Source organism: Microvirga sp. RSM25, from assembly GCF_044784385.1.
Taxonomy (GTDB): domain Bacteria; phylum Pseudomonadota; class Alphaproteobacteria; order Rhizobiales; family Beijerinckiaceae; genus Microvirga; species Microvirga tunisiensis.
Map to the genome: position 1 here is coordinate 1,600,072 of NZ_CP173039.1, position 115,343 is coordinate 1,715,414.

At 60.2% G+C, this 115,343-nt stretch carries 93 protein-coding genes and 2 pseudogenes (2 of these 95 only partly in view); 56 read left to right on the top strand and 39 right to left on the bottom strand.

What is annotated here, in order from left to right; all coding sequences use genetic code 11:
• Both ACD578_RS07650 and ACD578_RS07655 read right to left on the bottom strand, forming a co-directional pair.
• Positions 1-362: the beginning of a glycerophosphodiester phosphodiesterase family protein gene (locus ACD578_RS07650; RefSeq protein WP_404292086.1), read on the bottom strand. It extends 391 nt beyond the left edge of the window; the window shows 362 of its 753 coding nt (coding positions 1-362); its start codon is at positions 360-362; the stop codon falls past the left edge of the window.
• Complete coding sequence (locus ACD578_RS07655; RefSeq protein ID WP_152710326.1) at positions 359-829, bottom strand: RidA family protein; 471 nt, start codon at positions 827-829, stop codon at positions 359-361. The genes ACD578_RS07650 and ACD578_RS07655 overlap by 4 nt, the downstream gene beginning before the upstream one ends.
• Before the next feature lie 125 nt (positions 830-954).
• Between ACD578_RS07655 and ACD578_RS07660 the strand changes: the two genes are divergently transcribed.
• A complete protein-coding gene (locus tag ACD578_RS07660; RefSeq protein ID WP_404292087.1) occupies positions 955-1,794 on the top strand; it encodes a cell envelope integrity EipB family protein in 840 nt (279 codons plus the stop codon).
• Between the two features lie 10 nt (positions 1,795-1,804).
• On the opposite strand, the gene ACD578_RS07665 is transcribed toward ACD578_RS07660, so the two are convergent.
• Together ACD578_RS07665 and ACD578_RS07670 are read right to left on the bottom strand one after the other, a co-directional pair.
• Positions 1,805-3,073, bottom strand: coding sequence for a DNA polymerase IV (locus tag ACD578_RS07665; protein WP_404292088.1), 1,269 nt, complete (start codon positions 3,071-3,073; stop codon positions 1,805-1,807).
• Between the two features lie 11 nt (positions 3,074-3,084).
• Entirely contained in the window at positions 3,085-3,477 is a 393-nt protein-coding gene (locus ACD578_RS07670) for a DUF3572 domain-containing protein (RefSeq protein WP_404292089.1), read from the bottom strand.
• Here ACD578_RS07670 and ACD578_RS07675 point away from each other — a divergent pair.
• Both ACD578_RS07675 and ACD578_RS07680 read left to right on the top strand, forming a co-directional pair.
• Positions 3,476-3,859, top strand: a complete 384-nt coding sequence (locus ACD578_RS07675) for a response regulator (RefSeq protein ID WP_036351276.1) — start codon at positions 3,476-3,478, stop codon at positions 3,857-3,859. The two genes, ACD578_RS07670 and ACD578_RS07675, sit on opposite strands and share 2 nt — an antisense overlap.
• A 526-nt stretch (positions 3,860-4,385) precedes the next feature.
• Positions 4,386-6,227 carry an adenine deaminase gene (locus tag ACD578_RS07680; RefSeq protein ID WP_404292090.1) on the top strand — a complete coding sequence of 614 codons (1,842 nt, stop codon included), beginning with the start codon at positions 4,386-4,388 and terminating at the stop codon, positions 6,225-6,227.
• Between the two features lie 4 nt (positions 6,228-6,231).
• Here the strand turns inward: ACD578_RS07680 and ACD578_RS07685 are convergent, their stop codons facing one another.
• From ACD578_RS07685 to ACD578_RS07700, 4 genes are all read right to left on the bottom strand, one after another.
• Entirely contained in the window at positions 6,232-7,041 is an 810-nt protein-coding gene (locus ACD578_RS07685; protein ID WP_404292091.1) for an alpha/beta hydrolase, read from the bottom strand.
• A 34-nt stretch (positions 7,042-7,075) separates the two neighbouring features.
• Positions 7,076-8,197 (bottom strand): FUSC family protein, encoded by a 1,122-nt coding sequence (locus ACD578_RS07690; protein WP_404292092.1) that lies wholly within the window; start codon positions 8,195-8,197, stop codon positions 7,076-7,078.
• 76 nt (positions 8,198-8,273) lie between these two features.
• Positions 8,274-8,456: a hypothetical protein gene (locus tag ACD578_RS07695; protein ID WP_404292093.1), complete on the bottom strand. Its 183-nt coding sequence runs from the start codon at positions 8,454-8,456 to the stop codon at positions 8,274-8,276.
• 69 nt (positions 8,457-8,525) lie between these two features.
• Positions 8,526-8,900: an SPW repeat protein gene (locus tag ACD578_RS07700; RefSeq protein WP_404292094.1), complete on the bottom strand. Its 375-nt coding sequence runs from the start codon at positions 8,898-8,900 to the stop codon at positions 8,526-8,528.
• 142 nt (positions 8,901-9,042) lie between these two features.
• Here ACD578_RS07700 and ACD578_RS07705 point away from each other — a divergent pair, with 142 nt between their 5' ends.
• On the top strand, positions 9,043-9,309 hold the full coding sequence (locus ACD578_RS07705) for a hypothetical protein (RefSeq protein WP_404292096.1): 267 nt from the start codon (positions 9,043-9,045) through the stop codon (positions 9,307-9,309).
• Between the two features lie 20 nt (positions 9,310-9,329).
• On the opposite strand, the gene ACD578_RS07710 is transcribed toward ACD578_RS07705, so the two are convergent.
• Entirely contained in the window at positions 9,330-9,566 is a 237-nt protein-coding gene (locus tag ACD578_RS07710; protein ID WP_404292097.1) for a hypothetical protein, read from the bottom strand.
• Positions 9,567-9,704: 138 nt separating this feature from the next.
• On the opposite strand from ACD578_RS07710, the gene ACD578_RS07715 reads away from it, so the two are divergent.
• The 10 genes from ACD578_RS07715 (at position 9,705) to ACD578_RS07760 (ending at position 18,988) form a co-directional block, all read left to right on the top strand.
• Positions 9,705-10,088 (top strand): response regulator, encoded by a 384-nt coding sequence (locus tag ACD578_RS07715; RefSeq protein ID WP_404292098.1) that lies wholly within the window; start codon positions 9,705-9,707, stop codon positions 10,086-10,088.
• Positions 10,085-10,720 (top strand): SGNH/GDSL hydrolase family protein, encoded by a 636-nt coding sequence (locus ACD578_RS07720; RefSeq protein ID WP_404292099.1) that lies wholly within the window; start codon positions 10,085-10,087, stop codon positions 10,718-10,720. Before ACD578_RS07715 ends, ACD578_RS07720 begins: the two co-directional genes overlap by 4 nt.
• Positions 10,721-10,844: 124 nt before the next feature.
• Positions 10,845-11,006: a hypothetical protein gene (locus ACD578_RS07725; RefSeq protein WP_404292100.1), complete on the top strand. Its 162-nt coding sequence runs from the start codon at positions 10,845-10,847 to the stop codon at positions 11,004-11,006.
• 178 nt (positions 11,007-11,184) lie between these two features.
• On the top strand, positions 11,185-11,835 hold the full coding sequence (locus ACD578_RS07730) for a hypothetical protein (RefSeq protein ID WP_404292101.1): 651 nt from the start codon (positions 11,185-11,187) through the stop codon (positions 11,833-11,835).
• Positions 11,836-12,082: 247 nt separating this feature from the next.
• Positions 12,083-13,174: an ABC transporter ATP-binding protein gene (locus ACD578_RS07735; RefSeq protein ID WP_404292103.1), complete on the top strand. Its 1,092-nt coding sequence runs from the start codon at positions 12,083-12,085 to the stop codon at positions 13,172-13,174.
• Positions 13,167-14,300, top strand: coding sequence for an extracellular solute-binding protein (locus ACD578_RS07740; RefSeq protein WP_404292104.1), 1,134 nt, complete (start codon positions 13,167-13,169; stop codon positions 14,298-14,300). The genes ACD578_RS07735 and ACD578_RS07740 overlap by 8 nt, the downstream gene beginning before the upstream one ends.
• 93 nt (positions 14,301-14,393) lie before the next feature.
• Positions 14,394-15,227, top strand: coding sequence for an ABC transporter permease (locus ACD578_RS07745; protein ID WP_404292106.1), 834 nt, complete (start codon positions 14,394-14,396; stop codon positions 15,225-15,227).
• Complete coding sequence (locus ACD578_RS07750) at positions 15,224-16,138, top strand: ABC transporter permease (RefSeq protein ID WP_404292107.1); 915 nt, start codon at positions 15,224-15,226, stop codon at positions 16,136-16,138. The genes ACD578_RS07745 and ACD578_RS07750 overlap by 4 nt, the downstream gene beginning before the upstream one ends.
• Positions 16,139-16,152: 14 nt before the next feature.
• Positions 16,153-16,995: an endonuclease/exonuclease/phosphatase family protein gene (locus tag ACD578_RS07755; RefSeq protein WP_404292108.1), complete on the top strand. Its 843-nt coding sequence runs from the start codon at positions 16,153-16,155 to the stop codon at positions 16,993-16,995.
• Between the two features lie 775 nt (positions 16,996-17,770).
• Positions 17,771-18,988 (top strand): tyrosine-type recombinase/integrase, encoded by a 1,218-nt coding sequence (locus tag ACD578_RS07760; RefSeq protein ID WP_404292110.1) that lies wholly within the window; start codon positions 17,771-17,773, stop codon positions 18,986-18,988.
• Positions 18,989-19,240: 252 nt separating this feature from the next.
• Here ACD578_RS07760 and ACD578_RS07765 read toward each other — a convergent pair whose 3' ends face one another.
• From ACD578_RS07765 to ACD578_RS07785, 5 genes are all read right to left on the bottom strand, one after another.
• Complete coding sequence (locus ACD578_RS07765) at positions 19,241-20,437, bottom strand: hypothetical protein (RefSeq protein ID WP_404292111.1); 1,197 nt, start codon at positions 20,435-20,437, stop codon at positions 19,241-19,243.
• Between the two features lie 665 nt (positions 20,438-21,102).
• Complete coding sequence (locus ACD578_RS07770; protein ID WP_404292113.1) at positions 21,103-24,195, bottom strand: hypothetical protein; 3,093 nt, start codon at positions 24,193-24,195, stop codon at positions 21,103-21,105.
• Entirely contained in the window at positions 24,192-27,098 is a 2,907-nt protein-coding gene (locus tag ACD578_RS07775; RefSeq protein WP_404292114.1) for a hypothetical protein, read from the bottom strand. The genes ACD578_RS07770 and ACD578_RS07775 overlap by 4 nt, the downstream gene beginning before the upstream one ends.
• A 194-nt stretch (positions 27,099-27,292) precedes the next feature.
• Positions 27,293-29,500 carry a hypothetical protein gene (locus ACD578_RS07780; protein WP_404292116.1) on the bottom strand — a complete coding sequence of 736 codons (2,208 nt, stop codon included), beginning with the start codon at positions 29,498-29,500 and terminating at the stop codon, positions 27,293-27,295.
• Between the two features lie 235 nt (positions 29,501-29,735).
• Positions 29,736-30,887, bottom strand: a complete 1,152-nt coding sequence (locus ACD578_RS07785) for a hypothetical protein (protein ID WP_404292117.1) — start codon at positions 30,885-30,887, stop codon at positions 29,736-29,738.
• A 982-nt stretch (positions 30,888-31,869) separates the two neighbouring features.
• Between ACD578_RS07785 and ACD578_RS07790 the strand changes: the two genes are divergently transcribed.
• The 8 genes from ACD578_RS07790 (at position 31,870) to ACD578_RS07825 (ending at position 38,655) form a co-directional block, all read left to right on the top strand.
• Positions 31,870-32,742 (top strand): hypothetical protein, encoded by an 873-nt coding sequence (locus ACD578_RS07790; RefSeq protein WP_404292118.1) that lies wholly within the window; start codon positions 31,870-31,872, stop codon positions 32,740-32,742.
• A gap of 134 nt (positions 32,743-32,876) precedes the next feature.
• Positions 32,877-33,077: a helix-turn-helix transcriptional regulator gene (locus ACD578_RS07795; RefSeq protein ID WP_404292119.1), complete on the top strand. Its 201-nt coding sequence runs from the start codon at positions 32,877-32,879 to the stop codon at positions 33,075-33,077.
• Between the two features lie 9 nt (positions 33,078-33,086).
• Entirely contained in the window at positions 33,087-33,533 is a 447-nt protein-coding gene (locus tag ACD578_RS07800; RefSeq protein WP_404292121.1) for a hypothetical protein, read from the top strand.
• A 655-nt stretch (positions 33,534-34,188) separates the two neighbouring features.
• Positions 34,189-35,976, top strand: a complete 1,788-nt coding sequence (locus tag ACD578_RS07805) for a DUF927 domain-containing protein (RefSeq protein WP_404292122.1) — start codon at positions 34,189-34,191, stop codon at positions 35,974-35,976.
• Positions 35,977-36,390: 414 nt separating this feature from the next.
• Entirely contained in the window at positions 36,391-36,957 is a 567-nt protein-coding gene (locus tag ACD578_RS07810; protein WP_404292123.1) for a hypothetical protein, read from the top strand.
• Entirely contained in the window at positions 36,944-37,207 is a 264-nt protein-coding gene (locus tag ACD578_RS07815; protein WP_404292125.1) for an HGGxSTG domain-containing protein, read from the top strand. The genes ACD578_RS07810 and ACD578_RS07815 overlap by 14 nt, the downstream gene beginning before the upstream one ends.
• Before the next feature lie 109 nt (positions 37,208-37,316).
• Positions 37,317-37,799 carry a hypothetical protein gene (locus ACD578_RS07820; RefSeq protein WP_404292126.1) on the top strand — a complete coding sequence of 161 codons (483 nt, stop codon included), beginning with the start codon at positions 37,317-37,319 and terminating at the stop codon, positions 37,797-37,799.
• An 86-nt stretch (positions 37,800-37,885) separates the two neighbouring features.
• Positions 37,886-38,655 (top strand): IS5 family transposase gene (locus ACD578_RS07825; RefSeq protein ID WP_404293746.1). Its coding sequence is split into 2 segments (ribosomal slippage): positions 37,886-38,207 and positions 38,207-38,655, totalling 771 coding nucleotides; the frame shifts between segments, so codons are not numbered across the junction.
• Between the two features lie 420 nt (positions 38,656-39,075).
• Here ACD578_RS07825 and ACD578_RS07830 read toward each other — a convergent pair.
• Both ACD578_RS07830 and ACD578_RS07835 read right to left on the bottom strand, forming a co-directional pair.
• Positions 39,076-39,570, bottom strand: coding sequence for a hypothetical protein (locus ACD578_RS07830; protein ID WP_404292127.1), 495 nt, complete (start codon positions 39,568-39,570; stop codon positions 39,076-39,078).
• Between the two features lie 79 nt (positions 39,571-39,649).
• Complete coding sequence (locus tag ACD578_RS07835; protein WP_404292128.1) at positions 39,650-43,168, bottom strand: DUF3427 domain-containing protein; 3,519 nt, start codon at positions 43,166-43,168, stop codon at positions 39,650-39,652.
• Positions 43,169-43,712: 544 nt separating this feature from the next.
• On the opposite strand from ACD578_RS07835, the gene ACD578_RS07840 reads away from it, so the two are divergent.
• Together ACD578_RS07840 and ACD578_RS07845 are read left to right on the top strand one after the other, a co-directional pair.
• Positions 43,713-46,037, top strand: a complete 2,325-nt coding sequence (locus ACD578_RS07840; RefSeq protein ID WP_404292129.1) for a dynamin family protein — start codon at positions 43,713-43,715, stop codon at positions 46,035-46,037.
• Positions 46,034-48,775, top strand: coding sequence for a DEAD/DEAH box helicase (locus ACD578_RS07845; RefSeq protein ID WP_404292130.1), 2,742 nt, complete (start codon positions 46,034-46,036; stop codon positions 48,773-48,775). Before ACD578_RS07840 ends, ACD578_RS07845 begins: the two co-directional genes overlap by 4 nt.
• A 280-nt stretch (positions 48,776-49,055) precedes the next feature.
• On the opposite strand, the gene ACD578_RS07850 is transcribed toward ACD578_RS07845, so the two are convergent.
• From ACD578_RS07850 to ACD578_RS07860, 3 genes are all read right to left on the bottom strand, one after another.
• Positions 49,056-52,589, bottom strand: a complete 3,534-nt coding sequence (locus ACD578_RS07850; RefSeq protein ID WP_404292131.1) for an AAA family ATPase — start codon at positions 52,587-52,589, stop codon at positions 49,056-49,058.
• 574 nt (positions 52,590-53,163) lie between these two features.
• Positions 53,164-54,486, bottom strand: coding sequence for a helix-turn-helix domain-containing protein (locus tag ACD578_RS07855; protein WP_404292132.1), 1,323 nt, complete (start codon positions 54,484-54,486; stop codon positions 53,164-53,166).
• Between the two features lie 314 nt (positions 54,487-54,800).
• Positions 54,801-55,676: a bZIP transcription factor gene (locus ACD578_RS07860; RefSeq protein ID WP_404292133.1), complete on the bottom strand. Its 876-nt coding sequence runs from the start codon at positions 55,674-55,676 to the stop codon at positions 54,801-54,803.
• Positions 55,677-56,712: 1,036 nt separating this feature from the next.
• On the opposite strand from ACD578_RS07860, the gene ACD578_RS07865 reads away from it, so the two are divergent.
• From ACD578_RS07865 to ACD578_RS07915, 11 genes are all read left to right on the top strand, one after another.
• Positions 56,713-57,747 carry an IS630 family transposase gene (locus tag ACD578_RS07865; RefSeq protein ID WP_404292134.1) on the top strand — a complete coding sequence of 345 codons (1,035 nt, stop codon included), beginning with the start codon at positions 56,713-56,715 and terminating at the stop codon, positions 57,745-57,747.
• Positions 57,748-57,803: 56 nt separating this feature from the next.
• Positions 57,804-58,124, top strand: a complete 321-nt coding sequence (locus ACD578_RS07870) for a hypothetical protein (RefSeq protein WP_404292136.1) — start codon at positions 57,804-57,806, stop codon at positions 58,122-58,124.
• 958 nt (positions 58,125-59,082) lie between these two features.
• Positions 59,083-59,358 carry a HigA family addiction module antitoxin gene (locus tag ACD578_RS07875; protein WP_404293748.1) on the top strand — a complete coding sequence of 92 codons (276 nt, stop codon included), beginning with the start codon at positions 59,083-59,085 and terminating at the stop codon, positions 59,356-59,358.
• Positions 59,359-59,377: 19 nt separating this feature from the next.
• Entirely contained in the window at positions 59,378-62,890 is a 3,513-nt protein-coding gene (locus ACD578_RS07880; RefSeq protein WP_404292137.1) for a helicase-related protein, read from the top strand.
• Positions 62,887-63,108, top strand: a complete 222-nt coding sequence (locus tag ACD578_RS07885; protein ID WP_404292139.1) for an AAA family ATPase — start codon at positions 62,887-62,889, stop codon at positions 63,106-63,108. The genes ACD578_RS07880 and ACD578_RS07885 overlap by 4 nt, the downstream gene beginning before the upstream one ends.
• A gap of 31 nt (positions 63,109-63,139) precedes the next feature.
• Positions 63,140-64,213 (top strand): AAA family ATPase, encoded by a 1,074-nt coding sequence (locus ACD578_RS07890; protein ID WP_404292140.1) that lies wholly within the window; start codon positions 63,140-63,142, stop codon positions 64,211-64,213.
• A gap of 4 nt (positions 64,214-64,217) precedes the next feature.
• On the top strand, positions 64,218-64,856 hold the full coding sequence (locus ACD578_RS07895) for a retron system putative HNH endonuclease (protein WP_404292142.1): 639 nt from the start codon (positions 64,218-64,220) through the stop codon (positions 64,854-64,856).
• 7 nt (positions 64,857-64,863) lie between these two features.
• Positions 64,864-66,192, top strand: a complete 1,329-nt coding sequence (locus ACD578_RS07900; RefSeq protein WP_404292143.1) for a DUF1156 domain-containing protein — start codon at positions 64,864-64,866, stop codon at positions 66,190-66,192.
• Complete coding sequence (locus ACD578_RS07905) at positions 66,165-67,781, top strand: DUF1156 domain-containing protein (protein WP_404292145.1); 1,617 nt, start codon at positions 66,165-66,167, stop codon at positions 67,779-67,781. The genes ACD578_RS07900 and ACD578_RS07905 overlap by 28 nt, the downstream gene beginning before the upstream one ends.
• Before the next feature lie 11 nt (positions 67,782-67,792).
• Entirely contained in the window at positions 67,793-70,609 is a 2,817-nt protein-coding gene (locus tag ACD578_RS07910; RefSeq protein WP_404292146.1) for an ATP-binding protein, read from the top strand.
• Positions 70,569-71,843 (top strand): hypothetical protein, encoded by a 1,275-nt coding sequence (locus ACD578_RS07915; RefSeq protein WP_404292147.1) that lies wholly within the window; start codon positions 70,569-70,571, stop codon positions 71,841-71,843. The genes ACD578_RS07910 and ACD578_RS07915 overlap by 41 nt, the downstream gene beginning before the upstream one ends.
• Before the next feature lie 30 nt (positions 71,844-71,873).
• On the opposite strand, the gene ACD578_RS07920 is transcribed toward ACD578_RS07915, so the two are convergent.
• The 6 genes and pseudogenes from ACD578_RS07920 to parE all read right to left on the bottom strand — a co-directional run bounded on the left by ACD578_RS07920 (position 71,874) and on the right by parE (position 80,062).
• On the bottom strand, positions 71,874-73,127 hold the full coding sequence (locus tag ACD578_RS07920) for an HNH endonuclease (RefSeq protein WP_404292148.1): 1,254 nt from the start codon (positions 73,125-73,127) through the stop codon (positions 71,874-71,876).
• Between the two features lie 507 nt (positions 73,128-73,634).
• Complete coding sequence (rpmG, locus tag ACD578_RS07925) at positions 73,635-73,802, bottom strand: 50S ribosomal protein L33 (RefSeq protein WP_152717461.1); 168 nt, start codon at positions 73,800-73,802, stop codon at positions 73,635-73,637.
• A 272-nt stretch (positions 73,803-74,074) separates the two neighbouring features.
• The gene (locus ACD578_RS07930; RefSeq protein WP_404293750.1) at positions 74,075-74,800 is read right to left on the bottom strand and encodes an NUDIX hydrolase; all 726 of its coding nucleotides are present in this window, start codon (positions 74,798-74,800) and stop codon (positions 74,075-74,077) included.
• Positions 74,778-75,257: a DUF983 domain-containing protein gene (locus tag ACD578_RS07935; RefSeq protein WP_404292149.1), complete on the bottom strand. Its 480-nt coding sequence runs from the start codon at positions 75,255-75,257 to the stop codon at positions 74,778-74,780. The genes ACD578_RS07930 and ACD578_RS07935 overlap by 23 nt, the downstream gene beginning before the upstream one ends.
• A 19-nt stretch (positions 75,258-75,276) precedes the next feature.
• Positions 75,277-77,601, bottom strand: a complete 2,325-nt coding sequence (rnr, locus tag ACD578_RS07940; RefSeq protein WP_404292150.1) for a ribonuclease R — start codon at positions 77,599-77,601, stop codon at positions 75,277-75,279.
• A 399-nt stretch (positions 77,602-78,000) separates the two neighbouring features.
• A pseudogene (gene parE / locus ACD578_RS07945) lies at positions 78,001-80,062 on the bottom strand (DNA topoisomerase IV subunit B).
• Positions 80,063-80,283: 221 nt separating this feature from the next.
• On the opposite strand from parE, the gene ACD578_RS07950 reads away from it, so the two are divergent.
• Positions 80,284-80,496 (top strand): hypothetical protein, encoded by a 213-nt coding sequence (locus ACD578_RS07950; RefSeq protein WP_404292151.1) that lies wholly within the window; start codon positions 80,284-80,286, stop codon positions 80,494-80,496.
• Here ACD578_RS07950 and ACD578_RS07955 read toward each other — a convergent pair.
• From ACD578_RS07955 to ACD578_RS07965, 3 genes and pseudogenes are all read right to left on the bottom strand, one after another.
• Complete coding sequence (locus ACD578_RS07955; RefSeq protein WP_404292152.1) at positions 80,485-80,985, bottom strand: MgtC/SapB family protein; 501 nt, start codon at positions 80,983-80,985, stop codon at positions 80,485-80,487. The genes ACD578_RS07950 and ACD578_RS07955 overlap by 12 nt on opposite strands.
• Positions 80,986-80,990: 5 nt before the next feature.
• Positions 80,991-83,712: pseudogene (topA, locus tag ACD578_RS07960) on the bottom strand (type I DNA topoisomerase).
• 137 nt (positions 83,713-83,849) lie between these two features.
• A complete protein-coding gene (locus ACD578_RS07965; protein ID WP_404292154.1) occupies positions 83,850-85,493 on the bottom strand; it encodes an isovaleryl-CoA dehydrogenase in 1,644 nt (547 codons plus the stop codon).
• Positions 85,494-85,596: 103 nt separating this feature from the next.
• On the opposite strand from ACD578_RS07965, the gene ACD578_RS07970 reads away from it, so the two are divergent.
• From ACD578_RS07970 to dprA, 4 genes are read left to right on the top strand one after another with little or no spacing between them, the layout of a single operon-like run.
• Positions 85,597-86,544: an aspartate carbamoyltransferase catalytic subunit gene (locus ACD578_RS07970; protein WP_404292155.1), complete on the top strand. Its 948-nt coding sequence runs from the start codon at positions 85,597-85,599 to the stop codon at positions 86,542-86,544.
• Between the two features lie 8 nt (positions 86,545-86,552).
• A complete protein-coding gene (locus tag ACD578_RS07975; protein WP_404292156.1) occupies positions 86,553-87,845 on the top strand; it encodes a dihydroorotase in 1,293 nt (430 codons plus the stop codon).
• A gap of 10 nt (positions 87,846-87,855) precedes the next feature.
• Positions 87,856-88,458: a glycerol-3-phosphate 1-O-acyltransferase PlsY gene (gene plsY, locus ACD578_RS07980; protein WP_404292157.1), complete on the top strand. Its 603-nt coding sequence runs from the start codon at positions 87,856-87,858 to the stop codon at positions 88,456-88,458.
• Between the two features lie 3 nt (positions 88,459-88,461).
• Positions 88,462-89,649 (top strand): DNA-processing protein DprA, encoded by a 1,188-nt coding sequence (dprA, locus tag ACD578_RS07985; RefSeq protein ID WP_404292158.1) that lies wholly within the window; start codon positions 88,462-88,464, stop codon positions 89,647-89,649.
• A 5-nt stretch (positions 89,650-89,654) separates the two neighbouring features.
• On the opposite strand, the gene ACD578_RS07990 is transcribed toward dprA, so the two are convergent.
• Positions 89,655-89,900: a hypothetical protein gene (locus tag ACD578_RS07990; RefSeq protein ID WP_404292159.1), complete on the bottom strand. Its 246-nt coding sequence runs from the start codon at positions 89,898-89,900 to the stop codon at positions 89,655-89,657.
• Positions 89,901-89,994: 94 nt separating this feature from the next.
• The gene (locus ACD578_RS07995) at positions 89,995-90,921 is read right to left on the bottom strand and encodes an AEC family transporter (protein WP_152713215.1); all 927 of its coding nucleotides are present in this window, start codon (positions 90,919-90,921) and stop codon (positions 89,995-89,997) included.
• A 160-nt stretch (positions 90,922-91,081) separates the two neighbouring features.
• On the opposite strand from ACD578_RS07995, the gene arfB reads away from it, so the two are divergent.
• Positions 91,082-91,504: an alternative ribosome rescue aminoacyl-tRNA hydrolase ArfB gene (gene arfB / locus ACD578_RS08000; RefSeq protein WP_404292160.1), complete on the top strand. Its 423-nt coding sequence runs from the start codon at positions 91,082-91,084 to the stop codon at positions 91,502-91,504.
• 4 nt (positions 91,505-91,508) lie between these two features.
• On the opposite strand, the gene ACD578_RS08005 is transcribed toward arfB, so the two are convergent.
• The 4 genes from ACD578_RS08005 to epmA form a co-directional block, all read right to left on the bottom strand.
• The gene (locus tag ACD578_RS08005; RefSeq protein WP_152713213.1) at positions 91,509-91,877 is read right to left on the bottom strand and encodes a hypothetical protein; all 369 of its coding nucleotides are present in this window, start codon (positions 91,875-91,877) and stop codon (positions 91,509-91,511) included.
• Positions 91,878-91,978: 101 nt separating this feature from the next.
• On the bottom strand, positions 91,979-92,362 hold the full coding sequence (locus ACD578_RS08010; protein WP_152713212.1) for an SPW repeat protein: 384 nt from the start codon (positions 92,360-92,362) through the stop codon (positions 91,979-91,981).
• A 112-nt stretch (positions 92,363-92,474) separates the two neighbouring features.
• The gene (locus ACD578_RS08015; protein WP_404292161.1) at positions 92,475-93,527 is read right to left on the bottom strand and encodes a lysine-2,3-aminomutase-like protein; all 1,053 of its coding nucleotides are present in this window, start codon (positions 93,525-93,527) and stop codon (positions 92,475-92,477) included.
• On the bottom strand, positions 93,524-94,576 hold the full coding sequence (epmA, locus tag ACD578_RS08020) for an EF-P lysine aminoacylase EpmA (RefSeq protein WP_404293751.1): 1,053 nt from the start codon (positions 94,574-94,576) through the stop codon (positions 93,524-93,526). Before epmA ends, ACD578_RS08015 begins: the two co-directional genes overlap by 4 nt.
• Before the next feature lie 200 nt (positions 94,577-94,776).
• Between epmA and efp the strand changes: the two genes are divergently transcribed.
• The 5 genes from efp to ACD578_RS08045 all read left to right on the top strand — a co-directional run bounded on the left by efp (position 94,777) and on the right by ACD578_RS08045 (position 99,572).
• Positions 94,777-95,298: an elongation factor P gene (efp, locus tag ACD578_RS08025; protein ID WP_244627208.1), complete on the top strand. Its 522-nt coding sequence runs from the start codon at positions 94,777-94,779 to the stop codon at positions 95,296-95,298.
• Between the two features lie 119 nt (positions 95,299-95,417).
• The gene (locus tag ACD578_RS08030; protein WP_404292162.1) at positions 95,418-96,602 is read left to right on the top strand and encodes an aminotransferase; all 1,185 of its coding nucleotides are present in this window, start codon (positions 95,418-95,420) and stop codon (positions 96,600-96,602) included.
• Positions 96,603-96,771: 169 nt separating this feature from the next.
• A complete protein-coding gene (locus ACD578_RS08035) occupies positions 96,772-97,833 on the top strand; it encodes a Ppx/GppA phosphatase family protein (protein WP_404292164.1) in 1,062 nt (353 codons plus the stop codon).
• A complete protein-coding gene (locus ACD578_RS08040; RefSeq protein ID WP_404292165.1) occupies positions 97,830-98,528 on the top strand; it encodes an RlmE family RNA methyltransferase in 699 nt (232 codons plus the stop codon). Before ACD578_RS08035 ends, ACD578_RS08040 begins: the two co-directional genes overlap by 4 nt.
• A gap of 108 nt (positions 98,529-98,636) precedes the next feature.
• Positions 98,637-99,572: a Gfo/Idh/MocA family protein gene (locus ACD578_RS08045; protein ID WP_152713206.1), complete on the top strand. Its 936-nt coding sequence runs from the start codon at positions 98,637-98,639 to the stop codon at positions 99,570-99,572.
• 168 nt (positions 99,573-99,740) lie between these two features.
• Here the strand turns inward: ACD578_RS08045 and ACD578_RS08050 are convergent, their stop codons facing one another.
• Positions 99,741-100,598, bottom strand: a complete 858-nt coding sequence (locus ACD578_RS08050) for a dienelactone hydrolase family protein (RefSeq protein WP_404292166.1) — start codon at positions 100,596-100,598, stop codon at positions 99,741-99,743.
• A gap of 38 nt (positions 100,599-100,636) precedes the next feature.
• The gene (locus ACD578_RS08055) at positions 100,637-102,073 is read right to left on the bottom strand and encodes a DHA2 family efflux MFS transporter permease subunit (protein ID WP_404292167.1); all 1,437 of its coding nucleotides are present in this window, start codon (positions 102,071-102,073) and stop codon (positions 100,637-100,639) included.
• A gap of 174 nt (positions 102,074-102,247) precedes the next feature.
• Between ACD578_RS08055 and guaB the strand changes: the two genes are divergently transcribed.
• Together guaB and ACD578_RS08065 are read left to right on the top strand one after the other, a co-directional pair.
• Complete coding sequence (gene guaB, locus ACD578_RS08060; RefSeq protein WP_404292168.1) at positions 102,248-103,741, top strand: IMP dehydrogenase; 1,494 nt, start codon at positions 102,248-102,250, stop codon at positions 103,739-103,741.
• A 21-nt stretch (positions 103,742-103,762) separates the two neighbouring features.
• Positions 103,763-104,194, top strand: coding sequence for an MAPEG family protein (locus ACD578_RS08065; RefSeq protein ID WP_404292169.1), 432 nt, complete (start codon positions 103,763-103,765; stop codon positions 104,192-104,194).
• 58 nt (positions 104,195-104,252) lie between these two features.
• On the opposite strand, the gene ACD578_RS08070 is transcribed toward ACD578_RS08065, so the two are convergent.
• Positions 104,253-104,402, bottom strand: a complete 150-nt coding sequence (locus ACD578_RS08070; protein ID WP_404292170.1) for a hypothetical protein — start codon at positions 104,400-104,402, stop codon at positions 104,253-104,255.
• 122 nt (positions 104,403-104,524) lie between these two features.
• Between ACD578_RS08070 and ACD578_RS08075 the strand changes: the two genes are divergently transcribed.
• The 5 genes from ACD578_RS08075 (at position 104,525) to ACD578_RS08095 (ending at position 110,057) form a co-directional block, all read left to right on the top strand.
• Positions 104,525-105,823 carry an RsmB/NOP family class I SAM-dependent RNA methyltransferase gene (locus ACD578_RS08075; protein ID WP_404292171.1) on the top strand — a complete coding sequence of 433 codons (1,299 nt, stop codon included), beginning with the start codon at positions 104,525-104,527 and terminating at the stop codon, positions 105,821-105,823.
• 53 nt (positions 105,824-105,876) lie between these two features.
• A complete protein-coding gene (guaA, locus tag ACD578_RS08080; RefSeq protein ID WP_404292172.1) occupies positions 105,877-107,433 on the top strand; it encodes a glutamine-hydrolyzing GMP synthase in 1,557 nt (518 codons plus the stop codon).
• Between the two features lie 217 nt (positions 107,434-107,650).
• Positions 107,651-107,995, top strand: coding sequence for a hypothetical protein (locus ACD578_RS08085; RefSeq protein WP_404292173.1), 345 nt, complete (start codon positions 107,651-107,653; stop codon positions 107,993-107,995).
• Between the two features lie 170 nt (positions 107,996-108,165).
• Positions 108,166-109,530: a hypothetical protein gene (locus ACD578_RS08090; RefSeq protein ID WP_404292174.1), complete on the top strand. Its 1,365-nt coding sequence runs from the start codon at positions 108,166-108,168 to the stop codon at positions 109,528-109,530.
• 170 nt (positions 109,531-109,700) lie between these two features.
• Positions 109,701-110,057, top strand: coding sequence for an ArsC family reductase (locus ACD578_RS08095; protein WP_404292175.1), 357 nt, complete (start codon positions 109,701-109,703; stop codon positions 110,055-110,057).
• A 214-nt stretch (positions 110,058-110,271) separates the two neighbouring features.
• Here ACD578_RS08095 and ACD578_RS08100 read toward each other — a convergent pair whose 3' ends face one another.
• Both ACD578_RS08100 and ACD578_RS08105 read right to left on the bottom strand, forming a co-directional pair.
• The gene (locus ACD578_RS08100; RefSeq protein WP_404292177.1) at positions 110,272-112,167 is read right to left on the bottom strand and encodes a TRAP transporter large permease subunit; all 1,896 of its coding nucleotides are present in this window, start codon (positions 112,165-112,167) and stop codon (positions 110,272-110,274) included.
• Between the two features lie 45 nt (positions 112,168-112,212).
• Positions 112,213-112,830, bottom strand: a complete 618-nt coding sequence (locus ACD578_RS08105) for a TRAP transporter small permease subunit (RefSeq protein ID WP_404292179.1) — start codon at positions 112,828-112,830, stop codon at positions 112,213-112,215.
• A gap of 300 nt (positions 112,831-113,130) precedes the next feature.
• On the opposite strand from ACD578_RS08105, the gene ACD578_RS08110 reads away from it, so the two are divergent.
• The 3 genes from ACD578_RS08110 to der all read left to right on the top strand — a co-directional run.
• A complete protein-coding gene (locus ACD578_RS08110; protein ID WP_404292180.1) occupies positions 113,131-113,721 on the top strand; it encodes an NnrU family protein in 591 nt (196 codons plus the stop codon).
• A 78-nt stretch (positions 113,722-113,799) separates the two neighbouring features.
• On the top strand, positions 113,800-114,474 hold the full coding sequence (locus ACD578_RS08115; protein ID WP_404292182.1) for a tetratricopeptide repeat protein: 675 nt from the start codon (positions 113,800-113,802) through the stop codon (positions 114,472-114,474).
• A gap of 14 nt (positions 114,475-114,488) precedes the next feature.
• Positions 114,489-115,343: the 5' portion of a ribosome biogenesis GTPase Der gene (gene der, locus ACD578_RS08120; RefSeq protein WP_404292184.1), read on the top strand. It continues 492 nt past the right edge of the window; only the first 855 of its 1,347 coding nucleotides appear in the window; the start codon lies at positions 114,489-114,491; its stop codon lies off the right edge, out of view.

Genomic DNA, 115,343 nt, shown 5'->3' on the forward strand with positions numbered 1-115,343 from the left:
TCGCCGTTGAACTTGCTCTTGATCTCGACGACCAGGGGCGTGCGTCCGGCGATCTTGGCAAGATAGTCCTTGAAGGATGGAATCTTGTCTCCGCCCGTGGCGCCTGAGATGCCGATCCCGGTTAGAGCAGAGAGTTTCCGCTCGACTACGAGGCCGGTATCGCCCGTGAGACGGTCCAGCTCGAAATCGTGAAAGACGATGGCCTCGTTGTCGGCGGTCAGCTGAACGTCGAGTTCGATCGGAAAACCGCGCGCGATGGCGGCTTCCGCGGCCGAGATCGTGTTCTCGATGATGCCTTCGGCTTTGTTGTGGAGGCCGCGATGGGCGATGGGCTTCGCGACAAGCCAGCTCGGGGTGCTCATTTGATTTCAAACATTCCTTCGACTTCGACACAGGCATCGAGGGGCAGTTCCGCGACGCCGATGGTGGAACGGGCATGGCGCCCTGCGTCGCCCAGGACCTCGACCATCAGGTCGGAGGCGCCGTTCATGACGGGGGCAAGGGCCGCGAAGGTCGGCACCGCATTGATGAAGCCGCCGAGGCGGACGCAGCGGGTGACCTTGTCCAGATCGCCGACGGCGGCCTTGAGCTGGGCGAGCAGATTGATGGCGCAAAGGCGTGCGGCCTCCTGGCCGACCTCGGGCGAGATTTCCGCGCCGAGTTTGCCCTTGTGGGCATCGGCCAGCTTGCCGTCGAGGCCGAGGCAGAGCTGCCCGGAGATGACGATCAGGTTTCCGGTCCGGACGAATGGGACATAATTCGCAACCGGTGCAGCCGGCGTCGGGAGAGTGATATCCAATTCCTGAAGTTTTTTGTCGACCGCGCTCATGGAAGCCTCGTTCCGTGACATCATTCGGACGGAGTAGTGGCGGATGAGCCGTAAGGACGCAAGCGAGAACATTGCCCTGTCCGCAGGAGGATCCTATCTTGGCTGCCTTCGGATCGGGAGAAGATATGCGGTTCCTAGTTGTAGCCTCTGGCTTGTCCATCGCCTTACTGGCGCCGGCTTTCGCGCAAACGCCAAAGCCTGCAGTTCAACTCGTGCCTCACAGAGCGGTCTACGACCTTTCGCTCCTGCGGGCCGGCGAGTCCAACGGAGTCGAGAACGCAAGGGGGCGCATCGCCATGGAATTCGGCGGTGATGCCTGCGACGGCTACACCCTCAAATACCGGCAGGTCACCATCCTCAACAGCAGCGAGTCGGGATCCAACACCCTCGACATCCAGACCGCAACCTATGAGACAGGCGACGGCCGCTCCATGCATTTCAAGTCGACATCGCTTCGGCAGGGCATGATCAAGGACGGCGAGGTCGATGGCGACGCCAAGCTCACGCCCCAGGGAAGCCTCAACGTCGATCTGAAGCAACCGAAGAGAAAGGCGTTCGAGGCCGCGGGCGAGACGGTGTTCCCGACTGAGCACCTGAAGCGCCTGATCGAGGCGGGGCGCCGGGGGGACAGCACTCTCTCCGTGAAGGTCTATGACGGTTCCAACAAGGGCGACAAGGTTTACGACACCCTGGGCCTGATCGGCCGCAAGATCGAGGCAGGCGCAGCGACAGCCTCTCTCGAGGATGTTGCCCAGGGCGAAAAGCTCGCCTCGGTCCCACGCTGGCCCATCACCATCAGCTACTTCGAGGAAGGCAAGGCTGACCGGATGCCGGTCTATACGATCTCCTTCGAGCTCTACGAGAACGGGGTCAGCCGCGCCCTCAAGCTCGATTATGGGGACTTCGCCTTGAAGGGCGACCTGAAGAGCCTGGACGTGCAGGCGCCGAGCCCCTGTCAGCGCTAGGGCTCGCACTCTACGGCTTGCGCAGCACGATTCCCTTCTGAACGGCGTTGGCGCCGAACTTGTCGCGGAGCTTGTCGATGGCGGCTTCCATGTGAGCTTGGCGCACCACGCTCTGATCCGCGAGATCGCCCTTGTCCGCATCGGCGGCGTCGCAGAGGTCGGCCGCGCCGATGCCGATGAGGCGAAAGGCGGTGCCGTCGCAGGCAGCCTTCAGGAGTTGCCGCGCCGGATCGAACAGCCGGGCGGCGAGCTGGGTCGGGGCGAAGCCCGACCGGGTTCGCGTGAGGAGCCGAAAATCCTTGTCCTTCAGCTTCAGGGTCACGCTCTGCCCGGCAAGGCCGGCAGCCTTGAGGCGGCGGGAAACCTTTTCCGAGAGCCGCCATAGGATCGGCTCCAGATCCTCGAAGGAGCGCAGATCCGTCTCGAAGGTCGTTTCCGCCGAGATGCTCTTCGTCTCGCGTTCCGGCGTGACCGACCTGCTATCCTCGCCCCAAGCCAGCCGAGACAGGCGCTGAGAGTCGCGGCCGAGGGCCTCGAACAGGGTCCTTAGCGGCACGTCGCGAAGATGCGCGATCTGCGTCACGCCGACCTTGGCGAGCCTGCTCTGCGCTGAGGTGCCGATCCCGGGAATGATCCCGACCGGTTTGTCGGCAAGGAAATCGGCGGCTTCCTCGCGTCCGATGATGGAAAAACCGCGGGGCTTCTGGAGGTCGGAGGCGATCTTGGCCAGAAACTTGTTGTAGGAGAGCCCGACGGAGATGCTGATCCCGATCTCCTTTTCCACCTTACGGGCGAAGCGGGCGAGGGTTAGGGCAGGGCTACCGTGATGCAGCCGCTCCGTTCCCGTCAGGTCGAGAAAGGCCTCGTCGATGGAGACGGGCTCCACCAGCGGGGTCAGCTCCCGCATGAGCTGGCGCACGTCGCGCCCGGCCTTGCTGTACTTCTCCCCGTTGGGCTTGATCACCGTGGCGTGGGGGCAGAGCTTGAGCGCCTGGAACATGGGCATCGCCGAGCGCACGCCGTAGGTGCGCGCGACATAGCAGGCGGTCGAGACAACCCCGCGCTTGCCACCGCCGATGACCACCGGCTTGTCGGCAAGGCTCGGATCGTCCCGTTTTTCCACCGCCGCGAAGAAGGCGTCGCAATCGACATGGGCGATGGAGAGGCTGTCGCGCTCCTTGTGCCGCAAAAGACGGGGGGACCCGCAAGCCGAGCACCGCTCCGCCAGAGGGTTGGCTGAAAGCGTCAGACAGTCACGGCAGAAAGGAGCGTCGCTCATGGGCGGCAGGGCTATTCGAACTCGGACGGGGAGAGGGTCCAATGGGCCTGCATTATGTGTTCCGGCTTGGTGTTCAGCTCCTTGGCAAGCGCGATCAGCAGCGGCTCGTCGGATACGACATAGTCGAGGATCCCGGCGAAGAAACCAGGAGATGAGGCGGCCGAGCGGATGGTGTCGGGGCGCAGGCCGGAGACCGCCAGGAACCGACTCAGGCGCTCCTCGTCGCCCGTAAGGAACGAAAAAGCGCCGAGTGCGACATTTTCGGCCTCCTCGCGGGTAACTCTTTTTAAGGGAGTGTTCATTCTGTCAATTTGCATTTCATCAATAGGTTTGGACGTAACTATACCATCAAATGAACCATTGGGCCGGTGAAGTACATCTGGAGCCCCGGGGATAACGGCCATGAAGAAGACTGTGCTCATCGTTGAGGATAACGAACTCAACATGAAACTCTTCAACGATCTCCTCGAGGCTCACGGCTATGCGACCTTGAAGACCAGCCATGGCATCGAGGCCATGGAGCTGGCCCGGGCTCACAAGCCGGACCTGATCCTCATGGATATCCAGCTGCCCGAGGTCTCCGGCCTCGAAGTGACACGCTGGCTCAAGGCCGATGACGAGCTGAAGTCGATTCCCGTGATTGCCATCACGGCTTTCGCCATGAAAGGCGACGAGGAACGGATCAGGGAAGGGGGCTGCGAGGCCTATATGTCCAAGCCGATCTCGGTTTCCAAGTTTATTGCGACCGTGAAAACTTATCTGGAGGCCGACGGCAAGCCGTCCTAACTGGGCCGAATTCAAGGCATGACCCAAGCAGAAGCTTCAAGAGAACGAGTCATCTCTTTGAGATGACTTGGCTTTAAGTTTTTTTGGAAAATGCCGCTTTTTGGCCACATGGGTGCTTGCATCGCTCCATGTTTCCTATACGTTTCAGCCCAAGTCTCCGCCTTAGAGCGGACGTAATGCCCTACGGATGCTCAGGTCCGCCGCATCTCCTGGGAGTTCGGGGGCTCGGCCAGCCTGGGGGCAGATCGTTGCCTCCTCAACGCTGTCCCCAGCTGGCCACCACTTCTTTATTATGTTTTCCAACTCAAGGCGCCGAAAGGCGCCTTTTGTTTTCCGGACCGCTATTCATAAGTTTTGACAAGCCGTCTGGGCCCCGTGCTGAATCGGCATAGTTCCCTATTTTATCCAGGCTTAATAATAAGAAAACTTTCCGTTGGGGAAGGTTCTTCTCCCGGCCGATCCGAGATGCAGTTCCCGTTCCGTCCTGCTACCCTGGGGCAATATCGTCCAAACGGGATGAGGGACCATGGACCATCGCACACCTTCGCTGCCGCCCACGACGGCGCTGACCCGCTTTTCCGTGGCTCCCCTGTCGACCATGACCCGGCGCCTCGCGGATGTCGCCTCGGGTCGGGCTCCCGCCGATCTCGTGATTACGGGCGCCCGTGTGCTTTCGACCTACAGCGAGCGCATTGCGCCGGAGCGGGAGGTCTGGATCGCAGGCGGACGCATCGCGGCCGTGAAGCCTGCGGGTGCGCATCGCCAGGTGAGTGGCGCGCCGGGCCGGGTATATGACGCGAAGGGCGGCATCATTGCGCCGGGTCTGGTCGATCCGCACATCCATATCGAGAGCAGCATGATCACAGCGTGCGCCTATGCGGAGGCAGCGCTGCTCAATGGCACCACAACGATTTTCTGCGACAGCCACGAGATCGGCAACGTGATGGATGCCGCCGGTATCGAGATGATGCTGGAGGACGCGCGCCACGCGCCGCTCTCCATCTACCTTACCGTGCCGAGCACGGTGCCCGCCACCTCGCCGGAACTGGAAACGGCGGGCGGCGATCTTACGCCGGACAAGATCGCGGCTCTTTTCGACCGCTGGCCCGAGGCGGCGGCCCTCGGCGAGAAGATGGATTTCGTGCCTGTCACCATGGGCGACGAGCGCAGCCACGCGATCCTCGCGGCGGCCTTGGAGCGCGGCAAGCCGGTCTCCGGCCACCTCTACGGACGCGAGTTCGTGGCCGCCTATGCGGCAAGCGGCGTCACTGATACGCATGAAGCCATCGACCGCGACATCGCCGACGATCTGCTCGATGCGGGCGTGTGGATCTTCCTGCGCGGCGGCCCACCCACGACGCCGTGGCATTCGCTGCCCGAGGCTATCAAGACCATCACGGAACTGGGTTCTTCGCACAAGCGCATCTGCGTCTGCACCGACGACCGCGATGCCGACGACCTGATGATGTTCGGCATGGATTGGGTGACGCGTGAAGCCCGCCGCGCGGGCATGAGCCGCGAGCAGGCCTGGAGCATGGGGTCGCTCCACCCGGCCACGCGCTTTGGTATGGAGGGAGAGATCGGCGGCCTGGGGGGCGGACGCCGTGCGGACGTGGTGCTGCTCAACGACGCGCTCGAGGTGCAGAACACCTGGTATGGTGGCGAGCTCGTGGTCGAAAACAAAAAGATCACGCCGGTGCTCGATCAGGCACTCTCCAACCCCTATCGCTATCCCGCGCAGGCGTACAGCACGGTCCATGTCTCGAAGCGGCCGAAGCTGATCCCGGAACTGCCCACATCAGCCTGCGAAGCCAATGTGATCCGCGTCGCATTGCCGGGCATCGTGCTCTTCCATGATAAGGTGCAACTCCAGCCCGAGAAGGATTGGGATGCGCTGCTCGCCAAGAACGATCTCACCTTCGTGTCGGTCATCGAACGCCACGGCCGCACGAAAGGGGCCGGTATCGCCCATGGGTTGCTCAAGGATTTCGGCCTGAAGAGCGGAGCGGTCGCGAGCAGCGTCGGGCACGATTCCCACAACCTGATCGTGGCGGGGACGAACGAGGGCGATATGCAGGTGGCCCTCGATGCCATCATCGAAGCGCAAGGCGGTGTCTGCGTGGTGGATCAGGGCAAGGTCATCGCCATGGTGCCGCTTCCCATTGCGGGGCTTCTCTCCGACAAGCGCGTGACGGAAGTGGCCGAGGAGACCCGCACCCTGAAGGCCGCATGGGAAAGGGCGGGCTGCAAAATCCCCTATATGGGCTTCAACCTCATCCCGCTTTCGGTCATTCCCGAGATCCGCATCACCGACAAGGGCCTGGTGCTCGTGCCGGAGATGGAGCTGGTGCCGCTCTACGAGGAGTGAGCGCTCAGCGCGGAGCTGTAGCCTCGAATATCGCCACCGCTTCGCGCATCGCGGACACGAAGGCCGGATGATCGTAGAGATCGTTGTGGCCTGCATCCGTAATCGTTCGATCGAGAACGAGATTGGGAATGGCGCTCCGCAGGAGGGCGCTGCGCCGCGCCGGAACGATGGTGTCACGGCCAGCGACTATCATTGCGGTGGGAGTCCACTGCTCCTTCATCAGATCGATGACAGGCATATGATGGCGCAGGAGCAGTCCCGTCGGAGCCCAGGAGAAGTGTTCTCTCGCTAACGCCTTCAAGGAATCGAATGGCGTGACGAGGATCAGCCCGTTCACGGGACGATGGCGCGCCACATGGGATGCCACGCCGCTGCCGATGCTGAAGCCTATTGCAATGACGGGATGTGAGCGGCCCTGTTGGAGGTGGTCAAAGATCGTCAATGCATCCGCGAACAGAGCCTTTGCGCTTGGCTCGCCGCCGCTCGGCGCATAGCCTCGGTAATGGAAGGCGATCACTTCGTGGTCCGGAAAGAGGCTATGGAGATAAAGCGCCATGGAGTCTGCATTCCAGGCGTTGCCGCCGAAGCCGAGGAGGGGGGACTTCGGATTTGATGGAGCCCCGAGCCGCACGCCGATAAGTCGATTGCCGTCAGGTGCCGTTATCTCAAGCCGTTCAGCTGAAGGTGGCAGCAACGGTCGGTTTGCAGCCGCCATTTGCACCGGAAAAAGCATCTTCGTCTGGAGCAGGGCTGCAATCAGCACCAAGCCTGCGTAGAGAAGCGCGATGCCGAGGACGAGGGAGAGAAGCCACATTGATGCTGACCTGCATTTTCGATCCATGAGCGGTTCAACTTTCCGCAGGCCTGTGGGCGCGCTCCAAGGTCAGATCCTCGGTGCGGAGCAAAAGATCGCTTAAGTCCAGTCTGAACTGCTCGAAGGCGAATCCGAGAGCGAAGACCTGTCCGAAGGCTTTTCCAGGCAGCTCACGCATGAGAGCCTCCGATCTGAACGCTTCCGCCTCGCCGCTGAAGGCGTTCAAGGCTTCCTGAAAAGCATAGGGCTCCGGAGGAGCCTTGCGATGCTGGAGTGCCTGCGCGAGCTCGAGGAGCAGTGCGCGGGTCGTCTCATGCAGGGCGATGAGCGAATGGCCGAGCCTATCCCGAACCGGAGCAGGCAGGGGAGTGGAGGCCGCGCGGCCGATCATCACCAGATCATGCCGCACCCGGTAGAGCGTGCGGATGAGCGGCTCCGGATCGGGGGCTTCGGTCAGATGGCTCTTTCTTTCCCGTGTCGCTTCCTCGGCAGCCGCCTCAGCCTTCTTCAGGGCGGACCGGATCTGGGGATGGAGCTTCTGCAGCGCCGAGCGGCCTTGCGGGCCAGCCGTCAGTTCCTCGATGAAGACGGAGAACAGCTCGGCATTGAGGGACACGACCTTGGCTGCAGCATCGGTCATCAGGGTATGCGCCCGCGCAGGCAGGATAAAGACAGAGACGACAACGCCGACGATATTGCCGAGCGTGATCTCCAGCACCCGATCGAAAGCGGAGGCGAGGGGGCCTATGGCTTGTCCGGTAGGCGGCAGAAGCATGATGAGCGAGGTAATGGGCGCGACCCGAAATGCCGGCTTCACCGCTGCCAGAAGCGCCAAGGGAAACAAGGCCACGACCATGGCGAACCCCAAATTCAAGGGTGAACTGTGAGGAACGAAGGCTGCGATCAGACCGCCATAAATCGCCCCGGTCAGGGTTCCGCTGAACCGCTCGACCGCGGCCTTGAGCGAACCGCCGACGCTTGCCTGCATCACGACGACGGCCGTAATCACGGCCCAGTAGCCCTGTGGCAGATCGAGGATCTTCGTGACGGAATAGGCAAGGGTGCCGGCGATGGTGACCCGCAGCGCCAGCTTCAATTCCGCAGAACGTGCTCCGATGCGGCCACGTATCCGTTCGATCCACCCAGACGATGCCATGCGATTCTCCGGACGCAGAGCATAGAGGGCGGTTCGCAGGTCCCGCTACGGGAAAGACGATCCGTTTCGTCGTGCCTTACTCGCGCGGCAGCACGACTAGGCTCGATCCGCAATCATCGCAGATGCCGAGAGCGGGGGACGCGATCATCTGCGTCGTCCGGCATTCGGGGCAGCCTTTCAGCGCCATATGAAGCGATCCTTGCATCTGATGTGCACTTTCGCGGAACGCCTCACTTACTTGGACGGCCTGTTCGAACATGGGCGCCTCCCTTGAGGACCCTGATGCTGCGCCTCTCGGAAGCCTTGGTCAATCAAGCATTCTGGGTCTTCAGGCGGGTTCTCGGCGACCCGTCGGCAGCATTGTTTCCATACGGGTGACGAGGCTTGCCGCAACCGAAAAGAGTCCGAAGAGAACATGTGGCCAATAGACCCGATCAGAGAATCCGAACAGGAAAGGAGAGGCCGCGAGCACAATCCCGCCGAGCCCATCAAGGATCAAGTGCAGGGACATCGGTAGGATTTTGATGAGGCCAAGCTCATAAGCCGTGAGAGCGGAATACAGGATTGCGCCTAGGCCGAAGATCACAGCCGTCCATTTCGCCGCCGGCACATCCGTGAAGCCGAAGAGCCACGGGGTTGAGAGAAGCGCCATGCCCCAGAGATAATCGATCACACCATGTAGGCTGGTGGGAAGAATGCGCATGACGACGTCCCTCATGCGGTATCGCGTTTGCGCCAACGTTGCTCAGCTGGGTCAGGTTCCTTGCGCTGCATGATGTGGGTTGTGGGACGGGAAGGCCGCGCTAGTTCGCACGGCTGGGGCAGCCAAAATGGCAGAATGGTGGATGAGCAGGATTCAGTGGCAGCAGGATCAGGTGGCCGGAGTACCCCTCAACCGTCATGTCGGTTTCGTCGGCCCCGTCGAGGTGGGGAGCGTGGCTTACGACGGCAGCAACAGATTCTGGATCTGGTCGACGCCTCTGCAGGAGGATGCCTGGGGCTATGGACCAACGGAACAGGCAGCCAAGACAGCTCTGGAGCTGTGGCTGGCGTCTTGGCTGGAAAACTTCACGTCTTTCTTTCAGACCGACAGGGACCCGCCATCGGCCTGACCGCTGAAGGGACGTAGTCTTCAGATCCGGGTGCTGCGGCCTCGCCGAAGGAAGTAGAAGAGCACGACGGCGACCACCGCGATCAGGGCAATGATCCAAAGCCAGTCCATTCCCTCGCCCGCGGCGTCAGTCGTGGTTCCGGCTGGCGGGGCTGCCCCGCCTCCTGGCGTCCCACCTGGGGATGTCTGTGCCAGGGCGATGGCGCTCCACGCCATCAGCAGCATCGTCAGTGCGGTTACTTTGAATGTTTCCAGCATCTGATCCTCCTCGGCCCGCTTACGGGCTTGTGAATCAACATCTGCCAGGAATGCGGCGTTCCTCAGACGGATCGTCCGGAACAAGGGCTGCTCACGCCAAGTTGTGCCGGCACGCCTTTTATCCCTGGACGAGCACGGGTGCCTTCAATACAGCAGCAATCCCCGGTGATCGTGCTCGTGGACGAGGAGCCGACCATCCGCCAAGCCATTGCCAACCACCTGCGGGGGGCCTCTTTCGAGGTTGTGGAGGCCGCCGACACGGACGAAGCCCTCAAACTTCTCGAGAAGACCTCCGCCGCCCAGGGTCTCGTGGTCGATTCTCATGTTCCTGGAAAGTTGGATGGGTTCGAACTGGCGGGAATAGCGCGCAAGCGCTGGCCCGATCTGGCGGTTGTAATGGTTTCGGGCCATTCGGATGCAACATCTGGCCCCATACCGGAAGGTGGTGAGTTCATCGCCAAGCCCTACCTGTCGACCCACCTCGTTCCAACCTTGAACCGGCTGATCGGGAGAGGCTCATGACTCACGTGGTTCTCCTCGGCGACAGCATTTTCGACAATGGCGCCTATGTCCGTCGCGGCGAGCCCGACGTGGTGGCGCAGGTCCGGGCCAAGCTGCCCCTAGGCTGGAGGGCGACCCTTTGCGCCGTCGATGGAGCCGTCACGACCGGGGTCGCACATCAGCTGTCGCGAACGCCCTCCGATGCCAGCCACCTGGTCCTGAGCGTCGGCGGCAACGATGCCCTGCGCAACAGCGGCATCCTGCGCGAGCAGGCCCGTTCCGTCGCGGAGGTGATTACGAAATTCGCAGACGTGCGTGACGAATTCGCTCGCAACTATCGCGCCATGCTGGATGCTATCCTGGAGCGGCGGCTCCCGACGGCGCTCTGCACGATCTACGACGCGCGCTTCCCTGACCCGCAGGAGCAGCGTCTCGTCGTGACGGCCCTGTCGATCTTCAACGATGTCGTTACCCGCGAGGCCTTCACCCGCCGGCTTCACCTCATCGACCTTCGCCTGATCTGCGACGAGCCCGACGACTACGCGAACCCTATCGAACCCTCCGCGAAGGGGGGCGACAAGATCGCTGGCGTGATCACTCAGGTCGTGGCGGGAAACACGATCTTTCCGCGCTCTCAGGTTTATGCGCGTTGAGGGGATAGCGCTCCACGAGAGCCCCTTCGCATCCGCCGAAGGTCGGCAGAGTCCGGAACTCCGCCCAGGCCGGATCGTTCTTTCCGTCCGCTTCGGAAAACGATGTTCACGGTGAGGGTACAAGATGCAACGACACGATGTTCTGACTCGACGGATCGAAGATCTGGCCGTCTTCCTCGATCCTGTCGCCTTCGAGCACGGGCAGGATCTTGCCCTGGCCAAGCGGCGCGAGGCGGCATGGCGCGAGGCCACGAACCGGATCACTTGCTCCCGAACTGCAACCTAGTGTTTCGCTGCGCGAGCCTCTCTGCGCAGAAACTGCAAGAGTTTCTGACAATTTGTTCAGAAATCATTGAATTTAATGAAGAAAGAAGCGCGTTGATCGGCCAAGCTGCGAACCAAAACTCAGGCTTCCGAATTGATTTATTATTGAAGGGTATTTGCCACTTCTCATGAGGTCGGTCATGAAAAAGCTAGCGTTATTGGCAGGTGTGGCCGCGATCACCGTCGCGAGCATCGGTTCTGCCGAAGCCCAGCGATGGCGCGGCGGTGGTTGGCACGGCGGTGGTTGGCACGGCGGTGGTTGGCGTGGTGGTGGTTGGCGTGGCGGCTACTATCCCTCCTACTACCGTCGTGGCGGTTGGGGCGGTGGCGGTGCGCTCGCGGCCGGCCTGATCGGCGGCGCCGTGCTGGGCGGTCTGATCACCGCCGCAGCCACTCCCGCTTATGGCTATCCCGGCTATGGTTACGGTTACCCGTATGGCGGCTATCCAGCTTACGGGTACCGATACGGCAACAGTTATCCAGCGGCTTATAATTATCCGTCCTACGGCTACCCATCCTACGGCAATGACTACCGATCCTACGGCTACTACTCGGCTCCCGTCACTCGGGTCGTGTACCAGCCCGCCCCGGTTTATCGGACCCGTGTCGTCTACCGCGAGCCGGTCTACAGGACCCGGGTCGTCTATCGCCAGCCTCGGACCGTAACGCGAGTCGTTTATCGAGACGGCGGCCGCGCGGTGCGAGCCGTTCGTCGGGACGTGGTGACAACAGGCTCCATCGGCCGGCGCGATGTCAGGCAGATCCGCAGGATCGAGGGTGTTTATCGCTGAAACGTCGAAGGTGGCCCCGTCGGGGCTGCCTTTATCCTGGGACGACCAAAAAACCGCCCGAAGAGGGGCGGTTTTCATTTGATGGGCCATCGTTGACCCAGTGCGATCTATCTGGCCCAGCTTGAATATGGGCAGGAGATTCGGAGGGACGCGAGTGACGATAGGGTACACTTCCCACTGACATTTAAATGTGATCTTCTCCCTCGATAAGAGACGCGGAAAAGCGCGTTCGGGAGGATACTTAGACGTGGACAGTTCTGTCTTGGCCGCGATCGATGTCGATCACCTTCAGGTCAGCTATGGCAGTCAGCGGGTGCTCCATGGGGTCAGCCTTTCAGTCGCGCCCGGCGAGTTCATAGCCATTCTGGGCTCGTCCGGCTGCGGGAAGACCACATTACTGCGGACCATTGCCGGATTTCAGAAGGCTGCTGGCGGAGCGATCCGCCTGTTTGGCCGGGATGTGGTGAACACGCCGCCGGAAAAACGTGGCATGGCCATGATGTTCCAGTCCTATGCTCTCTGGCCGCATATGACCGTCCTCGGCAACGTCGGCTATGGCCTTCGCTTGCGGGGCATCCCGAGAGAGGAGATCCGCGCCCGCGTCGCCAGTGTGCTGAAGATGCTGAACATGTCCGGCCTCGAGGATCGAAAGGTGACGAATCTGTCGGGAGGTCAGCGCCAGCGCGTGGCCTTGGGGCGGGCTCTGGCCATCGAGCCGGCAATCCTGCTTCTCGACGAGCCGCTATCCAATCTGGACGCCAAGGTGCGCATCCAGCTTCGATCGGAAATCAAATCTCTTCAGAACCGCCTCGGCTTCACGGCGATCCATGTCACGCACGACCGCGAAGAGGCCATGACCATGGCCGACCGGATCGTCGTGATGGATGCCGGACGGATCGCGCAGGTCGGGTCCCCGAAGGAGGTTTACGACCATCCGAATTCACCCTTCGTGGCCAGCTTCATGGGGGCGGAGAACACCCTCGACCTGGATGTCCGCCCATCCGGTGCCGGTGTCGAGGTCAGGGTCGACGACGGCACGACGACAGCATTTGGCGGAGACGTGCCCGTCGGGCCCGTAACCGCCTATTTTCGCGACGATATCGCTTCGCTCGACGATCCGCGTGCCCGGATCGACGGCTCGATCGTCCTTCCGGGAAAAATCACGCAGAGAACGTATCCCGGAGGACACTACAGGTACGTGGTCGCCATTGGCGACCGTCACTTCACTGTGACGGACGATCGCTATCACGAGCTCGACCGCCCGGTAGGCCTGCGCCTGCCGCTGGCGGCGTTGCACCTGTTTCCCAAAACCCAGACTACGGGAGGACACCATGCGTAAAAGCTTACTGGCTGCGGGACTTGCAGCCCTTCTCATGAGCAGTGCGGCAAGTGCACAGACGCTCAACGTTGCGACTGCCGGCGATCAGAACATGGTCGATTACATCAAGGACTATCTCGGGCCGCTCTTCGAAAAGAGCCACCCGGGCGTGAAGGTGGTGGCCGTCGGCACCGGACCGGGCGATGGCGGATCGCAAAAGATCTTCGAGAAGCTCGATGCGCAGAAAAAGGCGGCGGCCGCAGCGGATTTCGACGTGGTGGTCATCCACCAGAAGGCTGCGGGCACCATGGTTCAGGATGGGCTGATCAAGAAGTACCGGGACGCTCTCCCGACCGGCAGCCTGGTCACGCGCGAATCCGCGACGAATGCGCTCGGCACCGACGTCTCCGGCTACGTCATGCCCATGTTCCATTCGCAGACGGCGATCGCTTACAATCCGGATCTCATCAAGAATCCGCCCAACAATTACGCCGAGCTGCGCGATTGGGTGAAGAAGAACCCGAAGCAATTCGGCTATAACGGCATCAAGGGCGGCATGTCCGGCGTCGCGTTCGTCACCGGGTGGATTTCCGCTTTCGGCGGCGATGCGGCGAGGCTCGAAAAGGGGCCTTACGATGCCGCTACGAAGGCGACCTGGGACAAGGCGATGGCCGATCTGAAGGATTTCAACCAGAACGTCGTCATCACACCCGGCAACGCCGGCACGCTCGACATGCTCAATCGCGGCGAGATCGCCATGGGTCCGGTCTGGGTGGACATGTTCTATACCTGGAAGGCTGATGGAAAGCTTCCGCCGACCATGCGGCTGAAGCTTGTTTCGCCCGGCATGCCCGGACAGCCGATGTACTACGCCATTCCGTCCAAGACGGCGCAGGACAAGCTCGCCGCGGAGTTCATCGCCCTTGCGACGAGTCCGGACGTGCAGGCGGAAGGCATCGTGAAGCGCTTCAACTGGTATCCGGGCATCGATGCCAAGAACCTGGAAGGCAAGCTCGATCAGGCGGCCTGGAACCAGCTCTTCGCCGACATCCCGCCGGAAACGCTCGCGGCGAACGGCAAGCCGTTCCCAATCGGACCGTACTTCAACGACATTCTCGAAACCTACGAGAAGAAGGTGGCCAACTAGGTCATCGGTCAGAATGTGGGCGGCCTGTGTGGCAGGCCGCCTGCGCCTCATCGGCCTCAAGGCGTTCCAGCGGGACCGGGACAGTTCCAGATCATGGCGAGACCTTCGTTCTTCGGCCTTCTGCTCATCGCACCGGCACTCGCGATGATCGGCGCGCTGTTTCTCTATCCCCTTGGGTTCTCGCTCGCTGCGGCGTTCACAGAGCCGGGAGGCGGCCTGTCGCTCATGCACTTCCAGAAGGCTTACGAGCTCTACTCGACCGACATTCTTTTCACGCTGTTCATCGTCGTCGTTTCGACGCTCCTGACCGGCCTGTTCTCGATCGCGATATCGGGAATTCTCACGCTCGGCGAAACACCCTGGCTGGTTGCAGCGCTGCGCGCGCTCTATCGCTGGCCGCTCTTCATTCCCTTCATCGTCGCGGCGCAGTGCATGAGGACCTTCCTGGCGAAGAACGGCCTCATGAACAATACCTTTGTGGCACTCGGGGTGATGGAGCCGATCCAGGCCACGAGCTTCCTCGACTGGCGTGGCATCATCATCACCTTCGTGTGGAAGCAGGTGCCTTTCGTGACGCTGATGCTCGCCGGAGCCATGGCTTCCATCGACCGCGCCACCATCGAGGCAGGACGTAATCTCGGCGCTTCGCGGGTACGGGTGCTGATCGAACTCGTGCTGCCGCAGGTGGCGCAGACGCTCCTCGTCGGCCTCGTCCTTTCCTTCGTCACCATGCTGTCCGTTCTTTCCGTGCCGATGATGGTTGCGGGCTCGCAGCCCACCATGCTTACCGTGGACATGGCGTTCCGCATCAACTCCTATGGCGATTACGCCACGGCCAACGCGCTTGGCGTCATATCCTATGCCATCGCCGGAACTGTCGCGTGGATCTATCTTCGCCACAGCGTCAAGCGCGAGGTGCAGGCATGAGCGGGCGCCTCCACCTCTCACCCGCAAATGCGGAGCCGCTTGCCGGATCCGGCAAATCCCAAGCTGTTTCGCGCAAGTCGGGATCATCCGTCGCCGCCGCTAGGGTCTGGGCCCTGGGCTCGACAAGTCTCAAGATCCTAGGCCTTGCAGTCTTTGCCTTCCTTCTCTTCGGGCCTCTGGCCAATCTCGCCCTGTGGTCGGTCGCGGAGCGGTGGTATACCCCGTTCAAGCTCCCTGTTTCCTACGGCATGCGCTACTGGGAGGTGGTCTTCCGCCCCACGGGCGACGCCATGACATCGCTGATGACAAGCGTTGCCATCGCCTGCCTGACTGTCATGGTGGCGCTCGCCATTTCAGTCCCGGCAGGCTATGCCCTGGCCCGTCTCAAGCTGCCCTGGCGCACGGCTCTGATGATTCTGTTCCTGTTGCCCCAGGCCTTCCCGTCGGTGGCGATCTACATCAACGTGGCGCGGGTCTTCTACAGCATCGGACTCACTGGAACGATCACCGGCGTCGTGCTGGTTCACGCGGCCCATGGCCTCGTCTATTCGGTCTGGATCGCAGCCGCGGCCTTCGCGGCCATCGACCGGGATCTCGAACTCGCCGCGCGCAATATCGGAGCCTCGCCGCTGCGGACCTTCTTCACCGTGACATTGCCGCTCGCGGCCCCCGGCATCATGGCGAGCGCAATTTTCGTTTTCCTGGAATCGCTCGATGAATTCACCGGCACCTTCTTCGTCGGCGTACCTCAGGTGACGACGCTCCCGCTCCTTCTCTACAACGCGAGCATGGGCGGCAATTATCAGATCGCTTCCATCACGGCCCTCATCCTGCTCGTGCCGTCTGTCGTGTTCATGATCGTCATCGAGCGCTTCCTGAAAGCCGACGTGCTGAGTAAGGTCGGCCAGTAAGGCGTTGGAACGGCATGCTCAGAATCATTACCTGGAACATTCAATGGGGCTTGGGCATCGACGGGACCGTCGATCTCCCGCGGATCGTGGACGAGGCGCACGCCATCGCGGATTTCGATGTGCTCTGTCTGCAGGAGGTCTCGGACAATTTTTCCGATCTCAAGGGCAATGGGGGAGCGAACCAGTTCGCTGAACTGGCACGGCTCCTGCCGGCTTTCACGGCCGTCGAGGGCGTTGCACTCGATGTTCCGGATGGGGCAGGGGGGCGCCGCCGCTTCGGCAACATGATCCTGTCCCGCCTGCCGGTGGCGCAGGTGCTGCGATACACCCTGCCGTGGGAGGCCGCTTCCACCCGCAACATGCCGCGTCTCCTGCTGGAGGCGGTCCTCGAAGGGCCCTCGGGACCACTTCGGGTCATAACCACGCATCTGGAATACTCAGCCGACAAGCTGAGGCGGGCGCAGGTCGAGGGCATCCGCGAAGCCCATCGCACGGCCTGTGAGCGCGTTGCCATGCCCCGCGAGGACGGTCCCGGCACCTATGCTCTGTTCCCCACCTCGGCGTCGGCCGTGCTGACTGGCGATTTCAACATGCGTCCGGACGATCCGGTGAAGCAGCGGATCTCGGAGCCTTTCGACAATGAGGTGCCTCCTCTTCTCGATGCATGGCAGGTCGCCCATGGAGCGAGGCCGCACCCGACCTCGTTCCGCCTCTTCGACCAGTCGGACGGGCCCCCGCATTGCTGTGACTTCATGTTCGTGACCGAAGATCTCGGGTCCAGGATCAGCCGGGTCGATTATAACCAAACGACACAGGCGTCAGATCACCAACCTGTGCTGCTGGAGCTTGATCTGTGAGCCCCCGGCGAAGGTGCAGGCCTGGCAGGCCTGCACTGGGTTGCTGTGATGGGCAAAGTCTTGAGAGACTGGCGCGCGGCCCTCTCTCATTCTGAACAACTTCAGCCGCCCCCGCCGCCAGCTGCCTTCTGTCGGCCGAAGTGTCGCTGATGCCGACCGGTGCTCTGCTCGCGATTACAGCGAGCTTTGATCCGAATGTGTTGCCCAGCACATCTGCGATGTGCACTTCGCCGTACCGTGAAACGAGTTTGATCGAGGGCTCCGAAGAGCTTGGTCCGCCCCTCGACATATAAAAAGGGGGCTTACTGTGACCCAAGGCAAGTCATCGACCAATTCGAGCAGACTGACAGTGGCAGAGTGGGCCATCGTTGCCAGCTCCCTCGCGTTTATCACGCTCTGGCTCGGGATCTCGTTTACCTGACCCGCAGCTCCTAGGAGCTAGGGATGAGATAAGAGACTGCCCTTGCTGCCGGTATCGGTTCTAGAGGGGCCCAATTTCTCCAGACAAACCGCATTTTCGCGTTGGCCCAAACGAAAAAACCGCCTCAATGAGGAGGCGGTTTTCGTAATAAGTCCAAAGGCTTAGATGTAAGTGGATTACTTAATCTTGGCAACCGTGAAGTCGGGTTTCAGCTGGTTGCAGCTTGTTACATAACCCTTATTTGTCAGTCATTTAGTGTTTCAGCCTGTTGCGCATTTATTCACACAGTGCCAGATTTTTGTGACCCCGGTGTGACCCGGATTTACGAACCGACTTCACGAATGCACTGGACCCATGCCTGCACGACCCCTGACTGATATCGAGGTTCGGTCCCTCCGGGCCGCCCCTAGCCAACGCCTGCTCGTCTACGATGCTAAGGCACGGGGGCTCTGCCTGCGGATCACTCCTGGCACCAAGTCCTGGAGTTTCGTCTATCGCCCGAAAGGCAGCCCACGGCAGCGGCGCTACACAATCGGCGACTACCCAACGTGGTCCCTGGCGGCGGCGCGCGAGAAAGCGCTGGCGCTGCGGCGGCAGGTGCAGGATGGGGGTGATCCCCTGCTGGAGCGGAAAGCCCATCGCGAGGCTCTAACCGTTACTGGCTTGATTGAACGGTTTATGGAGCGCTACGCCAAGCCCAAGCTTCGGTCGTGGCGGGATTACGAAGCGGTGCTCCGGCGCGACGTCGTCCCGGTTCTCGGGGACCGGCGCGCCGATGCCGTGCACCGGACGGATATCGCCGATCTGCTCGACAAAGTGGCAATTCGGGCTCCAGTCTTGGCGAACCGGTTGCAGAACACAATTTCGTCCGTGTACTCGTGGGCGCTGTCCGAAGGACTTGTCACCACCAACCCCGTGATGGGCCTGCGGAAACGGACGAAGGAGGTTGCCAAGGAGCGGGTGCTGTCAGACGACGAGATCCGGCGCTTCTGGCAGGCCACCGAAGGGGCGTCGCCTGCCTTCCGGGACACGCTTCGTCTCATCCTTCTGACCGGGCAGCGCCCCGGGGAGTGTGCCGGGATTCGAGCCGAGGAGGTTCATCTCGCATCGGCCCTATGGACCATCCCGGCGGGTCGGACCAAGAACAAGATCGAGCATACGGTGCCGCTGGTAGGGCAGGCGCTCGCGATTGTCACCCGCTTATCAAACGCCCGATCATCAGGGCCGCTGATCGTCACACCCCGTGGCCGAGAACTCACGTCCCAAAATCTGGCTAAGGCCATGGAGGGGCTGCGGGAGGGACTGTTCACAGAGGCTGTGACGCCCCATGATCTCCGCCGAACCGCGGCCACTCTGATGGGCCGCCTTGAGATCGATCAAATGACGATCGGTCGGGTCTTGAACCACGCGAGCACCACAAAGGCCACGGTGACGGGATCCGTGTATGACCGCCACAGCTATATCCCACAGAAGCGGCGAGCGCTGGAGGCACTGGACAGCGAAGTGGCCCAGGCAATCGCTGGCTCGGCCAGGCAGCACAACATTGTCACCTTGCCGGATAGAAAGCGATGAAGAACCAAAACAGCATCCTTGGCTGACCTCGGAAACCGTCGGGATGATCGATGGGGCGTCCTCGCCGGTCGGCCGGCGGCCACCGCAGATCACAAACGTCATCCATCAGCCTAGCCTGAGCCATTCTGCAGAACGTCGGTCGTGTTTTCCGGGCTTTCATCCGAAAGGCTTGCAAAGGCGAGCTCGATGACTGGCCTTCAGAAGAAGACAAAAAATCACGAAAGACCGATTGTTATTCGATTTGGCTAGCGGCTAGGAGGCTTTCCACATCTCAAGCAGTTTCCCCGAAAAATCATCGTAGCTTTCGGCAGACATCCACATTCGGCGGAACGTCTTGCGCATGCCGCCGAAAACGATGTTGTCGTTCCACCACACCCGTAACCAAGCGGGAATTTGGACCGGAACGGATAGTTCCACGGACGAGCCCGCGAACGGCTCGAACTTGACTTTCATTTCCATTGCGCGGGAGCGTTCTGGGTCCAGATTGCTGTAGGGTGCGAGCATTTCAAGCGCTTGGGCCCGCTCGACGGCGCTGAGGTTCTCAATGCGTCTTGCCTCTACACCGTCTCCGCGGATTTTTTGCACAGCTTCGCGATAGCGCTGGCCCTCCCGGGAAGTCCGAAATTTCATAGCACGTTCGAGCAACTCCAATGTCGTTTTAGGAGCTCCTCCGGTAGATATGAGATATGGCAGGACAGGAGGAATCGACTGTTGCGTTATGACCTCTGCTTTGCTGCCTTCAAGGCTTGCTTCAGCATGTTCGAAGATTGCTGCCTCTTCTCGATGCCCTAGCCCTGCCGTTGTCTCCGGCGCTACCGTCAAGCCTAACATCAGCCTTGATCGCTTTGTCTGCATGTAATGGGTGGTATTGCTTGCCTGTGCGAACCCGCTAAAGATGAAGCCACCGAGCAGAAAGTGGGCGGCGGACTTCAAAGGCTCGTCAAGATTGTCAAATTTCGCCAGCTCTTCAATCGGGTAGTTGTCCGCACTGAGCGCTGGGCGCCAATCGTAACGTAGGGCATTAAGTTCTCGGAGCTGGCCTGCCAATGGCCGTAGGCGCTCAAGGTCGAGCCGAGCGAGACTATTGAGAGCACCCCTCTTGATATCGTGATAGACATTATAATCAACGGATACCCTACACACCTTCGAATCGAGAAGGCTTTCGAGCGACTGCGTGACGGTCAAGGAGTCGAACGTAGCACCGTAGTGGATGAGCGGGATTGTATCTCGGGTGACAACAAGATCAAAGAATTCGATGATGCTGCCGATATTGTCCTTAAGCGCGGCTCCGACTTGCCGATCGTCGCGGTCGAGGCGACCAGCGCCACTGAGACCATTGATGAAGATCTCTCCAGAGCGTAAGATCATTGGATCGGGCACAAATCCGATCCGTGTCTTAAAGTCTTGCCAGCCCTTGTAGCTGTTCTCGGAAATCTGCAAGTGCTCCATAGCGTTTCACCCTGTGATCAGATTGGACTGTGCACGGTAGGTAGAAGTTTCTTCCGCTAGAGTTTGCCATAACTCTGGTACGCAAACTTGAGGCGCTGCTATCATTAACCCGTTGGATGAGAGTGCAGAAAAACTAGGAAAATAGCAAAATTAATGAGAGACGAAAATTACAGCGGAAGGTTACTACCGAAGGACGGACAAGCTATGAACCAGATTAACACGTTAGCGGCCCTGGTAACATCCGTGGTAGTCTTCAACGCAGTGCCATCTGAAGTGCTCGCTAGATCAATAGAGTCCTACCTCCTGTTTGATGTTGATGGCTCTGACGCGGAGAGCAGACTGAGGAGTATGAGCTTAGGAAACTGCAAGCAAATACTTGTCGGTCTTCCGAATGCTCGAGAGGTCATTCTTCATCTTCAGTGTGATGAGACTGATCAAGACAGAAATAATACATACCTAAATCAGGCGGTCGTGCAATTAGCCCAGGCACAGGGAGTTCGCCGAGCGACAGTTCTTATAGTGAAAGCCGTAGGACAGTAAACCAACTCCTGAGCGGTAGCTTGCTATATTCTCAAGCTGCAGCACTTCAGCCCTAGATGCGTTATCTCAGTTCATCGCGTAGCTGTCATTGCTTCAAGATCTACCCACTGGTCCACCTTGCGGCATCAGGTCTTTAAGACTCGGGCCGTCGCCCCGAGGCGTCCGAGGGGATCGACTATCGCTGCCACAATGGCATGAACGTCTCCTCCTGGATCGAGTTCATGGGTCAGAGGAAGTTCAGAGATCTCAAGTCTGATGGGTTCCATTTTCGATCCATCATCCCTTTCGGGCCAGATTAGTAAGTGGTATCGGCCAATGGCTCTAGGGTGAGCCACCGGCAAGTCAGGCGCCGAGATTGCAACTTTCTCGCCCGGTTGAGCGGTAACTGTTAATAGCTGCGGTGGTGGCGGCGTATCGGGGACAAGGGTTGTTGTTACCGGGACAGATGCCGAACTCCATTGGCTCTCGACAGCAACACCGAGTGTAGCCCCAATTGGCTCAACGCCCATATCGACCGGCGGGATTAAAGCGTCGCGAATAACGGCGAGTTCGGGCGGAAACCGCAGTTCAGCTACATAAGCCAAGGAAACGAACGTCGGCAGCGGCTTGGTCCCGGCTTTACTGTCTACGAAGGAGGCCGTCCAGACCCCGGGTTCGGCCGCACTCACTTCCAAGTTTACGCGCCCGACCTCACAGAAGTAGAGCGGATCAGTGGTTCGGTTCATCACTCTTCTTATTCTGCATTCTGGAGCTGCACTGTCAGTTTGTTGCAGCCTTTTTAAGAGCGCTGTGTCGATGCCGCCTACTGTGATGTCGACGTGGACGCGTCCTTGATCTGTCCGCACGACAACAGTTGGCGGCGGTGGAACTGCCTCTCCAGGGACAGCCACCGGGATGATGCCACAGGAGGCGAAAGGCGCCTCCACTCCAGTCGCAGAGATTGGCACGATACGCAGGAAATTAACCGTGTCGGATGCGCCAAGCAGGGCGAAGCGATACTCAACGGTGTCATTAGAGGCGGTAATCGGCCGGTCCGTGAGGCGAGTGAAAAGCGGCCGGTCATCGGGTAAGTTTTGGCGGACGCCGCGATCCTGCAGGGCATCGTAGATCCGCGTCGCCCGGACTGCTCGTGGTAAACCAGCGAAGGCTGGGTCAGTAAGATTTAGCGGAGCGCGTAAGGTTTCTTCGCTCGTCAGCCACACGTGGTAAGCAGGTGCCGTCGCGGACCACCCAAGGGCGAGTTCCGCTTGGCCGGTTGCATCTCTGCGCGTGGTCCAGATGAGCGTCCGCGATGTCTGCTGCGGTAATGGCCGACGACCGTCTCGGATCTCAAGCGTACCTTGTGCTGTGCTCTCGTTTGGAGAGACCGGCGGGAGCGCATCGCGGAACCGAACAGTCCAGGCAACAGGCAGCATCTCCCCAAGCGCAAGAGCAGGCGCAGCAATGTCGAACATTATCTCCGTGGCTGGGGCGTCTGGCGGTGCGAACGTGCGACTGACAAGCCCCGCAATAACAATTTCGATTTTCTCGATCGGCATGGCGCCTGGTGCCAAACGATTGGGGGAGGGTACTGGAACGATAATCCGGATTGTACCGGGCGAATGCTTGCCTGTCGGACCGGGATCTGAGTCGTTGCGGACGAGGAGCACCTGTGGCCGGGGAACCGGTGGCCGCGGCCGCGTTGGAGCGGCGGCAGTCAGGCTCTCCGAATCTGCCCAGCGGCCAAACTCATCGGCGGCGAAGATGGTCCACGTCGCCGCACTGGCGCTCTCGGGGACACCAAGATCCACAATTGCGTTGGCAGGGAGTGGCATCTTGGCAGACCCCTTGGGTTGGCCCGCCGAGAAGATTGGAACGTGATGCTCGGGGAAATTCGGAATTGCCTGGTTGAGCAATATGAGGCCTGTCCCATGATCGCGGGTCACAGCCAACATTCCGAGGCGACGAGGGGCGGAGAGTTCGATGATCTGACGCCAGCCGACGTGCGCAGCTTGAGTGGCTGACGTGCGGCGGCTTGTTCTCGTGTGCCATGCTGATGACCAAGCGGAGAGCTTTGGCGGACTAGGCTGGTCAAGTTCCGCGGGAAGTGCCACGCCGATGATTGGCACCACAACCCGGTTTACTTGCTCAAGGGTGTGAGCGACGTCCTTCACCGGCTGGTAGAACTCCATCAAGGTTTCGCGTAACGCCGCCATGTCTTGGGACATCGGCATGAGCACATCACCAAGTCGGGTTCCGCCGCCCAGCGCGTCCTGTGGCTCGACCGCAAAGAGTGCCGCCACCGCCCATATTGTTTCCCGGTCGAAGTTACTTCTGACAGGGAGTGAGAATCCCAGGAAACGGGCAAGGCTTGGATCCCCCGCGAAGGTTTGTAGAGCTGCCGGTGCGGACAGCGACACAGTGGACTGGTCTGTGGCTAACAGCGTTGAGCCCGTCTCGCCCCAGCGTCGCTCGCGTGGGTCCGGCGAGGGATGGTCAACCCCGACCGCGACTGCCTTGAGAACCGTATCAGCCATAGCCCGCACCCGTTTGACATCGACTGAGGGTGCAGTGGCAACGAGAGTCCCATCTGGCCGATCGATAGGCGAAAGCCGGCGCGGGGCGCCCTCTTCAACGCGCGCTAGCGCCCGATCAGGGCCTTCTCCGCCTACATACCAGCGATGATCCCCCTCGATCGGGAGGCCGAAGGTCCTAACGGGCTCTAGAGGAGGACTAAAGAGCTCAGCAATCGAACCATTGAAGCGAAGAGCTATGATGTCTGTCACGAGACCGCTGCCAAGGAACAAGAGTTGAGCGCGGCCGCTGATGGGGAAACGGCAAATCAGGCTATTGCTCGTATCCGGCAGTGTGCGCTGGGCAATGATCCGCTCCGGGTGCCCGGCCTCGGTTACACAAACCTGGATGTTGCTTCCAGGCGCGACTGTCACGGCGATGGCAACGATACGCGGATCAGACAGCGTGACGGGATCACCTACCCTAACGATCTTGTTGTCGGCCGGGTTGATCGGAAGCCTGGCGCGGACGCCATCCTCCCGGTAGAGGAGGAGGTCCGTCATCTCAACAGAGGTGAGCGGGAGAGCAACGAACGGGTGCAGCGGCAGGCCGAGCGCCTCATGGGTGCGAATAACAATATGCCAGCCATCCGCGACGTTGGGATCATCGTGGGTGAGAAGTGAGCCGACCTGTAGAAGCGACCGAGGTGTGAAGGTGAGGCTCATGACACGTCCTCAGCGAAATTTGGCTTGCTTGAGAAAGGAATGGAGACCGCAAGGCTCACCCTCGATGGCAGTTCGGTCGCGCGGAGCTCCAAAAGATCGGTTTCGCCTGGAGGAAATGGCTCCGAGGTGATGAAGAGGATGCGGTTCCCCACCCGGTTTGCGATGCGCTTGTCGAAAGGTTTCCCGCCCAAGGTGGCAGAGGCAAGGGTGAGCCGCCCAGGGCGTTCGATTGGTTCGGGCGCCTCAAGGAGGACGCCTACGATGTGCCAGGTTCCATTGCGCTCGACCCAGAGAGCCGTGCTCCTCGGTGACTCAGACAGGGTCTTGACCAGCATCGCGCCAGCTGGGGCCGAGCCCCTCAAAAGATGATCGGACGGCCCCTCCCGCGTGACAGACGAGATTCGGCGACCCAAGCCTGGCCAAGGCGTTAGCTTCCAACCCGCGAGCACGCTTTCGACCCCAGTATTGGACGCGAGGTCATCCGTGGATAGATCTGGAAGTACAGGCGAGCCGACAATTTCGACATCCCCACTAATGCTCTTGGAATTGCCGGCGGACGTCGCAAGCAGATCGTCGAGCAACTCCCTGGGGGTGCGATATCGCGATGTACCAAAGCTGGTCCCGGTGAGCCGGACACTAGCCTCTCCATCTCCAGGCGGTTTGAAGGCCGCGGCGAGATCATAGGTGCCGGCACGCGCCAAGCGGACCGGGGCAGAAGCCCGTATCCCGGCCGCGGGAACCGGACAGTTCGCCCCGGCCTCGGCTTTCAACTCTGCAATCCAGCGTTCGGCTGGCGAGCCGAGTTCGACAACATCCAGTGCGGAAAAAGCCACTGCCAGAGGACCGTCTTTGGTTGTTGTTGTATCGACTGACGCCGGCAGATCCGTACGCTTTAGATCCAGAGTGAAATCAAAGCCGTGCAGCTTAGCCATGCCGATCACATGATCAAAGGCGAAATCGACCCCGACTGGGTCATCGCAGAAGACAAACTGCGCCCGATCGGGTGGCAAATAGCGGTCAAGGTACCGATCGAGTTGGTCGGGCTGGAAGGCTTTCTGGTCGGAGAGCCGCAGGCGTAACTCGCCCTTGCTTCCGGGAATAAGCAACGGCGCAGCCGCCTTTGTCGCTGTCTGGAACCAGAAGGAGCGATGAACCGGATCAAATTCTTTAGCGACGGGAGCCTTGTCAGGGCGATCCTTGCGTGTCCCCGAGACCTTCACCGTAAGATCAATCCGGTAGGTCGCGCCGGGCGTCAGCAGGGGCTTTCGACTTTCAACAGGGACCTGATTTGCAGCCTGCTGGGCGGATGCAGCGGCCTTGACGGCCTTCCTATGACTGCTTGCCGCCTGCTGGGCCTCGACGGTGGTGGCTTGGAGACCGAGCAAGTCAGCCTGGTAGCCCCATGGATAACTTAGGGTTGCAGATTTGACCGGAGTGGACGCTTGCACACTGGGCGGTCCGAGCCGGACGACGAAATAGGACGGGGATATCGGTGTCCATTCCGTCGGCTCCCATGCCGTTCCGTTGTCGTCAACGACCGAAAGACCTGAAAGCGAGGGTTCGCGGCCTTCAATGCCAATCCAAAGCGAAGCATGGACGAGCGGAGAAGCTACGTCAAAGCCTGGGCTCAGGAAGGCAAGCCCAGTCTCAATTATGGATGCCGCCTCTATGTCTTCGGGGCGGCCGAGGATCGTAGCGATCCGCAAACCCTCGATAGGGGCAGAGTCGTACTGGGGGAGACGAATTCCAGGCGGTACCGGAACGAGGTTAGCATCTACAGCCACGGACGAACCGGGGAGGAGGGGCGTGAGCCATTCACTGAGCGCGGCATGCCCCACCAAGGCTGGGCTGCCGCTGTCCACTCTGGAGCTGATCTCGACGCCAAATCTGGACGCGAAACGGAGCGGCTCGACTGGCTCGACCGGCCACCGCCAATATCCGCGTACAACGAAGCCGTTCTCGGCCAATGCCCAGCCCGGCCGGGCGCTCTCTTCTCGATCGCAGCCATTCACAAGGCGCGGCACCGGATCAAGCGGTGCGTTCTTCGGACTTTCGCTCAGGCGATGCGACCACAGTGCCGGCGCCAATGTGAGAAGCGCGAGTTCTCTGGAGCCGCGAGCGGTAGCATCAGAGGCGAGGTCGCGCGGGACCTGCCACATCGCTGGCAACGGCCCGGCGAGAGGTATTTCGCCAGATGTACCGAGCTCGACGATAGTGAGTTCAGTGAGTTCATAGCGATAGCTGAGGGCATCGGAGCCGACGATGCCCTCAGCTGACTCGGCTGTGCCGCTGCCGCTTGGTTGAAGCGAGGCGGAGAATGACCCTGTGGTGACGTTGCTAGCTGGGCCAACCTCAAACGATAGAATCGGAATACAGTCTGTCCAAACGACAGGAGCTGCTGCGCTCGTATCAGTGGCTGTGGCGACCGTGCGGTAGCGACGGTCGACCAGGATCACAGAGATCCGCGGTATTGGTACGGGTGGCGGCGGCTCCCCGCTGATCTGCTCGCCGAGGGTCAGGCGGGCGCAGCCGCGCAAAGTTGTCAACCAAAGGTCGATCTCCCCGCAGACCTCAAACTCAGCGTATTGTACAGCTTCTGAGAGAAGCAGGATTGCATCGGCATAGGCAGAAATTGAGACTGGCCCGAGATGCAGCGAGCCCTCGACCTTGGCCTGTGCGGCAACAATCAACGGCCTCGTTCCCAGCCCCGCAATCGCGGTGGCACCGAACTCAAATCCGACCGGTCCAACGCCATATTCGCAGGAGAAGCCGAAGCCGCAGCCGACTGCAAAACCTGGAAGGGTGATCGGACTTTTCACCAGCGCCGGTAGAGTCAGTCCGTTACCCTCGATCATGATGAAGGCCCAGCCTTCGATGTTGCCAATCACAGGCAGGCCCGGCAAGAGTTCGGCTCGCATTGGTCCCGGGAGATTTAGCCCCTCGTACGAGCCGAGATAGACATGCCAGCGGGACCTTTCACTCGCCACAAAGGGGAAATGCGCCCCGAAGGGCGCTTTCACGCTCAAGAGAATTGGGACGTCATACGAGCCCTGCAGAGCGACAGTAAGCGCTGAGGCATCGACGGCTAGTATGCCTTTCAGGTCTCCAATTGCACCGAGAACTGCCCCCGTAGCGCCGCGCGGAGCGCGAAATCGGGGACACCGAGCATAACAGCCCCTTCACCCAGAAAGGCGACGCCGAGGTCAGGCAGGGTGCCAATCCGAACATTGATACCGAAGGCGGTATCACCCTTGCTCGGCTCTAGGACCTCAGGCAGGCGCAGCACGGGCGCTTCATCGTGTAGGAGGCTCAAGTAGTGCGTAACCGGCTCCGCGCCAGCGGGCACCTGTTTGAGAGCCGCATTGACGCCGAACATACCACCCACTCCAAAGAGTCCAAGCCCACTATTGGCGAGCGGGACCGGCCCAGGTAGGTCGGTCAGAATCTGCAAGGCGGTGAGGCTGCCATCCTGCAGGAATTCGCCGGTTGCACGCAGGCCGAGTGGTCTGATTGAGAGCGCCAGAAGCGCGTCGAAGCCGTTTGGCTGCAGCCGAAGTGATCCGCGGCCGTCGATAACACCAGGCATATCAAGGGAGGCATCGAGCCCGCGAAGCGAAGGTTCTACACCGTTCTCAAGCGTGAGACGGACGGTAGCGCCGCTAATCTTTAATGGCCCAAGATCGAGCCGGCACCGAAGGTCGATCTCGACCCAGCTGGAACCGTGCCCGTTTCGAACGCCGATGATGTCGAGTAATGAACCAGGCGAAGCACTTTTCCAGCCGCCCGGGTCTTCAATATCAAGGCTCGCGTCGTCAAAGCCGAGGCGGAACATCTTAAGCGCGCTCTCAGCCAAGTTCACTTCAAGGAAGACATTTCGGCAACGGAGCCGCATCGGACGATTTGGCTCCATTCCAAATTGGAGTGGGCCGAGATGAAAGGTCTTTACTCGCGTAGCGATCGAATAATCTAGGCGAAGACGGAGCTGGTCTCCAACCGGGAGAGTGCGGCCTTCACTTGCCAGTTCGACGCCATGAATGACAACCGATCCCTCATTTTCGAAATAGGACGAGAGAGCACTCGCAGAAAGCAGGAGAAGGTGCAATGCCTCGCCGGAGGCATCAGCGCCCGCGTCCGCGGGGAGACCACGATCAGCCACGAGCGCAGTAGCGAGTGTCGCTGCCGTGACAAAAATCTTCTCACCGGCACCGCCGACCTCAACACTAACTAGACCCGCTGGACTCTCAGACTCCAGGGCGAGATCGAAGCGCATGCCACTTCCGCCGACCGGATCACGGGTATAGCGGGCACGCACTCGAAGCGGCTTGCCACCGGCAAAGGTAATTCCGGGAACATTACGTCCTTCGTCCTGATATGCTGGCGACTGCTTTCCCTCAATTTGGAAGCTCGCGACCAACTCGACGAGGGTTGGCAGGCAGTCAGCAAGCGAGGTCGCTGCCGGATCGTGCCACTCGACACGTCCTGTGATATCCGGGCGGCCGTCAGCTCCAGGCAGGTTGACGATGATGGAGCCGTCAACACCGCTCGGGCTACCGAGCTCAAGCGAAATCGGGATTGCTCGCCCGCCGAGTAGCGGAATCGCCGGAGGCACGAAAAGCTCTGCATCACGGATAGCGATCCCGCGCCAAGCGAGGATGTCAGACGCGGAGTTCCTCCCTGGAACGGACGGCGGAGCCTTGTCGAGGCGATCGTCGATGACGAGGCCGGCATTCAATCCAAAGCCGAAACCGGTATCACCAAACAGGAAATGCGCCGGTTCGAGGGTGACGACCAGGAGGTCATCCGCCGCGCCCAATGGCGGGAGCAGTGCTCGCGTTACAACCAGGGAATTGTCTATTGCGGCGAAGCGCAAAACGGCCTTGAGACCTTTTACCTTTATCTGCTGAATTTCAGGTGCTGGCTCAAGGGTCTCCTTTAAGGTGCGTCCACCTCCAATCGATACCCTTCGTGCGGGCTTGAGCGCGAACGAAGGTATAGGGCTTACGGTGTCAAGTATAAGTGCTTCTGCGGCGGCAGAGATGTTGACATCAAGGCGAAAGCCGCTGTTTTCCTCTGAATATTCAAAGGGGAAGAACAGCGCATCCGGCAATAGGGCCGGGTCCATAGTTAGATCGGCGAAGCCCAGGAGCCTGCGCTTTTGACCAAGTTGCACCACACCGGAGGTGGTCGCGCCGGTGGGTGCCGCCGGCTGTGTGATCTGGAGCGCATGCAGCATCTCGGCGATATCGAGTGGGATGATAGCCTTATTCGCCGCCGGTTTAGCAGCGAGCAACTCTGCGAGGTCCATGTTGGCCTCCCCGACGTGACCGACTACTGCTTATCCTGTAGTGCCTTACGGCAATGGCCTTCTGTGCTGTATCGACAAACGCGCGCAGAGATGCCTTGAAGGCTGCGCTGATGAAACGGTCCCGCCATGCCGAGATGGGCCTCATACCCGGCTCACGCAAACCTATACCTGTGAAGGGTCCATCAGCTCCTCATTTACACCCCAAGACAAGTCGATTCAAAATCAGGAAAGGCTCTCAGAACATCCTGACTTGTTCATCATGCATCCTATCGAGGTAGTATTGCAGAGCCGCAGCAATTGTTGCTTCAGGATCCAGGCTAATACCTTCATCGGCCCTCATTATAAGATCCAAGATATCAACGAGCTGAGCTCCAAGAGCTGTTATTTGGAACTCGTCGCTTACGTCATTGAGGCCAGCCTCGAAGTGAACCTGCTCCAACATCTTTATGTCCGGAGAATTTGGATCAATTCGTCTGATGTTCGAGTTCATTACTGCAGTAGAAAATTCCTCAATCGCGGAGTTGAGGACGTCGCTCGGGCTTCCATCCACAGGAATTGGATTTAATCCATTTCGCCCCCGCCAGTCGTTGATTAGCAACTGCACGTATTGAACATCGTTAGTTGAATTAACCCCATTCTCGCCAACGCTTTGCAGGAGAGGTGAGCGTATCTGCGCGAGTATACCCGCTGTTGCAGCGGCTGCGGCAGGACTGCGGCTTAACGCAAGCATGAGCAACGCCATGCGTAGGGCAAGGACAAGGGCTGCTTCTTGGATTGTGGCACTGCTAACCTCCGCACAAAATTTATAACCAATGATGCAACCTTCAACACGCGACCAACGCAGATACCATTTGATAGGATTGCAAGCCCAAGTACCGGAATAGACCAAAGTTTTTCCGTTGGGCGAATACTTATCACCTTCGGCATACTGAATCTGTAGGCCAGCAAGCATCTCGTTGAAATTAGCTACTTTCTGACGTCCTGCCGCACGCGATGAGGGAGAATCGGACTTTATTTCATAGAATTCTTTAATCGAACCATTATTGAAGCTAGTGTCATTGCTTACGATGTCAGGCACGAGTGACTTGTCGCCATCTCGTGCTTTTCTCATCTTGCACCAGTTCTCTGCGGCATCAGAATCGACGAAGGAATCTTTCGACTTGAGGAATTCGGCGAGCCGGAAGCAGGTATCGTCCAAAGCGTCGAAAAAATCGGTCGAGAGTGGAAGTGGGTGCGGTACGCAAACGCGCCCATTACTTAGTTTCCAATCAGAATATTTTGCGTTTATGTGCAGTTCAACCATGTTGCCAATGACATCATATATGTATCCACTAGTCTGCCGGTCATTCTCGCCATAGGCTTGCCCAATGTAGAAGCATTTCTCCATTTTCGTGCTCCTTAGAATAATCCGCTCACAAGGTTTGCTAAAACGTATAGAATAAATCTAGTGCGTATTAACTGTAGGATTTTGGAGGTTTGTTTTTGGGGTTTTTGACGGAATTTTCTGCAGATCTGAATTCAAATTCCTTATCAACATTGACAATCGGCGAATCTGCAGGCCGCTTCCAAAGAACAGCGTACTTTATTGTTCTGGTATCCCGCGCAAAATCCGATACAGACGCGAACGAAGTATTCATACCATTAATCCTGTGCGTATTTATGGTGGTCTAACCTCACCATAAGCAGCGTCATAGATTAAATTACACAGGAACACGTCTTAAGGGCAATATACGCATACTATACATTAAAGTCTATGTCTAAAGCTATAATCCAGACTCTGCTATTGAGGTACGCCCAAGGTGGAAGGGAAGACATGTGTGGCCGATTCCGCTCGCCTACCGACTGCGCTAAAAGCCATTGGAAAGCATCCGACCGAGAAGGTAATTAACTGGTTAGGCTTGCAAGCGGTCGCGTCGCCACTGGAATTGTGAAACCGGCCGGACAGGACAACTGCCTGGCTATGTTGAGGAGCGTGAATTGGTATGCCCGCCATGCGGCATCACCGAAGCTGAGGGTGATGCGCTCGGCTGATGATCGCACTTCTGAGATAACCTGCTTGGAAAGCAAGGTACAGCGCCCCAGTGGTGCATTGAGGAAGTGCTCGGGAGCTTCACTTGTACGGAGATCAAGCCGCACATGTAAGACGTAAGCATCAGCTCCGCGGTATGCTGGCGCTCGAAATTATCCGTTCACTTTGCGCGATTAGGACCATACCCTGTACTCATGAGGGTGGCCTCGTTTTGGTTCCACGGTCCGTTCCAGTTCATAGGTATAGGCCAGAACAACCAACGAGCTGCTCCAACATGTGTGAACGTTAGATATGGTTCAGTGGTACAATCCGTTCACAGACTACGGGATACGATCTGCGTATGGCTAACCTCGAGTACATAAACAGACACGGCGTGTGGTTGGAGGGAAATGTCATTCCACTTGGTTCCAATCTCAATCCGAAGAAGATGCCTCCGATCTTGACCTTGGAGAGCCTTGATCCATTGCTAGGGTCTGTAGCAGGCCTTTTTTACGAAACCACTCAGAATGGCTATCCTGTTTGGAAGATATCGCAAGGTTTACGGCCGGGCGACCCATTACATCAGACATTGTTAGGCCACTTCACGAATGAGCAGCACTGGGAACTAATCTCTGCATCTCGAGTCAGCAATGTTCTAAGCCACGGCGATCTGATGATAACGGTAGGCTCCGCGTTATGTAACTACCAACATTTTCAGGATCTAAGCTTAGGTCACGAGACGTTTAGTCAGCACAGAGACCGCTTAGCTGATATTGCCAAATATGCTAGTCTGCTGCGGCCGCTCTTTGAGGCAGAGCCCCTTCGCTTCAAGTGGACGATGATAGAATCGGAAGCTTCACCTGTCAGGGGCAAGAATCCTTTCAAGGACATCGACTGGTTTTGTGCTGCCTTGCAATCGATTGAGAAACGAGCCGCCAATCTTGCAAGCAATCCAGAAGGACTACAGGAAATTCGGTTTGATGCTATCCAGCCGCTTAGCAACACTAAGAAATCCGAACGACAATATATTTGGGAGCCGATCTTCCGGTTCTGGATCAGGACAACACAGAAGGTCGGTTATTCAGAAGACGGCCCAATCATGCGCGTCCTGCGCATCATCCACAGTACCTTGGGAATAGCCGCTCCAAACGCAGACGCCGTACGGCAAGCTATCAAGGACTTCAACGGCCGACCAAGAGCTAACAGGCGATTGGCAGCTCCAAAAAAGCAATAGTTTTAAATGCTCGCCGTAGATGATACGATGAAACGTTCAGGTGGTGCGCTGTTCTAAAAATTTCTGCTTAGTGAGCCCTAACATCCTGAAACGATATGGTTACTAAGGAAGCCGTCTGAATTTTGGAGGCGGCTTTGCACCCCAATCGTATTCTGCGCGAGAGCGAGGTCCGTGAATGCACTGGCCTCAGTCGCACGACGCGTTGGCGCCTGATCCGGAGCAACAAGTTCCCAGCACCGGTCCATATCTCCGATCATGCCGTCGGATGGAAAGAGTCCGACATCCAGGCCTGGATAGAGGCACGGACCCGAGCCAGTTCGGCGAAGGCTTCGTGAGGTGGCAGCATGAAGCGATCGTCATCTCTCTCTACTCGCAAAAGCCGCCGGCCCAAAGTTTTGGCAGCTCCGTTTGCGCCGGCCGCCTTTGAAATCTCTGGCCTTCATATACCCGTCGTTACCTTCCTGGGCCGGTTTATCGCCGATGGTTGGGAGTTCACGCACCCAGCTACGGGCGAGCATCGCGACAAACGTACTGCGGCGAAGCTGAAAGCCATGGGAGCGAAACCGGGTTGGTCTGATCTCGTGCTGATTTCGCCCGCGGGCTTGTTCCACGGACTTGAGTTCAAGCGACAGGGCACGGGGCGCCTGTCTGCTGAACAAAAAGCCTTTCGTAATCGAGCCCAGGCGCGAGGATGGCCAATCGCGGTGGTTGCCACAATCGATGGTGCGATCGCTGTCTTCAGCCATTGGGGATGCCTTACTCACGGCGCTTGGACTGGAGGACTGGCATGAAAAGCTGGTCGCCAGCGTGTATTCCTGCACATGCCAATCGAGCAACTATCGTTGGGGAGCCTGACGAGCCATCGGTGAAGTGTCATCCGGGGAGTGGAATGTCACCTACCCGGATCGAGGGAACGTTCTTTGCTCACCGGCCGCTCTGCAAGCACGAGCGCCTTGGGTTGATTGAAGCCGGTATAGTTCCGAACTCAATTGATCGGCCCACGCCAGTACTTGTCGGGCACATCATTTTCTGCGGTGCTGCCTCCTTCGAATTTGAGCAGCACCAAACATCCAATGAGCCTAGTACGCCGGCCCTACTTTTCTTGGTTCTGGATCAAGACAGTATTGCGATTGACGTCGCAGCGTTCGACCGCCACTCGGGCCGTCTTGTCACTTGGTTGAACCGGGCTTGGGCCCTTGGTCAAGCGACGATTTATGCTGCACGCTTGAGCGAGCATGGGGCTCTGCCTGTTTGGCGCTCACCACTCAGCTGGCTTCGACACAACCGGCAAGGGCTCGTCCTGATCCGTCCACGGCCTGCAGCCTATTACTTGGACGATGCCGGGCCACTCATGGCCGAGGATCACGCGCATGGGTGCGAGCTGCGTCGAGCTTTAACCCGCCCAGGTCCGCGCATTCTCATCCCGCGCGCAGGTCAGAGGGGCTAATGATGGACGAGTTTGTTGACTTGGACGATATCCAGCCAGAGAGCGGGAACGAACGGTTCGCTGGTTTTGAGGCATCTCAGGTGCCTGGAGTCACCTGGCCTGCGAATTTTAGCATGCGTTCAAGCGGGCTCTGGTTCGATGGAGACGAGAATAAGCTTGAAACTTGGCTTTCTGGCCCATTCTTGATTGAGGCAGAGGCGCGAAATCCCGCAAGCGAGTCTTGGTCTCTCATTCTTTCCTGGAAGGATCGGGATGGACGCAGTCATCGAGCAGTGATCCCCCGGGCTGAACTGGCTGGCGACGGTACTGATATCCGCAAAAGGCTGGCGGATGGGGGCCTCACCCTGGCTGGCGGGCGATCCTGTAAGGAGCGCTTTCTCCAGGCGCTGATCAGTGTGTCGTGCGCGAAACGAGTGACACTCTCCGACACAACGGGGTGGCGCGAGGGGAGCTTTGTTCTACCGGACCGCACAATCGGGCCGATCGATTGCGAGCCAGTTCTGTTTCAAGGTCGCGGCATCGGAGCAGGCTTTCACGAGAGTGGCAGTCTCGCCGAATGGCAGAAGTATGTTGGGACTCCTGCCGGCGAGCATCATCGGATCGCCTTTGCCCTGGCGGTCGCTCTCACCGGCCCTTTGCTGGAACCTCTTGGCTTAGAAGGAGGAGGCTTTCATTTGTTTGGTCCCTCTTCGTGCGGCAAAACAACAGGTCTGAAGGTGGCCGGGTCTGCCTGGGGTGGGGGTAGTGAGCGAGGCTTTACACTCACCTGGCGGACGACCGCCAACGCATTAGAGGGCGTAGCGGCAGCCCACAATCATACCTTTCTACCCCTCGATGAGATTTCCCAAATCTCGCCTCAGGAGCTCGATCATGCGACCTACGCGCTTGGCAATGGTCAAGCGAAGGCCCGCATGCGAGCTGATGGTGAAATCCGCCCGCGTGCCCGCTGGCGTGTCCCAATCCTCTCAAGCGGTGAAGTCACCGTTGCCACTCGTATTCGCGAGGCCGCTGTCATGAAGAGGGTGCGAGCTGGGCAGGAGGTGCGCTTGGTCGATGTGCTGGCAGATGCCGGATCCAACTATGGCATCTTCGACCATGCTGGCGAGGAAAAGCAGGCATCGCTCCTATCTCAAGCCCTTCAGAATGCGACGGATCGCTATTATGGCACAGCTGGTCCAGCCTTTGTGGAGCGCCTAATTGAGGCGGGTTCCGGCATATTTTCCAGAGCTCGCACGCTTCTCAACGAACTATCTACTCAGCTTGTGCCGGAACAGTCCGACGGTCAGGTAAGACGGGTAGGGCAGCGTTTCGCACTTGTAGGGGCTGCTGGAGAGCTCGCCATAGAACTCGGTGTTCTACCCTGGTCACGGGGGACCGCGAGTGACGCTGTCCAGCGCACCTTTTCCGGTTGGCTTACTCAACGTGGGGGCTGTGATCGACGGGAGGATCACACGGCCATTGAAACTGTTAGCCATTTCCTCCAGCGTTTTGGGGAGGCGCGCTTCATCCGCTTAGATCATGTCTCTTCCCTCGCTGCTGATAGCGGCCGATTCATCTCCGATCTCGCTGGATGGCGCCGGGGTGAGGAGTTCCTGATCCAGCCTGCTGCATGGCAGGAGATTACAGAAGGACTGGACTCTCTGGCGGTAGCGGAGGTTCTAGTCCGTCACGGCTACCTGAAGAAGAGCAAGGACGGCAAGAACTCGCAGGCGCTTCAGATCTGTGGCCGCAAGCGGCGCGTTTACGTAGTCGCGGCAAGCCTGTTAGGCGCTGGAGCAGTGGAATGACCTCAGCTGCTCTGCACATCAAACCCACCCAAGAGTGTGGTGTTCTCTGTGTTCTGACGTGCCAAGCTGTGGGCAAGGCAGGGGTTTTCGCCAGAACACACTTCATGCGGTCAACACATTCGAGGTGTGCCACATGCAAGTCGATCACTCCTGAGCATCCGGTTACGGCCGATGATTACGCATTCGGCACGTTGTCGAACACCAGAACACCCAGAACACCGGAACACGAACACATCGCAGATTCATCCGACCGCATTTTCTTAAGCCGTTACCGGGAGACAAACAATGCCGCAGGCTAAGGTGCCAACCCCAAAAGGAACAACCGCGTCTCCGTCCACCCCGCCCCAGCCGAGTGAGAGGGAGCAGGTTGCCATTGCCGCAGCGCGCGAGAATCTTGCGAAACGAGCGCGCCCAGTGCGCGTGATCACCGGACAGTCAGCCAATGGCGAGCCGCGGTTAGACGCCTCGCACAGCGACGTAGGTGGGTGGGTAGATCGCTTGACGGACATGTTCGGTTCAAGCTCATCGAGTTTTGCTATCGAACAGCTGCAACTGCTGATGAAGATGACGGGAGCCAATCTGTCGCCTGAGGCGGAGGAAATGGCCGTGAACGCAATGCTAGCGACCATCGCTGGTGCGCAGCCACAGAATGAAATGGAGGGACTGCTTGCCGTGCAGATGGCAGCGACCCACCAGATCGCGATGACACTCTTGTCTCGCATTGGGCGAGCAGAACAAATCCCGGTCCTGGAGAGCAACGGAAACATGGCCGTGAAGCTCCTCAGGGTCACCAAGGAGCACGCAGAGGCCATCGCTAAGATGCGCCGAGGTGGCAACCAAACCGTAAGAGTCGAGCATGTCCACGTTCATTCCGGCGGTCAGGCTATCGTCGGCACCATCACTCACCCCGGAGGGGAGGGGGGCGACTGGAAACCCGCGGATCAACCCCATGCACCCGGAGGAGAAAATGCGGAAACCTGATTTTTTGCGACTGAACCTGTCGCCCCGCTGTGGAGCCAAGACTCGGAGCGGGAGACCGTGCCGGTCTCCGGCGGTGAAAGGCCGGACGAGGTGCCGGATGCACGGGGGCGCAAAAGGTAGTGGTGCGCCCCAAGGGCAAGCCAATGGCAACTACCAACACGGTCTCTTCACCTGCGAGGCCATTCAGGGCCGGCGCGCAATCCGGGAGTTAATCCGACGGGCAAAGAGCACGCTTGCCCGGCTCACTTAGGGTTCGTCCGGCATCCCCTCGCTTCTCATCACCAGACCTCTCCCTGCCGAAATGGCTGTCATCGCAGGGACCACCAATCCCTGATGCCTAACCTTATGGAACCAAATTCATGCGTACCATCACAGAGCAATCAGATTTAGCCGAGTTTCTCTTCGAGGTGCTCGACGAGGCGAAGCCGTACCAGGAGGTCAATGCAAGCTTTTTGCTCCGACTCACAGGTATTTGCTATAGTGTGATCTACGGTGGTCTATGTGGCGAACCTGCTTACATGGCAGACATAATCGCGTTCCATTGGGAGCGACGTACCCCGCTGTTGTGCGGTACGAAACTGGTGGTTCTCGCTCAATCTCTTGAGACCGAAGGTTGTTTTGACCCTGATCGGGTTTGGAGCACCCGCAGGCTAATTGAGCTGATGATCGCCGCTCTCGACAGCCCCGATCTGCGCGCGGAGCAGGATCAAGAAACCGGGGATTGCTATGTCATCAGCACGCAGCAATTTGTGATAGAACACGGCGTGACGGTACGGGTCAAACTCGAGCCAGAGCTGGAACTCGCATCTGCAGTAGGGTCTGATTCCGCTAGCCTTTCGTGATAGCGCCAAGGATTCGGGTAAAACGTCAGCACTGCTACGGCCTGTTAGCGTCTGACAGCGTTGTCCCTCTTTGAGAGGAGGCAATGATGCTGACGGATGCACAATGGACGATCCTGGAGCCCCTGGTCGAAGCCCGCCGGCCGCATGCCAAAGTGCCCCTGTCAAATCTCCGGCGCACTATGAGCGCCATCCTGTGGCGGCATGAGAACGGAGCCAAATGGCGGTCCCTGCCGTCTCAACTCGACCCGTGGTGGATGGCAGCCCAGACTTTCATCCGCTGGGCTCGTCTGGGTGTCTGGGAGCGCCTCCTGAACCTGGTGCAGCAACGCGGTGTTCAACTTGGCATGACGTTCCTGGACGGCACCAACGTGCGGGCGCATCAGAAGGCGGCGGGGGCTCGCCGAAAAGGGGATCTCAAGCTCAACGAGACCATCGTGAGGCGCTTGGTCGTTCTCGTGGGGGATATGGCACCAAAGCTTGCGTGATCGCCGACAGTTCGGGACGGGCAGTTGCCTTCCGGATTGCACCGGGGCAGGCGCATGAGTTGCCTGACGCCATTCCACTGCTCGACAGCCTGCCAGGTGTCCCGACCTGGGTCGTAGCCGATCGTGGCTATTCCAGTCACAGTTTTCGCGAGCACATCTGGAATATCGGTGCGAAGCCTGCGATCCCGACCAAGTCCAATCAGGCGTCCGTCGCCTGCCCCGACTGGATCTATAACAACCGCAATGTCGTCGAACGGCTCTGGGCCAGGCTGAAAGAGTGGCGAGCGGTTGCAACGCGCTACGAGAAGACCGCCCGATCCTTTGTGGGCGTGCTCTGCCTCGCCGCGGCAATCGATTGGATCAGGCGCTAACAGGCCGTAGATTGTCGTAGGTCGACAAAGTCCCCACTGCGGTTCAACAGCACCCGCCAGCGATGAGGTGGATCGCCCGTGGCGCCAGGCGCTCCTGCCAAGCGCAAGGGACTGACCCATGGCTTGTGTTGACGAGCCCCTCGGGTCCCGGAGCACCGGACGTGAACACCCGACCTTACACGATCTACTGCGTCACGCCCCGACCGAGCCGCTTCGCTGCGGGAAGCTCCCTTATAGACGATTGCACGGGAGGCGCTGGACCCAAGCGGGAAGTCTTCGTCCTTCTCCTAAGCCGGCAGAGCTAAGCCCATCTTAGTCTGACTGGATTGGCATAGCGAGCCTCCCTGCCTCACCCGGTTCGGTCGCACCCATTCCCCACCATGGAAAGCCCAGGAGAGACAGCACCTCAAAGACTTGAACTTAGTTTGTATCCGCAAAATCTTCGCTGTTGATCTGCATCTCGAATGAGAGGAAGTGGAGGTTCACTTGGTGGTTTCGAGGTGGCGTGCCTCTCAATACGAGGAATTTGAACTGATTGGCGCACAGCATCGTCAAGAGGCATGGGAGGACGTCAGCTGGTATCGACACCAATCCAATGGCCTCCGCTCGCAGAGATAAGCGGCCGATGCTACTGAGTTGAGCCAAAGCTTGATTTTCGCGGTTGAGGCGTTCGTCAGGGACGAACGTGAATTGGACCTCAGTTTCCGAAAGCTGAGAAGGCTGAACAAAACGCCCGCACAGTTTGAGGTGACGAATGCCATGATATGACTTTCCTACCTTACCGGGCTCCTCCCATAAGCCAAACGAAGCGCCCCAGCTCCATTTCACAATTTCAGCGACATAATAGACGTTTGATTGAACTGCTTGGTTCGGCCTTTGGCTGCGCTTCATTGTTCGCTTGCGGGTCTCGGCCATAGACATTCCTCCCGTACGGCGTTCCAGTGATCAATCCGCATCGGTCTGCGAGTCACGCCTTCAGTCACTTGGAACCAAGCTATTTGGGAGCAAGGGCATTTAGAAGTGATGGCGGGATAGCCTCACGAAGCCGCCACACGACCGTTATCGGTTGATTGCCAGTCGACGATACAAAGTCCACCTCGCCACAATACGTGAAGGGCGTCGGCTTCGATCCGGTTTTCTTCGTTCGCCGCACCAGCAAATGCACGTGCAGGCCCGTGGCTTTGTGGTTCTGGATCATCTGACCATGTTTTGACGCTTGCGTCGTCCGATTCTGGCTTTGCCAGGAGAACTCGACCTCGGAGACAAAGCGATCGGCGTACTGATGCTCGTCCATCATCCCGTCCTTCTCGAGCGTCACCAGCAGGAAGACATGGGGAGGCTTGGGCACAAAGCCGGCGTTCCATGTCGCTTGATCAAACGTGAGGCCGAAGGCTGGGGGAATGGCTTCGCGCGAGTATCGCTCCCACAGCTTGAGCCCTTGTCCGGCCTGGGAAGCGGCTCCCATCGGCTCCATTATCCAACTGTCGTCACGTTGATGCAATCGAACCCGATCGCTGCGTCCGGGTTGCCCAACCTCGCCGCCAAACCACCGGTGCAGGATTGCCGGAAGCTGGTTGGTCTCGTTGTCACCTGAATGTACAACGTTTATTGCGATTTTGGCGACCGTCGCGACCATGGGGTGACCATCAACAGAGACGGGCAATGGACCCTCTTCCAACGGACGCGGACCAGATTTCGCGGGCAGGAACAGAATCGGGCGTCCTCCGGGATTCCGGGTCACGCGGCAGATGACCTCGGTAGGCAAGCTGCTCTCACGGGAGAGATACCGCGCCAGACGCCAATCAAGAATTTCGCGAAGGAGGCGCCCGAGTGCGGGAGGGTCTGAAACATTGAAACTCAGCCCGAACTGGTCTCCACTCAGACTAAAGTAGGAAACATCGCGAGTTCCTTTGGCCTTCAAGAAGGCGTCGATTGGGTTCTTGAGCAGGAGGTTTTTAAGCGCTTTCTGGTCAGACAGGTCGACCGAGAAGTCCTGCTGGAGCTTGTGCATACGGGATGCAATGGTTGAGACGCGCTGGGTGAGATCATCCAGTGAGGAGCGAACCAATAGGTCATCACCATCAAGAAGAGCCAATAACAGGACGATCTTGTAGCTTCGTGTTGCTTCCGTCTTTTCGATACTTGCCAGGAAGTCCTTGTGTGTCGCCCAAGCCTCGTGCTCGGCTTCATCCAAGCCCCGCATACGATCGACAAACCCGAGCCATGACCTTTCGCTGTTACTACGTGGGCTCAGACCCGCGTGGAGCGCTTCGACGGCGGTTGGGCGAATTCCGTGGCGTTCCTCAAAGTCACGGTAGAAGGACTCGAGAGCATTCTCGGTTCCGGTTGGCTTGAGGAGATGCCTGAGGATTTCGACTGCCGCAAGATCGTAAGTCACCTCGCAACCCAGCGGCAGGCTGATGCTGTCGGAGACCAACTCGTCAAGCACCTCTCTGAGACGACCACTTGTTTCGGCATCTCGGTTCGCGAGCGCCGCAATCGCTCTAAGTTTCATCAGAAAGGCGCGGTGATTGCCGATGTAGTCGATGACGGTCAGGCGATCCTTCCCGGCAGACTTGCGGAGTCCACGCCCGAGCTGCTGCATCCAGATGATGGTGGACTCAGTCGGGCGTAGCATCAGCACGGTGTCGATGCTCGGCACATCCACTCCCTCGTTGAACATGTCGACAGCAAAGATGACGTCAAGTTCGCCAGCCTCGAGTTGGCTGAGCGACGTTGCGCGGGGCGCGGATTTGGGACCAGAGTGAACCGCGGCAGCCCGAATTCCTTCTTGGTCGAAAAACTCCGCCATGAAGTCGGCATGGGTTTGTGAGCAGCAGAAGGCAATGCACCGTTTGCCGCCGAGCTTCTGGAATTGCTCCAAGGCATTCCTCGCGCGAGCCTCTGTTGCAACCGCGGCAGTCAGCTCAGTCAAATCAAATTGGGCATTCCGCCACGGGATGTTGCGGTAATCCACATCGTCTGGAACACCGAAATAACGAAATGGGCAGAGGTGGTCTCCCTCGATTCCATCATGGACGCCCGCCTGGAAGACGAGATTCTCCTGACAGAGCCCCAGAAGGTCGCCACCGTCGGTTCGTTCCGGCGTGGCAGTGAGACCAAGGAGAAACTTCGGTTGGAAGTGGTCAATCACGCGACGATATGTGCTCGCTGCAGCGTGGTGGAACTCGTCGATGACGATGTAGTCGAAGTCTTGTGGCCGAAACCGCGAGAGATGATTCATGCGACCCAGCGTCTGGATCGACGCGAATAGAAGATCAGCTTTGATGTCGTGCTGATCGCCAGAAAGGCGTCCAATTCGCGCGTTCGGGCGAACTCGTCGGAATGTCTCTGCGGCTTGATTCAGAATCTCCTCGCGATGGGCCACGAACAAGACGCGCTGAAACTCAGTCCGATGGCTGTCAAACGCAGCAAGCCAGGTTTTGCCTAACCCTGTGGCCAGGACGACCAAGCCGGCCGTGAAACCATCCTCGCGAGTCTGTTCCAAAGCCGTAAGGGCTTCCCGCTGGATGGCGTGAGGTTCGGGAGCGGGGAGAGGGGACTCATAGGTAACCCCCGCCTCCCGAAGGTCCGGGATGCCACGACGTTCTTCGTACAGATCAATCCAGTCTGGAGTTACCGGGACGGACGCGTCACCATCAAACAACTCGTCGAATCCGTTATGAATTTCAGAGAACCCGCCCGTGTCATGGCTTGAGACAACCTTGTAATTCCATTCGATCGAGGTGGTCAGGGCGGATTCCGAGAGATTGGAGCTACCGACAAACGCGACGCCTCCGGTGCCGGTCAGGAAGATGTAGGTTTTGAGGTGAAAACCTCTGGAGTGGGTCTCGTAGACGCGGAGTGAAAGATTGCCCTCGAGGTCGGCTAAACGACGAAGCGCGATAGGCTCTGTCACATCGAGGTAGTCGCCAATTAGAATCCGAGCTCGACCGCCGCGCGCCAAGAAATCTTTCAAGTGCTCGACGATAAGCCTCGCGCCGCTGTCGAGAAGGAAAGCCACGGCAATATCGCAGGCTGTAGACTGGTCCATGTGGACAAGGAGGTGTGGAAGAAAGTGGTCAGTCCCACCCGTTACGAGCCGTTGCTGCTCCGGCCGCGAAGGTGCTTGGGGTAAGAGATAGTTTGCTTTGCTCGGGATGACGTGACGGACACCGCCACGAGGATCAGAGACATCGCCTGTGTAGCGGGGAATGACATGAAGGTGAAAATGGAAGACGGTTTGCCCGGCGGCCTTCCCATAATTGAAACCAACATTGTACCCGTCCGGCGCGTGGAGGCGCTTTATGGCTTCAATCCCTATATCGACGGACTGCCAGACAGCCTTCTTCTCGGCATCGTCAAGATCGTCCCACGTGGCAGCGTGCCTCCGAGAAACAATGAGGAGGTGTCCGGGTGAGACCGGGAAGGCGTCCCAGAGTGCAACAACGTGTTCATCGGAGAAGGCAATGCGGCTAAGCTCAACAGTGCAGAAGGGACATGTGTTGGACATAGGGCGTCAAACGGTACTTTCGCCGAGTTAAGGGGACCTGTGTACGGCTGAGCAAGGATGCGCAACCTCCGAACTAGGTGGAGCAGCTCGGGCTAGTCGTGGAAATGTGGTGCCCATTTAGAATGTCTTGGGGAGTTGCTTGAACGTAATCGGGCGGGCTTTGGGTGCGGGTGGTACAAAACGAACGACCAGTGTCGCGCACTCTGCTGTTGCGTCAGATTCATGTTCCCAACATAGCTACCTCGAACGTGCATAGACCTCTTCTTCCAACAGCTTATTGCAGAACAGAATTATACTTTAGTCGGCCCTCAATGACGCGCATTGATGGGGCTAAGCGGTGGTACACCTCTTGCTTTTCCCAGTACGCGATGCAGAGTTAACCTTGTGGTAACTTTGGGGCACGTTGATAATGGATGGGGCAGGTGGTCCGGACCGCTTTGGGACGGACGCAAAGCACGACTTTTCGAGCCAAGGCCATGCACTCCTTGGCTGGTATCAGACAACAGCAAGACCATTCCTAGAGCAAACCGCACCTGACCACCTGGTGGCGCTTGACAACGACGCCGATCGCCTCGCGCGCCTTCTAGCGCGCCCTGAGCAAGTGACTGTCTGCTTTCTCGGTCACTCCGGGATCGGCAAGTCCACGCTTCTTAATGCTGTAGCCGCTGGACGCGATCAGGTACTGCCGGCCGGTGGGATTGGTCCTCTGACCGCGCAAGCCACTGAGGTTCAATTCAGTGAGACTCCGTCGTTCACCGTCCATTACCATAAGCGCAAGCACCTCTGGAACATGGTCTTCGCCCTCGAACGAGCTCACGAGCGCGCTGTAGGCTCTACCAACCCGTCTTCGAACGCGGTTCCCCTCGGTGAACTCGACGAGATCACCCGAGACGAGCTGGTCGAGGAAGCTGGTGACACGGAGGCCTCCGGAGCAGAGTCCACTATAAGTATTTACTCAAAGCAGGCGATGCAGATCATCGCCGGAGATCAGTTTGCCCAACGATCTCCCACGTACCTGATAAACTGCCTACGCCTCGCGTGTGGTCAGAAGCCCAACTGGGATACCCCTGTTGAGGCTGCTGACCTTGAGCGGATACAAAGGGTCGAAAGAGCTCTCCAGCTGGCCGATGCCGGCGAGGCTTACAAGCGTCAGAGCGAAGGAGACCGCCATGAATTCTCTCGGGACTTAAGGGATCATGCAGCCGGCTTTCTCGCGCCCCTGATCAGCAAAATCACGGTAGGCTGGCCTTCCGATTTAATGCGGGCGGGGATCAAGCTGGTTGATCTACCAGGCGTTGGTATTGCCCAGGACGCGTATCGTCGCGTGACGAAGGAGTATATTCGAGAAAAGGCGAGGGCGGTCGTTTTGGTGGTCGACCGTGCCGGACCAACTTCAGAAACTGTCGAGCTCCTCCGTACAAGTGGGTATTGGGACCGTCTCGTTGGTGCAGCCGATGATCCTGAAAGTGATCCCTGTAATTTGATCATCGCAGTCACCAAAGTTGACGATGTTGCAAGCGAAGAATGGCGCAATGCGCCAGACCAGCCGGACAAGCCGAAGCCGAGAAAGCGCGAGGTGTACGCCGCTTTGGTCGACGAATTCAAACCCCGCATGCGCCGCCAAATTGCTGACCAACTCGGAATGATCGGCAGCACAGGCAACGAGGCGGTGAGCACGGCTCGAGCCACAGCCCGTGACCAAATCTTGAACACACTGGAGGTTCATCCAGTTTCGGCGCCCGAATACCGCAAGCTTCTTCTCGATGACGAGGAGGACCGCCCATTCCTTCGGGCTGAAGGTGATACCGGAGTTCCTGGCCTGACAGAGAGACTGGTAGCACTCGCTGCCGCCGAACGGGCCAACCGTCGCAATGGCATCATCGAAGTGTCCGATCGATTCCGCCAAGGTGTTGTCGGCGAGCTTATGCGACTGGATGGCCTGTGGCGTGAACAAACGAGGGCAGCAGACGAAGCCGAAAAACTCGAACGCGAGCTGGAGGGTGTTCTTGCGCCCAAAAGGAAGGAGCGCGACCTCCGGGTCGGTGCATTTCGGGAATTTCTGGAGGGGACGGCTCAGACCCGCGTTCGAGAGTTGGTTCTCGAGGCGCGCGAAGTAGCGGAGGAGGAGGTAGCAACCTACCTGTCGAGCCTTCAGCATGCACACTGGGCGACATTGCGAGCGGCCGTACGCAGAGGTGGTGCATTTTACGGAAGCCGTGCGATCAACCTTCCAGATGACATTGCGAGTAAGTTCCAGGAGCCAATGGCAGCGGTCTGGGGTCAGAAACTTCTAAAGGATGTGAAGGTTCGGACTGAGCAGTTTGCAAAAGATCAGCAGGCTCTCGTTGAGGAGATTTGTATTTGGGCTCAGGAACGGACTGAAACCACTACGGTGCAGCTTTTGAGCAATCAGCGTAAGAGGATTGCGCGACGTGCCGCACAGATGCAGGACGTCGGAAAAGAGGCCGTGACTGATCTTAGAAAGGTCGTGAAGCAAACGCTTTATGACGCCATCGAAAGGCCAATCCGCACAGCATGTGAAAAGTTTGTAAGAGACGGCAATGACAGCGGAGCCGGTGTGAAGTTTCGGATTCTGGGTTTGTTCCAGGAGCTCGCCAGGCGCGCTACAAAGGCCGCACAAGACCCCGCGACTAAGATTTTGCAGGAGAACTTCTCCTCAGTTCGCGCTGACGTTCGCAGTGCGTTCGAAACTTGGGGTGACCCTCTTCAGGAGACGGCCGACCTCATCGTGCGACGACACTCAGACCGGGTGACCCGCGAAGATGCGGAAAAGCAGGATGAGATGATCAAGACAATAGCCAGCCTGCTTAACAGCACGCCCGGGCTTGAGCAGAGCGTCACGCAATGACCACTGTTCCGGCGAGCGCTGTCGTCGTCTCATACAATGGACAGCTACGTGCCGTCATCCGCTCCGTTCAGGACTTCGGATTTGAGACATACGACCTCGCGGCAGCACCGCGCCGTCTCCTTTCGGCACGTGCCTCAACGCCGTTAGTCGAATCCGGCGTCGACGTCCGGCGCGTGGAACCCGTGCCATCTCCTTCTGAATTGCTGCAGGGGTTACCGCATGGCGAGAGCTGGCTTGGCGTGAGCCAGAGGACTATGGCGCGGGTGCTTGCTGCCTTCCTTGTGGGAGAGGATCCACAAAGGCGACTGGATGCACAATCCGCGGCTACACTTATGCATCAGCTGAGCCTTGTGCAGCATGTGCTCGAGAACCCTAGCCTGCGCAAAGTGCTGATCGCCGACGAAGTTGGCTTGGGAAAGACCATCGAAGCTGGGCTCATTGTTAAGCGGGTGAGCGAGGGTGGTGGTCACCTGCGCGTTCTGTACCTCGCGCCGGCCCGATTGGTGAGCAATGTTGCATTCGAGTTTAGGGACAAACTCAATCTCGATGCGCGGTGCTGGGTTGCGGGGAGTGCTGCCGATGCGCGCCTTAGTGACGATCGGCTCGTCGTTGCCAGCATCCACAAAGCCGTATTCGGCGACAATTTGCAGAAGGTTGTCGAGAGTGGTCCGTGGGACGTCATTGTTGTCGACGAATGTCACCATCTGTCCGATTGGGGTTGGGATGGTGGCAAACCCAATCGGTCATTTCGTCTCGTCAGCCAGCTGGTCCGAAGCCTTCCGACGAATGGCCGCCTGATCCTAATGAGTGGCACTCCCCATCAGGGGAGCGAGGCGCGGTTCCGAAACATTCTCCGGCTCCTGAACGATGACGGCCAAAGCCTCGAGTCATCTGCTGGTCGCGTAATCTTCCGCACGAAGGATCGGGTGCGAGACTGGAAGGGGCAACCATTGTTCCCGGGCCGCGACGTAAGGTCCCCAGTCGTCGTTCAGTTGGGAGCGGGGTACGAACGTTGGTATGAGAACGTTGGGCTGCTCTACGAGGGATCTTTCGCAGATGGAGCTCGCGGCAGGGCGAGCGCATGGGCCAAAGGTCAAGCGCTTCAATGGGCGGCGTCTAGCGTCCAGGCAGGCCTGGGTTACCTGGTTCGGCTCGCCATGCGGCGGCTTGGATGGACGCTCAAGAACGAGCGCTTGCGCGAAGCGATCGCCGCTCTTCGTCCCTATCGTGGGGGTAAGCCGGACGAACCATTGGACGCCCTTTTTGCCCGACTTCAGAAGCAAGTGGGCGCTCAGGTGCTGCACGAAGACGTCCTCGGGGACGACGAAGACGTTGAGGAGGAAGAATGGAGGCCCGATCCCCAGGCTCTTGAAGCACTTTTGCGTGATGGAGTTGCATTGCTCCAAACGCCTGCAGCAAATGCGAAATGGGACGCACTTGTGCCACTCATCGATGCTGCCGAGGATGAGCGGATTGTCTTTTTTGCTCAGCCTGTCGAGACGGTAGCGGTGGTGGCCGCCTTTCTGGAGCAGCGGTATGGCCAGAAGCCAAGTGTGATCATCGGCAACCAGTCGGAAGAGGAGCGCCGCTCTCAAGTTGCGGCCTTCCAGGCCGACGGCGGCCGCCGCTTTCTCGTCTCATCCCGCGCGGGTGGCGAGGGGTTGAACATGCAGCGGGCGAGGAGATTGATCCACCTTGACGTGCCTTGGAACCCGATGGAGCTCGAGCAACGGATTGGCCGTGTGCATCGGTTTGGTTCCCGCCGAACGGTGATTGTTGATACAGTGGTCGCCGCGGGCAGCCGCGAAGTTCAGATGTATCGCGCTGCGCGAGAGAAGTTGCGTCTGATCACGAGGCAACTCGATCCTGAGCAGTTCGAGCTTCTGTTTAGTCGAGTCATGTCGCTGGTTGCGCCCAAGGAGCTCGAAGAGCTGTTAAGTCACACCCCAATAGGACAGATGAGTGCATCAGCCTCTAACGAACTTGGCCAGCTCGTCAGCAAAGGCTACGAAGCTTGGCGGGCTTTCGACGATGCCTATCGCACCAATGCTGAGCAAATTCAGTCGCTTAGCGGAGGCGAGGCAGCATGGGCGGACCTGGGCCAGTTTCTTATCAAGCACTGTGGAGCAGAAGCAGGTCCTAATACGACGCGAACCTCATTCACGTTTGACGAGGATGAGATAGTAACGGTTGACGAGACGCTCCCGACAATTCGCTTCGATGGCGCCCTGTATGCCTGCGGTGACGTGGGCGGGATCAAGCCGGAAGCGGTGAATGGTGAGCCGATCCTTCAGCTTGGTCTCAATATCCCGGAGGTCTCGAACGCGATCCGGCGTGCATTCTTCCCGGATCGACCCTGCGGAGCAGCCTACCTGACGCGCCCTTCGAGACTTCCTTCCGAAGTGCCAAACCAGCCGTTCGGACTTGTGTACTTCTTGCGTCAGAGTCTTCGTTTCGGTGACGAACGGCCTACTGAGGAACGCCTGTCGTTTCACTGCTATTGTATAACAAATTCGAATAGCAATCCAAGAGAGCTCTCCAGCCGAGAGGCCGCAAGCCTTGTACGGAGGCTTTTCGATGCCGCTCGGATCAAGGAGCCACAACCGACAGGACTGGAGCCCTTACTCGTGGCTGCCGAGGCAAGTTTCGCCTCGGCACTACGCCGTCCGACGGAAGACGACTTCAATGCACGCGTGCGTCATGTAGCTTGGCCCATCGCGACAGTTGTAGTCGTCTGAGCTGGGTCTTTGCGCCTTTCGCATTCGAACCAAACACAAGCCGTAACGGCCCTTGTCGGGAGAGCGAAGTTAGACCGCGTTAACGGTAACTTAATTACCACGCCAATGCCATCCGCTGTCTAGCCGCAGCGTAGGTAACTTCCCAAACCATTTGGTCCAACGCCTAGAAAAGGCGCTTGTCGCCGGCTCGTGTGACGAGGAGGGGATGAGTTCCTTCTCCTCGTCGAAACTAGTGCTGCGCGGACGAACGACTCTGACGGCCAGTGGTTCTGGGCCGCAATTAGCCCAGCACAATCCGCGCCAGTCGCTCGACCTCTAACATATCAAGGCCGGTGCCCTCGACTTCTTTTGTCTCAATCAATATGCGGTCAGCTCCATTTGCCTCGTCGACAGGTTTTACGCCAGCCTCGAGATAGGCCTTCCTCTTTACCTCCCAACGCTTGGCATAGACCGGATCGGATAGGAGCCCGAGATGCTCCCAGTAATACGTTATTCCGCTTGCATCGTCCTCAATCGTAAAATCGGGCCACCGTGTTCGCCCGCCGAGCTCAAGCGGCTGCTCGTAGACGTACCCCACGCCCATTGCGATTAGTTTCTCAGCGATCGCGAGTTCGGCCTTTGAGCGCACCAACTCGTTGCGGCTCGTGCGGTGCAGCAACTGCTTATCAAGGAAAGTAAGACCTGTCGTCGTTACGACCTCGATCGGTGCTGGCTCCGTGAAGAGGTCCGTCATCCGTCGGGCGATTTCTGAAGCAGCGGGTTCAGCATAGCGTCGAAGCGCGCCCACCTCATCTTCGTGCAGGATGACAATACGATCTTGATGCCGGGTCAGGGCCGTGTAGAGGAGCTCGCGGGTAAGGGGCCGACAATGCTTAGGCACGATTAAAAAGGTTTGGCCGAATTGGCTGCCTTGCGTCTTGTGAACCGTCAGTGCGTAGGCCAGTTCGAGGTCAGGAGACCCGTCATCTCCGCTGAATTCCCAACCTGGATATTTGAATGCGACACCAGGCTGGCTGTTGAACTCAACCTCAATTTCGCGCGGCCGCTTCTTCATATTGCCACGCTTATACCCACCGACGACGACGCCAATGTCGCCATTTGCAACATAGGCTCCTTGCTGCGTGGGATAAGTTCGACGGCGACCATTGTTGCGAACGTTGATCACCTTGTCCCCCCAGAGCAGCCCTTGAGGGCCCGCGGGCTTTGGAATTTTGGCCCACCGATTAGTCTCAGCATACGCCTTTGTGCCCGCACGAAAACGCGTCTGGACAGCGAGGTTGACTGCATCCACGCCAGCTAAACCAGCTCGTACCGGTGACAAAATTTGCCAGTTGTGAGACTTCGCGGCGGCGCCTCCATCGCTGCCGACGCCGCGAGCCGCCCAGAAAAACACGCGGCCCTCGTAGTCGCTGCCACCGATGGACCGGGCGAAGCCGTCCTCATCTGTAGGGCCAGAGAGCTTTAGTCCCGAGACAAGCTCCGCCGCCAGGAGGTTATGGATAACGTTTGGTCCACTCCATCGAACTGAGCGTACGTGCTCAAGCGTGCCGGCGTGCAGCGCATCCCAGACCTCATCCGCGCCTGCGTCGAGGGGTTCGCCGCTGAACTGACGCGCAAGTAAGACATCGCCACGGCTGCCGCCGCGCTGCCGACCGATGACCGTCAACTCAGCATAGCCTTTGGCAAGGCGGGGAAAGAGCGGGGGCTGCTCGGGAGGCGCCAGCTGGCGGCAGATGTCCACGAATGGTCTACCCGCACCAATTGGCGGCAGCTGGCGAGGATCACCGACAAGCACGAGGCGCTCGACGCCCTCGATCGCATCGAGAAGCGCCGCCAATTGGTCCTCAGTTAACATCGAGCATTCGTCGACAATGACTGTGCGGTATGACTTTTCACGTGGCGCAGCTGAATTGCAAAAATAGCGGCCACTTCCGCCGTCATAGCGTTGCAACCCTTGAAGGAACTGCGCCAGCGTCTTGCCTTGCCCAAGCCGTTTTGTTGCTTCCTCAAGGCGCACACGAGCCTTTCCGGTCGGTGCGAGCAGAAGGACGCGCGAGCTGACCTCTGGCAGATCGCAAAGAATTTTGAGGAGGGTAGTCTTGCCCGAGCCGGCCGGACCTACCAGCACCGAGAAGCGCCCGCAGGCGATCTGCTCCAGCGCGGCCGATTTCTCCGTGCGTGCGCGCTCCTCGTCAGTGATATCATCTGTGCTCGATCCCGCAACGGTGCCGAGTTCCTTGTCGACAAGTGCGCGCCAATCATGCGCTAGTTCATGCCGCTTCCCGCCCACGCGCCTGATTACGGCATTCGTGATCTCCTTCTTAGCCGCGGCGTAGCGGGTGAGCTTAAAAGCAGGCTCTCCCGCAGCTGTCTTCGCCCGGGTGAGACCATCCGTGAGATAGCCTTCATTGATGGCAATCACGTCCTCATCGACTGCACATTTCGGATCAAGCGGTGCTGTAAGCGCGCGCTGCACGATCCAACTCCGGGGCAAGAGCGTGTGACCTGAGTCTGTCACAGCCTTCTCTAAAAGGTCCATCATCAAAGCGCGAACGCGTCGCTTGTCGATTGCATCATCCATCGCACTCGGCTCTGGCAACGGGCAGGTTTGGCGAATTGCTTCGGTCGGAAAGACCCCACGGTCGACTGTGCCGAATGAGATGCGCTCCGCGGCCGCCTCGTCACGTTCAAACATTAGGTATGGATTGGCGAGAAGCTCGTCATCGGTCGTCACGGGCAAGAACGAGCGGACGCTCGATTGATAGGTACGTTCGGCCTGCTCGGGGCTGAGACTGCAGCGAGCGACAAGCTCGAGCAGCGCTCTCCGCTGCTTCGGAAGCGCTGACCACTTCTCTCGAAAGCCCTTACCAAAACCAAGTACCTCAGCCTCCGGGAAAAGCTTGGGGTCCGATGCGAAGGCATCGATAAAGCTAAACGCATCGAACACAATGCCATCTTTGGCCCCAGCACGCACGATCTCGTGCGCGAGCAGGATGCCGTGTTCGAGGCCGAAGGCCGAGAGTGCACTACCAAGTCCCGGGTGAGCCCCTCTTGCAATCCATAGACGCGCAAGTTCTTGGTCGATCCATCGGAGTGCCTTTCCAACGTCGACATCCGCGCGCTCGGCCGCCGCCTTAAGCGCGGCTGCACATGCGAGCAGTGACGCGATTGCCTGATCATCATCGAGATGCTCGGAGGCGTAGGAGTATGCGTCGAATTGATCGTCGGGAGCGAAGGCCGTGCAGGCTTCCAAGTCGAGGGAGGGGTCGGATGTCGCCGCATTCAGCAACTCGTGGTACGGCATGAGGAAACCGTCGGTACCGTTCGGCCTTATGGAGTGCCGCACAGAGCGCTCCCAAAGTACGCCCTCAAGCGGACCAGGACGATCATAGGCGTAGTCGATTGACGGACCGATCCCAGTGACCCGACCAACGCCGACGATCACCCGCCGGCTGTTCTCCGAGAGCGGTGTGCGTTTGGCGTAGAAGAAGCACAGAGAATCCTTCGGCTTTAGGGCACCGAAGAACGTATCGAGCATGACGAGCTGATTGTGCCGGTCCTGAATCCAACTCGTACCAAAGGCGAGCTCAGGCTCTCGTTCTGGGTCATAGCCAAGCCGGAGTGTCTCCGCCTTGCCCTTAAGGCCTGCATGATCGTCACCCTCGATCTCGCGGCGAAGCATCCAGCCGAACGGGATGCAAGCCGCAGCAAAGGCCTCCAGGCGCAGCGTCGTTTCTGCAAAGTGGCCATGCGTATCCGGGCTCAGCGCCTTGTAGGGATGCTGCTTGCGCAGGATGAGGTCGTGATCCGACATAAAGGTCACCCGCTCATCGACGCACGGGGGGCGCTCTGCTGGCATCAACTCATCGAATAGGCGCTCCCGGATATCGTCCTGGTCGGGCCGTTTGTTCTTCGCAATACGAGCTAAAATCAAACACGACGTATTCGCACTCGGTGCCGCACAAACACGGCCACTCCACCCAGAATCATGCCACGGCACACGTATCGTGACGTGCTGGCGTGCCAGCCGTCTTGCCCCCTGAATCATCCTCTATCCCCCAGACACTTCGGCCTTCACCTATCAGTCTCGGTTGTCCCGAGTTTTTAGGCAAGTTGTACTCAAGTGGAGTTCAGCTTGACCGGGTTTCGTTAAGTCACACAAAAAGGACATTCGGGATTTCGAACTGATATGGGGTGTTACGGGTTTCCTTCCACTGTTATCTTTCTGCCTCTAGAGCGACGTGAGGGAGCGCGTCGTCTCCGAGACGGCTCGTTAGCAAAGCCAGGACTCGCGGGCCCAAGGTTCTTGACGTCTGACCTGAAATCATCTGCAGCGACGACCGCATTGGCACGGCAACTGGCCCTGCTACACATGGCTTGAGAGCCGTTCAGGCCGGACCGAACCGCTTTTTCTGGTAGCTCAGCAAATCTCTGGGTCCAAGGGCTGCAGTGCTCGGCCCAAGGCGGATGAAGAAGTCCTCGTCTTGTCCCTTGCTTTTGCAGAAAACAGGCGTGTCACTTTGCCTGCACTCGATCCAGCAGATCGTCCGATTGGATACCTCAACGAAGTTGGTTCGAAGGTTCGTGAGTGCGGCAGCGCCGAGGCTGGTTTTAAGTATATCAGTGATAAAGAGCCCCGCCTTGTCGATGTTACGGAACTCGTCCTGGTCAAGCCCGACCACGGTGCCATTATCAGAGACACCAATCAGCAAGTTCCCGCCCTCGGTGTTCATGAAAGCTGCAAGTGTCTTTACCCACGCATGCACAATCACATCGTCGTTCTTGCCGGTGTTCAGGTTGCGCCGAATGGTCGATTTGAACTCAATCTGGGCTCCCTCGCCGCGTGCAATGATGTCACGGACTGCTTGGCTAGGCAGCCCCTTGCGATAGGAGTTGACATACTCGTCGGCGGCCCGGGCAAAGGTTACGTGCTGCTGAAGTTCCTCTGCAAATTCCTCTTTGGCAACATCAATCTGGACTCCATCGACGAGCTGCAGGGCACCCATGATGGATTGTGCGTACTCGTTCGGCGTTAGCTTCCCCAACATCAACCCAAGGGGAGCCAGAAGGCTCTGGTTTCCGGTTATCCCGAACAGCCCAAAGCAGGCAGATTGCCTTTCGAGCTCCATCCCAAAGAACAAGTCTTCTACCATTCGCACTAGATCCGATTCCGCAAACTCCTCGGCTGAGACGAAACCTGGGTTGATGTCCTTCAGCGCTTCGTTATCGATAAACTCGTCGACGAGCCTTTCGTTTGCCTCGAACTCAGCCGATTCGGCGGCGCGGCGGAGCAGCGCGAAGCGCTCCTTCCCGAGGGTGTCGTGTAGCCAAGCGTGAAGAGGCTCAAGGCGGCTTATCTGAGCCATCGCCGATTTGGGATCAGCCGCAAGGCGGAGGCTCGCATCTTGCCTGAGAATTGTAGAAAGATGCTGTCGAACCCAGCTCCCGATCGCCGTGAAGTTCTGCTGATCAGAATAAATTGTATATGAACTGAAGAAAAGAGGTGACAGGCTTCCATTGGATTCGAGTAAAACTCGCCCGCGAGCTCCGTATTCTGATCTGATATGCTTGAGAAGGGAAGGTGCTGGATGCGTTAACTCGTGCTTTCCATCAGCCGTCATGATCCTGCGACCATCGAACTCAAGCGCGAAACGTTCATCAATTTCGACCAAGTCTATATCGTGGACGTCGATATCCAACTTTGCAGCCATTCCCTCTTATCCTCAAACTAAGACCTAGAGCCAGCGAATTGAAACTATTGCCGTTTCAGCCCGGTTCAACAAATTGCAGCAGTTAAGATTGTGCCTTCTGAGAGCGCAGTCTGACATAAACGCTCAGAAAGGTTTCTAAGCAGGAGCTCATTTCAGAAGATTCGCGGATTAGCGTCCCTGGCGGCGGGCAAGAGATGCCATATAGGGGGAGGTTAAGGGCCTGAACTGACACTGCCTCCCTTTTGCACAGCACCAGAAATCTTTGTTGACCTTGACGTCTCAGCATATGGAACGCCTCGCCTCAGGCGAGGCTCTTAACCTGAGACTCTGCGCCAGAAATTCATGAGGCTGCCACGTAGCTGTGGAATGATATCGGCTTTAGCCGATGCCTGCTGCCGGAGCACCTGGTTTTCGCGCAGTAAATCCTCGATACGGCGGCGCAAATGCTCGTTGGCCCGCTCCAGCTCATTGATTTGCTCGAGCTGTTCTATGCGCTCTGCATGGTATTCACTGAGTCGAATGACCGGCTCCTCCACCCGAACTGCGCTACTCTGGCTTAGAGACGCTGCAAAGGATTCCTCTGGACTAGTGTCACTTCTCGCTAGAAGCTCCTGATCCAGACTGGAGTTTTCGTCCTCTGTGAGGTCAAAATCATCCAAAAGTGTCATTTCCTCTGCGGAAATGTCCAGCTCGTCCTCGGTGTTTTGGGCGTTCGAAGGGTCCAGAATCTGCTGTCCCAACTCGCCAAGATGCGCGAGGAGCACTTTCGCCATTTCAGGAGGCACTTCAGCTAAATAGACGCATTGGAGGCCATTACCCGTACGTCTTTGGAGAGGAGAATACTTGTCAGGTAACGTCGGTCGGAGCTCATCAATATAGTTGGCAGGGTAAAGGCTGATCGGAGAGTGATGCCACTCAACGGGAACAAGCCAGCCTTCCGTATTCCAGTTCGAACCCGCGTTGCCAAACTCAGACGGTTTAGCGGCAGTCACCGCTTCTTGCTGAACAATGCCGATGAAGCTGATCTGCTGACGAAAATATGAGAATACAATGTCACCAGGTTTCACATGGCGCATGTTCTCGTAGAACTGGTTGTACGCGCCATTGCTCTTGGACTTGGGCGACCAGAGATAGCCATTCTCAATTTCCTGCTGCCATGTTTGATTTTGATTGACCCACCAGAAATTCATAGGCGCCCTCCAATTTGCCCGGACCTTCTCATTTAAGGTTCTTCAACTGCTTGGCGGAATCCACCTCCGGACACGGAAGAACTAAATATAGCGGTACTATGGCGAGCGGCTTCTGCTCTAAAGGGTGAGAACCAGACCTGTTCGGCATTCACCACTTGGCTAACTGAACAGACATGCGCCTGCCATCATGAGTACTGATGAAGGATGCTGGCACAGCGTACAGGCTTTGGTCCTAGTCCAAGTGACCAACGGCCTAACCACAATTTCTATTGTTATCTATTAATAGGAGACTCACGAAAGTTGGCATCTCGGGCATCATATCTAAGCGGCTGAGAGGATGGGCTGCGCCCGCATTCGGGTTGCGGCGCTGCAAGCCCGGGAGGTTGCCCGGATTGAACGGACGGAACCGACATGCGATATTTCTGGCTTATTCCTTTCAGTATTGCGCTACTCGCCTCACAAGAGGCTAAGGCCGTATCGATCCGGAAGATTATCGAAGCAATCGAAGAAGCATTCTCGTCACCGAATGCTTTTCCTCACTCTCATCCCAGTCCTGCACCTCCGTCAGGTGAGGGAAATGTCGTCGAGGACTTCATCGTCAATCAAGGAGTTGCTGGCGGCGGGCGCGCGTTGAACAGGGAGTATAAGCGGAAGCCGCAGTACGATGCTGAGCAACGGCAACAATCCTCCACAACCTGTTCCGGTGGCAGTGAACAAGAGCATACTGAACTCAGCTATCCATCGTCACCAGTCTATACTCCGGCCGAAGCTGGGTGTTTGGATCGATCCGATGCGTCATCATGGGGGCCAGGCCCCATGTTCACCGACTACGAACTATCGGAGGACTTCCGAGAAGGGCTTGAAAGGTGGCAATCTTTTACGCTTGAGAGGACCCTCGATGTCAGCAACTCCATTTCAGGACCTGTTCGGAATGACGAGTAGCAATCTTCCAACCTCCACATGCAAGCCAAAGTTGATTTATTGATCCGGCTTGGGTGCTCTTGAAATCTGCGGCTGGGTGATCCAGTTTGACGGGATGAAACATGTTGACATGCGCAAGCTGCCCGCAGCCGCGCAAGAGGAGCGCCGCCGGCAGGTGATCGGCCTGCGCGAGAGCGGTCTGACGTATGATGCCATCGCCGCCCAGGTGGGCCTGACCCGCACCGGCGTGTTCGATATCTGCCGCCGCTTCGCCGAGCAGGGTCTGGCCGGACTGGCCAGCGGGCCGCGCGGCCCGGCGCCCGGCACGGGACGGTTTCTCGAGGCCGAGCAGGAAGCGCAGGTCCGCGCTCTGATCCGCCGGCACACGCCCGACGACCTCGGCCTGCCCTTCGCCCTATGGAGCCGGGCGGCGGTGCGGATGCTGATCGAGCGCCACTGTGGGGTCCGGCTGGCGGTGCGCACGATGAGCACCTACCTGGCGCGCTGGGGCTTCACGGCCCAGAAGCCGCTCCGACGGGCCTACGAGCAGTCGCCGAAGGCGGTGCGGCACTGGCTGCGGCAGGACTATCCGGCCATCGTGGCGCAAGCCAGAAGAGAGAAGGGCTCGATCTTCTGGGGGGACGAGACCGGCCTGCGCTCCGATGATGTGCGCGGCCGCAGCTTCGCCCCGCGGGGCCGCACCCCTGTCGTCCGCCCCAACCACAGGCGCGCGGGGCTGGGCCTGATCTCGGCTGTGACCAACAAGGGCGAGCTGCGCTGGATGGTGCTCAATGGTGCCGTCACGGCCCCGAGCCTGATCCGCTTTCTCGGCCGGCTGATCGAGGATGCCAACGGCAAGGTGTTTCTGATCTGGGACAACCTGCCGGTCCATCGGGCCCGGGCGGTGCAGGACTGGTTGGCTGAGCGCCCAGAGCAGATCGAGGTCTTTCACTTGCCTCCCTACAGCCCAGAACTCAACCCGGACGAGGGCCTGAACGCCGACCTGAAGCACGCCGTGACGCGCAAGCCGCCGGCCCGCAGCAAGCCCGAACTTAAGCGCGCCATCATCAGCCACATGCGCCGGCTCGCCAAGTTGCCCGACCGGATCCGCAGCTACTTCAGGCATCCATCTTTCCGTTATGCCGCGTAATTCAAGATCACCCAAGCCGGATCAATAACTGTTACTCATTGAAGGAATATAGTGACGTGAGCGAGTTAATGAATCCAATTGGCGTCATTCAAAACGTGCAGACGCGACTGGCGATTAAGCTCTCAGAACTTCTGGAGGAGATCAGCGAAGACGAGCGGCTGGAGATAATGGAGCAAATTGTCCAACTCTTCCAGAATGCTGACCTCATTCCGGGGGAAGAAGCTGTCCGAGTAAACCCTATGCGCTCGTTGGAGTTCTCAATGGATGTTATTGAGGTGAACGAGGATCTGTATCAAATTCTAAACCTGAATCCAGGCAGGATCGAGCGAGCAATGAGGGCTGACGATGCCATAGCATTCGCGGAAAGCCTTACATAATGCGGTCCAAGCACCCCATGGCTTCGCGTCTACTTTCCAGCCAGCTGGCGCGCAGGTCTTCTGCAGCGTACCCGCATGATGCAGATAGGTGAAATTCGTGGCTAGGGGATACTGGCCAGTTTTGCCGAAGGGCGTCTATGCACCCGGCAACGTTGTTTAGGTTACAGAGAAGACACCCGACTCATGAAAACCGGGAACTCTCGCAGTTGAGAGGGCGTATAATTGTGAGACCAGACAGAAACAATTCTGAGTATCGAAAAAAATGTGGACCACTTTCGACCGTCTGATCGAGCAAGGTTGGATCAGAACCTACCGAACTAACCTCCTCGGGAAGGTAGTTCGGGAGCCGGAACAATACGAGGTGACCGTTACAACCGACGATGGCTGGTGGGAGCACGACAAGATCCGCCGGCACGTCCAAGACGTCATGGACAGCTTAGGGGAGAAAATCGTCGTTACAGTCAAACCGCACGATCCAGAAGCAGATTGAAAGAAGCAGCCCTGGAAGTCAGGCACAGGTACCCAATTCTGCGGGCCGGTCCCAACATCGATCTTAGGATCGTGGTCGGCGAACTCATCCCAACTTCCAAACTGACACATTTGATTTGGAAGGCCGTAAAGGGCAGCCGCCTTACGGTCCGGGTCTGAACGCGGAGCGCGTATTCGAGCAGGTCGTTTGAGGTGTACCCGCGCAGGCTCCTCGGGCGGAACATTGGGACTTGATGTTGGGCCGGCGGTTCTCACAAGGTGAGCCGTCTTGTGGCCTCCTGAATCCATTCACCATTTGGGTGAATCCGCGTCTACAGCGTCAGGATTTTGTAGCGCGACACTGTACAAGCGAGACAGTTCTGCTACTCCTTTCCCTAATAAGTTGGAGCTGTCGAAAGCGGCCGTGATGGGGCAGTCTAAGGGTCAAATCGTTATTGAGTTTCATCACCCGGGTGCGCACCTCCGGAATATGATCCTGCGGGATCTCCGTTTGTCTGTAACTGAGGCGGCTCAGTTGCTAGGAGTCCACCGGGTCGGTTTATCGCGCCTCCTCAACGGCCACGCCTCACTCTCGGCCGAGATGGCGATCCGGCTTGAGAAGGCATTCGGGGTGGATGTGGAAGCCCTGATGCGGATGCAGAACAGCTACGATATCGCACAGGCCCGGCTGCTCGCAGAGCAAATGATGGTCGAGCGCTACGTCCCGTCAGCTAGCCAGTCGGTCCAGGCTGGCCTGTCTCAATAATTGCGAAGGTCTTCCGAAAATGCGGATTGAGGAGATTGCTCCGGGGCAGAGCCTCACGGGCATCGAACCCGCCCAGATCGTGACTGTCGTTGCCACAGTCCCGATCGGGGAGGGTGCTGTACAGCTCATCTACAGAACGCCGGACGGCGCAATGAAGGAGCGGATGCTCGGCCGCGTCGACGAGGCGACGATCGACAAGGCTGTCGCCGGCCGGCCCTTCTCCTTTGACGGGGATGGAGCTGCCTTCCAGCTGACATGCGAGGCGAAGCGGATCGACCTCGCCTTCCTGTTCGATCCGATGATGGCAGTGCACACCTCGAACGTGCAGCCCCTCCCGCACCAGATCACGGCCGTCTACGAGTCGCTTCTCCCCCGGCAGCCCCTGCGGTTCGTGCTGGCTGACGATCCGGGAGCCGGAAAGACGATCATGGCCGGGCTCTACATCCGCGAGCTCGTCATGCGCGCGGACGCCCGCCGCATCGTCATCGTCTCGCCAGGCAGCCTCGTTGAACAATGGCGTGACGAGCTGTTCGAGAAGTTCGGCCTTGAGTTCAAGATCTATTCGCAGCTGCTCGAGCAAGCCTCGCCCAGCGGAAACCCATTTGAAGACCATCACCACCTGATCGTCCGCCTCGACCAGGCGTCCCGTAACGAGGAACTGCAGGACAAGCTCTGCGCCGCAGGCTGGGACCTCGCCATTTTCGACGAGGCTCACAAACTCGGAGCCCACTACTTCGGCTCGAAGCTCGAGAAGACCGGTAGGTATCGCTTCGCCGAGAAACTCGGGGCCCACACCCGCCATCTGCTCCTGATGACGGCCACACCGCACAACGGCAAGGAGGAGGACTTCCAGCTCTTCCTCGCCCTGCTGGATTCGGACCGGTTTTACGGGAAGTTCCGGGATGGGGTGCACAAGGTCGACGCCTCTGACCTCATGCGCCGGATGGTCAAGGAGGAGCTCGTCAAGTTCGACGGCACCCCTCTCTTCCCGGAACGCCGTGCCTACACGGTCAACTACACCCTATCTGACATCGAGGCCACCCTCTACGAGGCGGTGACGAACTACGTACAGACCGAAATGGGCAAGGCGGACGAGCTTGAGGGGGCGCGGAAGGGCTCGGTGGGGTTCGCTCTAACTGCCCTGCAGCGACGTCTCGCATCGAGTCCAGAGGCTATCTACCAATCCTTGAGACGACGCAGGGAGCGGCTTGAAAGCCGCCTCCGCGAGGAAAAGGTCGGAATCCGCGGTAGGCGCGCCCTGGCGGATACCTTAGACAATGCTCCGGAGGACGAGGACGATCTGAGCGCCGAAGAGCAGGAGAACCTTGAAGAGGCCCTCATCGACGATGCCACCGCAGCCCGGACGGTGACAGAGCTCGAGGCTGAAATCGTCAGCCTCAAGGGGCTTGAGCAACAGGCGAAGCACGTCGTCGCGTCGGAGCAGGATCGCAAGTGGGACGAGCTGTCGAAGATTCTGCAGAACGAGTCCGAGATGCGTGACGCCTCAGGTCGTCAGCGCAAGATAATCATATTCTCCGAGCATCGGGATACGCTGAACTACCTCCACCGGCGCATCGCCGGCGTTCTTGGGAGCGACGAGGCCATCGTGACGATCCATGGCGGCACTCACCGGGACGAGCGCCGACGGGTCCAGGGGCTGTTCCGCACGGACCCCAACGTTTCAGTGCTGATCGCGACCGATGCTGCCGGCGAAGGCGTGAACCTCCAAAACGCGAACCTCATGGTCAATTATGACCTCCCCTGGAACCCAAACCGTCTCGAACAGCGCTTCGGCCGTATCCACCGCATCGGTCAGACTGAGGTGTGCCACCTGTGGAATCTTGTCGCCAAGGAGACGCGCGAGGGCGACGTCTATCACAGGCTGCTCAAGAAGCTGGAGATCGAGAGCGAGGCTCTGAAGGGGCGGGTGTTTGATATCCTCGGCGAAGTCTTCGAGGATAGGAGCCTCAAGGACCTCCTCATGGACGCCGTCCGCTATGGCGACCAACCGGAGGTGCGGGCGCGCCTGTCGCAGAAGGTCGACGCCGCGCTAGACCACGACCACCTGAAGGCGCTACTCAACCGGAACGCGCTCTCGCAGGAGGTGATGAGCCCAGAGAGACTCTTCGCCGTCAAGGAAGAGATGGAGAAGGCGGAGGCGCGACGGCTCCAGCCCTACTTCGTCCGCGCATTCTTCTCGCAGGCCTTTAGTGCCCTCGGCGGGGCGATGCACCCGCGCGAGGCCGGGCGGTACGAGATCACGCACGTCCCTGTTTCCATCCGGGAGAGAGACAGGCGCATCACAGGAAGAAATCGCCGGGACCAGGAGCCCGTCTTCAAGAAATACGAGCGCATTTGCTTTGAGCGGGAGGCAATTCAGCCGCTGGATAGACCAGGACTGAGGCGCGCGGATCTCATGCACCCGGGCCATCCGCTCATGCTCTCCGTGTCAGACCTAGTGCTGGAGCAGCATGCTAATCTCCTCCGTCAAGGGGCCGTTCTGGTCGACCCTGCCGATGTCGGAACGGAGCCCTGGCTCATGTTCCTGCTGACCCACGAGGTGAAGTCGGGCGACGCAACCGTTCTCTCGAAACGCCTCCAATTCATTCGGGTTGGGCCAGACGGGAAGGCCACGTTCGCTGGTTGGGCCCCGCACCTCGACCTGGAACCTTTGCCAGCGGAGGAACTCGACCTCGTGAAGGATGTCATCAACGCGCCCTGGATTTCGGCGGACCAGGAAGCCCGGGCCGTATCGCTCGCCGCGAACACCCTGGTGCCGGAGCATTACGCCGAGGTAGCGGAGCGCCGCATCGAGCACATGGACAAGACCCTAAGGGCAGTCCACGAGCGGCTCACGAAGGAGATCGCTTTCTGGCAAGACCGCTGGATCAAGCTGAAGGAGGACCTCGACGCGGGACGTGACGTGCGGCTCCCGTTCGATAATGCACGCCGGACGCTCAGCGATCTCGAAGGACGGCTTGAAAACCGCAAGCGAGAGCTTCAGTCTATGCGCCACGTCGTCAACGGCACGCCCCTGGTCCTGGGCGGTGCGCTGGTCGTTCCCGGTGGTCTCATGCGCTCCCGCCGAGGCGAGGAGCCGACTGATCCAATTGCAGCGACATTCGCGGCGGACGCCGCAGCTCGCGCACGAATCGAAAAGATCGCAATGGATGCGGTCCGTCGCGCTGAGGAGGCCAGAGGGTGCCACGTCGTCGACGTCTCTGCGGAGAAGTGCGGGTGGGATCTAACGTCCTACCCTCCCGTCATCGAAGGCAGGTCGCCGGATCCGCGTCACATAGAGGTGAAGGGAAGAGTGAAAGGCGCATCCACCGTTACGATCACGCGAAACGAAATGCTCTATGCCTTCAACCAGGGTGAAAAGTTTGTCCTGGCGATCGTTTTGGTCGGTCAGGGCGACACGATTGACGGGCCCTACTACATCCGGAACCCTTTCGATCGGGAGCCCGCCTGGGGGATTGCGTCAGTAAACTTCAATCTAGCCGACCTCTTGGAACGGTCTGAGGTACAATGACCAGTCTTTATCTGAACCATCTAGAGCTCAGAAATTTCCGCTGCTTCAAAGCATGCTCACTCGAGTTGCATCCTGAGCTAACCGTCCTTGTGGCGGAGAATGGCAGTGGAAAAACTGCACTGCTCGATGCCGCGGCGCTGGTACTTTCGCCATTCGTCAATGTCATGACTGCCGCCGATCAGTATAAAAAAGTTGGATCAGGCCGATGTTCGACATAGCCCTATGGGCGCCGAACAAATGGAGCCCGAGTTGCCAACGAGTGTCGTTGCGCAGGGGGGCATCGCAGGTAAAGAAATTCAGTGGGAGGTGAACCTAGCAAGCCTCGGTGAGAGGGCGCGTCCGAGCATCCGCGGCCTATCCGGTCTACGGAGCGCCGCACTCAAACTACGCGAGGACGCTTCATTGCTGCCACTTGTAGCATATTATGGAACAGGCCGTCTTTGGGGTGAGGACAAGACTTATCAAGGAAGGCGCACATCACTAACGGATGTTGACGAGCGAATAGAGGGCTACCGCGATTGCCTTTTGCCATCATCAACATTCAACGGAATTGCAGCTTGGTATGAACGTCGCATGAGCGAGCTACAAGCTCCCGCGTTCAAGGAAAGTATCCTTAGCAATACGGCATTCCTTGAAGCTGTACGTAACGCTGCCTCTACAGTTCTCGCTCCAACCGGATGGCATAATCTTAGATGGGATACCACGCTTGGAAGCTTGGTAGCCGACCATCGCGTTCACGGCAAATTGCCTATTTCCTTTCTTAGCGATGGTGTCCGAAACATGCTTGCTCTCGTCGCTGACGTCGCGCGACGCTGTGCGAGTTTGAACCCTCACTTAGGCGTGGAAACTGCTCTCCGCACCCCGGGAGTGCTATTGATCGATGAGGTCGACATGCACCTTCATCCCCGCTGGCAGCAGCTTATTGTTGAGCTGTTACGGAAAGCCTTCCCATCTTTACAGCTGGTTGTAAGTACTCACAGCCCGCACGTGCTTTCTACTGTTCATAATAGATCAATCCGCGTCATTCGGATCAGTGATGGTCTCGCAGCCATTCGAATCCCAACGCTTCAGACACGCGGAGTTGAAAGTGCTGATGTTTTGGCCGCAGTAATGGATGTGGATCCGGTGCCGCAAACACCGGAGGCGAAAGACCTTAGCATCTACCGAGGATTGATCGAAGACGGGCGGGCAGCGTCCGCTAGCGCAATCGAACTGCGCTCAAAGCTTGTAAGGCACTTCGGAGATCATCATCCCGTAATACTCGATTGCGATCGCCTCATTCGGTTCCAAGAATTTCGGCTGCGACGCGGACCTGAAAGATAATCTTATGCGCAAGCTAGAACGCAGCAACATCCCTGAACCTCAGTGCCTACCCTCCTACGAGCACGGTCGTCATACCTGGAATGATTTGGAGCCTAAACATAAGGACGAAATAAGAGTTCATCTAGAGCTGTTGCAAGGCCGCCGATGCGCATACTGTGAGGGGGCTCTCGAAGAGCTTGGGGATCATATTGAGCATTTCAGGACGAGAAAAAGATTTCCTAAGCTTACCTTTAGCTGGCGAAACTTATACTGGTCTTGCGACAAAACCGACTCCTGCGGGCACTTCAAGGACAACGGCGCTGGAAGCTATGATCCAGATGACCTTATTGATCCCTGCTGTGATGATCCAGATGTGTATTTCCTTTTTCGAGCTAACGGCACAATAAGCATCAGATCAGGACTTACTGAAAGACAGCAACGCAAGGCGTCGGAAACACTTCGTGTATTCAGTTTGGATCCTGAGTGGGGACGTCTGCGGAAAATGCGAATGAAGGCTGTTTTCGGTTATGTAGAAGATGCTAATGCAGCGATTGAAGAAGGTTTCGGAGTTGCCGAATTGCATGCGTATTTTAGGGATGAGCTGCGCGCTACTGAGAAGCAGCCATTTGCGACTGCAATTAGACATGTTCTAACAGAAAGATAATTCCCTTATGGCGTATGCTGTTAAAGCTCCAAAAAAGCTGATCGAAGTCGCGCTTCCTCTCGACGCAATCAATGCCGAAGCCGCTCGTGAGAAATCAATTCGCCATGGCCATCCGAGCACTCTTCACCTTTGGTGGGCACGACGGCCCTTAGCAGCAGCGCGTGCCGTGATATTCGGCCAGCTCGTTAACGATCCGTCTTGGAAATGGGAGATGGAACATCCCGGTGAAATCCCGCCAAATCATCTCAAGGCCTCGTGGGCCAAGAGCCGAAAGCGCCTGTTTGGGATCCTTGAGGATCTTGTAAAATGGGAGAGCACAAGGGATGAGGATGTTCTCAACAGGGCGCGGGTTGAGATCCAGCGATCGTGGAAGGAGACATGCGAGCTCAACAAGGAGCATCCAGAAGCAGGCACCCTGTTCAATCCTGAGAGGCTTCCGGGCTTTCATGATCCTTTCGCAGGAGGCGGCGCTATCCCGTTAGAGGCTCAAAGGCTGGGCCTAGAAGCCTATGCAAGTGATCTTAATCCAGTCGCTGTGCTTATCAATAAAGCAATGATCGAGGTGCCGCCAAAGTTTGAAGGAAGAGCACCCGTCGGCCCTTTACCGGAGAGTGAGAGAGTAGCTCGTCTTAATCTTACCCAACCGTGGTTAGGAGCAGCCGGATTGGCTGAGGACGTGCGCCGTTATGGCGCCTGGATGCGGGAAGAGGCTAAGAGGCGCATTGGGCATCTCTATCCACCTGTCGAGATCACTGCCGAGCTGGCGGAGAACAGACCGGATCTGAGGCCACTTGTTGGACGGCGGCTTACTGTTATCGCTTGGATTTGGGCTCGTACTGTTAAAAGCCCGAATCCAGCATTTCGGCATGTGGACGTACCACTTGCGTCAACATTCATGCTGTTCACGAAGCCTGGAAAGGAAGCCTACGTTGATCCTGTAGTTGAGGGCGACAGCTATGAATTTAAGGTTAGGGTTGGTAGGCCCGTAGATAGCAATAAGGCGAAGAACGGTACCAAGCTATCGCGTGGAGCGAACTTCCAATGCCTGATGTCCCGGACGCCAATTCCGAGCGATCATATCTATGGTGAAGCAAACGCTGGACGCATGGGCGCAAGGCTCATGGCGATAGTTGCAGAAGGAGACAGCGGTAGAGTCTACTTATCGCCAACACAAGAGATGGAAGCGATTGCCCGTCAAGCCTGTCCCGACTGGAAGCCAGAAATTTCGATGCCGGAGAACCCGCGCTGGTTCTCGCCCCCTTGTACGGGCTCAAGACATATGGCGACCTGTTTACGCCGCGCCAGCTTGTGGCACTTAATACCTTCGTGGACTTGATAAATGAAGTGCGCAGCCGAGTTAAGCAAGATGCCATAGCTGCTGGGATGGCCGACGATGAAAAGGGGCTTGCCTCCGGAGGTATTGGAGCCACGGCCTATGCAGAAGCTATTGCTATATATCTCGGCTTCGCAATTGATAAGAGCGCTGACTACTGGTCATCGATCTGCAGCTGGATCAACACTATAGGCGCGATAAGGAATACATTTGCTCGCCAAGCTATTCCTATGAGCTGGGATTACGCTGAAGTAAACTCCTTCAGCGACTCTACCGGCAATTGGATGGCAATGGTTGATTGGGTGTGGAAGTCACTTTGCCAAGTTCCTGCAAAGCCTGGCGGCATCGCTCAGCAAGTAGAGGCTCAAGGTCAGTCACTCTCTAGCAGACGAGTAGTTTCTACTGATCCGCCATACTATGACAACATTGGTTATGCTGATCTATCAGACTTCTTCTATGCATGGTTACGTCGAACCACTCGGTCAACATATCCAGACCTCTTTGCCACCCTTACGGTCCCCAAGTCTCAAGAGTTGGTGGCAACCCCTTACCGGCACGGAGGCAAGGAACCGGCGGAGAAGTTTTTCTTGAAGGGTATGACGGAAGCAATGCATCGTCTGTCTGAGCAGACGCATCTCGCGTTCCCGACCACGATTTACTATGCATTTAAACAGTCTGAGACGACCAGCTCGGGAGGCACAGCCAGTACTGGTTGGGAAACGTTCCTTGACGCGGTAATCCGCGCAGGTTTTGGACTAACCGGCACATGGCCGATGCGTACTGAATTCGCTAACCGTCCGATCAGTGACGGGACGAACGCACTCGCATCAAGCATCATTCTTGTTTGTCGGCCACGCGCCTCCGACGCGCCCACAATCTCCCGAAGAGTTTTCATTCGAGAACTTAATCAGGTGCTACCCGAAGCCTTAGACGAAATGACTCGAGGCTCCGGCGAGGACCGCTCCCCCGTTGCTCCCGTAGACTTATCTCAAGCGATTATCGGCCCAGGAATGGCAGTCTTCTCTAAGTATGCCGCAGTGCTTGAGGCGGATGGCACACCAATGACTGTGCAAACAGCTCTCAGGCTGATTAATCGATTCCTTGCGGAAGATGATTTTGACCCTGATACGCAATTCTGCCTCCATTGGTTTGAGCAGCATGGCTGGAGCGAAGGACGGTTTGGCGATGCGGATACCCTCACTCGCGCCAAAGGAACCTCTGTCGATGGAGTAAAGCAGTCCGGAGTTATCTATGCTTCTGGGGGCGTCGTGCGTCTTCTGAAATGGGCGGATTACCCGGATGATTGGTCCCCGGAGACAGATTCTCGGCTTCCTATCTGGGAAGTGCTTCACCAACTTATCCGCGTTTTTCGGACAGAGGGTGAGATGGGAGCAGGTGCAGTTTTAGCCGCCGTTGGAACCAAGGTCGAGGCAACGCGTCAGCTCGCGTACCGACTTTACACGCTGTGCGAACGGGCTGGGTGGGCCGAGGACGCGCGGGCATACAATGAAATCATAACAAGCTGGAGTGCTATCGAGGCAGCTGCCGCCAAGGCTGCAGGTCCGAAACAAGCCTCCCTGTTCGACGCCTGAGGAAGCTTACCATGAAGCCTTGGAGAGAAATCGCCGTTCCCCACCGTGACGTTCTCGGCGGCACGTTCCAACAGTCCGAGTTCGCAGCCGACATTACGGCTGTGCATACAAGAAGGGCCAGCCCGGAGTATCAGGATGCTGCTTCGTTTTTCGAGCGCACCTATATCACTGAGGGCATGCGACTCCTCTTGACACAGGTGGCGCAGCGCTTGGCCGGCAGGGGTGGCGAGCCCGTCATTCAGCTCCAAACCGCGTTCGGCGGCGGCAAGACGCACACGATGCTCGCCGTCTACCATCTCGCGTCACGGAAATGCGAGCTTTCGCAGATGGCTGGAGTACCGGAGCTCGTCGACCGTGCTGGTCTGATGGACGTTCCTAAGGCGATGGTCGCCGTCATCGACGGCACCGACCGGGCGCCTGGTCAATCTAGAATGGAGGGGAAGCAGGAGATCAGGACGCTTTGGGGCGAACTCGCATGGCAGCTAGGTAAGGCTGAGGCATTCGAGTTCGTCAAGGAGGCCGACGCGAGCGGTACCTCTCCTGGCAAGGATGTTCTCCGGAGTCTGCTTGAGCGCTACTCGCCTTGCGTGATCCTGATCGACGAGCTTGTCGCTTACGTCCGGCAGTTCTCGGAAGGCCAGCAGTTGAGCGGCGGCACGTACGACAGCAACTTGTCATTTATCCAGGCACTGACAGAGGCCGTGAAGCTCGTGCCTACGGCGATCGTCCTTGCATCCCTTCCAGAATCAGAGGTCGAAGCTGGAAGCCAACGAGGTGTTGCGGCACTGAGAGCTCTCGAGAAAACCTTCGGGCGCGTTCAGGCACTTTGGAGGCCTGTCGCGACGGAGGAGGCGTTCGAGATCGTACGTCGACGGTTGTTTGAGCCGGTTCGCGATGCGGCGGCACGCGATGCCGTATGCCGGGCGTTCGCCGACGCCTATGTGGCGGAGGGGGCGAAGCTTCCATCCGAAACGCAGGAGGGACGTTACTACGATCGCCTCGTGCAGGCTTATCCGATCCACCCTGAAGTTTTCGACCGCCTCTACGAGGACTGGACGACGATCGACGGCTTCCAGCGTACCCGCGGCGTCTTGAAGCTGATGGCGAAGGTCATCTACCGGCTTTGGAAGGACGACAACAAGGACCTCATGGTACTGCCTGGAACGCTTCCCCTGTATGATGGCAGTGGCCGAAACGAGCTGACCTACTACCTGCCGGCAGGCTGGGATGCCGTCATCGAGCGTGACATCGACGGGGATCGTGCCGAGACGACGGAGCTTGAAAACAAGGAGCCTCGATTCGGCCAGCTTCATGCCGCCCGCAGGGTCGCTCGGACTATCTTCCTAGGTAGTGCCCCTTCCTCGGTCGTTAACCAGTCCGGCATTCGTGGTCTGGACCGAGCCCGAATCCTATTGGGATGTCTCCAGCCGGGGCAAGCCTCCTCTAGCTACGCTGACGCTTTGAACCGACTGTCGGATCGTCTCCACTACCTTAATAGCTCGGGCGACAGAACCCAGGATGCAACGCGGTATTGGTTTGACACGCGCGCCAACCTTCGGCGCGAGATGGAAGATCGTAAGCGCCGCTACAATGATGAGACGGATGTCCGAGGCAAGATCGCCGAGGGCATGAAACGCGTCGTGGGTACTACCTCCTTCTTCGACGGAACGCACATCTTCACGCCTCATGCCGACGTCCCGGACGACAGCGCCCTCAGGCTGGTGGTGCTGCCGCCCAAGATCTGGCATTCCCGCGATGAAGCCCGAATCGCCGAGGAGGCGGTGCTGGATTACGTCCGCAATAACGGACCCAAATCACGGTATCGTGGTAACCGCCTGATCTTCCTGGCGGCCGATCATGGCGCTCTGGCCCGCCTCAGCGATGCTGCCCGGGTCGTGCTCGCGTGGAGCTCAATCGTCGACGATATCAAGCAGGGGCGCCTCAACATCGACCTGTTGCAACAAAGGCAAGCGGAGAAGGAGCTCCAGACTGCCCAAGACGTGCTGCCACGCGCGATTCGCGAATGCTTCAAGTGGCTGCTGTGCCCCGGCCAGGAGAATGCGACGGATCCGAAGCCCCATGTCGAAGCCTTCGCCCTCAATACGAGCGGCGGCTCGCTGGTAAGCGAGATCGAGCGGGTATGCCTCGATAATGAGCTTGTTATTACGACGTGGTCGCCGATCCATCTTCGGGCGAAGCTGAAGGAGCTTTACTGGAGGTCTAGCGAGCCCGCAGTGAAGGCAATGACGTTCTGGGAGGACACCCTCCGGTACCTCTACCTTCCGCGCCTGAAAGACCGTGAGGTGCTCAGCAAAGCCATCAGGAACGGGGCGGCCAGCCGGGATTTCTTCGGTACCGCATATGGGAAGACTGGTGACGTTTTCGAAGGCTTCCATCTAGGGATGGGCGACGTTCAGTTCGATGACACGCTGCTGCTCATCGAACTCGACGCTGCGAAAGCTTTCGAGGAGGCGAGCCGGCCAAAGCTGAAACCGGAACCCGAGCCAGAGAAGCCGAATGAGGAGCTAGTATTCGACAAAGACCCGCTGGCCAACGACGACGTGAGGGGGCGACAGGAGCCATCTGGAGGGCAATCCAAGCTGCGGTCCTTTCATGGTGCGGCCGACATCCTACCAGCTACTGCGAAGATGAGGATGATTCAGCTTGCAGAGGAGATCGTGAGCTTGCTCATGACCGATCCTAACGCGCAGGTGAAGGTAACAGTGGAAATTGCAGCAGAGTTCCCGAACGGTGTAAGTGATCAAGTTAAGCGAGCAGTGTCGGAGAATGCACGCAGCCTTGGGCTTAAGGTCGCTGACTGGGAGTAGGACTGGTAAGTGGTTCAATGTTCTGAACAGCACTTTCAGTGTGCAATCTATGCTTGGATATAGGCGCAAATCCTTCAGGGCGGCTCATTCATTCCTTGCAGAACTCAGAGCTGAGCCTTCGAATTTCGACGCACTCTGGTCTCTTCAACGCTTGCTAATTCGAGAGATCAGACGGGTCGAGGAGAGGATCAGGGCATCGAAGAAAGAACTAAAATCGCTCGAACTGGTAAGCTCTGATAAGGGCTCGGAAAGGCGCATCAGCTATTTGATAAACCGCGTCGAGCGTCTCCGAAGCCTAAACTTCGTTTGGAAATGCTTCGGAGATGCTGTCGCCTTCCTCTACATGGACAAGTTTGCACTGAAGCAGACATATTATAGCACCTATGGTTCTAGCCCTAAGCAGGACGCCGGGTTCCTCACCGACAAGGAAGGATTTGAGGCCGAGCTGGCTCTGCTTGAGAAAGCACTTGCAGACGGCTTTCCCGCTCTCTTGGTGGATCTTACCAACACGATACGGCACGGAGACGTCTGTTTGATGATTGGTCCTGACCCACATTTGGTTGAAGTAAAAACTGGGCGCAAACTCGACAAACGCGGCAAGAAGCAGGCAAAGAGCATCGAGCAGCTACATGATTTCTTCGAAAGTGACGTCGCTCATGGGCTGCGAGGCATGCGGGAAATTTACCGCGTAGAATATCAAGGATCGGACCAATCTTACGCTATCGAGATCAACAATTGCATAGAAAAGGCGTATGAGACTGGCTCTGCTCTGATAAATCCGGAAACTGGCCTCTATTTTCTTGCAATTACAGATGACCAACCTCTCGGGAAGCTGTTCCAACAAATAGATGTAAGGCGACCTTGGGTTCTTTATCTGAACCAGTTCAAGGCCAATCGGAACTGGATGCCATACTACCCTTTCTCGCTAACAATCAGGACCGAGAGGCACCTCTATGACTTTTTCCGAGGAGAGCTTCATCTCCTAACTGTCATAGATGTCGAGGCCCTGCGGGATTTGGCGGCCGAAAAGGGCTTTATTGCTAATTTTGACCCAAGCGATCTGGACACACCATTCAAACTTACAAAGCCAGGAATCACTGGGCGGGCTGGCATATCTGCTCACCTTCTAAAGAGGATCGGCCTCGAGTTCACCTCTCCAAGGTGGATCGTGGATGGGGTTATCGAAGGCTTCAGACGAAACATCAGAGGTGTGCAGGATGGTGCTGCACAATGACCGGAGCCTAACCATCCAAACCATTTCGACTTACTTCGAGGGTGACGGGAAGTGGAAGGCCCGATGAGTTGCCAAGTAATGAAGGTTGCGCTCTGTCAGACCTGCGATGCGCAGCGGTTCCACCAAGCCAAATGTTCTCCGTGCTTCATCACTGAGCTTCGGTGAGATCATTACAGCCCCAGTTTCCTCGAACGATATGAAGCCTCGGTCGAAGAGGCCATCGATATGCACGGCGAGGAGCAATCCGTTGTCAGGATCGAGACGCTCCTTATTTGTGCAATTGCTCCACGGCTTGATGTGCGACGCTCGTAGCAACTCTGGCATTGCCAAACTTGTCAGTGCACATCTGCCGCGCCAGCGCTCGAGAAGATCATTTCGGAATTTCTGCTGACCTAGGCGAGCCGCCCGAACAGTCTCGGTTTCAGTTTGTGGGTCTACCTCAGCAGAGCCGCCGCTTTCAGCAGCGGCAATCTCGTTAGGGGGCATCTTGCTTCCGCGAAGTCGCACAATGAAGGCTCGAATGGATTCGAGAGTTTCAAAGTCGAAGTCGATACCAAATGGTATCTCGTCTGACCCAGTATGCCGGCGCTTTGGGAAGGACCGCATTGTTGAGTTATGATAAAAGAACCGCGTGAGCGGGCGGCGTACTCCCGGGATAGCTGTAAGATCAGCTAGTTCGGTCTCCCAACGCGGATCAATGACGAGTACGTGGCTGTTACTTTCCCGTTTTAGGTAGATCACCAGCTCGCCTGAGCTCGTGCGCTGGGTCTTCACCTTCGGGGGCTCGACATTGAATCCCTCCCGAGCAAGTTCGGCGGCGATGGCGTCAGCCGATAGTGCTTGACGCCACCCTTCATCGAAACGCCATCGGACCTGCACAGGCGACGAATCGACTACAATGCCTGGTGTTCCTAAGCCAGCGTAAGTGAAGGGCTGGCGATCGGCGTCCCGATAGAAAATGTGTATGGGATATCGTTTGCTTACGAGATCTTCGATCTGGGGCTGATCTAGTCGGCTTCCCGACTTAGCTTCCCAAGCCAAGCAAGAGCCATCCCAATGGTTGGCATAATCATGGCCTGTGCGCCCTGGCGTTCCTATGTTGCAGAAAATGAAGAACTGGTCTCGATATTTTGTGTATCCAGTATCCCAGTTTCCGCCCCTGCGCGGCTCTGGAACGCCAAGAAGGTTTTGAACCTCAGCTCGGGTGTAGGTCTGTCCAACCTGGAAAAGCTCAGGAAGTCTAGTGGGTGCGTCTATACGGGTTACAGGCATTATCAGGCTCATGGAATCACCAGAGCTTTATCCTGCTCGGATAACACATCGGTTAACTCTTGTTTCGATGTAGACGCCGTGCAGCAGATCAGGACCTTATGGCTACACGTCAATAGCTGCGCTCTGCGATGGCGAAACCTATTTGCAAATTCGACTGCCAGACGAGTTGATCCCGAAATGGTCAAGCTTGGAGTGGTCGACAGAGGGACCTGAGCAGCGAAGACAATCTCATGGCGCTGTTGGGGTTGTCATAGCGGGCCTAGCTGAAAGACCAACAAAATTAACAAGAAACGCTGAGCAATTGGCGGAGAGGGGGAGATCCGAACTCCAGATCCGGTTCCCCATAGGCCGCATTTCGAGTGAGGTGCATTCGCCTACCGAACACCTGAGTACATCTTTCGACGAGAATCGTAGCCGGCCAGCTCTGTTTTTGCGTGACCCAGTTGTGACCCTAAAGTAAAAAGCCGCCCATCAAAAGAGCGGCTTCCTTAAACATTCCAAAGACTTAACTGAGAAGCATTACTTAATCTTGGCTTCCTTGAACTCCACGTGCTTCTTCACGACCGGATCGTACTTCTTCAGCGCGAGCTTTTCGGTCATCGTGCGCGAGTTCTTCTTCGTCACGTAAAAAAAGCCCGTGTCGGCGGTGGAGACGAGCTTCACTTTGATCGTTGCGGCTTTGGCCATGGTCGGGACCTCATGTTCGGTTTGGCGTTTCGCCCTACGGCATGGCGAAACGCAAAGGCCGGGCGAACCCGGCCGGAAAATCGTGGAATTCCCATGCCTGATTATCGCAGATCAGTCAAGGGCGGAGGCCATACCGCAAGGCGGATTGCTGGGATGTCCCGTCATCCCCGGCTGTCGCAGGACCGGGAAGATGATCCACCCACGCGCTCGAACCAGGGTGATTCCCATTGCCTCCGCTGAGGCAGCGGCAGGGAATGACAATGAGCACTGGATTACAGCAGCTCCCGCACGAAACGGCCACGCTGCTGGTGGAAGAACGGGACGGGCAGCTGCGGGCCGAATCCGGCGGCGATCCGGGCCTCCAGCTCATCCAGGATGACCGTCGTAATCGGGGGCAGGTCCAGTGCCTTGGCCTGGGCGATGGTGACCCAGGCCAGCTCCACGAGTTCCGCTTCCGGCCCGATGACCCCCTCGACCTCATCGGCGATGGCGGTGCGGTCAACGGCAAAGAATCGGGTGTCGAAGCGCCTGATGCGCTTGGGCGGCGTGATGGCCCGGCCGATGAAGTGGAGCGTCTCCAGATCGGGAAAGACACCCCGTTCCTGGAATGCCGTCCACGCGGTGCCAGCCGGCGCACTCTCGGGTCCGCCATAATCCTTGGTCCCGAGCAGAAGCCCGGTTTCCTCGAAGGTCTCGCGGATGGCGGCGAGGGCCAGCGCCCGGCTGCGCTGGGTCGAGGGACGAGTGACCCGCGCCATCAGAGCCTGCTCGGCGCGAGGATGAAGGGCGCCCGTGACCGTCATGGACCGGTCGCCGGCCTCGATCCGCCCGCCGGGAAAGACGAACTTGCCCGGCATGAATTTCAGGCCCGCATGGCGCTTGCCCATGAGAACCTTCGGGCTCTTGCCCTTGCGGTCGATGAGGATGAGGGTCGCGGCGTCGACGGGGCGGAGGGTGGGGAGCTTGGGGTTGGTCTCAGCGGAAACGAGGCGGTCCATCCTCGCCAGGGTCTCGGTGTCCGTCACGTGCGTTGTCCTCGTCGGCGTTCTTCTTGGTTCGGGCGGCGCCGAAGCCATGCATACCTAGCGCGTATTGCAGCCCCACGACAGCGCCTTTCACCGGCTGGAGCAGGGCGAGGCACAGGAACAGCGTCACGGCCGGCCAGATCGCGAGATGCACCCACATGGGCATCTCGAGCTTGGTCTCGGTCATGAGAATCCCGTAACCGACCAAGTGGCCGACGATGAAAATCACGATGTAAGGCGGCAGGTCATCGGCCCGGTGATGATGAAATTCCGTCCCACACGCCTCGCAATGGTCCACGACCTTGAGGAAACGGCCGAAGAGCCGGCCTTTGTCGCAGGCGGGACAGTGGCCCAGAAAGCCGCGCTTCATGGCCGGAATGGCCTTCACGTCGCCAGTTGCCGGCGATGCGGTCTCAATCGTCAAAGACATCCGTCGATCCTTAAAAACATCAGGCACGCCCGCGCCGCTTGACCTTCACGCGGGTCGGGGGGCGACCCTTTGGCGGTGCCGCCTTGCCTGCCTTGAAGCCCTGCGGCGGACGACGTCCGCCCTTCCCGGCGCCGCCGGTCCTGCCGGTGAAGCGTCCCTTGGTGAGGATCTCGAAGCGCAGCGCGCCCGCGATGGGCGCGGCCTCGACCAGCTTCACCTCCACCTTGTCGCCGAGACGATAGGTTTCACCCGTGTCGTCGCCGCGCATGGAGTGGGTTCGCTCGTCGTAGCGGTAGTAATCGTCGCCGATGGTGGCGGCCGGAACGAAGCCGTCCGCGCCGGTCTCCTTCAGCTTGACGAAGAGCCCCGCCTTCGTCACCCCCGAGATCTGTCCATCGAATGTGGCCCCGATCCGGTCGGCAAGGAAGTGCGCGATCAGGCGGTCGATTGTCTCACGCTCCGCCGCCATGGCGCGGCGCTCCGCGGCCGAGATCTTGGCGCTGATCTCGATCAGCTCTGCGCGGGTGGTGTCCGGCGGCAGTCCGTCCTTGCCGAGCTTGAGGGCCGTAATCAGAGCGCGATGGACGATGAGATCCGCATAGCGGCGGATAGGGGAGGTGAAGTGGGCATAGCGCCGAAGATTCAGGCCGAAATGGCCGTAATTTTCGGCCGAATACTCGGCCTGGGATTGCGAGCGCAGCACGACTTCGTTGATGAAGAGCTGATGCTCCGTATCCTCGACGCTGCGCAGGATGCGGTTGAACAGCTCCGGCTTCAACGCCCCCTGCGTCGGTAGCTTGAGGCCGATGGACGCCAGCACCTCGCTCAAAGCCCGCATCTTCTCGAGCGAAGGCTCATCATGGACCCGGTAGATCAGGTCGGATTCGGCCTTCTCCAGGCTCTCGGCTGCCGCGACATTGGCGAGGATCATGAACTCCTCGATGAGCTTGTGCGCCTCGAGCCGTTCGGGCACGAAGACCCGGTCCACGGTGCCGTCGGGATTGAGCATGATCTTGCGCTCGGGCAGATCGAGGAACAGCGGCTCACGGATATCGCGGGCTCGTCTCACGAGCTCATAGCCGGCCCAGAGAGGTTTCAGGATCGAGTCGAGGATCGGCCCCGTCACGTCGTCCGGCCTGCCGTCGATGGCAGCCTGCGCCTGGCCATAAGAGAGCTTCTCCGCCGAGCGCATCATGATCCGGTGGAAGCTGTGGCGAATCTTCCTCCCATCCGGCCCGATCACCATGCGCACGGCGAGCGCCGGGCGGTCTTCGCGCGGCCTCAACGAGCACAGATCGTTGGAGATCCGTTCCGGCAGCATCGGGACGACCCGGTCGGGAAAATACACCGAATTGCCGCGCTCCTGCGCCTCGCGGTCCATCGCCGAGCCGGGGCGGATATAGGCCGCGACGTCGGCGATGGCGACGGTGAGGATGTAGCCGCCTGCATTGTTCTGGTCCTCGTCCGGGACCGCATGGACCGCATCGTCGTGGTCCTTGGCATCCGGTGGGTCGATGGTGACGAGGGGCAGGTGCCGCCAATCCTCGCGCCCTTCGACAGAGACGGGCTGCGCCTTCTCGGCCTCGTCCAGAACCGCCTTCTGGAACTCGTTGGGGATGCTATGGGCGTAGATCGCGATCAGGCTCACGGCCTTTTCCGATTTGATCGTTCCCAGCCGCTCCTTCACCTTGGCGGTGGGCAGGCCGAAGCGGCCGTGCTTCACGACCGATACGGAGACCAGGTCGCCGTCCTGGGCCTCGCCTTCGTCGCCAGGCCTGATCTGCAGTTCCTGATCGCGGGCCTTCTTGTCCACGGGCACGAGCCTTCCGCCGCCCTCGGGCATAGCCCGGTACAGGCCGAGGACCTGCGCCTGCTTCTTGGCGATGATCCTGGTCACGCGGCCGGAATAGCGATGGATGTCGCCGGGCTTGAGCGGATCGACCCGCAGCAGCGCCCGGTCGCCCACGCCCGCCACCGGCATGCCGGGGCGCGGCTTGCGCGGCGAGACGATGATGATGGTCGGGATCGAGCCGTGCTCCTCCTCGTCCCATTCGGTCGGCACTGCGATCAACTCGCCGTCCCGATCCCGCTTGGTGATGTCGGCCAGCACGACCGGAGGCAGTTGGCCAGCCTTGTGAACCGTCTTGCCCCGGCGGTCGACGATGCCGTCAATCTCCAGGTCCTTGAGGATCTGCTTCAGCCAGATGCGGTCGTTGCCCTTGATTCCGAAGCGCTGCGCGATCTCCCGCTTGCCGACCTTGCCCTGGGCATGGGTGATGAAGGCGACGACCTCCTCCCGGTTTGGAAGGTCAGCGGATTGGTCGGCTTTGGAACGTTTGGGCAAGGGGAAAGCTCGTTGGGTTTACAGGATCTTCTCGCACGCAAGCGTGGCTGCGGCTAGTCCGAGCCGCTCGGCATCCATGATGACGCTCGGGCGGGGGAAGAGATCCGAGAGGCCAGGGCCATTCGGGCAAAAAATAAGGCCCCGATGACGGAGCCTTTGAGGGACCGGCCCGTGGGGGCAGAATGAGCCGGTGAGTTCATAAAACGTGCGGGATCGGAGATGGTTCCGGCTTTTTTGAAAATATTTCGAAAAAGTTCTGGAGACCTGAAATCATTGACGTCATCCCGGGGCTGACCCGGGATCTACGTCCTTTCGATCTAGCGACAACCAGACGTGGGTGGCCGGGACGAGCCGGGCCATGACCGATCGGATGTCATCCCCGGCAACCCGAAGCTTCCTTTAAATGTCCAGATCCGCCTCGTCGGCGAAGGCGGCGCGTTCCTGGATGAAGGCGAAGCGGGCTTCGGGCTTGTTGCCCATCAGGCGCTCGACCGCGTCGCTGGCTTCCGGCCTGTCGTCGGCTTCCACGACTACCTTCAGAAGCAGGCGCTTCTTCGGGTCCATCGTGGTTTCCTTCAACTGAGCCGGGAGCATCTCGCCGAGGCCTTTGAAGCGGCCGATCTCGACCTTGCCGTTGCCTTTGAACACCGTCTTCATCAGCTTTTCCCGGTCGGCATCGTCGCGGGCATAGGCCGATTTCGAGCCCTGGGTCAGCCGATAGAGGGGCGGGACCGCGAGATACAGGTGCCCGCCATCGATGAGGCGCGGCATCTGCCGGTAGAAGAAGGTGATCAGCAGCGAGGCGATGTGGGCGCCGTCCACGTCCGCGTCGGTCATGATGATGACCTTCTCGTAGCGCAGGTCGGAATCCTTGTAGTGAGAGCCCGCGCCGCAGCCCAGCGCCTGCACGAGGTCGGAGAGCTGCTGGTTTTGGTGCAGTTTCTCCCTGCCGGCCGAGGCCACGTTCAGGATCTTTCCACGCAGCGGAAGCACCGCCTGGGAGGCGCGGTCGCGGGCCTGCTTGGCGGAGCCGCCGGCCGAGTCGCCCTCGACGATGAAGAGCTCGGAGCCCTTCGCGCCGGCATTGGAACAATCCGCCAGCTTGCCGGGCAGGCGCAGCTTGCGGGTCGCGGTCTTGCGGGCGACCTCCTTCTCCTGGCGGCGGCGCAGGCGCTCCTCCGCCCGGTCGATGACCCAGTCGAGGAGCTTGTTGGCCTGCTGCGGAGCCGCCGCGAGCCAGTGGTCGAAGGTGTCGCGGATCGCGTTCTCGACGATGCGGCCGGCTTCCACCGTGGCCAGCTTGTCCTTGGTCTGACCCTGGAACTCCGGCTCGCGGATGAAGACCGAGAGCATGGACGCGCAGGTGGCCATCACGTCGTCGGTGGTCACGGCCGCCATGCGCTTCGACTGTCCCACGCGCTCGGCGTGCTCGCGCAGAGCCCGCAGGAGCGCGATGCGCAGGCCGTTCTCGTGGGTGCCGCCGTCAGGCGTCGGCACCGTGTTGCAGTACGAGATGGAGAACCCATCCTCGTTGGTCATCCAGGCGACTGCCCATTCCAGCGAGCCGTGGCTTCCGGGCTTGGTGATCTTGCCGGAGAAGAGCTGGTCCGTGACCAGGTCCTTCCCCTCGATATCGTGGAGCAGGTAGTCCTTCAGGCCGTTCGGGAATTTGAAGGTCGCTTCCGCCGGAACGTTCTCGGTGCCCTCGATCAGTGACGGCGCGCATTTCCAGCAGAATCTCGACGCCGCCGAACAGATAGGCTTTGGAGCGAGCCATCTTGAACAGGCGGCGCGGCTGGAAATGGGCGTCCTTGCCGAAGATCTGGTGATCGGGCTTGAAGCGCACTTTAGTGCCGCGCCGGTTGAGCACGCGACCGACAGTCTCCAGCTTGCCCTGCGGAAGGCCGCGGGCGAAGATCTGCCGATAGAGGGTCTGGCCGCGCGCCACCTCGACCTCGAGGATCTCGGAGAGGGCGTTCACCACCGAGACGCCGACGCCGTGCAGGCCGCCCGAGGTCTCATAGACCTTCGAGTCGAACTTGCCGCCCGCGTGCAGGGTGGTCATGATGACTTCGAGGGCCGACTTCTTCGGGAATTTCGGGTGCGGATCGACCGGGATGCCGCGGCCGTTGTCGGTCACGGACAGCCAGCCGCCTTCCTCCAACTCCACCTCGATGAAGGTCGCGTGTCCCGCGACCGCCTCGTCCATGGAGTTGTCGATCACCTCGGCGAAGAGATGGTGCAGGGCCTTCTCGTCCGTGCCGCCGATATACATGCCGGGGCGGCGGCGGACGGGCTCGAGCCCCTCCAGCACCTCGATGGCGGAAGCGTCATAGCCAGCTTCGCCCGGCGTGCCCTGTTGGGGCGCGGGACGAGACACCTTGACGGCGGCATTGCGGGCCGAGGCAGGTGCAGCGCGTTTGGCGGCTGCGCCCCCGAAGAGATCGTCATTGTCTGTCATTGGGACCTTGGTCCGAGATGATGATTCGCGTTTCTTTACACTATATCCCATGCCGTTTTTATACGTGAACAAAACGGAAACGGAAAGGGTAGTTTGTCGTCCGGTGGGACAAAAGCGAAATCAGGTTAGCTTGTAAAGGTTACCAGCGATTTCCCCGAAAGGATGTCTTTCGGCTGTCACAAGGAACTGTTTAAATTCCATTCACGTTGGAAAGGTTAAGCATGAGCTTGACGGGAGATTTGGGCGTGGCGACGCAGACGACTTTGGGACCGGCACAGAAACTTCACTTGGACCGCGCCGCGCGCAACGCCGGTGAGGCTTTCGCCTTCGAGGAGCCGGATACGACGCCTGTCGCTCACCGCTCCTACGGGTCCAGCCTGATCTGGCTCGGCATGGCCGCCGTCGCCGTGCTCGGGCTCGGACTAGTCTTCTAAATCCCCTGCATCCGGTTTACTGCCGAAAATACGAATGAGCCTCCGCTCAAGGCGTGTGCCGTAGGTCAGCAGAAAGAGCGTGACGAGCGTGCCGGCGATGGTGATGAACCAGGCGCCCAGGCCAGCCGTGACACCGAGGCCTGCCGCTATCCAGACGGTCGCCGCCGTCGTCAGGCCCTGAACCTGCATCTGGTCCCGGCCCCGCAGGATTGCCCCCGCACCCAGAAAGCCCAGACCCGTCATGATGCCCTGCACGACGCGGCTGACCGCATCCTGACCGAAATGAAGGCCCTCATAGACCGAGCCCGATAGGATTACGATGGCGGAGCCGAGGCCGACGAGACCGAGGGTGCGCATGCCGATCGGCTTGTTGTGAATGTCCCGGTTGATCCCGATGAGCATGCCGGCGATGGTTGCGCCACAGAGGCGCAACGTCATCTCGATCTGGTCGGCATATTCCACCGACAGCCAGGACAGCCACTCCCGCATCGGGATCAGCCTGCCTTGGCTGTCTTCTTGGCGGCTGCCGTCTTGGACGAGGCCTTCTTTGCAGCAGGCTTCTTGGCTGTACTCTTCTTCGCCGCCGTTTTCGTGCCGGTTTTCTTCGCGGCGGGCGCCTTGGCCGCAGCCTTCTTGGCCGGAGTCTTCTTGGCCGGAGCCTTGCGTCCACGGGTCGGTTTCTTCGACGGACCGGCTGCACGGCGGGCTTTGAGGAGGCCGATGGCCTCGTCCAGCGTCACCGCTTCGGCGGGAAGCGTACGCGGCAGGGTGGCGTTGGTCTCACCATCGGTCACGTAGGGCCCGAAGCGTCCGGCCTTCACCACGATGGGCTTGCCCGATTCCGGATCCTCGCCGAGGGGACGGCCGGGATCGGCCGCGCCGCGTCGGGCGCCACCTCCGCCGCTTTCCTTGGTGACGATCAGGTCGATCGCCCGGTTGGCGCCGATCTCCAGCACGTCGTCGCCAGGGCCGAGATTGGCGTAGATCTTGCCGTGCTGAACGTAAGGTCCGTAGCGGCCGATGCTCGCCAGGATCGGCTCACCCGATTCCGGATGGGTCGCCACCTGACGCGGCAGCGCCAGGAGCTTCAACGCCTTCTCCAGGTCGACCATAGCCGGGGACGTGCCCTTGGGCAGGGACGAGCGCTTGGGCTTCTCGCCTTCGCCGAGCTGGACGAAGGGACCGAAGCGGCCATCGCGAAGGGTGACTTCCAGGCCGGTCTCGGGATCCGTGCCCAGCACCTTCACCCCCGGCGTGCCGCCGTTCTCCGACGAGCCGTCGCCCTCGCCCTCGACGCCGTTGGCGGCGAGCTGGCGGGTGTACTTGCATTCGGGATAGTTCGAGCAGCCGATGAAGGCGCCGAACTTGCCCAATTTAAGAGAGCTGGCCCGTGCCGCAGGTCGGGCAGGTGCGCGGGTTGGAGCCGTCGCCCTTGTCCGGGAAAATATGCGGCCCGAGCAGCTCGTTGAGAGCGTCGAGCACTTCCGTGGTGCGCAGCTCCTTCGTCCCGCCGATGGCGGCGGAGAAGTCGCGCCAGAAGTCGCGCAGCACCTGCTTCCAGTCGATCTCAGAATTGGAGATCCGATCGAGCTGCTCCTCCAGATCCGCCGTGAAATCGTATTCCACATAGCGGCGGAAGAAGCTCTCCAGGAACGCGGTGACGATGCGGCCTTTGTCCTCGGGCACGAGCCGCTTCTTCTCGATCTTGACGTATTCGCGGTCGCGCAGGGTCTGCAACACGGCCGCGTAGGTCGAGGGACGGCCGATGCCGAGCTCCTCCATGCGCTTCACGAGGGATGCTTCCGAATAGCGCGGCGGCGGCTCTGTGAAGTGCTGGCTCGCAGCGATGCGGCGGCGTTCCAACGGATCGCCGGCCTTCATCGGCGGCAGGCGGCCCTCATCCTCGTCGCCTTCGTCGTCCTTGCTCTCGTTGTAGAGCGTGAGAAAGCCGTCGAACTTGATCACCTGGCCGGTCGCGCGCAGGTCGATCTTGCGCGGGCCGACCTGGGCCGCAATGTCGGCCGTGGTGCGCTCGAGTTCCGCCGATTCCATCTGGCTGGCCACAGTGCGGGTCCAGATCAGGTCGTAGAGTCGTGCCTGCTCGGGCTCCAGATACTTCGCCACCTGTTTCGGCAGGCGGCCCATGTCCGTTGGGCGGATGGCCTCGTGGGCTTCCTGGGCGTTCTTGGCCTTGGTCGTGTACTTGCGCGGCGCGGAAGGCACGTAGCGATCGCCGTATTCCTTGCCGATGACGCGGCGGGCGGCCTGCACGGCTTCCGGCGCCATGTCGACGCCGTCCGTACGCATATAGGTGATGAGGCCGACCGTCTCGCCGCCGATATCGACGCCCTCATAGAGCCGCTGCGCGATGCGCATGGTCTGGGCAGGCGCCAGGCCCAGCTTGCGCGAAGCCTCCTGCTGCAGGGTCGAGGTGGTGAAAGGCGGGTAAGGGTGGCGCTTGGCGGGCTTCGCCTCGATGTTCGCCACCGAGAAGGTCGCGAGCTCCAGGTCCTTCTTGAAGGCTTCCGCATCCTTGCCGTTGCCGATGTCGAGGCGCTGGATCTTCTTGCCGTCGGCGCCGACGAGGCGCGCGTCGAACACGCCGCCGTCCTTGGTGGCGAGGGTGGCGATCAGGGACCAGTACTCACGCGGCTTGAAGGTCTCGATCTCGAGCTCGCGATCGCAGACGAGGCGCAACGCCACCGACTGCACGCGGCCTGCCGAACGGGCGCCGGGCAGCTTGCGCCAGAGCACGGGAGAGAGGGTGAAGCCGACGAGATAGTCGAGGGCGCGGCGGGCCAGATAGGCGTCGACGAGCGCCTGGTCGATCTCGCGCGGCTGGCGCAGGGCCGCCAGCACCGCATCCTTGGTGATGGCGTTGAAGGTCACGCGCTCGACCGGCAGATCCTTGAGGACGCGCTTTTCACGCAGAGCTTCCAGCACGTGCCAGGAAATCGCCTCGCCTTCCCGGTCCGGGTCGGTGGCGAGGATGAGCTTCTCGGCTCCCTTGATCGCCCTGGCGATATCGGTGACCCGCTTCGAGCCCCTGTCCTCGAGCGTCCAGATCATACGGAAATCATCATCCGGGTCGACCGAGCCGTCCTTGGCGGGCAGATCGCGGATATGCCCAAAGGAGGCCAGGACCTCGTAATCCTTGCCGAGATACTTATTGATCGTCTTGGCCTTTGCAGGCGACTCGACGACGAGGACTTTCATGAACGATTTCCTAAAAGCGGGAGCAGGCGGATGCCCTGTTACCAGGGCAGACACGGCGGTCAGCCCCTGACGGTCGCAGGGCGGGATAAGTGGTTGATGATCGCCAACAAGTCAAATCGGACTTGTACGTATGTTTCCTATATGGCCACGAAGGCTCGCTCCAGCAAGGGAATTACCGCCGGCCCAAGGTCGTTGGCACCGATCATCCGGGAGGGGGCGGCAAGGCGGGTGAGGGCATAGGCCTCGGTGATTTGAGGTGGCGCGGAGCGGGCAAGGGCTGCGGTGGCGGCCAGGATGAAAAGCCGCTCCGCGACGAACCTGGCCTTCGCCTCGGCGTCGGAGGATTGGAGGGCCAGAACGATGTCCCGCGCGGCATCCGAGGCGCCGGGAAGCTCGGCAACGTCGGCCATCAGGCGCTCCAGAACGGAGGCCGCGACCTCAGGTTCCCGGTTCTCGGCGCGGAGGATGTCGAGGGCGATCACATTGCCCGAGCCCTCCCAGATCGCATTAACCGGGGCCTCACGGTAAAGCCGGGGCAGGGTGCTCTCCTCCACATAGCCATTGCCGCCGAGGCACTCCATGGCCTCGTAGAGGAGACGCGGAGCGGCCTTGCAGATGCCGAATTTGGCGGCCGGGGTGACGAGCCGGGCATAGGCCGCCTCGTGATCGTCGGAGCGCTCGACATCGAAGCTGTGTGCGGCCCGCAGGGCGAGAGCCGTCATGGCCTCGCTCTCCAGGGCGAGGTCCGCCAGCACCATCCGCATGGCGGGCTGGTCGATGAGCTTCTTCTGGAGCACGCTGCGATGCCGGGCATGGTGCATGGCGAGCGCCAGCCCCATCCGCACGAGGCCCGCCGAGGCCACGGCGCAGTCGAGGCGGGTCAGCTGCACCATCCCGATGATGGTGCGCACCCCGCGGCCTTCCTCGCCGATTCTCCAGGCAAAGGCCTCCTGGAACTCGATCTCGGAGGATGCATTCGACCGATTGCCGAGCTTGTCCTTCAGCCGCTGCAGGCGAACGGCGTTGAGCGAGCCGTCGGGCCGGAAGCGGGGAACGAGGAAGCAGGTGAGCCCGCCCGGAGCCTGGGCGAGCACCAGGAAAGCGTCGCACATCGGGGCCGACATGAACCATTTGTGGCCTGTAAGGGCATACTCGTCCCCGGCCTTGGCTGCGGCACGGGTCGTATTGGCGCGGACATCGGTGCCGCCCTGCTTCTCGGTCATGCCCATGCCGAGGGTGACGGCTGTCTTCTCCCAGAAGGGGATGAAGCGGGAATCGTAATCCCGTGAGCGGATCCTCGGCAGCCACTCGGCGAGTCGGCTGGGCGAAACCGCCAGCGCCGCCACCGAGGCATGGGTCATGGTGATGGGGCAGATATGCCCGCTCTCGACACCTGCCGCCGTATACAGCCGCGCTGCCCGCGCCACGTGGGCATGACCGGTCCTGTGTTCATCCCATGTCGAGGCATGGAGACCGTCCTCCATACTGGCCCGCAACAGCACATGGTAGGCGGGATGGAACTCGACCGCATCGATCCGGCAACCCCGCGCATCGTGAGTTCGCAGCTTCGGCGGGTTCTCGTTGGCGAGCCGGCCGATGTCGAGCCGTTCCGCCGAACCCCAGGCTTCGCCGAAGGCGACGAGGACCTCCGCCTCCGCCGCGTCGACGCCGCTGACCTTCACCGCGTCGAGCAGGGGACGGTTGGTCGCGATCAGGTTCACGTCGCCGAAGGGCGGCGTTTGGTTGAGAACGTCATGGGTGTCGAACGAGTGCATGGCCATCGCCCCGCAGCACAATCCCTGTTTATTCTAGGGTTGAATGGCGTCTCGCGTAGAGAGCCTGCTTGCCGCCGTTTGCCGGAGCGCCTATAGCCATCGCTTTAAGATGACTGACGCCCCCCGATCCGTATTTCCCCACCGGCATCTCCTCGGCATCGAGGGGCTGTCTCCTTTGGACATTCAGGCGCTTCTCGATCTGGCCGACGAACAGGTCGAGGTGAGCCGCCAGATCGAGAAGAGCAAGTCGAGCCTTCGCGGCCGGACCCAGATCAACCTCTTCTTCGAGGCCTCGACCCGCACGCAATCCTCCTTCGAGATCGCCGGCAAGCGCCTCGGCGCCGACGTGATGAACATGCAGGTCGCCTCGTCCTCGGTGAAGAAGGGCGAGACGCTGATCGACACGGCCGTGACGCTCAACGCCATGCGGCCCGACATCATCGTCGTGCGCCATCACGCGGCCGGTGCGGTCCATCTGCTCGCGCAGAAGGTCGACTGTTCGGTGGTCAATGCGGGTGACGGCGCGCACGAGCATCCGACCCAGGCCTTGCTCGATGCGCTCACCATGCGCCGCAACAAGGGCCGCATCGAAGGCCTCACCGTGGCGATCTGCGGCGACATCCTGCATTCGCGCGTCGCGCGCTCCAACATGATCCTGCTCGCCGCCATGGGCGCGCGGGTGCGTCTCGTCGCCCCCTCGACCCTGCTGCCGCCGGGCATCGCGCGGCTCGGGTTCGAGACCTTCACCAGCATGAAGGAGGGGCTGAAGGATGCGGACATCGTCATGATGCTGCGCCTGCAGCGCGAGCGCATGAACGGTTCCTTCGTGCCCTCGGTGAAGGAGTATTTCCGCTTCTACGGGCTCGATCAGGAGAAGCTCGCCTTCGCCAAGCCCGACGCGCTCGTGATGCATCCGGGGCCGATGAACCGAGGCGTGGAGATTTCGTCGGACGTGGCGGACGGCGCGCAGTCCCTGATCCGCGAGCAGGTCGAGATGGGCGTCGCCGTGCGCATGGCGGTGCTGGAGGCTCTGGCGAGCCATCTTCCGAACCGGTGAGAGGCGTCATGAGCAACCAACCCATCCTGTTCAAGAACGCCCGCCTGATCGATCCCGCCAGCGGCCGCGAGGAGCGTGGCGGGGTTCTGGTGCGCGACGGCGTCATCCAGGCTGTCGGCCCACAAATCGCGGAAGCGGCCGACGCGCAGGTGATCGATTGCGGCGGGCAGGTGCTCAGCCCCGGTCTTATCGACATGCGCGCCTTCATCGGCGAGCCGGGCGGTCCCTATCGCGAGACCCTCAAGAGCGCCGGCGAGGCGGCAGCGGCCGGTGGTGTCACCACCGTCGTGTCCATGCCCGATACGAGCCCGGTGCTCGACGATCCGGCCGTCATCGATTTCATCGTGCGCCGTGCGCGCGACACGTCCATCGTCAATATCTGCCCGGCCGCTGCCCTGACGAAGGGGCTGGAGGGGCAGGAGATGGCGGAGATCGGCCGCCTCAAGGAAGCCGGCGCCATCGCCTTCACGGACGGCGCACGCTCGCTCACGAATGCCCAGGTGATGCGCCGGGCACTGACCTACGCCCGCGATTTCGATGCGCTGATCATCCACCACGTGGAAGATCCCGACCTCGTCGGGCAGGGCGTGATGAACGAGGGCGAGTTTGCCTCACGGCTCGGGCTGCCCGGCATTCCGCGCGAGGCCGAGACGGTGATGCTCGAGCGCGACATCCGGCTCGTACGCCTCACGGGCGGGCGCTATCACGCGGCGATGATTTCCTGCGCCGATTCGGCGGAGATCGTGCGGGGCGCGAAGGAAAGAGGGCTGGCGGTCACCTGCGGGGTCTCCATCAATCACTTGGCCCTCAACGAGAACGACATCGGCGATTACCGGACCTTCCTGAAGCTCTCGCCACCGCTCCGCCACGAGGACGACCGGCAGGCGATGATCGAGGCGCTGGCCGACGGCACCATCGACGTGATCGTCTCGGATCACAATCCACAGGATGTGGAGAACAAGCGGCTGCCCTTCGCCGAGGCAGCCAACGGGGCGGTCGGGCTCGAAACGCTGCTCTCGGCGGCTTTGCGCCTCGTCCATGCGGGCCACATCCCGCTGCCCAGGCTCCTGCACGCGCTTTCCACGAAACCCGCAGAAATCCTCGGGCTTCCGGGCGGCCGTCTTGCCGTGGGCGCACCGGCCGATCTCATCGTCTTCGATCCGGATGCGCCTTACGTTCTCGACAAGCGCCAGCTCAAGTCTCTGTCGAAGAACACGCCCTTCGACGAGGCCCGCCTGGAAGGACAGGTTTCGATGACGATGGTTGCGGGCAGGGTAGTTTTTCAGCGCGATACGATGTAACGAGAAATGAATGTCTGACGAAGCCAACCTCCTGCACCTGCTGGCCGCTCTGATCTTCGGCTACCTTCTGGGCTCGATTCCGTTCGGCCTGATCTTCACCCGCATGGCGGGCCTGGGCGATGTGCGAAAGATCGGTTCCGGCAATATCGGCGCCACCAACGTGCTGCGCACAGGGCGTAAGGGCCTCGCCGCCGCGACTCTGGTCGGCGATGCGCTCAAAGGCACGGCCGCGGTGTTGATCGCCGCGCAATGGGGGCCGCAATTCGCAACCGTTGCGGCACTCGGTGCCTTCATGGGCCATCTCTTTCCCGTGTGGCTCAAGTTCAAGGGCGGCAAGGGCGTCGCGACCTTCATCGGTGTCCTGATTGGCCTCAAGCCGCTGGCCGCCCTGATCTTCGTCCTGATCTGGATCGGGGTCGCCTTCGCCAGCCGCTATTCCTCGCTCTCCGCCCTGATCGCCAGCGCTGCGACGCCCATCGTCCTTTGGCTTCTCGGTGAGCCCGGAATGGCCGGAACGACGATCATCCTCGTGGCGCTCCTCTGGTGGAAGCACAGCCAGAACATCAGCCGCCTTCTCGCCGGGACCGAGGGCAAGATTGGGCAGAAGGGATAATCCATGATCCTGACGGATGAGCAGCGTCTCGATTGGCTTCGCCTCATCCGCTCGGAGAAAGTGGGCCCGCGCACCTTCCGCGCCCTGATCAACCAATATGGCGGCGCCGCCGGTGCCCTGGAGGCCTTGCCGGATCTCGCCCGTCGCGGCGGGCGCCTGATGCTGAAGGTCTGCAGCCGGGCGGAGGCCGAGAAGGAGATGGCCGCTGCCAGGCGCCTTGGCGTTCGCTTCATCGCAATGGGCGAGCCGGATTATCCGAAAACCCTGCAGGCCGTCGATACCGCACCGCCCCTGTTTGCCCTTCGCGGGTCGGCCGACGTTCTGGCCAGACCCTCCGTTGCCATCGTCGGATCGCGCAACGCCTCGGCCTCCGGCCTGACCTTCGCGGAGCGCCTAGCGCGCCAGCTCGGCGAGGCCGGATACGTGGTGGTGTCCGGGCTGGCACGAGGCATCGACACGAAGGCCCACAAGGCGACGCTGGAGACCGGAACGGTTGCCGTCCTGGCCGGTGGTCACGACCGGATCTATCCGGCCCAGAACCAGCCGCTGCTGCAGGCCATCGTGGAACAGGGCGGGGCGGTGATTTCAGAGATGCCCATGGACTGGGAGCCGCGGGGACGGGATTTTCCGCGCCGGAACAGAATCGTGTCGGGTCTCTCCTACGGCGTCATCGTCGTCGAAGCAGCGCGGCGCTCGGGCTCGCTCATCACCGCACGCTTCGCGCTGGAGCAGGGGCGGGAGGTCTTTGCCGTTCCGGGCTCGCCGCTCGACCCCCGCGCCGAGGGCACGAACGATCTCATCCGCGAGGGCGCGACCCTCTGCGCCGGCGTCGAGCATGTGACGAGCGTCCTGGAGCCTCTGATCGCCTCCGGTCCCCGCCTCGACCAGGGTGCGGAGGAGCCGCACTACACTCTCGGCTCCGAAGAGCTTTGGGACGAACTGGACCTCCCCGACATCGTCCGCGCTCCCGTGCGGCCGGTCATGCCCGAGGCTGGACTCAATGAGGAAGCGGGTGCGGACGAGGCCGATCTGATCGCTTTTCTCGGACCCTCGCCGGTTGCTGTCGACGATCTCGTCCGGCAGTCCGGCCTCTCGATCCGCAATGTTCAGATGGCCCTGCTGGAGCTAGAGATCGCCGGACGCCTGGAACGCCACGGCGGCAATGCGGTGTCGCTGATTGTCGGGCGTTGAACGGCTTACCGGTCCTTTTCAGCCACTTGAACCGTCCTGATGGCCTCCAAGCGCACCATATCCAGGAGATAGGTCAGAAGATCGAGCCTTGCCTCACGGGCGAGGAACGATAGCTCCGCGGCAAATTCAGAAATGTACTGAGCCGTTTCCGTCACCGACATGCCTGCCTGACCAGGGTCGGCCGCACCGGCCGTCGCCTGCTGATCGTTCGGAGCCGGGGCTTTGAGGAATTGGCGCGGGGGTTTGGACATCGAGGCCGACACTGTCCCTTTGTTTCAAGTCAGCTAGATAGTAGCACAACCAAAAATAAAACAAGTGCATTTTACCTAACCTTAGGTTGTATAATCAGCTCAAAAGGGAGATCATTAGTGGCATCGACGCGAGGGCCAGCAGCGTCTGCAGGGTCAGGATCTCGGCCATGAGGCTGGCATTGCCGCCCATCTGGCGGGCGAGCACATAGGCGGCGCTGGCTGATGGTACGGATGCCGCGATGATCGTCACCGTCACGTCGCTGCCGGTTACACCGATGAAGCCGGCAAAAGTCACTGCGATGATCGGCATCAGGATGAGTTTGAGGCCCGCAGCCAGTACATGAGGCAAGCCGGGGCTGGCGAGCCTTCGGATGTCGAGGCCTGCGCCGACGATCAGCAAACCTGCCGCCAGCGCCGCCCGCCCCACCACCTCGATATACCCCGCGATAGGCTTCGGAAGCGGCGGAGCCAGGACATTGAGCACGAGGCCCACGGCGCAGGACCAGATGAAGGGGTTGGTCAGGAACGAGCGCAGGATGTCCCACGGGCTCTGCCTGGGCCTGCCTGCGAACCGGATGAAGACATAGAAGGCCAGCAGGTTGAGGAGCGGCACCATGGCCGCGATGGCGACCGCGATCAGGGCGATTCCGCGCTGTCCGAACAGGCTTCCCGCGACCGCAAGCCCGACGAAGGTGTTCCAGCGCGTCGCGCCCTGGAAGATGGAGGTGAAGCTCGGACCGTCGATACCGAGCCTGCGCTCCAACACGGGCCTCAAGGCCAGCACGAGGGCGGCCATCGTCAGGATGGCGCCGATCAACGCGCCGCCGACGCCGAGGACGGGCACGGAAGAAAGGTCGGCGCGGGACAAGGTGTCGATGATGAGAGCCGGAAAAAAGATCACGTAGGTGGCGCGCTCAAGCCCGGCCCAGTGCTGCTCGCTCACGAAATTCGTCGCCCGGCAGAGCCAGCCGGTGGCGATGATCAGGAAGGTCGGGATCAGGCTGGCGAGAATGGCAGACATGGAAAGCCATGGAAGAAGCCGGAGGATGCGCTCCGGGAGAAGCTGCGTGCATGAGGCGCTTAAGTCCTATCGAGGCCATCGACAAGCGCCGGATAAGCTTGCATTGGAATTCGATCCTGACGCCCCACTTGTTTTTCTCCCGTCCGGTCCGAGGCCCTTGATGATCCAGGTGACGAATTCCATCGCGCTCGATGAATCGGAGCTCCAGGAAAGCTTCATCCGCGCCTCCGGTCCGGGCGGCCAGAACGTCAACAAGGTCGAAACAGCCGTTCAGCTGCGCTTCGACGTGCGCAATTCCCCGTCTTTGCCCGATTATGTGAAGGAGAAACTGGAACGGCTGGCCGGAAAGCGGCTCACGAATGAGGGCGTTCTCGTCATCACGGCCCAGCGTTTCCGCAGTCAGGAGCACAACCGGGAGGATGCGGTCGAACGTCTGGTCGAGCTGATCCGTCAGGCGACCGAGCGCCCGAAGCCGCGCCGCCCCACGCGGCCGACTCTGGCATCGAAGAAACGCAGGCTCGAGGCGAAGGGGCGGCGGTCCGATATCAAGAAGGGTCGCAGCGGTAAGCCGGGCTTCGACTGAGCCATCACCCCTGAAGAACGATGCCGCCGAAGCCAAACAGATCGGCGAAGACGGCAAACACGACACCGAGGCCGACGAGGATCAGGCCGGTCAGAAAGAACCGGATCGAGCGGTTGTACCGTTTGAGCTGCAGCGAGGAGACAAGGAGCAGATCCGCCAGCGCCTTGACCTGCAGGGCGAGGCCCAACGTGATCGAGGTGACCGCGACGAGATCCGTTTGCATCCATTCCCCGGGAAGCGCCGACCAGCGGCTCAAGAATCCCAGGGAGAAGCCGACGACGACGCCGATGGCCGTGATCGAGCCGTTGCGGAAGGTGGAGTCGACGCGCTGCTGCTCTTCGGGTTCGGCCGGCTTGACCGCATCGTTCGCCATCGTCGGGCTCCGCCTCCCGCAGGTCCCGGTCGAACCTGCTCGGGGGCGATCTTACCGCAGTTTGCGGCCGAGGTCGTCTCGAGGGAAGCGAAGGCTGCGGATCATCGGCCGTAGTCGCGGCCAACACCGACGTCGGCGGTGTCGGGTACCGTGTTCGTCGTCAGGGCAACGGCGATCTCGAACACGCCGATGATGAGGTGAGGCCAGAACACCTGATCCGCGAAGCCGAAAAGCCACGGCGAGGCCGCCAACAGCAGGCCGCCCGCCGCATCGACGCCGAGATGAGCCCGCATCGGGATCAGCCTCGCCAGCGAGAGTTCGTAATCGGTCATGAGGCTCATGACCAGGATGGCGGCTCCAAGGATCATGGGCACCCATTGGGCCGGTCCGTTATCAGCGAAGCCGAGCACGAAGGGAGCCATGATCAAGGCGAGCCCGGTCAGATAGTCGATGGCACCATGGATACGGGTTGGAATGAAACGCATGAACAATCCTCATCCGGCTTGGCTGCATACGGGCGCGAAGGCGCATCAGTCAAAGCCTGGTCGAGGCCAATGTTCCCGAATCAGGTCCACTAAGTATTTGAATTAACTTATGTTATTCCGAAGGTGGGTAGGTGTGCTCAACGCCCTTGAAGTCCGAGACCGTATAGCAGCCTGTATTCTCTTGCCGAATGGCATCCGGTCCGATCGCCGCCTTACCATGGCCGCCAGGGATGTCGAGGATGTAGGTAGGTTGGCAGAGCCCCGAGATCCGTCCGCGCAAGCCTGCGACCAGGGCACGGCCTTCCTCGATGCTCAGGCGGAAATGGCTCGTGCCGGGGGCGAGGTCCGGATGGTGGAGGTAATAGGGCTTCACCCTCGTCTCCACGAAGGCCCGCATGAGGGCGGCGAGCGTATCGGGATCGTCGTTGACGCCCTTCAACAGCACGGACTGGCTGATCATGACGATGCCTGAATCGACGAGCCGCGCGCAGGCCGCACGGGCCGTGGGCGTCAACTCGCGCGGATGATTGGCATGGAGGGCCACATAGGCGGTTTTTCCGCTCGCCTTCAGGGCCGCGATCAAAGCGTCGTCGATCCGCTCCGGCTCGACCACGGGAACGCGGGTGTGGAAGCGGACGATCTTCACGTGATCGATGGCGGCAAGCCGCTGCATGATCTCGGTGATACGACGTGGGGAGAGCACCAGCGGATCGCCGCCGGTGAGGATCACCTCCCAGATTTCCGGATGATCGCCGATGTAGGCAAACGCCTCGTCCATGGCCTCGGGCGAGAGAGTGCCGAGTCCCTGCGGCCCCACCATCTCGCGGCGGAAGCAGAAACGGCAATAGACCGGGCAGACATGCACGGCCTTGAGCAGCACCCGGTCGGGATAGCGATGGACGATGCCCTCGACCGGCGAATGGGCCAGGTCGCCGATGGGATCGGCGCGCTCCTCGGACGTCACATTCAGCTCGGCCGCATCCGGCACGAACTGGCGTGCGATCGGATCGTTCGGATCGGCCCTGTCGATCAGCGCGGCCATGGCGGGGCTGATCGCGATGGCATAGCGCTCGGCTACGCGCTCGATCCCGGCCAGATGGTCCGGGGCGACAAGACCGGCATCGGTCAGTTCCGCAGGGGTCCGGATGGGACGGATCGCGTTCAACGGCTCGTCTCCGGCACGGGCGCCCAGAGCACCTGATCGATGCGCGAAGCGCCGGTGGCGAGCATCACCAGTCGGTCGAAGCCGAGCGCGATGCCGCTGGCCTCGGGCATCTGGCTCAACGCCGCCAGAAAATCCTCGTCCACGGGGTAGCTTTCTCCGTAAACCCGCATCTTTTCCATCATCTCGGCCTCGAAGCGCCGACGCTGCTCGGCCGCATCCGTCAACTCGCCGAAGGCGTTGGCGAGTTCCACGCCGCAGGCATAGAGCTCGAACCGTTCCGCCACGCGAGGGTCGCGGGCGGTCGGTCGGGCGAGGGCCGCTTCCGCCACCGGGTACTCGTCCAGGATGGTGGTCCGTCCAAGGCCGAGATTTGGCTCGACCCGCTCCACGATGACGCGGCTGAACAGGTCGGCCCAGGTATCGTCCACGGCCACGCGCAGGCCCGCCGCCTTCAGGCTGGCGGCCAGGTGCTCGCGATCCGTGGCGCCGCTCCGGTCGATGGAGGCGAGAAGATCGATGCCGGCAAAGCGCTCGAAAGCCTCGGCCACGCTCAGGCGCTCCGGTTCCTGGAAAGGATCGGTCTCCCGGTCACGGTAGGTGAGGGTGCGGGTGCCAGCCGTCTCGGCGGCGAGGCTTAAGATCTCGCCGCAATCCTTCATGAGCGTCTCGTAGCTCTCGCCCGCCCGGTACCATTCGAGCATGGTGAATTCCGGGTGATGCAGGGGGCCGCGCTCGCGGTTGCGGTAGACATGGGCGAAGCAGGCGATGCGGGTCTCGCCCGCCGCCAACAGCTTCTTGCAGGCGAATTCGGGGGAGGTGTGGAGGTAGAGGGACGCCCGCGATCCGTCGGGCCTGACAGCTTCGGTCGCGAAGGCATGGAGATGCGCCTCGTTCCCCGGCGAGGTCTGGAGCGTGGCCGTATCGACCTCCACGAAGTCGCGCCCTGCGAAGAATCCTCGCAGAGCCGCCTGGATGCGGTTCCGGCCCAGAAGAAACGGGCGCCGATCCGCATGGACATGGGGCGTCCACCAGGGAGAGGGTGCAGGCACAAGATGATCCATTCCAAAGGCGCTCGTTAAGGTCGGACTGGCGATTTGCGCCAAGATAGGCTACTTGCGGCTCCGAAACCGTTTTCGGTGCCACTGGGGGGCAGGACGACCCGACCCTCCCGACGCGCCCCTATCTGTCACAAGGAAAGCTTCCCGTGAAGGTCATCGCCTCTACGCTCCGCAAAGGCAACGTCGTCGACATGGACGGCAAGCTCTATGTGGTCCTCACCGCCCAGAACATCCACCCCGGCAAGGGCACGCCGGTCACCCAGCTCGATATGCGCCGCATCTCCGACGGCGTGAAGGTCTCCGAACGCTACCGCACCACAGAGCAGGTCGAGCGCGCGTTCGTGGAAGACCGCGAGCACACCTTCCTCTACGAGGATGGCGAGGGCTTCCATTTCATGAACCCGGAAACCTACGATCAGGTGACCGTGCCGCAGGACATCATCGGCGACCTGAAGCCCTATCTTCAGGAAAGCATGGCCGTGATGCTCTCGACCCACAACGGCGTCCCGATCGCCCTCGAGCTGCCGGCCCGCGTCACCCTCGAGATCACCGAGACCGAGCCGGTCGTGAAGGGCCAGACGGCGTCCTCGTCCTACAAGCCCGCCATGCTCTCGAACGGTGTGCGCACCCTGGTGCCGCCCCATATCCAGGCCGGCACCCGCGTGGTCATCATGACGGAAGACGGCTCCTACGTGGAGCGCGCGAAGGACTAAGGGATCATCCTCGGAGCCCGGCTGTCAGAAGCCGGGCAATAAGGATCTTGAAGGGCAGGAGGTTTCGGTGGAGGCTCACCGGACGTCCTGCCCTTACATTTTTGGAGTCGAACGGTCTCATGGCGCCCGGTCTTGCGAATTCCATCAATCCTCTCGTCGCGGACGTGGGGAGCCCTCCGATCCCCGAGGCGCAGAGCTGGATCAAGCGCTATGACGGTTCGTTCGGACCGCTGATCAACCTTTCGCAGGCTGTTCCGGGTAACGCCCCCCACGCCAGCCTGCTGGAGCGGATGGCGGCTGCAGCCGGCTCCGCGGCCGGGTCGCAATATGGCCCCATCAACGGCGATGCGCCCCTCCGTCAGGCATACGCCGCCGATCTCTCCCGCCTCTATGAAGGCCGGATCGCGCCGGACGACACGGCGATCACGGCGGGCTGCAACATGGCGTTCTTCGCCGCCATGATGCTGCTCGCCCATCGCGGCGAAGCGGTGCTGCTGCCGACGCCCTGGTATTTCAATCATCAGATGACCCTCGACATGCTCGGCATCGAGCCGCGTCCGCTGCCCTGCCGGGCCGAGACCGGATTCGTTCCGCGGGTGGAGGATGCGGAGCCGCTGATCGACGAGAAAATCAGGGCCGTCGTCCTCGTCACGCCCAACAATCCGACCGGGGCTGTCTATCCCGCTCACGTGATCGAAAGCTTCGCGCAGCTCTGCCGCAAGCACGGCATTTATCTCGTGATCGACGAGACTTACCGGGACTTCCTGCCGCAGGAGGTGAACCGCGCCCATGGTCTGTTCATTGGCGATGAATGGCGCGACACGGTGATCCAGCTCTATTCCTTCTCGAAATCCTACGCGATCCCGGGTCACCGAACGGGAGCCATCACGGCCGACGCTCTGGTGATCGAGCAGATCGCCAAGATCCTCGACTGCATCCAGATCTGCGCCCCGCGTACGGCCCAGGCCGCTTTGCCATGGGCGATCGATGCCCTGCGCGACTGGCGCGAGGGCAACCGGGCCGAGATCAACCGGCGTGCACAGGTTTTTCAGGACGCTCTCGCGCCTCTGCCGGAATGGAAGATCGAGTCGGTCGGAGCCTATTTCGCCTATCTCCGCCATCCGTTCCCGGAGGCCGGGGCGCAGCAGGTGGCGGAGAAGCTTGCGACGGAGCGGGGCGTCCTGTGCCTCCCGGGGAGCTATTTCGGCCCCGGCCAGGAAGGGCATCTGCGCGTGGCCATCGCCAATGTGGGATCCGATGTTCTTCAGGGTCTGACGGAGCGCTTCAAGGACCTTCGGCTCTGACGCTCCCCGGGAGGGTGGGCGACAATCTGCAGGTCCTGCCCTTGGCAGGACGGCAGGGCGGTGGTTACTCTCTTCTTCAAACAAGGCATTCGATAGGGATGCTCGGGGATTCGTTTTGACCGTCAAAGTGGACGTGACCGCAGAACCAGGAGACCGACATGCGGATCCGTTGAATGGATCCGCAAACGGCGCGGCCTTGGTTGCGGAGCGTCCCTCGCCGGCACGAACGGATCATCGGCGGCGTTCCTCCAAAAGCTATGCGGCGCTCGATCTCGGTACGAACAATTGCCGCCTTCTCATTGCGGAACCTGCGCATTTCGGCTTTCGCGTCGTCGATGCGTTCTCGCGCATCGTGCGGCTCGGCGAAGGTCTCGGCCTCGGCAATCGTCTGAGTGACGACGCGATCGGACGTACCCTCGATGCGCTTCGTGTCTGCCGTGAGAAGATGGCGGCGAAGGATGTGGCGCGGGCGCGCCTCGTGGCGACGGAGGCCTGCCGGCTCGCCGAGAACGGCCCGTCCTTCATCGATCGCGTGCGCGACGAACTCGACCTCGATCTCGAGGTCGTCGACCGCAAGACGGAAGCCTATCTCGCGGTCACAGGCTGCGCGTCCCTCGTCGATCCCAAGGCTCATTCCGTCATCGTGTTCGATATCGGCGGCGGCTCGACGGAGATCGCGTGGCTCGACGGCCAGGCGCCGCATGCCTTTGCCGATCCGTGCAAGCGCATCCGGGCGTGGGATTCGCTGCCCGTCGGCGTGGTGACGCTGGCGGAGCGCTATGGCGGCATCGACGTCACGCCCGAGACCTTCGAGGGCATGGTCGAGGAGGTGTCCGAACTTCTGCTCGATTTCTCGCTCGTGGCAGCCCCGGCGGGGCGGGGCCACAACTTTCATCTGCTCGGGACCTCGGGAACCGTCACGACCGTCGGCGGTATTCACTTGGGCCTTGCGCGCTACGACCGGCGCCGGGTCGACGGGATGTGGATGCGCAACGGCGAGATCTCGACAGTGATGCAGCGTCTGCTGCATTCGGATTTCACGCAGCGTGCGGAGAACCCCTGCATCGGCAAGGAACGCGCCGATCTGGTTCTCGCGGGCTGCGCCATCTTGGAAGCGATCCGGCGGGCTTTTCCCTCGGAGCGCCTGCGCATCGCGGATCGCGGACTGCGCGAAGGAATTTTGATGAAGATGATGCGAGAGGATTCGGTGTGGCGAGGGGGCCGGCGGTGAGTGCCAAGACAGGTTCCGGGGTCCGCAATCTCAAGCAGCGCGTGAAAACCGCCAACAAGCGGTCCCTCTCCTCGCAGAAATGGCTCGAGCGTCAGCTCAACGATCCCTACGTCGCTCGCGCCAAACGCGAGGGTTATCGCTCGCGCGCGGCCTTCAAGCTGCTGGAAATCGACGAAAAGTTCAAGATCCTCAAGCCCGGCCAGAAGATCGTCGATCTCGGTGCCGCGCCCGGCGGCTGGTCGCAGATCGCCGCCAAGGTGGTTGGTCCGAAGGGCAGGGTCGTCGGCATCGACCTTCTGCCCATCGATCCGATGGCGGGCGTCGAGTTCATCCAACTCGACTTCCTGGACGAGAGCGCTCCCGGCAAGCTGATTGAGATGCTCGGCGGTCCTGCCGACGTGGTCATGTCCGACATGGCGGCCAACACCACCGGCCACAAGAAGACCGATCACCTGCGCATCATCGGTCTAGCCGAGGCGGCGATCTATTTCGCCCGCGAGATCCTCGCACCCGGCGGCGCCTTCGTCGCCAAGGTGTTCCAGGGCGGCACCGAGAACCAGCTTTTGGCCGACCTCAAGCGCGATTTCGCCGTGGTGCGCCACGTGAAGCCCGCAGCGAGCCGGGCCGACTCGGCGGAACTCTATGTGCTGGCGACCGGTTTCCGGGGACGGGCGGACGAGACGCCCGCAGCCTGACAGGCCTAACGCATCGTGCGTAAAAGTGGATCCGGTTCTCCGCTCCGAACGATGCGCCAGTTAAAATGAGCATCGAACCCGAAGCCCTTGATTGTAAGGACCACGACCATGGCAGCGCACCAGATCGGCATCATCGGCTTTGGCAAGATCGCGCAGGATCAGCATCTGCCCACGATCAAGGGCAATCCGGATTTCGAGCTTCTGGCAGTCGCGAGCCAGCGCGGGCTGCAACCGGATGAGGCGAAGTACACCTATCAGGATTACCGGGACCTTCTGAAGCTGCCCGAGATCGAGGCCGTGTCGATCTGCACGCCGCCCCAGGTCCGCCATCAGATCGCCCGCGAGGCGCTTCTGGCGGGCAAGAGCGTGCTGCTGGAAAAGCCGCCCGCGGCCACTTTGAGCGAACTCGAAGATCTCAAGGAGCTCGCCGCGAAGATGGGCAAGGTCGTGTTCACGACTTGGCACGCCCAGTACAACAAAGCGGTCGAGGAGGCGAAGAAGGCGCTCGCCGGATGGGTCATCAAGCGGCTTCTGGTCACCTGGAAGGAAGACGTGCGCCACTGGCATCCGGGCCAGCAATGGATCTGGCAGGCCGGTGGCTTCGGCGTGTTCGATCCTGGGATCAACGCGCTCTCCATCGTCACCCGCATCATGCCCGAGCCGGTTTTCATCAAGAGCTCCAGCCTGGAATTCCCGGCCAATCGCGCCGCGCCAATCGCTGCTCATCTCACCTTCTCGGCAAGCCACGGCGACGGCGACCTGCAGGCGGTCTTCGACTGGCGCCAGACCGGCCCGCAGACCTGGGACATCGAGGTGGAGACCGAGGCCGGCCTGAATCTCAAGCTCACCCATGGCGGAAGCTGCCTGGAGATCGGCGGAAAGCTCATGGTGCAGGAGGAGCCCGCGGAGTACCAGGGCATCTACCAGCGTTTCGATACCCTGCTGAACACGCGCCAGTCGGAAGTCGACGTCGCCCCGTTCCGCCTCGTGGCGGACGCCTTCATGATCGGTGAGCGGGTACAGGTCGAGGCGTTCGAGGATTAAGGTAGTGCTGTTACTCCCGGCTGAGCGCCAACAACGACCCAGATTGACTTGTCGAGCAGCCAACACGTCATCACCGGCCTTGTGCCGGTGATCTCGCTTCTTTGGAGCGCGATGCCCTCCCAATCGAGATGGCCGGGATAGGCCCGGCCATGACGTGAGGAGAATTCCTTAAGCCAAGTTCTTCTTCAGGAACCCGACCGTCCGTCGCCACGCTAGATCCGACGCCTCCTTGTCGTAGCGGGCAGCGTTGGTGTCGTTGTTGAAGGCGTGGTTGGCGCCCTCGTAGACGTAGATCTCGTAGGTCTTGCCCGCCTGCTTCAGCGCCGCCTCGTAGGCCGGGATGCCGGCATTGATGCGCTCGTCGCGCCCGCCATAATGCATCATCATCGCGGCATCGATCTTCGGCACGTCCTCCGCGTTTGGCTGGCCGCCGTAATAGGCGACGCCTGCCTTCAGGTTCGGCTCGTTGACCGCGAGGTTGTTCACCGCGCCGCCGCCCCAGCAGAACCCGACGGCGCCGACTTTGCCGTTGCTGTCCGGGCGGCCCTTCAGATAGGCCACCGCCGCCTTGCCGTAGGCGAGGATATCCGGTGCCTTAAGCTGGCCGATCATGTCGCGGCCTTTATCCTCATCCTCCGGCGTTCCGCCCATGGGCGAGAGATAATCGAGGCCGAGCGCGATAAAGCCTTCGGTCGCCATGCGGCGGGTCACGTCCTTGATGTGCGGGTTGAGACCCCGGTTCTCATGGATGACGATGACGGTCGGCAGCTTGCCCGTGGCGTCCTTCGGCTTCACGAGATAGCCCTTGAGTCCCGGAGCGCCGGGAATATCCACGATCTCGGCGGTGATCCGTTGATCGTTCTCCTGGACGGTCTGCGCCTGGGCGTAGTTGTTCTGCAGGATCGGCAGCAGGGCCGTCGCGGCTGCCGCGCTTCCGGCCAAGGCGCCGAGCTTGTCGATGAAGCTGCGGCGGCTCATGCCGCCGTGGGTGAAGTCGTCGTAGAGGTCGATAATGCGCTGATCCATGGGGTGGCCTCCTGGTCCCGCACGAAAGCTAGCGCAGCCTATCGGCCGGACATACCGTCCCCGAGGCCGGTGGAAGGAGGTTTTTCCTTCACAATCCTGTGTCCCGACATCTCGGCTCCAGCAGTTGGAGAAAGTCCGATGAAGACGAAACCGGCCAAAGCGGACACCATCGCAACGGCCCAGAAGGCGGGGCCGAAATCGGCCGCCGTGATCACAGGATTGCCGTCGAGGCTCGCGGCGGCTTCCAGCACGAAGGCGCCGAAGGCCACGCCGATGCTGAGCGACACCTGCTGGAGGGCGCTCGACAGGCTCGTGGCGTAGCTCATCTCCCGGTTGGAGATCTCCGCATAGCCGATGGCATTGAGACTGGTGAACTGGAGCGAGCGGAAGCAGCCACCGACCAGAAGAACGATCATGATCAGCCAGTGGGGCGTCTCCGGCGTGAAGAACCCGTTGGCGGCGACGAAGCCCGCTCCGATGAACGCGTTGACGATCAAGAGCCTGCGGAAGCCCGTCCGCTCGAGGATGCGCTTGGCCATGGTCTTCATGAACAGGGCGCCCACTGCCGCGATGAAGGTGAGGGAGCCGGAGGCCAAGGGACTGAGCCCGAATCCGACCTGCAGCATCAGCGGCAGCAGGAACGGGATGGCGCCGATGCCGACACGGAAGAGGAAGCCGCCGACCACGCTGATGCGGAAGGTCGGGATCTTCAGGAGGCGGAGTTGCAGGACCGGATAGGGCGTGCGCCGCGCGTGGAAGACATAGAGGACCAGGCAGATTGCGCCGATCACCACGCAGCCGGTCGAGATCTCCGCCGGGATGAGGTGGCGCCCGCCGGAGGCGAAGCCCAGCATGAGCAGCGCGAAGCCGAAGCCTGAGAGCACGAAGCCGATGAAGTCCAGCGGCGGCGTATCCTCCTCCCTGACGTTCGGGACGAAGATCGTCGCGAGCACGATGCCGAGGACCCCGATGGGGATGTTGATGAAGAAGATCCAGCGCCAGTCGAAGTAAGTGGTGATGAAGCCGCCGAGCGGCGGGCCGACGATCGGGCCGACGAGGGCCGGGATCGTCAGAGTCGCGAGCGCCTGCACCACCTCGCTGCGCTGGACGCTCCGCAGCAGCACAAGGCGGCCCACGGGCACCATCATGGCTCCGCCGGCGCCCTGGACGAAGCGGGCGATTACGAACCACTCGAGGGAATTGGCTCCCGCGCAGGCAAGCGAACCCGCCATGAACACGCCGATGGCGGTGGTGAAGATCGTCCGCGCGCCGTACTTGTCCGCCATCCAGCCGGAGATCGGGATGAAGATGGCGAGGCTCACCAGATACGAGGTCAGGGCGAGCTTGAGAGCGATCGGGTCTGTCCCCAGGCTCTGCGCGATCATCGGCAGGGAAGTCGAAATCACGGTCGAATCCGTGTTCTCCATGAACAGGGCCGTGGCGATGATCAGCGGGAGAAGGCGGGATTGGCGCATGACTCGCGGACTTAGCGCCCTGCAACCTCCTTGCAAAGGGTAAAAAGGCGCAAGGCAGGTCTTCGGGGAATGCGCCGCTCGACGCTTTGCGAAATGACAAGCCCGTGCTACGGACCCGTGCCAACTCGCCAAAGCGTTATTCTCTCATCCGCGCACCCCTAAAGGAGTTGGTTCATGGCCCCTGTTTTAGCCGATAAGATCATCGATGGACTGACCTTCGATGATGTGCTCCTCCGGCCCGGCCGCTCCGAAGTCCTGCCCGGCGACGTGGATGTGGCGACCCAGCTGACCCGGACCATCCGCCTCAATATGCCGATCATCGCCTCCGCCATGGATACGGTGACGGAAGCCCGCATGGCCATCGCCATGGCCCAGAACGGCGGCCTCGGCGTGATCCACCGCAATCTCGAGCCGGAGGCCCAGGCCGAGCAGGTCCGCCTCGTGAAGCGCTACGAGTCGGGCATGGTGATGAACCCCATCACCATCCATCCTGACGAGACCCTGGCCGATGCGCTCGCGATGATGAAGCATCACGGCATTTCCGGCATTCCGGTGGTCGAGCGCGGACCCAGCGGAACCAAGGGCAAGCTCGTCGGCATCCTGACCAACCGCGATGTGCGCTTTGCCAGCAATCCCGGCCAGAAAGTTTCCGAGCTGATGACGAAGGACCGCCTGATCACGGTCCGTGAGGGCGTGAGCCAGAACGAGGCGCGCCATCTTCTCCATCAGTTCCGTATCGAAAAGCTCCTGGTCGTCGACGACCATTTCCGCTGCATCGGCCTGATCACGGTGAAGGACATCGAGAAGCAGGTCGCTTATCCGAGCGCTGCCAAGGACGAGCAGGGCCGCCTTCTGGTCGCCGCCGCCACCACCACGGGCGAGCAGGGCTTCGAGCGCGCCGAGCGTCTCATCGATGCGGGCTGCGACGTGGTCGTGGTCGATACCGCTCATGGCCATTCCGTGAAGGTTCTGGAGAGCGTCACCCGGGTGAAGAAGCTCTCGAACGCCGTTCAGGTCATTGCGGGCAACGTGGCGACGCGGGAAGGCGCGCAGGCGCTCATCGATGCGGGCGCGGATGCGATCAAGGTCGGCATCGGTCCCGGCTCCATCTGCACCACCCGCATCGTGGCGGGCGTCGGCGTGCCTCAGCTCACGGCCATCATGGAGGCCGTCGAGGCGGCCTCCCAGGCGGACGTTCCGGTGATCGCCGACGGCGGCATCAAGTTCTCGGGCGATCTCGCCAAGGCGCTCGCCGCCGGCGCCTCCTGCGCCATGGTGGGCTCGCTGCTCGCCGGCACGGACGAAACCCCAGGCGAGGTCTTCCTCTACCAGGGCCGCTCCTACAAGTCCTACCGCGGCATGGGCTCGGTAGGCGCCATGGCCCGCGGCTCGGCGGACCGCTACTTCCAGGCGGAGGTGCGCGACACCCTGAAGCTCGTGCCGGAAGGCATCGAAGGGCAGGTGGCCTATAAGGGCCCGGTCTCAGGCGTTCTGCATCAACTCACCGGCGGCCTTCGCGCATCGATGGGCTATGTGGGCGGTGCGAACCTCGCCGAGTTCCGCGAGAAGGCGCAGTTCATCCGCATCACCAGCGCGGGTCTGCGCGAGAGCCACGTTCATGACGTGACGATCACGCGGGAAAGCCCTAATTACCCGACTCGCAGCTAAGCTTCAGTCGAGGTCCCGCCCGTGAGCATCACCGCCATCCTTCTTCCGGTCTACGTCCAGGTCGCGCTGACCGTCATCCTGCTGCTCTGGATGGGCAGCTCGCGGTTGGGCAGCCTGCGCACCGGAGAGGTGAAGGTTAAGGACGTCGCGCTGGGCGAACGCAACTGGCCAAGCCGCATCCTGCAGGTCCAGAACGCTTACCATAACCAGTTCGAGCTGCCGGTTCTGTTCTATGTGCTGGTGACGCTGGCGCTGTTCACCCGCAAGGCCGACATGCTCTTCGTGGTGATGTCCTGGATGTTCGTGACGAGCCGCCTCGTCCATGCGGCGATCCACACCACCTCGAACAAGATGGCCTTGCGCTTTCAGGCCTTCGTCGTCGGGGTGCTGATCCTGGCGGCCATGTGGGTCATCTTCGGTATTCGCGTCCTTGCGGCCGAGACCGGAGTTTAGGCGAGACGGGAGTTTTGGACGAAGCGGGATGGGTGTAGCACCCATCCCGATCGTAGTCTTAGAAGCGCTTGCCGCTCTCGAGCTGCGTCTTGGCATCGGTCTGCTTGACCGGGGGCGGGGTGAGATCGGCGGCCGGGGCCGTGGCGCAAGCCGCGATGGTCAGGGTGAGGCCGACGGCAATGAGGCCGCGGGTCAGTCGGGTCAACATAGAGAGTGGCTCCAAAGAGGAATCGTGCGGAATGCACGCATCCTCACCATCCACTGTCGATGGGGACGGAAAATAGGTAACAATATGTCGTTTATACGGCCAAGCTTAAGTGTGCTTTTTCAATGACACCAGCCGCCCGCATCTCCGCCGCCGTCGAGGTCTTGGCCGATATCGATGCCCGCCGTCGCCCGGCGACCGACGCCCTGAAGGACTGGGGCCTTTCGCATCGTTTCGCAGGCTCCAAGGATCGGGCCGCCATCGCGAGTCTCGTCTATGACGCCCTGCGCCGGAAGGCCTCCGCCGCCTGGATCATGGGCGAGGGCACGCCTCGCGCGGTCGTGCTCGGCATGCTGAAGCTCCAGCGCGGGCTGAACCCCGATGCCATTGCGGCCTTGTGCTCGGGTGAGCGTTTCGCGCCGGAGCCGCTGACGGCCGATGAGCGCGCACGCCTCGAGAAAGCTGATCTCAGCGACGCGCCGACCCACGTGGCCGGCGACTTCCCGGATTGGATTGAGCCGTCGCTCGGGCGCCTGTTCGGGGACGATCTCGTTCCCGAGATGCAGGCGCTCACGACCCGCGCCCCGCTGGATCTGCGGGTGAACACCCTGAAAGTGTCCTCCCGCGAGGAGGCGCACGATGCCCTTCCGCACCTTAACGCCGTCGAGACGCCGCTCTCGCCACTCGGCCTGCGGATCGCCCCGGGCGAGGACGGACGGGGCCCTGCCGTGCAGTCGGAGCCCGAGTTCCTGAAAGGCTGGATCGAGATCCAGGATGAGGGCTCGCAGCTCGTCGCGCTCCTGTCCGGCGTCCGGCCCGGCGAGCAGGTGGTCGATCTCTGCGCCGGCGGCGGCGGCAAGACCCTGGCGCTCGCAGCCCAGATGGAAAACCACGGCCAGATCTACGCCACCGACAACGACGCCCGCCGTCTCGCTCCGATCCATGACCGGCTGGCGCGCGCGGGTGTCCGCAACGTCCAGGTCCGTACGCCACGGGCCAAGGCCGATGCGGTCACGGATCTCGACGGGAAGATCGACTGCGTCCTTGTGGATGCGCCCTGCACAGGCATCGGCACCTGGCGGCGCAATCCAGATGCCAAATGGCGCCTTCGACCCGGCAGCCTGGAGGTTCGGCGCAACGAGCAGGCAGCGGTGCTCGACCGCGCCGCGCGCCTGGTGAAGCCGGATGGGCGCATCGTCTACATCACCTGCTCGATCCTGCCCGAAGAGAACGACGATGCGCTCTCAGCATTCATGGAGAACCACGCCGGCTTCACGCCGGTGTCGCTCGACAGGGCGCTCGATGAGACGCAGCTCGGCCATCTCAGGAACGTCGTCCGACCGACCGCCCATGGGCTCCAGCTGACGCCGCACAAGACCGGCACCGACGGCTTTTACGTTGCGATCCTGGTGCGAAACCCATGAAAAGCCTCACAATTCGATTGTTGTCCTGACCCCGAAAGCCGTAAGAACCTGCCATGACCCAGACCCACGATAAGATCCTCATCGTCGATTTCGGCTCCCAGGTAACCCAGCTCATCGCACGGCGCGTGCGCGAGGATGGCGTCTATTCGGAGGTGGTGCCGTTCCAGAAGGCCGCCGAGGCGATCCGGACCATGAAGCCGAAGGGCGTGATCCTGTCGGGCGGCCCTGAATCGGTCACGACCGATGCCTCGCCTCGTGCACCCCAGGAACTCTTCGACACGGACCTTCCGATCTTCGGCATCTGCTACGGGCAGCAGACCATGGCGGCGCAGCTCGGCGGCGAGGTCGAGGGTGGTCACCATTCCGAGTTCGGCCGCGCCGAGATCGAGGTGCTGACGGAGAGCCCGCTATTCCAGGGCGTATGGCAGGTCGGCAAGAAATATCCCGTGTGGATGAGCCACGGCGACCGGGTGACCAAGCTGCCGGAGGGCTTCGAGGTTCTGGCCGCGTCCGAGAACGCTCCCTTCGCGGTCGTGGCCGACGAGGAGCACAAGTTCTACGGCGTGCAGTTCCACCCGGAGGTGGTGCACACGCCGCAGGGAGCCCAGCTGATCCGCAACTTCGTGCGCGACATCGCCGGCTGCAAGGGCGACTGGACCATGAAGGCCTTCCGCGAGGAGGCCATCGAGCGCATCCGTGCCCAAGTCGGCAACGGCCGGGTGATTTGCGGCCTGTCGGGCGGGGTCGATTCCGCCGTGGCCGCGGTGCTGATCCACGAGGCCATCGGCGACCAGCTCACCTGCGTTTTCGTCGATCACGGTCTGCTGCGCGCGGCCGAAGCCGAGCAGGTGGTCACGCTCTTCCGCGATCACTACAACATCCCGCTCGTGCACGTGCAGGCGCAGGATCTTTTCATCGGTGCGCTCGAAGGCGTGTCGGACCCGGAGGTCAAGCGCAAGACCATCGGCAAGCTCTTCATCGACGTGTTCGACGAGGAGGCGAAGAAAATTGGCGGGGCGGACTTTCTGGCGCAAGGCACGCTCTATCCCGACGTGATCGAGAGCGTCTCGTTCACCGGCGGTCCCTCCGTCACCATCAAGAGCCACCATAATGTCGGCGGTCTCCCCGAACGCATGAAGATGAAGCTCGTGGAACCCCTGCGCGAGCTGTTCAAGGATGAGGTGCGCGTGCTCGGCCGCGAGCTCGGCCTGCCCGATGCCTTCGTCGGGCGCCATCCGTTCCCGGGTCCGGGCCTCGCCATCCGCGTTCCCGGCGAGATCACCCGCGAAAAGCTCGACATCCTGCGCAAGGCGGATGCGATCTACCTCGAGGAGATCCGCAACGCGGGCCTCTACGATCAGATCTGGCAGGCCTTCGCCGTGCTGCTGCCGGTCAAGACCGTGGGCGTCATGGGCGATGCGCGCACCTACGATCACGTCTGTGCGCTTCGCGCCGTCACCTCCATCGACGGCATGACGGCGGATTTCTACCCCTTCGACATGGGCTTCCTCGGCCGGGTCGCGACCCGCATCATCAACGAGGTGAAGGGCATCAACCGCGTCACCTACGACATCACGTCGAAGCCGCCCGGCACCATCGAGTGGGAGTAGCATGGACCGCGACATTGTCCGTCATCCGAGATGGCGAATGGGGCTACCATGTACGGAAGTCACGCAGCAGTGGGCTGAGCCCCCATATTGCCTATAACGATGTACCCTAGGCCCGATCCTGCCCTGTCCTACGGCTAATCCAACAAGCGCGCGCAACGCATTTAATGCCCGTATGATAAGCGCTCGAGAGCCTTGCATGCCATGGAGAATACCGGTTATGTCATTGCAGACAGAAAGTCTTTTGATCAGCATCCCTACCAAGGATGCGCGGGCCTTCGAGCAGCATTGGAAGGATCTGCGGCTCGCCGAAGCATTGGAACCGAGCCAGGACCTGAAAGATCCCGTTGAAATCGAAAATTTCGACGGTGCAACTCTGATGCAATGGATTGTTGAACTGACACCTGTTGTTGCCCCCTTGGTGTCGGGTGCAATGGGTTATGTCATCGCGGCGCGCGGTGAGCTCGAGTATGAGAAGAACGGGGAAAAGATACGTTTCAAGAACCTAAAGCCCTCTAAGATCAAGGAAATTATTGATATAATCGATGCGCGCAAGGATGATTAATGGGGCAATTAGCGCGACCTGACTGGGAGGCGATCAAAAGCCGCCTTAGGCGCACGCATGCGTTAAGTGTTAGGGCCAGTGATCGTCGAACGATCCGTACTGCTCTGCGATTCCTTCATGCGCATTATCCCGAGGCGCGACCATTCGTACACCTTCTTCCGGTCAGTACGATGCAATGGTCGAGCGTCGTCATCGGGCACAATAGCAAGTATGTATCCTTTGTCGACGTCGAGCAAGCGAATGCGATCGAGCTACTGCTAGCGCGAGGCTTTTGGGCTGAACTCCCGCTGTTCAGCTATGCCGAGTTCATGATCCGTGCCGCTGAGGTCTTTTACGATGATGGAGACCTAGTGCTCGCTGCAGCCATGAGCGAGCGTGCCAATGCGCGGCTGCGTCAATATTGTGCGCACACTGGTAGCGGTCTGTTCATCGATAGGCCCAAGGCTGTCAGCCAAGTTCTGATCGATATCATGCAGGCTAAAGTCGTGCTCGGCTTCATCACCGGTCACGAGATTGGCCATATACTTCAGAAGGCTTTCAATCCAGGCGCTGCGCCGCTCTTTGATTGGGTTTGTACCTGCTATGAGGGGAGCCATCTGGACAAGAATGGCGGCATCCCCCGTGAGCGATTCTTGCTCCCCGAGATCATCCAGAAATTTGATGATGACGGCCAGCCCAACGGGCACGCAATCCAGATGTCCAAAATGGTGGGTCTGCTCCATGACATGCAGAGGCAGCAGATTAAGGAGGCCCAGTCCGACGCACTCGGCGTGATCCTCGCGAGCGATGCTGCATCAACAGCTGGTATACCTGTTGATGTCCTCTTCAGCATCTTATTTGATGCCCTAGAATATACAGAGATGTTGATGGTGCTGCGCCGTCTTCTGCCGAGACTCCCGCGCGGCGAGAAGCGTGCTTCAGTTCCGCTTGAGGGTTCGGGCTTGGTTGCTCGCCAAATTATGTTCGTCAGGCTGGCACGAAGTCTTAGAGACGGAACTGCGCCGGCGCCTGAGCCAATCATACAGTATTGGTCGAAACTCTCAGAAAAGGCACTGGCACGTATCGAGAGTCTGATCGACAACGGTAAAGTCGAGGAACTCAGTCTGCGTAGCGAAGTTACTGTCCGTGGCGGTATCGAGCTTGCATTATATGGAAAGTTAGCACCGCATCGAGCCCCTGAGAAACTTCGAACGGCGTATGGTATAGCAGCCGGGGGGCTCATTGTCGCAGAGGCGCATCGAGGTTGCCCCGAGGCGCTCTTCAAAATCGAAGAGAGCTTCGACGGGACACCCGAAAGTAAATTGGACGGTGTCCTCTACGGCTTTGGCTGTGCGGTGCGTGACATCTGCGCCCTGAAGGCTTCAGAAACCCATGCGACAGGTTCGATACGTCGCGCTGATATTCTGAAGGATGGAAGCGATGCGGCCTTCGTAGAGTTCCTTCGCAGTGCGCGGACCCAGATCTTCCGCATGGAACTCAATCCACATTGGGCGGAAGACTTCAAAGCACTGCTGAGGAGTCCTCGTGCTGAGTAGTGTTCGAACGTTTATAGCCGGAATATTCCGATGGTTCTTATTCCAGCCGCTAAGGCAGGCAGAGATGAGATTCTCAGCATGGTTAAGATTCAGAGCTGAGTCTAAAATCCCCATTCATCTGACAGGAACAATTAGGTCTGGTTATCCTGAAAGATAAGAGTGAGTGAGCCATGATTAGGCAGGCTGTGACAATCTACGGCATCAAGAATTGCGACACGATGAAGAAGGCGCGCGCCTGGCTCGATGCCAAGGGCGTGCCTTACGCATTCCACGACTACAAGGTGGACGGCATCGACCGCGCGAAGCTTGAAGGCTGGGCCGGCAATGTCGGTTGGGAGACGCTCCTCAACCGTGCGGGAACCACGTTCCGCAAACTGCCCGATGCAGAGAAGGCAAGCATCGACGAGCGCAAGGCCATCGCGCTCATGGTCGATCAGCCCTCCATGATCAAGCGTCCAGTGCTCGATCTCGGCGGGCGGATCGTCGTCGGTTTCAAGCCGGAGGTTTATGAGAAGGCAGTTGAATAGTTTGGAGCATCGATACATCCACGCTGCTTCGTCATGGCCGGGCTTGTCCCGGCCATCTCGTTTCTGAAAAGCGCAGCGTGTCACAGTACGTCATCACCGGCACGAGGCCGGTGATGACATAGTGTGGTTGGCAACGCTTGAGCAGACTCCCTACTATCAAAACAAAAAGGCGGGCCGCAAAGCCCGCCTTTTTCAATGGTCGCTTGAATGGCCCTTACTGGATCTTCGGCGGCTCGTCGAAGTTCAGGCCGGGGAGGCCGCCCGGCTCGCTGCCGGGAGCGCCGAGGCCGGGGACCAGGAGCTCGTCGAGCTTCTTCTGGACCGCCGCCGGATCGACCGCCGGTCCCGTTCCCTTGTAGTGCGTGACGATGCCAGGGAAGGCGATGACGATACCGACCATGATCAGCTGGATGATCACGAAGGGGACGGCGCCCCAGTAGATCTGGCCCGTGGTCACCGGCTCCATCCTCTTGCCCGTCACGCGGTCGAGATACGGCACCTTGGGGGCCACCGAGCGTAGGAAGAACAGGGCGAAGCCGAAGGGCGGGTGCATGAACGAGGTCTGCATGTTCACGGCCAGGATCACGCCGAACCAGATCAGGTCGATGCCGAGCTTGTCGGCCGCGGGCCCGAGGAGCGGGATAATGATGAAGGCCAGCTCGAAGTAATCGAGGAAGAAGGCCAGGAAGAACACGAGGGCATTCACGACCACAAGGAAGCCGACCTGTCCGCCCGGAAGCGAGGTGAGCAGGTGCTCGACCCAGATGTGCCCGTTCACGCCGTAGAAGGTGAGCGAGAACACGCGGGCACCGATCAGGATGAACAGCACGAAGGCCGAGAGCTTCGCGGTCGCCTCCGTTGCCTGACGGACCAGGGTCCAGTTGAAGCGGGCCGGGTTGTTGTCGAGCTTGCGCTTGACAGCCGCAAGGATGACCGAGCCCAGCGCGCCCATGGCGCCGCCTTCGGTCGGCGTCGCGAGGCCGATAAAGATGGTGCCGAGCACGAGGAAGATCAGCAGCAGCGGGGGCACCATCACGAAGGTGACCTGCTGCGCCATGTTGGACATGAGACGCAAGCCGGTGAAGCGCTCGACGATGCCGACGACCAGCGCATAGATCGCGCCGGCCAGGATCATCTCGAAGGTGAGCGCCAAGCCCTCGTGGTTTTGAGTGTGCAGGTAGACATACGCGGCGACCAGAAGCGCCACCAGGACGGCCGAGATGGCAATGCGCTTGGCGCCGAGCATCTTGTTCATGAGGGCGCAGATCAGCGCCACCACGGTTGCCACGCAGATCGTCAGGATCACGAAGTCCGCACCGGCCTTGGTGCCGGTCTGCGAGAGCACGTAGTAGCCGACGAGGCCCGAGAACACGACCAGGATGCCGAGCTGCCATACGCCACGAGCGCCATCGGGCTCGCGGTAGCCGATGGCTTCCGGCGGAAGGCCGGGGGCCGACTTCGGATAGATGATCGCCATCAGCATGATGTAGCCGGCATAAAGCGCCGTCAGGATCAGGCCGGGCAGGAACGCGCCCTCGTACATGTCGCCCACGGAGCGGCCGAGCTGGTCGGCCATGACGATGAGAACGAGCGAGGGCGGAATGATCTGGGCCAGCGTGCCCGAGGCCGCGATCACGCCGGAAGCCAGGCGACGGTCATAGCCGTAGCGCAGCATGATCGGCAGCGAGATCAAGCCCATCGAGATCACGGAGGCGGCCACTACGCCGGTGGTGGCGGCAAGCAGCGCGCCCACGAAGATCACCGCAAAGGCGAGGCCGCCGCGCACGGGTCCGAAGAGCTGACCGATGGTGTCGAGGAGGTCTTCCGCCATGCCGGAGCGTTCCAGCACAAGTCCCATGAAGGTGAAGAACGGGACCGCGAGCAGCACCTCGTTCGACATGGTGCCGAAGATGCGGTCTGGCAGGGCCTGGAGGAGCGGCCAGGAGAGCGTGATGGTATCGGGCGCGTAGGGAGCAAGCTCCACGGCGATGAAGAAGAACAGCAATCCGTTCGCAGCGAGCGCGAAGGCGACCGGGTAGCCGAGAAGAAGGAAGACCACGAGCGCCGCGAACATGATCGGCGCGAGGTTCTGGGCAATCAATGCAGCCATTGATGAAAACTCCGGAAAACTTGAAACGGGCGCCTAACGATCAGCTCACGCCGTCGCCGGGGGCGTGCCGCCGGTCCCGGGGGTGTTGATGGTGCCGATTTCCGCGATGAGGCGCTCGGCTTCCGCTTCGACGCTGTGCCCGCTGGCCTCCTCGTCGACAAGCTTGCCCTGCATGATGGCGACGCGCTTGATCAGCTCGCTCAGCCACTGGAAGAACATCGAGATGAAACCGAGGAGAATGAGGCCCTTGGCCGGCCAGATCAGCAGGCCACCGGCATTCGAAGAGACCTCGCCGGAGCGGTACGAGTTGAGGAAGTAGGGAACCGACAGCCAAAGCAGCAGGGCCACGAAGGGGAACAGGAAGAAGAGATGTCCGAACACGTCGACCCCGTCCCGGCCGCGCTTCGAGAGCCTGCTCGAGATGATGTCGATGCGGATATGCTCGTTTGCCTTCAGCGTCCAGGCGGCGCAGAGCATGAAGACGGCGCCGAACAGGTACCATTGCAGCTCAAGCCAGGCATTGGACGAGACGCCGAAGATGCGCCGGATGATGGCATTGATGGCCGAGACCAGGATGGCCACCACGATGGCCCAGGCAGCGACCTTGCCGAGGCGCTCGTTGATAGAGTCGATGACACGGGATAGCCCAAGAAGTGCCGTCACCTGTCTCCCCCTTAGAACTTGTTGGTTGATAATCTTGCGGCCTAGCTATCGGACTTGGGGCGGCGTCGCTAGAGCCGATTTAGTCTAAAGCAAGGTTTGAGGCGGTCCGTAGCGGAGAAATTTTCATGCTGCAAGGTACCCCGCTGTTAAAAGTTTAGGCAGTGCAAGGCTTTGATGAACGTCGGAAACTTGCGGCCGGGCGTTGCTGGGGATTCATTCTGCCGACGCTCTCCAAGCGTCAGCTTTGATTGGATTTCCGGACTGTAGTGGTTATAAGTTCCTATCTTCCGGAGGACGCCCGTGACGCTGCTCGTTGTCGGTCTGGTGATTTTTCTCGGCATGCATTCCATCAGCATGGCGAGACGCAATCGAGCAGCCTTGATCGCCCGGATCGGCGAGGGCCCCTACAAGGGCCTTTACTCCCTTGTCTCCCTTCTCGGCATCGTCCTGATCGCCATCGGCTACGGCCAATATCGTGCGAGCGGCTACATCCCGGTCTGGGATCCGCCGGTCTGGACACGGCATCTGGCCCTCATTCTGGTCTGGCTCGCCTTCATTTGCCTCGCGTCGGCCTATCTGCCCGGTCGCATCAAGGCGCGGCTCAAGCACCCGATGCTCGCCGGTGTGAAGATCTGGGCCCTGGCGCACCTCCTTGCCAACGGCGATCTCGGCTCGATCCTGCTCTTCGGCTCCTTCCTGGTCTGGGCCGTGTTCGCCCGCATCAGCGCCAAGCGTCGGGACGTGGCGGCTCAGCATGGGGGCACTGCGGCGCCTGCCGGATGGCGTAACGATGTGCTGGCGGTGGTCATCGGCACGGCGATCTATCTTGCCTTCGTGTTCTGGCTCCATCCCTGGCTGATCGGGGTTCCCGTCCTGCTCATGCGGGCATGAACCCTCTCGCCTTGTGCGGGCGTGTGTGTTAGGCGACCGTCTTCGATGAAGGAGGCGGCTTGAGGCCGCGAGAGTTTTATGGCCCCGAAGGACGAGTTCATTCGCGAAGTCGATGAGGAATACCGCCGCGACCAGATGGCTCAGATCTGGAAGCGCTACAACGGAATCATCATTGCCGTCGTGTTTCTGATCGTGGCCGGCGTCGGCGGCTGGCGCTTCTGGCAGCACACCCAGGAGACCCGGGCGCAGGAGGCTGCCGTGCGCTACGAGGAGGCTCTGCGCCTCTCCTCCGAGGACAAGGGGCAGGAAGCTCAGGGAGCCTTCGAGACTGTGGTGAAGGAAGACGGCGGCACCGGCTATGCCATGCTCGCCCGCTTCCGCCTTGCGGCTGAACTCGGCCAGCAGAACGCCGAAAACGGCGCTTCGGCCTATGACGCACTTGCCAACGACGCCTCCGTCCCGCCGCTCTGGAAGGATCTCGCGCGCCTGCGCGCCGCCTGGCTGCGCATCGATACGGTCGAACCTGCAGCCCTGCGTCAGGCCGCGGAGCCGCTCGCCGCGCCTACCAAAGCCTGGCGCCATTCGGCACGGGAACTCTTAGGACTGTCCGGCCTTAAGGCCGGTGATATGGATTATGCCGGTCGCTGGTTCGACCAGATCGCCGCCGATCGCGAGACGCCGTCTGCCTTGAGGCAGCGTCTTGCCGTCTACACCGCCCTCGTGGCGGGCGGTCCGGTGCAGGCGACTCAGTAAGATAGGATAAAGACATGACGGCGACCGTCGCCATTGTCGGGCGGCCGAATGTCGGCAAATCGACTCTCTTCAATCGTCTCGTCGGCAAGAAGCTGGCGCTCGTGGATGACCGGCCGGGCGTGACCCGCGACCGGCGCGAAGGCGAGGCGCGCCTCGGCGACCTCGAATTCCGCATTGTCGACACGGCGGGCCTCGAGGAAGCGACCGAGGAATCCCTGCTCGGCCGCATGCGCGCGCAGACGGAAGCCGCCATCGGCGACGCCGACGTGATCCTCTTCGTGATCGATGCCCGTGTCGGCATTCTGCCCGCCGACCGGCCCTTCGCCGAGATGGTGCGCCGCTCCGGCAAGCCCGTGATCCTCATCGCCAACAAGGCGGAAGGCGGTGCCGGCATGGCCGGAGCCTATGACGCTTTCTCGCTGGGCCTCGGCGATCCTGTCCCGCTCTCCGCCGAGCACGGCGAGGGCATGGCCGATCTCTTCGAGGCCCTGATGCCCTTCTTCCCCGACCCGAACGAGGAAGCGGAAGAAGAGGACGATCCCAACAAGCCGCTGCAGATCGCCATCGTCGGGCGCCCGAATGCCGGCAAGTCCACCCTCATCAACCGCATGGTGGGCGAAGACCGCATGCTCACGGGCCCCGAGGCCGGCATCACCCGCGATTCCATCTCGCTCGATTGGGAATGGCGCGGACGCTCCATCAAGCTGTTCGACACGGCAGGCATCAGAAAGCGCGCCCGAGTCGAGGACAAGCTCGAAAAGCTCTCCGTCGCGGATGCGCTTCGCGCCGTGCGCTTCGCCGAGGTGGTGGTGGTTCTGCTCGACGCCACGATCCCGTTCGAGAAGCAGGACCTCTCCATCGTCGATCTG

Excerpts from the sequence above, each read along its gene's own strand:
- ACD578_RS07655 (WP_152710326.1), bottom strand. The coding sequence starts at position 829 with ATGAGCGCGGTCGACAAAAAACTTCAGGAATTGGATATCACTCTCCCG.
- ACD578_RS07660 (WP_404292087.1), top strand. The coding sequence starts at position 955 with ATGCGGTTCCTAGTTGTAGCCTCTGGCTTGTCCATCGCCTTACTGGCG.
- ACD578_RS07665 (WP_404292088.1), bottom strand. The coding sequence starts at position 3,073 with ATGAGCGACGCTCCTTTCTGCCGTGACTGTCTGACGCTTTCAGCCAAC.
- ACD578_RS07675 (WP_036351276.1), top strand. The coding sequence starts at position 3,476 with ATGAAGAAGACTGTGCTCATCGTTGAGGATAACGAACTCAACATGAAA.
- ACD578_RS07670 (WP_404292089.1), bottom strand. The coding sequence starts at position 3,477 with ATGGCCGTTATCCCCGGGGCTCCAGATGTACTTCACCGGCCCAATGGT.
- ACD578_RS07680 (WP_404292090.1), top strand. The coding sequence starts at position 4,386 with ATGGACCATCGCACACCTTCGCTGCCGCCCACGACGGCGCTGACCCGC.
- ACD578_RS07685 (WP_404292091.1), bottom strand. The coding sequence starts at position 7,041 with ATGTGGCTTCTCTCCCTCGTCCTCGGCATCGCGCTTCTCTACGCAGGC.
- ACD578_RS07690 (WP_404292092.1), bottom strand. The coding sequence starts at position 8,197 with ATGGCATCGTCTGGGTGGATCGAACGGATACGTGGCCGCATCGGAGCA.
- ACD578_RS07695 (WP_404292093.1), bottom strand. The coding sequence starts at position 8,456 with ATGTTCGAACAGGCCGTCCAAGTAAGTGAGGCGTTCCGCGAAAGTGCA.
- ACD578_RS07700 (WP_404292094.1), bottom strand. The coding sequence starts at position 8,900 with ATGCGCATTCTTCCCACCAGCCTACATGGTGTGATCGATTATCTCTGG.
- ACD578_RS07705 (WP_404292096.1), top strand. The coding sequence starts at position 9,043 with ATGAGCAGGATTCAGTGGCAGCAGGATCAGGTGGCCGGAGTACCCCTC.
- ACD578_RS07710 (WP_404292097.1), bottom strand. The coding sequence starts at position 9,566 with ATGCTGGAAACATTCAAAGTAACCGCACTGACGATGCTGCTGATGGCG.
- ACD578_RS07720 (WP_404292099.1), top strand. The coding sequence starts at position 10,085 with ATGACTCACGTGGTTCTCCTCGGCGACAGCATTTTCGACAATGGCGCC.
- ACD578_RS07725 (WP_404292100.1), top strand. The coding sequence starts at position 10,845 with ATGCAACGACACGATGTTCTGACTCGACGGATCGAAGATCTGGCCGTC.
- ACD578_RS07730 (WP_404292101.1), top strand. The coding sequence starts at position 11,185 with ATGAAAAAGCTAGCGTTATTGGCAGGTGTGGCCGCGATCACCGTCGCG.
- ACD578_RS07740 (WP_404292104.1), top strand. The coding sequence starts at position 13,167 with ATGCGTAAAAGCTTACTGGCTGCGGGACTTGCAGCCCTTCTCATGAGC.
- ACD578_RS07745 (WP_404292106.1), top strand. The coding sequence starts at position 14,394 with ATGGCGAGACCTTCGTTCTTCGGCCTTCTGCTCATCGCACCGGCACTC.
- ACD578_RS07750 (WP_404292107.1), top strand. The coding sequence starts at position 15,224 with ATGAGCGGGCGCCTCCACCTCTCACCCGCAAATGCGGAGCCGCTTGCC.
- ACD578_RS07755 (WP_404292108.1), top strand. The coding sequence starts at position 16,153 with ATGCTCAGAATCATTACCTGGAACATTCAATGGGGCTTGGGCATCGAC.
- ACD578_RS07760 (WP_404292110.1), top strand. The coding sequence starts at position 17,771 with ATGCCTGCACGACCCCTGACTGATATCGAGGTTCGGTCCCTCCGGGCC.
- ACD578_RS07765 (WP_404292111.1), bottom strand. The coding sequence starts at position 20,437 with ATGGAGCACTTGCAGATTTCCGAGAACAGCTACAAGGGCTGGCAAGAC.
- ACD578_RS07770 (WP_404292113.1), bottom strand. The coding sequence starts at position 24,195 with ATGAGCCTCACCTTCACACCTCGGTCGCTTCTACAGGTCGGCTCACTT.
- ACD578_RS07780 (WP_404292116.1), bottom strand. The coding sequence starts at position 29,500 with ATGGACCTCGCAGAGTTGCTCGCTGCTAAACCGGCGGCGAATAAGGCT.
- ACD578_RS07785 (WP_404292117.1), bottom strand. The coding sequence starts at position 30,887 with ATGGAGAAATGCTTCTACATTGGGCAAGCCTATGGCGAGAATGACCGG.
- ACD578_RS07790 (WP_404292118.1), top strand. The coding sequence starts at position 31,870 with ATGGCTAACCTCGAGTACATAAACAGACACGGCGTGTGGTTGGAGGGA.
- ACD578_RS07800 (WP_404292121.1), top strand. The coding sequence starts at position 33,087 with ATGAAGCGATCGTCATCTCTCTCTACTCGCAAAAGCCGCCGGCCCAAA.
- ACD578_RS07805 (WP_404292122.1), top strand. The coding sequence starts at position 34,189 with ATGATGGACGAGTTTGTTGACTTGGACGATATCCAGCCAGAGAGCGGG.
- ACD578_RS07815 (WP_404292125.1), top strand. The coding sequence starts at position 36,944 with ATGCGGAAACCTGATTTTTTGCGACTGAACCTGTCGCCCCGCTGTGGA.
- ACD578_RS07820 (WP_404292126.1), top strand. The coding sequence starts at position 37,317 with ATGCGTACCATCACAGAGCAATCAGATTTAGCCGAGTTTCTCTTCGAG.
- ACD578_RS07830 (WP_404292127.1), bottom strand. The coding sequence starts at position 39,570 with ATGGCCGAGACCCGCAAGCGAACAATGAAGCGCAGCCAAAGGCCGAAC.
- ACD578_RS07835 (WP_404292128.1), bottom strand. The coding sequence starts at position 43,168 with ATGTCCAACACATGTCCCTTCTGCACTGTTGAGCTTAGCCGCATTGCC.
- ACD578_RS07845 (WP_404292130.1), top strand. The coding sequence starts at position 46,034 with ATGACCACTGTTCCGGCGAGCGCTGTCGTCGTCTCATACAATGGACAG.
- ACD578_RS07850 (WP_404292131.1), bottom strand. The coding sequence starts at position 52,589 with ATGTCGGATCACGACCTCATCCTGCGCAAGCAGCATCCCTACAAGGCG.
- ACD578_RS07855 (WP_404292132.1), bottom strand. The coding sequence starts at position 54,486 with ATGGCTGCAAAGTTGGATATCGACGTCCACGATATAGACTTGGTCGAA.
- ACD578_RS07860 (WP_404292133.1), bottom strand. The coding sequence starts at position 55,676 with ATGAATTTCTGGTGGGTCAATCAAAATCAAACATGGCAGCAGGAAATT.
- ACD578_RS07865 (WP_404292134.1), top strand. The coding sequence starts at position 56,713 with ATGAAACATGTTGACATGCGCAAGCTGCCCGCAGCCGCGCAAGAGGAG.
- ACD578_RS07875 (WP_404293748.1), top strand. The coding sequence starts at position 59,083 with ATGATCCTGCGGGATCTCCGTTTGTCTGTAACTGAGGCGGCTCAGTTG.
- ACD578_RS07880 (WP_404292137.1), top strand. The coding sequence starts at position 59,378 with ATGCGGATTGAGGAGATTGCTCCGGGGCAGAGCCTCACGGGCATCGAA.
- ACD578_RS07885 (WP_404292139.1), top strand. The coding sequence starts at position 62,887 with ATGACCAGTCTTTATCTGAACCATCTAGAGCTCAGAAATTTCCGCTGC.
- ACD578_RS07895 (WP_404292142.1), top strand. The coding sequence starts at position 64,218 with ATGCGCAAGCTAGAACGCAGCAACATCCCTGAACCTCAGTGCCTACCC.
- ACD578_RS07900 (WP_404292143.1), top strand. The coding sequence starts at position 64,864 with ATGGCGTATGCTGTTAAAGCTCCAAAAAAGCTGATCGAAGTCGCGCTT.
- ACD578_RS07910 (WP_404292146.1), top strand. The coding sequence starts at position 67,793 with ATGAAGCCTTGGAGAGAAATCGCCGTTCCCCACCGTGACGTTCTCGGC.
- ACD578_RS07915 (WP_404292147.1), top strand. The coding sequence starts at position 70,569 with ATGCACGCAGCCTTGGGCTTAAGGTCGCTGACTGGGAGTAGGACTGGT.
- ACD578_RS07920 (WP_404292148.1), bottom strand. The coding sequence starts at position 73,127 with ATGAGCCTGATAATGCCTGTAACCCGTATAGACGCACCCACTAGACTT.
- rpmG (WP_152717461.1), bottom strand. The coding sequence starts at position 73,802 with ATGGCCAAAGCCGCAACGATCAAAGTGAAGCTCGTCTCCACCGCCGAC.
- ACD578_RS07930 (WP_404293750.1), bottom strand. The coding sequence starts at position 74,800 with ATGGACCGCCTCGTTTCCGCTGAGACCAACCCCAAGCTCCCCACCCTC.
- ACD578_RS07935 (WP_404292149.1), bottom strand. The coding sequence starts at position 75,257 with ATGTCTTTGACGATTGAGACCGCATCGCCGGCAACTGGCGACGTGAAG.
- ACD578_RS07950 (WP_404292151.1), top strand. The coding sequence starts at position 80,284 with ATGAGCTTGACGGGAGATTTGGGCGTGGCGACGCAGACGACTTTGGGA.
- ACD578_RS07955 (WP_404292152.1), bottom strand. The coding sequence starts at position 80,985 with ATGCGGGAGTGGCTGTCCTGGCTGTCGGTGGAATATGCCGACCAGATC.
- ACD578_RS07965 (WP_404292154.1), bottom strand. The coding sequence starts at position 85,493 with ATGGCCATGCACTCGTTCGACACCCATGACGTTCTCAACCAAACGCCG.
- ACD578_RS07970 (WP_404292155.1), top strand. The coding sequence starts at position 85,597 with ATGACTGACGCCCCCCGATCCGTATTTCCCCACCGGCATCTCCTCGGC.
- ACD578_RS07975 (WP_404292156.1), top strand. The coding sequence starts at position 86,553 with ATGAGCAACCAACCCATCCTGTTCAAGAACGCCCGCCTGATCGATCCC.
- plsY (WP_404292157.1), top strand. The coding sequence starts at position 87,856 with ATGTCTGACGAAGCCAACCTCCTGCACCTGCTGGCCGCTCTGATCTTC.
- dprA (WP_404292158.1), top strand. The coding sequence starts at position 88,462 with ATGATCCTGACGGATGAGCAGCGTCTCGATTGGCTTCGCCTCATCCGC.
- ACD578_RS07990 (WP_404292159.1), bottom strand. The coding sequence starts at position 89,900 with ATGTCCAAACCCCCGCGCCAATTCCTCAAAGCCCCGGCTCCGAACGAT.
- ACD578_RS07995 (WP_152713215.1), bottom strand. The coding sequence starts at position 90,921 with ATGTCTGCCATTCTCGCCAGCCTGATCCCGACCTTCCTGATCATCGCC.
- arfB (WP_404292160.1), top strand. The coding sequence starts at position 91,082 with ATGATCCAGGTGACGAATTCCATCGCGCTCGATGAATCGGAGCTCCAG.
- ACD578_RS08005 (WP_152713213.1), bottom strand. The coding sequence starts at position 91,877 with ATGGCGAACGATGCGGTCAAGCCGGCCGAACCCGAAGAGCAGCAGCGC.
- ACD578_RS08010 (WP_152713212.1), bottom strand. The coding sequence starts at position 92,362 with ATGCGTTTCATTCCAACCCGTATCCATGGTGCCATCGACTATCTGACC.
- efp (WP_244627208.1), top strand. The coding sequence starts at position 94,777 with ATGGACGGCAAGCTCTATGTGGTCCTCACCGCCCAGAACATCCACCCC.
- ACD578_RS08030 (WP_404292162.1), top strand. The coding sequence starts at position 95,418 with ATGGCGCCCGGTCTTGCGAATTCCATCAATCCTCTCGTCGCGGACGTG.
- ACD578_RS08045 (WP_152713206.1), top strand. The coding sequence starts at position 98,637 with ATGGCAGCGCACCAGATCGGCATCATCGGCTTTGGCAAGATCGCGCAG.
- ACD578_RS08050 (WP_404292166.1), bottom strand. The coding sequence starts at position 100,598 with ATGGATCAGCGCATTATCGACCTCTACGACGACTTCACCCACGGCGGC.
- ACD578_RS08055 (WP_404292167.1), bottom strand. The coding sequence starts at position 102,073 with ATGCGCCAATCCCGCCTTCTCCCGCTGATCATCGCCACGGCCCTGTTC.
- guaB (WP_404292168.1), top strand. The coding sequence starts at position 102,248 with ATGGCCCCTGTTTTAGCCGATAAGATCATCGATGGACTGACCTTCGAT.
- ACD578_RS08070 (WP_404292170.1), bottom strand. The coding sequence starts at position 104,402 with ATGTTGACCCGACTGACCCGCGGCCTCATTGCCGTCGGCCTCACCCTG.
- ACD578_RS08075 (WP_404292171.1), top strand. The coding sequence starts at position 104,525 with ATGACACCAGCCGCCCGCATCTCCGCCGCCGTCGAGGTCTTGGCCGAT.
- guaA (WP_404292172.1), top strand. The coding sequence starts at position 105,877 with ATGACCCAGACCCACGATAAGATCCTCATCGTCGATTTCGGCTCCCAG.
- ACD578_RS08085 (WP_404292173.1), top strand. The coding sequence starts at position 107,651 with ATGTCATTGCAGACAGAAAGTCTTTTGATCAGCATCCCTACCAAGGAT.
- ACD578_RS08090 (WP_404292174.1), top strand. The coding sequence starts at position 108,166 with ATGCAATGGTCGAGCGTCGTCATCGGGCACAATAGCAAGTATGTATCC.
- ACD578_RS08095 (WP_404292175.1), top strand. The coding sequence starts at position 109,701 with ATGATTAGGCAGGCTGTGACAATCTACGGCATCAAGAATTGCGACACG.
- ACD578_RS08100 (WP_404292177.1), bottom strand. The coding sequence starts at position 112,167 with ATGGCTGCATTGATTGCCCAGAACCTCGCGCCGATCATGTTCGCGGCG.
- ACD578_RS08115 (WP_404292182.1), top strand. The coding sequence starts at position 113,800 with ATGGCCCCGAAGGACGAGTTCATTCGCGAAGTCGATGAGGAATACCGC.